We start from the raw sequence: 81,310 nt of genomic DNA, 5'->3' as shown, positions 1-81,310 counted from the left end.
AGGCGCCCGGCCGGGCAGCGGCACCCCCCTCGCCGTCACCCTCAGACCAGGCTGTCCTTCCACGTCCGGTGCAGCCCCGCGAACCGCCCTGCGCCGCCGATGAGTTCGGCGGGCGCGCCGTCCTCCACGATGCGCCCGCCCTCCATGACCAGCACCCGGTCCGCGATCTCCACCGTGGACAGCCGGTGGGCGATCACCACCGCTGTGCGGCCGTGCAGCACCGTGTCCATGGCGCGCTGCACCGCCCGCTCGCCGGGGATGTCCAGGGAGCTGGTCGCCTCGTCGAGGATCAGGACCGCCGGGTCCGCCAGCAGGGCGCGGGCGAAGGCGACCAACTGGCGCTGGCCCGCCGAGATCCGGCCGCCCCGCTTGCGTACGTCGGTGTCGTAGCCCTCCGGCAGCGCGGCGATGAAGTCGTGCGCGCCGATCGCCTTCGCCGCCCGTTCGATGTCGTCCGGGGTGGCGTCCGGGCGGCCGATCGCGATGTTCTCCGCGACCGTCCCGGAGAACAGGAACGCCTCCTGCGTCACCATCACGACGCCCTTGCGCAGCTCGGCCGTGGCCAGGTCCCGCAGGTCCACCCCGTCCAGCAGGACCCGGCCGTCGGTCGGGTCGTAGAAGCGGGCCAGCAGCTTGGCCAGGGTCGACTTGCCCGCGCCCGTGGAGCCGACGACCGCCACCGTGGCGCCCGCCGGGATGCGCAGGTCGAAGGCGGGCAGCACCTCGCCGCCCGTACGGTAGGCGAACCGCACCCCGTCGAAGACGACCTCCCGGCCCGGGTGGCCGTCGGAGCGGGCCGGCAGCTCCTTCGGGTCCGCCGGCACCGGGACCGTCGGGGTCTGGGCCAGCAGGCCGGCGATCTTCTCCAGCGAGGCCGCCGCCGACTGGTAGGAGTTGAGGAACATCCCCAGCCGGTCGATCGGGTCGTACAGCCGGCGCAGATACAGCACCGCCGCCGCCAGGATGCCGAGCGCCAGCGTCCCGTCGGCCACCCGGTAGGCGCCCCACAGGACCATCCCGGCGACCGCCGTGTTCGCGACCAGCCGCGAGCCGACCACATAACGCGCCATCTCCAGCAGCGCGTCACCGTTGCGCCGCTCGTGGACGTGGTTGAGCGAGGCGAACGCGGCGTCGTTGGACCGCTCCCGGCGGAACGCCTGGACCGGCCGGATGCCGTTCATGGTCTCCGCGAACTTGACGATCACCGAAGCGATCGCCGTCGACCGCGCCCCGTACACCACGGCCGCCCGCCGCCGGTACAGCCGGACCAGCAGGTACAGCGGCACGAAGGAGAGCACGGCGATCCCGCCGATGCCGAGGTCCAGCCAGAGCAGGATGAGCCCGATCGACACGAACGACAGGACCACGGTGATCAGTTCCTGGAGCCCCTCGCTCAGCAGCTCCTGCAACGACTCGACGTCCGTGGTGGAGCGGGAGATCAGCCTCCCCGAGGTGTAGCGCTCGTGGAAGTCCACGCTCAGCGTCTGGGCGTGCCGGAAGATCCGGCCGCGCAGGTCCAGCAGCGCGTCCTGGTTGATGCGGGCCGAGCCCCGGATGAACGCGTACTGCAGCACGCCCGCGCCCACCGAGCAGAGGGCGTACCCGATCGCGACGGCGATCAGCGGCCCGTAGTCGTGGTTTCGGAACGCCGGGACCCCGCTGTCGATCGCGTACGCCACCAGCAGTGGCCCCGCCTGCACCGCCGCCTGCTGGAGCACCAGCAGCAGCGCGGCCACCGCCACCCGGCCGCGCATGGGCGCCAGGAGGGAGAGCAGGAGCGCCCGGGTCGCCCCGCGCGGCGCGGGCAGGTCGTCCTGGTCGAAGGGGTCGCCGGCGCCGTCCGGGGCGGTGACCCGGGCCTGGGCCGTCCGGCCGGGCTCCGGCCCGTCGTCGTCACCGGAAGCGGTGCGCGCGGCGTCGTCGGTGGTCGTGGTCATCGGCAACTGCCCTCCTCGGCGGGGACCTGCGGGGCGGGGGACTCGGTGGATACGGGGCCGGGGCCCGCGGTGACGGGCCGCACGTCGGCCTGGGCGGGACCGGCGGCGGGTCCGGAGCCCGTGCCGGGTCCGGATCCTGTGGCCGGTCCGTGCGGCTCCGCCCCCGACATCAGCCACGCGTACTCCGCGTTCGACCGCAGCAGCTCCTGATGCGTGCCCACCGCCGTGATCCGGCCCTCCGACAGCAGCGCCACCCGGTCCGCCAGCATCACGGTCGAGGGGCGGTGCGCCACCACCACCGCCGTCGTCTCCTCCAGCACCTGGCGCAGCGCCGCCTCCACCAGCGTCTCCGTGTGCACGTCGAGCGCCGAGAGCGGGTCGTCCAGCACCAGGAAGCGCGGCCGGCCCACCACCGCCCGGGCCAGGGCGAGGCGTTGGCGCTGGCCGCCGGAGAGGCTCAGGCCCTGCTCGCCGACCTCGGTGTCCAGGCCCTGGGGCAACCGGTGGACGAAGTCGGCCTGTGCCACCGCGAGCGCCCGCCGCACCTGGTCCTCGTCCGCGCCCTCGGCGCCCATCAGCACGTTCTCGCCGACCGTCGCGGAGAACAGTGTCGGCTCCTCGAACGCCACCGACACCAGCTCCCGCAGCCGCGAGCGCTCCATCGTGGCGATGTCCTCGCCGTCCAGCGTGATCCGCCCGCCGGTCACCTCGTGCAGCCGGGGGACCAGCGCGGTGAGCGTCGTCTTGCCGGAGCCCGTACCGCCCACCAGGGCCATCGTCTCGCCGGGCCGCACCCGCAGGTCGATCCGGGCGAGGACCGGCGGGGAGCCCGGCTCCGCGTCCGGGTAGCGGAACTCCACGCCCTCGAACACCATCCCGGCGGGCGCGTCCGGCGCGTCCTTTCGGGTGGCCGCCGCACCTTCCTCCTCCGCCGCGTCCATCACCTCGAAGTACCGGTCGGTCGCGGTCGCCGACTCCTGGCTCATCGCCAGCAGGAACCCGATCGACTCCACCGGCCACCGCAGCGCGAGCGCGGTGGAGAGGAAGGCGACCAGGGTGCCCGCCGACAGCGAGCCGTCCGCCACCTGGATCGTGCCGAGCACCAGCGCCGCCCCGATCGCCAGCTCCGGGATGGCGGTGATGAGCGCCCAGATCCCGGCGAGCAGCCGCGCCTTGCCCAGCTCCGTGGTACGCAGCCGCTGCGACAGCGCCCGGAAGGCGAGCGCCTGGCTGCGGTGGCGGCCGAAGCCCTTGACGATCCGGATGCCGAGCACGCTCTCCTCGACGACCGTGGTCAGATCACCGACCTGGTCCTGGGCCTTGCGCGCCACCAGCGAGTACTTCGTCTCGAACACCGAGCACAGGATGACCAGCGGCACCGCGGGAGCCAGCAGCACCAGCCCGAGCGACCAGTCCTGGGCGAACAGGATGAGGAAACCGACCAGGATCGTCGCCGCGTTGACGACCAGGAAGGTCAGCGGGAACGCCAGGAACATCCGGAGCAGCATCAGGTCCGTCGTACCGCGCGACAGCAGCTGGCCCGAGGGCCACCGGTCGTGGAAGGCCACCGGCAGCCGTTGCAGATGGCGGTAGAGGTCGGCCCGCATCGACGCCTCGACCCCGGCCAGCGGACGCGCCACCAGCCACCGCCGGAACCCGAACAGCGCGGCCTCCGCGATGCCGAGCAGCAGCAGGTACAGCGCGCCCAGCCAGACGCCGCCCGGGTCCCGGTCGGCGACGGGCCCGTCCACCATCCACTTCAGGATCAGCGGGATCACCAGCGACAGACAGGACGCCAGCACCGCCACGAAGGCGGCGGTGAACAGGCGGAGCCGTACCGGGCGGACATAGGGCCACAGACGCAGGAGGGAGCGCACGGCGGACCGGTCCGTGTGCTCTGCAGGCTTTTCGGGCATCAGGGCCGACTCTACGTTTCACCACTGACATCGGTCCTCCCGATTTCGGCCGGAGGAGCCCCGTTCCCGTGCCGAAGAGGGAGGTCGTACCCCGGGGTCAGCCGATCGGTTGATGCGACGTCGGGCGTGATGACGGATACCGCCCGACGTCGCCCGCCGGAACCCTGGGGGACATGGCAATCATCGAAGTCAACGGGGTGCGCAAGACCTACGCGGGCCGCCACGTGGTCGACGGCGTCTCCTTCTCCGTCGACGAGGGGGAGATCTTCGGCATCCTCGGTCCCAACGGGGCGGGCAAGACCACCACCGTCGAATGCGTGGAGGGCCTGCGCATCCCCGACGCGGGCACGATCAAGGTCGCCGGACTCGACCCCGTCGCCGACCACGACCGCGTGACGCACCTGCTCGGAGCCCAGCTCCAGGAGAGCGAGCTCCAGGCCAAACTGACCGTACGGGAGGCGCTGGAGCTCTACAGCTCCTTCTACCCGGCCCCCGTCGACTGGCGCCCGCTCGCCGCCCGGCTCGGCCTCGACGAGAAGCTTCCCACCCGCTTCGCCCAGCTCTCCGGCGGCCAGAAGCAGCGGCTGTTCATCGCGCTCGCCCTGATCGGCGACCCGAAGGTCGTCGTCCTCGACGAGCTGACCACCGGCCTCGACCCGCGGGCCCGCCGCGACACCTGGCAGCTCATCGAGGAGATCCGCGACGGCGGGGTGACCGTCCTGCTCGTCACCCACTTCATGGAGGAGGCCCAGCGCCTCTGCGACCGGATCGCCGTCATCGACCGGGGCGAGGTCGTCGCCCTGGACACCCCGGCCGGCCTGATCCGGCGGGCCACCGGCTCCACCGTCATCTCCTTCGTGCCCTCCCGGGCGCTCACCGGCCCCGCCCTCACCCGGCTCACCGCGCTTCCCGGCGTCGCGTCCGTGACCCCGCCCGACCGCGAGGGGACGCTCACGCTGCACGGCACCGACGAGACGGTCACCCCGTTCGTCGCCCTGCTCGCCGAACTCGGCGTCACCGCCCGGCGGCTGCGCATCACCGAGACCAGCCTCGACGAAGCCTTCCTCGATCTCACCGGACAGGACGCCTGACATGCAGACCGAGACCGCCATCGCCCCGGCCACCACCCCGGGTCCCCGTGCCGCCCGGCGACGCGCCCCCGCGGCGGCCGTCCTGATCGCCGAGACCCGGCTCTTCCTCCGCGAACCGGGCAGCCTGTTCTGGGTCTTCGCCTTCCCCTCCGTCCTCCTGGTGATCCTCGGCTTCGTCCCCGCCTTCAAGGAAGCGCAGGACGACCTCGGCGGACGGCGCGTCATCGACCTGTACGTCCCCATCTCGATCCTGCTCGCCATGATCACGGCGGGGATCCAGGCGATGCCGCCGGTCCTCACCGCCTACCGCGAGCGCGGCGTCCTGCGCCGGATGTCCGCCACCCCGGTGCGGCCCTCGGCCCTGCTCGCCGCCCAGGTCCTGCTGCACGGCGCGGCCTGCCTCGGCTCCGCGCTCCTCGTCACCGTCGTCGGCCGCACCGCCTACGGGGTCCCGCTGCCCGGACAGCTCGCCGGCTACCTGCTGGCGCTGCTGCTCGCCGCCGCCGCCGCGCTGACCCTGGGCGCCATGATCTGCGCCCTGTCCCGGACGGCGAAGGCGGCCACCGCGGTCGGCTCGGGCGCCTACCTGGTGATGATGTTCACCGCGGGGGTCTGGCTGCCCGTCCAGGCGATGCCCGACCTCCTGCGCCGCATCGTGGAGATCACGCCGTTCGGAGCTGCCTCCCAGGCGCTGGAGCAGGCCGCGTCCGGGAGCTGGCCGGGCTGGATCCACCTCGGGACCGTCGCCCTGTGGACCGTCGCGATGGGCGTCGCCGCGAGCCGTGTGTTCCGGTGGCAGTGAGCGTGGGCGGGGCGGGGGCGGCCGTGGTGGACCCGGTGCGGCCGGGGGAGACTGCCCGTATGACGCCCTCGCCCCGCCGCGCCCCCTACGTGCCGGGACCGGCGACCGCCGTCACGGCCGAGCAGCGCTGGGAGCAGTTCTACCGGTACGGGCCCTACGCCGTCCTCACCCTCTCCGTCCTGGTCGGGGCCGTCGCCGCCGACCTGATCATGACCCGCACCGAGATGTACGCGGCCGGGGCCCTGGCCGTCGCGGCGTACGGGCTCCAGGCCTGGTGGGGCCGGGCCCGCCCGCGTACCGCTCCGGGAGCCCCGGCCGCGGTGGCCTACTACACCGTGAGGAGCGCCCTCGCCTTCGCCCTGTCCTGGCTCAACCCCTTCTTCGCGGTCTACGCGGCGCTCAGCTACTTCGACGTCGAACCCCTGCTGCCCAAGCGCTTCGTCCGCGTCGGGCTGCTCACCACCGCCGTCACCCTGGCCGGTTCGCAGAGCGGAGGCCTGCCGCCCGCCTCCCTGATGAACTGGGTCGCCTTCGCGGTGCTGTACGTCGTCAACGCCACCCTCGCCCTCTTCTTCTGGCAGGTCGGCATGCGGGAGGAGGAGAAGGCCCGCATCCAGGCCACGACCATCGTCGAGCTGGAGCGCACCAACCTCCGGCTGGAAGCGGCCATGGCGGAGAACGCGGCGCTGCACGCCCAGCTCCTCGTCCAGGCCCGCGAGGCCGGCGTCGACGACGAGCGGCGCCGGCTCGCCGCCGAGATCCACGACACCCTCGCCCAGGGCCTGGCCGGGATCATCGCCCAGCTCCAGGTCGTCACCTCCGTCACGGACCGCGATCCTGAGACCGCCCGCGTCCACCTGGAGAGGGCCGCCGCCCTGGCCCGCCACAGCCTCGGGGAGGCCCGCCGCTCCGTCCACAACCTGACCCCCGTCGCCCTGGAGCACGACGAGCTGACCGGCGCCCTGGAGAAGACGGTCGCCAGCTGGGCCGAACAGCACCGGGTACGGGCCGACTTCACCGTCACCGGCACCGCCGAACCGGTCCACGACGAGGTCGCCGCCACCCTCCTGCGCATCGCGGGCGAGGCCCTGGCCAACGCGGGCCGCCACGCCGGGGCCTCCCGGGTCGGCGTCACGCTCTCCTTCATGGACGACGAACTGACCCTGGACGTACGGGACGACGGCCGCGGCTTCGACCCCTCGGCGCCCGCACAGGCCGACCGCACCGGCGGCTTCGGCCTCGGCGGCATGCGGGCCCGCGCGGAGCGCATCGCGGGCACGGTGGAGGTGGAGTCGGAACCGGGCGGCGGCACGGCGGTCTCCGCCAGGGTGCCGCTGGTCCGGCACGGGTGACCAAGTCGTACGGTGGCCCTGCCATGACCGAGAACCTCGAACGCACTCCCGCCCGCACCATCACCGTCGTCCTCGTCGACGACCACCCCGTCGTCCGCGACGGCCTGCGCGGCATGTTCACCGCCGAACCGGGCTTCGACGTCCTCGGCGAGGCGGCCGACGGCGTCGACGCCCTCGCTGTCGTCGAACGCCACGACCCCGACGTCGTCCTGATGGACCTGCGGATGCCCGGCGGCGGGGGAGTGGCGGCCATCGCCGAGCTGACCCGGCGCGGGGTCCGTTCCCAGGTCCTGGTGCTGACGACGTACGACACCGACTCCGACACGCTCCCCGCGATCGAGGCGGGCGCCACCGGCTATCTGCTCAAGGACGCCCCGCGCGAGGAGCTGTTCGCCGCAGTCCGGGCCGCCGCCGACGGGCGCAGCGTCCTGTCGCCCGCCGTCGCCTCCCGGCTGATGACCCGGGTCCGTACTCCCGCCGCCCCCGCCGACGCCTCCCTCTCCGCCCGGGAGCGCGAGGTGCTGGTGCTGGTGGCGAAGGGCACGACGAACCGGGAGATCGCCGCCGAACTCTTCATCAGCGAGGCGACCGTGAAGACCCATCTCACCCACATCTTCGCCAAGCTCGGCACCAAGGACCGGGCCGCGGCCGTCGCCGTCGGCTACGACCGGGGCATCCTCGGCTGATTCCCCTTCCCGCTCACGCCGTCACCCGCAGCAGCAGCACCGAACGGGCCGGGACCGCCATCGCCGTACCGCCTTCGAGGACCGTGCCGGGCGGCTCGGCCTGGTCCTCCCGGGAGGTGTCCAGGACCAGTTCGTACGCCGCTGCCCACGGCGCTCCCGGCAGCTCGAAGGCGACCGGTTCCGCGCCCGCGTGCAGGACGGCGAGGAAGCTGTCGTCGGTGACCGGCTCGCCCCGCGCGTCCCGCCCCGGGATGTCCCGCCCCGAGAGGTAGAGGCCGAGCGTGGCGGCGGGCGCGTACCAGTCGCCCTCCGTCATCTCCCGGCCGTCCCGGGTGAACCACGCCAGGTCCCGCAGCCCGTCGGGCGCCTGGGCCCGCCCCGAGAAGAAGGCGCGGCGGCGCAGCACCGGATGGGTCTGGCGCAGCTTCAGCACCCGGGCCGTCAGCTCGGTCAGCTCCCGCCACTCGGGCTGGTCGAGCAGCGACCAGTCCAGCCAGCTCACCTCGTTGTCCTGGCAGTAGGCGTTGTTGTTGCCGCCCTGCGTACGGCCCATCTCGTCGCCCGCCACCAGCATCGGCACCCCGGTGGAGAGCAGCAGCGTGGTGAGGAGGTTGCGGAGCTGGCGGCGGCGCAGCGCGTTGACCTCCGGGTCGTCGCTCTCGCCCTCGGCCCCGCAGTTCCACGCCCGGTTGTCGCTCGTCCCGTCCCGGTTGCCCTCCCCGTTCGCCTCGTTGTGCTTGTGCTCGTAGCTGACCAGGTCGCGCAGGGTGAAGCCGTCGTGGGCGGTGACGAAGTTGACCGAGGCATACGGGCGGCGGCCCCCCCAGGCGTACAGGTCGCTGGAGCCGGTGAGCCGGTAGCCGAGGTCCCGTACGTCGGGGAGCGCGCCGCGCCAGTAGTCCCGTACGGCGTCGCGGTAGCGGTCGTTCCACTCGGTCCACAGGGGTGGGAAGGCGCCGACCTGGTAACCGCCGTTGCCGACGTCCCACGGCTCGGCGATCAGCTTGACCCGGCGCAGCACCGGGTCCTGGGCGATGACCGCGAGGAACGGGGAGAGCATGTCGACGTCGTGCATCGAGCGGGCGAGCGCCGCCGCCAGGTCGAAGCGGAAGCCGTCGACGCCCATCTCGGTGACCCAGTAGCGCAGCGAGTCGGTGATGAGCCGCAGCACCTGGGGCTGGACCACGTGCAGGGTGTTGCCGCAGCCGGTGTAGTCGGCGTAGCGGCGGGGGTCGTTCTGGAGGCGGTAGTAGCCGCGGTTGTCGATGCCGCGCAGGGAGAGCATCGGGCCGAGCTCGCCCGCCTCGGCGGTGTGGTTGTAGACGACGTCGAGGATGACCTCGATCCCGGCACTGTGCAGGGCGTACACCATCCGCTTGAACTCGCCGACCTGCCCGCCCGCGGAGCCGGAGGCGGAGTAGTCGGCGTGCGGGGCGAAGTAGCCGATGGAGTTGTAGCCCCAGTAGTTGTGCAGTCCGCGCCGGAGCAGGTGGTCCTCGTGGGCGAACTGGTGGACCGGCAGCAGCTCCACCGCCGTCACCCCCAGCCGCGTCAGGTGCTCGATCGCGGCCGGGTGCGCGAGCCCCGCGTACGTGCCGCGCAGCTCGGGCGGGATGTCCGGGTGGAGCTTGGTGAAGCCGCGTACGTGGAGTTCGTAGATGACCGAGTCGGCCCACGGGGTCTTGGGGCGGCGGTCCTCCACCCAGTCGTCGTCATCGTGGACGACCACGCCCTTGGGCACGTGGGGCGCGGAGTCCCGGTCGTCGCGCACGGTGTCGGCGACATGCTGCTGGGGCCAGTCGCGGACGTGCCCGTAGACCTCGGGCGGCAGGGTGAAGGTGCCGTCGACGGCACGGGCGTACGGGTCCAGGAGCAGTTTGGCCGCGTTCCAGCGGGCGCCCGTCCACGGGTCCCAGCGGCCGTGCACCCGGTAGCCGTAACGCCGGCCGGGCCGGACACCCGGCAGGAAGCCGTGCCAGATCTCGTGGGTGAGCTCGGTCAGCGGGCAGCGGGTCTCGGCGCCGTGCTCGTCGAAGAGGCACAGCTCGACCGCCTCGGCCCCGCCGGCCCAGAGCGCGAAGTTGGTGCCCGCCACCCCGTCCGGACCGACCCGGAAGCGGGCGCCGAGCGGCATGGGCGCCCCGGGCCACACGACGGGGGCGCGGGGTTCGGCACGCACGGCCTCCGTCACCTCCACGCGTAGGCCGTTCGAGTGCTCCGTGGGTACGGTGCCGGCGACGTCCGTAACCGTGACCTCCGTACGTACGGTGCCGGGTGCGGACCGGCCCGGTGGTTCCCCGGGCCTCGCCGCCGTCCCGGCCGGTTCCTGTACTGCCTCCTGCTCGGCTGCGCTCGACACCGTGTCGCCTCCCGCGGCTCATGAGGACGGGCACCGGAAAGGGGGCGCGCGACGTCCCGGCCGCGGCCCTCTCCTGGTAGTCCTTCCCTCTGTTCTGCCCACCGCGGGGCCCGCACTCACGTTTCCCCCGACCGGCCCTGGTCGTTGGGGGAGCGTGAACCACGTAGCGAAGAGCGCACGGGCGGGCTCGGCCGCCGTGCTGACATGGGCAGGACTACTCACCGTGCTGGTCCTGCTGACCGGATGCACCGATACGAGGGAGACTCTGCTCAACGGCAAACCGGGCTCCCCCGCCGATGTGATCAGCATCTTTCCCGAGGACGGGGCGAAGGAGGTCGGCGCGGAGACCCGGATCCGGGTGGAGATCCCCGACGGCCGGCTGGAGAGCGTCAAGGTGATGCGGACCGAGGACGCCCAGCAGCAGACCGTGGCCGGGCGGATCGCCGGTGACGGCCTCTCCTGGGACCCCGAGCCCGGCGCGGCCCGGCTCGCGCTGGCCGCGAAGTACAGCATCGACGCGGTGGCGGTGGACGCGTCCGGACAGCGCTCGGCGCGCCATGCCACGTTCACCACGCTCGTCCCCGAGCACCGTTTCATCGGCTACTTCAAGCCGGAGAACCGGTCCACCGTGGGGACGGGCATGATCGTCTCCTTCTCCTTCAACCGGCCCATCGCCGACCGGGCGGCCGTGCAGAAGGCCATCCGCGTGACCGCGAAGCCGGCGGTGGAGGTCGTGGGCCACTGGTTCGGAAAGGACCGGCTCGACTTCCGCCCGCGGACGTACTGGAAGCCGGGCACCGAGGTCACGGTGGACATCGGACTGCGGGACGTGGAGGGCGCGCCGAAGGTCTACGGCAGCCAGGACAAGACGGTCACCTTCACCGTCGGCCGCTCCCAGGTCTCCCTGGTGGACGCGGAGGCCAAGACCATGGAGGTGCGCCGGGACGGGGAGCTGGTCAGCACGGTCCCGATCACCGCGGGGGCCCCGAAGACGACCACGTACAACGGGAAGATGGTGGTCAGCGAGTTGCACGAGGTGACCCGGATGAACGGCGCCACCGTCGGCTTCACGGACAGGAAGGGCAAGGGCGAGTACGACATCAAGGACGTCCCGCACGCCATCCGGCTCACCACCTCCGGCACTTTCCTGCACGGCAACTACTGGGCCGACGAGGCGGTCTTCGGCGAGGAGAACGTCAGCCACGGGTGCATCGGGCTGCGCGACGCGAAGGGCGGCAGTGCCACCACGCCGGGCGGCTGGTTCTTCGACCGGACCCTGATCGGGGACGTGGTGGAGGTCGTCAACTCCCAGGACAAGAAGGTCGCGCCGGACAACGGGCTCAGCGGCTGGAACATGGGCTGGAAGAAGTGGAAGGCGGGTTCCGCCCTGCGCTGACACCCCGGGTGCGGCGTCCCCTGCGCTGCGCCGACCCCCGGGTGCGCGGCCGCCCCCTGTCCACGGGGGCGCCCCGCACCCCGCCCCACCTGCACGGCTCTCCCCGCCACTTGGGACGGAACGGTGACATTCCGGAGGGGATCCACCCCGGCCACGGTGTGATTATCTTGCGGTGGAGCGCGTATGAGCAGCGCGCGGGGGATGCGGGCCATGGCTTCAGTGCCAGGCCCAGCGAGGGGAGACGACCACAGTGAACGTGCAGCCGATATCGGGGGCATCGGCCGGGGCGGGCAGAAAGCGGCGCGGCGGATCGGGGCCCATGGCTCTGGTCCTGGGCGCCATGCTGTTGCTGGTGACGGCGTGCGGCGGGGACGCGGAAGCGGGAAGCAGGGGCGGCGGCAAGAGCGGCCCGAAGGCGGAGGACACCACGGCCTCGCAGGCGGTGGTGACGATCGCGCCGGAGGACGGCGCGGAGTCGGTGGCGACCAGCGGCGCGCTGAAGATCACCGCCGCGCAGGGCAAGCTGACCACGGTCACGGTCGCCGACCCGAAGGGCAACGCGGTCGCGGGCGAGATCGCGGCCGACGGCGCGAGCTGGGTGCCGGAGCGGCACCTCGCCGCCGCCACCAAGTACGCGGTGCACGCGGTCGCCGAGGACGCGAAGGGCCGTGAGTCGGCGAAGGACACGACCTTCACCACGCTGGTGCCGGAGAACACCTTCATCGGGCACTACACGCCGGAGGACGGCTCCACCGTCGGGGTCGGCATGCCGGTCTCGATCAACTTCACCCGGGGCATCACCGAGCCGGCCGCGGTGGAGAAGGCCATCAAGGTCACCGCCGAGCCGCCGGTCGAGATCGAGGGCCACTGGTTCGGCAACGACCGCCTCGACTTCCGCCCGGAGAAGTACTGGGCGCCGGGCACCAAGGTGACCGTGGAGCTCCACCTGGACGGCGTGGAGGGGCGGCCGGGGGTCTACGGCAAGCAGGCGAAGACGGTGAAGTTCACCATCGGCCGCAGCCAGGTCTCGACCGTCGACGCGAGCACCAAGCGGATGAAGGTCGTCCGCGACGGAAAGCTGATCAAGGACATCCCGATCTCCGCGGGCGCCCCGGCGACGACCACGTACAACGGTCAGATGGTCATCAGCGAGAAGCTCAAGGTGACCCGGATGAACGGCGACACCGTCGGCTTCGGCGGCGAGTACGACATCAAGGACGTGCCGCACGCCATGCGGCTCTCCACCTCGGGGACCTTCCTGCACGGCAACTACTGGGGTGCGTCCTCGATCTTCGGCAGCACCAACACCAGCCACGGCTGTGTCGGTCTGCGCGATGTGCGCGGCGGCTACGACAGCCAGACGCCGGCGGCCTGGTTCTACAACAAGTCGATGATCGGTGACGTGGTCATCGTGCAGAACTCCAGGGACAAGCAGATCGCGCCGGACAACGGCCTCAACGGCTGGAACATGGACTGGGAGGAGTGGAAGAAGTAGGCCCCGGCCGCTGCTTCCTCCGTACGATCCCGGCGGGCCCGGTGCTGTGACCGACGGCACCGGGCCCGCCCGCGTTAGCAGTGGTTAACCTGCCTGCATGACTGTGACCCTCGAAGTAAGCGACAACGTCGGGACGATCCGGCTGGACCGGCCGCCGATGAACGCCCTGGACGTGGCGGTCCAGGACCGGCTGCGGGAGCTCGCCGAGGAGGCCACCCGGCGCGACGACGTGCGCGCGGTGATCCTCTACGGCGGCGAGAAGGTGTTCGCGGCCGGCGCGGACATCAAGGAGATGCAGGCGATGGACCACACGGCGATGGTCCAACGGTCCAAGGCGCTCCAGGACTCCTTCACCGCCGTCGCCCGGATCCCCAAGCCCGTCGTCGCCGCCGTCACCGGTTACGCGCTCGGCGGCGGCTGCGAACTGGCCCTCTGCGCCGACTTCCGCATCGCCGCGGACAACGCCAGACTCGGGCAGCCCGAGATCCTGCTCGGGCTGATCCCGGGCGCCGGCGGCACCCAGCGCCTCGCCCGGCTGATCGGCCCGTCCCGCGCCAAGGACCTCATCTTCACCGGCCGTATGGTCAAGGCGGAGGAGGCCCTGACGCTCGGTCTGGTGGACCGGGTGGTGCCCGCCGCCGAGGTCTACGAGCAGGCGCACGCCTGGGCCGCCCAGCTGGCGAAGGGGCCCGCGCTGGCACTGCGCGCCGCCAAGGAGTCGGTCGACACGGGACTGGAGACGGACATCGACACCGGGCTCACCGTCGAGCGGAACTGGTTCGCCGGGCTGTTCGCCACCGAGGACCGCGAGCGCGGGATGCGCAGCTTCGTGGAGGAGGGCCCGGGGAAGGCCAGGTTCCTCTGACGGGGTCCATCCGGGGGTTCATCCCTCCGAGCGGATTATCCGGGCCTTAAGGCAACCTTAAGGCCCGGTGCCGTACCCCTCGGGGCAACCGCGCTCGGGCAGCGCGTCGCCGCAGCTCAGCGGGGCTCCCGAAGGCTTCGTTCTGCCAGGGGCATATGCCAAACGCCCTGCGTGGAGGAGGTTCTTCCCCGGGGCGGATTCCCTCGGAACGGCCCCGGAGGGCGAAGTCTGCGTCCATGATGGTGGGCATGGCGGGCCTGGAGGGTGTGGATCAGCCGCGACCGCGCAGCAGCGCGACCGCGGCACGCTGGACGTCGGGTATGGATGACGAGCAGGCGTTCAAGGCGCTGGAGTTGTTCGGAAATCCGACCGAGGGGGAAGTCCGGCTGCCGTCGCGGCCGGAGTCCGCGGCGACCGCCCGCCGGCTCACCTCCTGTGTGGTGCTCCGGCAGTGGGCACTCTCGCCGCAGACCGCCGAGTACGCGGTGCTGCTCGTCTCCGAGCTCGTCGGCAACGCGGTGCGCCACACCGGTGCCCGCGTCTTCGGGTTACGGATGGTGCGCCGCCGGGGCTGGATCCGGGTCGAGGTGCGTGACCCGTCGCGCGGGCTGCCGTGCCTGATGCCGGTGCGCGAGATGGACATCAGCGGGCGGGGGCTCTTCCTCGTCGACAAGCTCTCCGACCGGTGGGGAGTGGATCTGCTGCCGCGCGGCAAGACCACCTGGTTCGAGATGCGGATCTCCGACCGCTGACACCTGCGGCCGCAGGGTGCTCTGGAGGCCTCGGGGGCCTTCGGGGGCGCCTCCGCACGCACAGAAGCCCCCGGTCGGCCGTGGTGCGGCGCTGCGGGGGCTTCTGTGGGGGCCGTGAGAAGTGGGGTGTGTTCACGGCCGCTCGTGACGACCTCGGCCCGGGTCAATGGGGGTCGTGGCTCCGACTATGGCAGACGGGCGACCGTGGTGCCAAAGATGCATTTCGGGTGTTTCTCGGTTTAATCGGTCATTTCTTAGCTGAATCGCAGGTGGGCTCGGTCACTCGCCTGGCTTTCCATGCATTCTTATGGCGTGACCTGAATGATTCATAGATCATTCCGACAATCGGTCAATCAGAACATTTCGTCTATTCCGCCTTTACTGTGTCCCCGGGACTCCGTGGAACGCGAGGTGGTCGGGGATGGACGGACGCAGGGCGCCGATGCGCCGCCGCGACGTGCTGGGCGCCGGGGCCGGTCTCTTCGCCGCCGCCTTCGCGGCGGGCTGCGCGAGGAGTCCAGGAGGTGCGGCGGCCGTGGCCGGCGGGGCCCCCGCGCCTTCACCTCCGTACGCCTCCACCCCCGAACCCACCGCCGCGCGAGCCCCGCGCCACTTCCCCGGGCAGCCCGTCCGGATCACGCACGGCCCCCGCGACCGGCCCCGCGTCGCCCTCACCTTCGAGGGCCGCGGCGACCCCGGCCTCGCCGCCGCCACGCTCGCCCGGATCGAACGGGCCGGCGCCCGGGCCACCGTCCTCGCCGTCGGCAGCTGGCTCGACGCGCACCCCTCCATGGCCCGCCGGATCCTCGACGGCGGCCACGAGATCGGCAACCACACCCAGAACCACCGCGACCTCGCCGCCCTCGACGAGCGCGCGGCCTACGAGGAGATCACCGTCTGCGCCCGGCGGCTGCGCCGGCTCACCGGCTCCATCGGCACCTGGTTCCGCCCCTCGCCCGGTCCCGACGCCACCCCGCTCGTCCAGCACCTCGCCCGGCGGGCCGGCTACCCGCACATCCTCTCGTACGACGTGGAGTCGCTCGACCACGCCGCGACCGGGGTACCGGCCGTCCTGCGCAAGGTGACGGGCGAGCTCCGGCACGGTTCCGTGGTGGGGCTGAGCCTCGCCCGGCCCGTCACCGTCGCCGCGCTGCCCCTGCTCATCACCGAGATCGAGCGGCGCGGCCTGCGCGCGGTGACGGCCACCGAGCTGCTGAGCTGACGTCAGGGCCGGTGCACCAGGGGCCTCCCCTCCCCGGCCGGCGCGCTGGCGGTGGCGGCCCGGCGGATTCTCCGGGACACCGACCCGGCCGTCGCCCACGCCTCGTTCGCCGGCGGACAGGTCGTGCTGGGCGCGGACGTGGCCGTTTCGGCGATCCTCCCCGTGGTCCCCGGCCCGCACCGGATCCCGATGCGGCCCTAGCGCCGCCCCCCGTACGGCTCCCAGCCCCGCAACTCGTCGTCGCGCGGGGCCAGGACGAGGGCCGGCGCGCCCGGGCCGAAGAGCTCCACGGGCCGGGACGCGTCCCAGGACGGCCAGCCCGGGTCCCCCGCCGTTGCGAAGTCCACCCACGCCCGGTGCATCGCGTCGGCCAGCTCCTGCGGGGCGTCCGGTCCGGTCAGCGCCATCGTGTCGGGGTGGGCCAGGGTGTCGAAGACGAACCCCAGCTCCAGCGCGTGGCAGGCGCCGAGCCGCTGTACGGGGGAGGGCCAGCCGAACTCGTAGACGTACGTGGACCCCGGGGCATCGGCCCGGGCGTCGGCCAGCCGGTTGAGCGGGACCCGCAGCAGCAGGTCCGTCGCGAGGGCGCCGAGGAGTTCGCCCGGGGTGGCGTCCGGGCGGTTGGCCCGGTAGGTGCGGGCGGTCGCGTTCGGGACCCCGAACTTCAGCAGGGCGAGGCGGAGCTTCAGGCTGCTGATCCGTTCCGTCAGTCCGCCGGGGACGAACCAGAGCCGGTACTCCTCGGTGTTCGTCCCCATCAGCAGGTCGACCCCGGCCGCCGCGCCCGTGTGCAGCGCCTTTGCCGGGTCCCGGGTCAGCAGCTCGCCGTCCACCACGATCTGGAAGGAGTTGCGGCCGGTCAGCGGATTGCCGCCGCTCGTCACCTGGGTCTGCGCGGTCAGCAGCGCGTCGGTGTCCACGGCGGCCAGCGCGGCGGCCGTGGCGGGGACGCCGAGCCGCCTGGCGATCAGCTCGGTCGTCCCGCGCGCGGCGTCCGGGGTGAGGGCGGCGGGCGCCCCGCTCTGGAGCACCGCCCGCCGGAACAGCCCGGCAGCCCGGTCCGTGGCCAGCAGGGCGGCGATGCTCACCGCCCCCGCGGACTCCCCGGCCACCGTCACCCGGCCCGGGTCGCCGCCGAACTCCGCGATGTTGTCCCGCACCCACTCCAGGGCGGCCAGCTGGTCCAGCAGCCCCCGGTTGGCGGGCGCGTCCGGGAAGAGACCGAAGCCCTCCACGCCCAGGCGGTAGTTGACCGAGACGAGCACCACCCCGTCCCGGGCGAACGCGGACCCGTCGTACACCGGCACCGCCGAGGAACCGTGCAGCAGCGAACCGCCGTGGATCCAGACGAGTACGGGAAGCCCCTCGCCCTCCCCGGTGGACGGCGTCCACACGTTGAGGTTGAGCCAGTCCTCGCCCGGCACCGCCGGGTCCGGCAGCAGCCGGTCCAGCGGCGGGGCGTAGGGCCGCTTGGGTGCCGTCGGCCCGAACGCGACGGCGTCGCGCACGCCTTCCCACGGCTCCGGCGGCTCCGGCGCGCGGAACCTCCGCGCACCCACCGGCGCCGCCGCGTACGGAATGCCGCGGAAGACCGCGACACCCCGCTCCACCGCACCGCCTACGGTGCCCCGCACGGTCCTGGCCCGCGGGGGATTCCCCGCCCGGGGGCCTGCCCCGATGTCGGACATGGTGCGTGCCCGCCTCTCTCGCGGTGCGGTGGCTCAGCGGCTCACTTCAGGTGGAACCGGCTACTTCAGGTAGACCAGCCCGTCCGTGGTGAGGGTCGGGCGGCCCGTCGTACCGACCACCACGATCTTGACCGTGTGCTTCGCACTGGTCGACCAGGACCGGGTCCAGATCGCGTCCCGGTACTTGGTGGTCGAGGACTTCAGGTCCACCGTGGCGACCTTCGTGCCGTCGACATAGACGTATGCCTGCCCCGAAGTGGCGGCCCGCGACACCACCCAGGCGGCTGACCGGCCGGTGAACGTCCAGGTCAGGCTAGCGCTCTTGGCGCTGCTGGTCAGGGACTTGCCGCCCAGGTAGCTGGAGGACGACTTCGCCGTCCACTTCCCGGTCTTCGTGGCGGCGGTCTCCTGGAGGATCACCGGGGTGCCGGAGACCGAGGCGGCGGCCGTGTTGCCCGCGCGGTCGTACGCCGTCATCTTCCAGGCGGTCGCCGCGCCGGATTTCGCGGTGTGCGAGGCGCTCCCGGTCGTCGGGCCGTACGTCTTGGCGACGGGCGCGGTGAGCCGGACCTCCTTGAGGGCGGTGGCGTCGGTGGCCTTCCACTTCAGGGTGACCGGGACGGCGGCCGTGTTCACCGTGCCGGCGCGCAGGCTGAGGGCCGGCTTGGTGGTGAAGACGGGGGCCGTGCGCTCGGCGACGACCGTGGCGGCCGCCGATGTGGTGACCTTGCCCGACTGGTGGGTGGCCCGCACCTGCACGGAGTGCTTGCCGAGCGCGAGGGTGGCCGCGGCCTTGGTCACGCTGCCCTGGACGGTGGCCACCGGCTTGCCGCCGACGAGCAGCTCGTAACTCTTGACGAAGGCGGCGGGCGTGGCCGCCTTCCAGCCGACGGTGATGGCCGACTTGGTGTAGTACGTGGAGCCGGAGGCGCTCGCTCCGGTCACCGAGGTGATGGCGAGGCCGGTGACCTTGTCGGTGACCAGGGCGGCGGCCTGCGAGCGGATGGCGGGGAGCTGGCCGTAGAGGCTTCCCCCGGGGCACTGGGTGTTGAACCCGTCCCGGTGCCCGGAGATCTGCTGGAAGGGGTAGGTCGCCCCGGCGGCGAACTTCGCCCCGAAGAAGTTGCCGCCCGCGGCTCCGGCGGTCAGCTCGACCGTGCCCGTCGGGTTGCCCTGGTACTGGCCGAGCTTCCAGGCGGCGACCCGGGCGACCGCGTCGGTCGCGGCGCTCGCGGCCGTGGTGTCGGTGTGCATGCCGATCACGGCGATCCCGGTGGTGTCCCGGTTGAAGCCGTAGGTGTGCGCGCCCATCACGGCCCGGTCGACACCGCCCTTGCGGCCCTCGAAGACCGTGCCGCACTTGTCGACCACGAAGTTGTAGCCGAGGTCCTTCCAGCCGTTCGACTTCACGTGGTACGTGTGCAGCCCGCGCACGATGGCCGCGGAGTCGGCACAGGAGTAGGAGTTGGTCTGCGCGGTGTGGTGGACGAAGACCGCCTTGACCTTATCCAGGTAGTCCGGCGACTCACTGCTGAGCGACTCGTCCGCGTTCCACGCGACCCGCGAGACGATCGTCGGGCGCGGGGCCGTGGACGGCGGGGCGGGCGGCAGAGTGGGGGTTGTGGTGGCGGTGGGCGTCGGCTTCGGTGTGGCGGTCGGCTTGGGCGACGCGGTGGTGGGGGCAGGACTCGGAGTCGCGCTCCGGGTCGGGGTGGGGCTCGGGCCCGGGGGCGGCGGCGTCGGGGACGCGGTCGTCGGGGTGGGGGACGGCGGCACCGGGGAAGGTTCCTTCGACGGCTCATCGGTGGGCGGCTCGCCGGACGGCGTCGGCTCCTCGGTCGGCGTCTCCTCGGCGGCGAACGCGGCGGGCTCGGCGGCGAACGCGGCCGGTCCGGCGGCGAGCGGGGTGGTGCTGCCGCCCGGGTCCACGGTGTCCAGCCGCAGCCCTGCGGGGAGCCCGGCCCTGATGCCGTCCGCGGCACTGATCCGGACCTCGACGCCGTTGGACGGGCCGACCCAGCGCGGTTCGGTGGTGCCCCGGACGCCGGGCCTGCCGGCCTCGGTGCGCCCGTCGATCTCGGTGTCCAGGGGCAGCCAGCCGGTCCACTCGCCGGTGGCGGCGGAGCGGGTACGGGCCTCGACTTGGCCGGTCACCTTGGCGGCGGGGTCGGTCCAGGTCACGCCGAGCAGACTGAACCGCTCGGTGGAGCGCTGGGGAAGGGAGGCGGAGGCGCCGTCCTCGGAGGTCTTGAGCGGGGTCCGGTAGACATCCGCCTCCGCGGGAGCGGACTTGGCGTCCGCCTCACCGTCGGGGGCGGAGCTGCCCGTGACGCCCTGGAACACCAGGACGCCCGTCACGGCCGCGGTCGCGACGGCAGCCGTGGTCCATATTCTTCGCTGTGATCTCACGTGTGTTTTCCCCGGGTACGGTGGTGGAAGACATGGCATTCCGACCGGTCAGCCGCTGACCGGGGGCACGACGAAGTGGCCGGCCCGGCCGGTGGGGCGACCCGGGACATGCTTGCACGGGACAGTCTTCCATGCGATCGCTTGAGACCGGGACTGATTCTTTCCCGATCGGCCGCGATGTGATCCGATCGATCTCTGGTGGGACGAGGGACCGGACCCCAGGGCCTGGAACGCTTCCGTCTTCCAGGCCCTGGCCTCTCGCGGGACGCCGCAGGTGCTCTCAGGCGGCGAAATACTGGGACATCGAGTTCCGTGCGTCCAGCTCCACCAGGTCCGGGCGGGTGTAGCGCTCGGCGCGGGCGTGATAGTCGAAGTCGCCCCGCACGAGCCCTCGGTAGTCCTGTACGCAGCGTTCGAGGGCGGCCCGGGTCGAGGCGCTGATTCCCGCCGCCTCGATTTCCTCGATCAGCTCCTTCTCCGCCCGCATCACGCGCTCGGCAATACGTGCCAGTTGAATTCCGGCCTCGTCGACGGCCTCCTGGAGTGTGGAACCGCGGTCGCGCTGGATGAGCCGCACCGCATTGTGCTCGTAGCCGAGCGCTGCTTCTTTCTCGAACGAGCAGATGTCGTTGCAGAGTCCCGAATGGTCGGTCACCGCGTTCCGCAGGGCGATGTACGCGGGCAGGCTCCGGGCGGACTCCGGCAGATCGATTCCTGCGGTGATCTCATGCAGATCCAGGAACGGCTGCATGGCCACCGAGTCCCGGCGGTGCTTCGCGAAGTCCGACCGGCTCGGCACCTGCCCGGCCGCCCGCTCGACCGCCTCGGCGTAGTACGTCCAGAGCCAGGCCGCCGTGTCCCGCCGGAACTGCCGGTTCCACTGCGGGGACCGGTCGCGGCAGGTCCGCTCGCGCAGCCCGGCGAGCGCCTGCTCCATCGGCCCGCGCGGCGCGGCCCCGTCGAACACGTCCACCAGCCGGGTGATCGCCGCCTCGCACATCCGGGGGTCACGGCCGGCCGGGCCGTCGTCGAACTCGTCGTCCACCAGGAAGGCCCAGAACAGCCATTGGCAGAAGAGGTCCAGATGGTGCTGCGACGCTTTCGGGAAGATGAGGGATATCCAGAGTTCCGGCCGGGTGCGGATCATCTTCCTGCGGGCCGGAACAGAGAGAATCAGTCCCTCCGCTTCCGCCCATTCCCAGGCGGCCTCCCTGGTCTTCTCCAGGCCCGGATTGCACCCTGCGCTGGCGAACGGCATATGAAACGCCGGTAACGTTATCTGGCTCATTGCTGCCCCTCGTCGAATGAGTACGGCTGGGGGATGCGCACCGCGCATTCCCGGTGATCGCGCATGGGCGCGCACCCGTCGGAGGGCGGCCGCCGGGCGTCCGTATGTCCTGGCCGAGGGGTGACCGTACGAGGTGAGCCGGTCATCGCTGTCCTCTCTCCTCCGCCGGGCCCGGGCACCGGAGCTGGGTAGGCGAGCCGGCGAGGCCGATCGCGTCACCATGCGTGAGGCATAGTCAACCCCCTGTGGAGGGGTGGAGGGAAGCCATATGTGACCGAAATTGCTTCATCGGTCAGAACTGCTGCGCAGCTGTGAGCAGTTGGGGGGCTTCTGGGACTGAACACAACCGGCGCGCCCGGTGCGTCGCCCCGTCGGCCCCGCCGGTCAGGTGCGCTTGAAGAACTCGACCTCTCCGAGCGCGATCGGCCGGTCCTCGGTCCGGCCCGCCGCCTCCAGCAGGACGAGCCGGACGGAGACGACATCGCTGATGCCGGTCCGTACCGTCTGCTCGCCGGGTTTGTCGTTGAGCGTGAGCTGCTTCTTGTGGAGCGTGCCGTCCGCCGTGGTGACGACCAGCTCCGCCCGGACCGGCCGCGGCTCCCGCCGGAACTCCTCGGGCTCCTTCGACGCCCCGGTGTGCAGGACGACCCCGACCAGCCGGAACGGCGTGTCGAAGGTGCAGGTCAGCGACGAGCCCAGCGACGGTGCGCCCCAGTACTTGTTGGTCAGGCCGTCGACGGCCGCGCCCGCCGGATGGCCGGGGGCCGCGCCGCTCGCGGTCACCCCGGAGGGGCTGATCTCCGCCGTACCGCCCAGCTTGTCCCGGACGTCCTCGAAGAGCACGCGGCCGGCCGGCAGGAACAGGAAGCCCATGAAGAGCAGCCCGACGACCGCCAGCACCAGCAGGATCCGCCGCAGCGCCCGGCCCGACCTGACCCGCACCCGGCGGCGGAACGGCCACACCGTGCGCCACCAGGGCAGGGGAGTGGTCTCCTCCTTGGCGTGCAGAGGGGCCGCGCAGCGCCGGCAGAACCGCCGCCCGGGCAGGTTCGGCGTGCCGCAGGCGGGGCACGGCGGCCCGTCCGGCGCCTCATCCTCCTCCACGGGCCGGACCACGGGCCGCCGTGCCACGGGTTTCGCCGGCTGGACGGCACCGATGGGCGCCTCGGCCTCGGGGGCGGACCGCGCGGGCTGGGCGGGTTGTACGGGGGGCGCGGCCGGTGCCGCCGGGCGTACGGGGGCGGGCTGCGGGGGGTGTTGAGGGCGTACGGGGGTGGGGCGCGGGGTCTGTGGTGCGGTGCGCGGGCGGGGCGGGGTGGCGGTGGGAGGGCTGGCCGGCGCTGTCGGCGACGGGGCCGCCGGTCGTGGGGCCGCCTCCGGACGAGGGGGCATGACCGGGGGAGCGGCCGGTTCGGTATCCCTCTCGGGCTCTGCTACCGGCTCGGCCGGGTCCGTGGCCGGAGCGGGTGCGTGCCCGGGGGCGGAGCGACGATCGCGGGCGGGCTCAGGGGCAGGTACCGGCTCGGCCTCCGGGTCCGGGTCCGGCTCCGGGTCCGGTTCCGGTGTCGGCGGGGTGCGCCGAGGCTCGGTGGACCACCCCAGGTACGACCCGCAGTTACCGCAGAAGTCGTCGTCCTCGCGGTTCGCCGTACCGCACGCCGGACACGAGCGCATCGCGTCAGCCTCCTGTCTCTACGGTCGTCCCGGGCGCCACTTCCGGCGGCCCCGGCAGGATCTCCACCCGGCCTGTGAGGTGGACGGGACACGAGGCCGTGACGACCTCCTGGACCCGGTTCGCGTCCACCGTGGCTCCGGGAGCCACCGGCCAGACGCGTACGAGCAGTTCACCGGTCGGGGCCGGAGGCAGCTCCGTACCCGGGCGGTCCGACCACGCCACGCCCCCGCCGTCCCGTACCTCCGCGTGGACGCCGAAGCAGAGGCGGAGATGTTCGACCAGACCGCGCCGGGTGCCGCGCCACCGGTGCAGCTCGACCGCGCGGGCCAGCACCGCACGTTGCAGCTCCGGCGGCCAGGCGGGGTCGATGCCGGCGCCCACCCAGGTCGCCAGCCAGGGCAGGAAGTCGGCGGGGGCGAGAGCCGGGTCGAAGTAGGCCGGGAGGTTGTCCAGGGTGGACAGCACCGGGGCCAGGACCGTGTCGAGGCCCGCCGTGAACCGCTGGGCCAGGTCGTCGTCGGCGTACAGGGCGGGCAGCAGTTCGCCGAGCGGGTAGCGGCTCGGCAGGCCGGGTACGGCGGCCCGGCTCATACGCCCTCACCCGGCCCGCTCGCCGTGACGATCACCTGGTGCTGGTGCGAGAAGACCAGCGCGCCCGGAGCCACGTCGATCCGGTCCACCGCGCCCCCGCGCCGCCCGGAGACCGGGTCCGCCGGGAACAGCCGGACCTCCTCCACGAGACCGGCCCCCCGCACCCCCTGGAGCACGGCGAACACCTCCCCGTACTGCACGGGCCTCCCGAACGGCCACCCCGTACCGTCCGCACCGCCCCGCAGCGGGTCGATGTGGCGGAACAGGGCCTCCAGCGCCTCCGCGCGCACCCGGTCCACGTCACCGGGGGCCGCGACCAGCCGGGCGACCACGGTGACGCCCTGGTACGCGGGCGGCTCCACTACCAGCCGGGTGCCCACCAGGCGGCGCTCGTCCAGGCGTTCCGCCACCGAAGCGAGCACCTGGTCCGAGGGGATCAGCTGCTCGAACCGCAGGTGGCCGCCCTCGTCGGGGACCGCGTCCGGTACCACCAGCACCCGTACCGCACCGCCCTCGCCCGTGACGGCCGGCAGACACCGGACCCGGCGCAGGGAAGGCGCCGCCTCGCGGGCGATGACCTCGTGGTCCCGGGCGGTGACGGCCCGTTCCTGCACACGCAGGATGTTGGGCGCGCGCACCTTGGCGTTCTCCACGGTCTCGCCGTCAACGCCCCCGGTCGCCGCCTCCCGGTTGTCGACCCCCGCGACGTACGGGACCGAGCTGCGCAGCACGGAGATCGCGCCCCGGGCCACGTTCCCGGCCGATCCGCCGCCCGTGCGGTAGCGCTCCACGCGGAGCTGGGCGCCCTTCTCCGGGACCGCACCGTACGCGCGCATCGTGCCGTCCTCCTCGCGCACCTCCGGCGGGAACGCGAACTCACCGGAGACGGCGTCGATCCGGACGTGCCGGTCACCCGGGGAGGAGGCGCCGAAGTGCTCGACGGGCGTCCAGACCTGCCAGCCCTCGGCGGTCGACACCTGGACCACCGGCGGCTCCCCGTCCATCAGCAACGGCACCCGGCTCACCGAGAACCGCTGCCCGGCCACACCCTCGGAGACCCCGAGGGGCACGTCGAGAACCGTCTCCGCGTGCTCGACCGCTACCGTACCGCCGACCGTGAACACCTCGGCCTCGCGGATCGTCGGCGACTCGGAGTAGAACGGCTGGCCCGGTCCGGGTGCCGTGACCCGGCAGCGCAGCCACCCCGCGCGCGTACCGGCGACCACGGAGGCGGTGTGCCCGGCCGGCACGAACACGATGACCTCACCCGGCCGGTTGAGCCCGCCCGTGCTGTCGTCACCGGTCGCGCACTCCACCCAGCGGGCCCCGTCCCACGCCTCCCACACCAGCGGCGGCTGACGCGGGTCGACACCCACGCCCTCCACCCGGCTGTCCAGGCGTACGGCGACGATGCAGCGCGGCACGGCGGTGGGCAGCCCGAACAGCAGTGCGTCCCCCGGCTCCGGGCGCGGCGAGAAGCACGGGATGTCCTTGCCCGCGCCGAGCGGCCCGGTGCGGTCGGTCTGGTCGCCGGTCTTCGGCGCGGTGACCAGCCGGACCAGCGAACTCGGCACGATCGGCAGCTCCTCGGAGGTGGTGAACACCACCGGCTCCTCCGCCTCGCCCCGCGCGGTCGCCACCTCCGCACCGGCGGACAGGTGCACGGTCTCCGGCTGTGGCGCGGAGAGCCAGAAGTCGACCTCGGCGCGGGCCACGGTCGGCGGGAACAGGGTCACGCCCAGCAGGTCCAGGAAGGCCGCGTAGTTCTTGTCGGGCACCCGGTTCAGCCGGTACAGCAGCTGGTCGACCATGTACGCGAACGTCTCGATCAGGGTGACCCCGGGGTCCGACACGTTGTGGTCGGTCCACTCGGGGGAGCGCTGCTGGACGTACCGCTTGGCCTCGTCGACGAGCTGCTGGAAGCGCCGGTCGTCCAGGTTGGGGGAGGGCAGGACCATCAGCGCGTCCCCGCTTCCGCGGATGCTTGGGAGGCGTCTTTGTCGGACGGGATCGTGTAGAAGGGGAAGACCAGGTTGCGCAGGTCGTTGGTGGCCCGCACGGTGTAGCGCACGTCGATGTAGAGCGTGCCCTCCTCGATCGCGTCGAACGCGATCACCACGTCCGTCACCTCGATGCGCGGTTCCCACCGCTCCAGCGACGTACGGACCTCCTGGGCGATCCGCCCGGCGGTCGCGCCGTCGCCGGGCGCGAAGACGTAGTCGTGGATGCCGCAGCCGAACTCCGGCCGCATCGGCCGCTCGCCCGGTGCAGTGCCGAGGATCAGGCCGATGGCCTCCTCGATCTCCTTGTCCCGCTCGACCAGGGCGATCCCGCCCGTCGCGCCGGTCCGCAGCGGGAAGCCCCAGCCGCGTCCGATGAATCCGCCGCCGCTCACATCGGGCCCCCGATCAGGACGTTCAGCGCGCCGCTGACGATGGGCGCGCCACAGGTGGTCCTGTCTCCCCTGCGGGCGGCGGGCAGCCCGCCGATCAGCACCTGGCCGGTGGCGGCCGCCACCGGGTTGGGCATGATCACGTTCGTCGGTCCGAGCGCCGCGTGCGGGGGGATGACGCACACGTGCAGGCTCCCGGTGACGGCCGCGGGCCGGCCGCCGATCCATACGGTGGCGACGGTCGGCGCACCGGGTGGCGGGGTGCCGATGAGGCCGCCGTGGGCGGTGCTGTCGCCCGTACGGGCTGCGGGGGGCATGGCCGGGGTTCTCCTCGCTGTGAAAGGGAATCGCGCAGTGGATGAGGGGACGGGAGCGTCAGTTGATCCGGATGAGCTTGGCCTTGAGCACGGCGAGCAGCCCGCCGTCCACGGTGACCCCCGTCCTGCCGTTGATGGTCACCGAGCGGCCCTTGACGTCGACGTTCCCCGTGCCGGCGTCGAGCGTGATGCCCGACGAGGAGAGGGTCACGGAGCTCTGCGGGCGCCTGGAACCGGGGGCGAACACGGTGAGGGCGATCTCGTTCCTCCGCTCGTCGAGCGTGACTTCGAGCCGCTTGTTGCCGCTGGCCAGCCGGACGCCGGACGGGCCGCGCGGAGTGTCCAGCAGCTCCAGCCGGTTGCCCGAACGCGAGACCAGGGAGCGGCGGTTGACCTTGCCGCTGGTCTTGTCGACGAGGGGTACGTCGTGCTCCGAGGGGCGGTCGATCCCGTTGTACAGGCCGCCCAGCACATACGGGCTGTCCAGCAGCCCCTGCTCGAAGCCGACCAGGACCTCGTCGTTGACCTCGGGGCTGAACACCCCGCCGCCGCCGTTGCCGCCCCACTGCACCGTACGGACCCAGTCGGTCACGTAGGTGTCGTCGAGCCAGGGGAACTTCAGCCGCACCCAGCCCCGCTGGCCCTTGCCCTCGCGGATGTCGGTGACCACGCCGATCGCGAGGCCCGGCATGCGCGGACCGCGTGAGGGGGCCCCGCCGCCGGTCAGCCCGGCCAGGGAACGGTCGGGCGAGGCGCTGACGATCACGGTGGTGCGGTAGCCGCCGTCCGGTTCGAGGACGTGGTGGGCGGCGGTGGCGGTGTAGCGGCCGGAGAAGGTCGGGCCGACGTTGCCCAGGGCCACAGGTGCTCCGGCCCGCAGCTGCGGATTACCGAAGGCCACGGCCTCGATCTCCCCGAACCCCGAGCTGACCGAGGCCGCCACCGCACCGGCGACGGCCGTGGTCTCGGCCTGGGTCCGGTACGGGGTGTCGGCGACGGTCACGCGGGCGCTCGCACCGAACGCCCCGGCCGCCACCGACGGGCTCATCCCGGGCGTCACGGTCGTGGAGCGGACGGACTGCTCCCGCGCCACGAGCCGCGTCTTGGTGTCGACGTTCCAGCCGCGCACCTCCACATCGCCCGCCCCGTCCGAGCCGGTCACCACCGCCCGCAGCGCGAGCAGGTTGTCCCCGTACTCCAGAACCATCGGGTTCTTGGCGGCCCGGGTGTCGGGCGAAGGCGCAGAGGAGGCGGGCTTCGGCTTGGTGAACTGGAGCAGGCCCTGGTCGTCCACCCGCACGTGTGCGCCGCTCTCGGCCGCCAGGTGCTGGAGGAACTCCCAGTCGGAGACGTTGGGCTGGGTCAGCTGCTTGTACGTGATCGGCGCCGCCTCGACCTTGCCGCAGGCCAGCCCGGCGCCCGCCGCGACCTTGCGGACGATGTCCGCCGTCTTCATGTTCCGGTACGCCACCACCTTCCGGCCGCGCTGGAGCCGGTGCGCCTTGGAGAGCGCGCGGATGACGGTGAACGTCCCGGTGGTGTCGTGGTCCAGCTCGATCGCGGTGACCTCACCGGTGAACAGCCGCTCGCGGACCCGGTCCTGCACGGTGACGACGGAGATCTTCAGCGGCGTACCGAGGGTGATCCCGCTCTCGCTGAGCAGATCGTGGTCCGGGTCCCGGTACATGAGCACCGCCGTGTCCGGCAGCCCGACGTTCTCGTCGACCACACAGCTCACCAACTGGGCGGCCCAGCCCAGCGGTAGCTCGGCGGGTATCTCCACGATCGGATCGGCGGCGAACGAACGCCCCGGGGAGGCGGGGCTCATCGGCCGCCCTCCGCGAGGTGGTCTTCCAGACCGGGCACGAGGAGCTCACTGCCGGGGATCAACTGCATGGGGTCGTCGATGTCGTTGGCGTCCGCGATCGTCCGCCAGGCGGTGGCATCGCCGTACTCGCGCCAGGCGAGCAGCGGCAGGCTGTCCCCGGCCACGACCCGGTGCGTACGCCGCGCCTCCTTCGAACCCGACGTGGGGTTCTGGCCCGCGGGGTCGACGCTCGCCTCCTCGATGGACAGGGAGCAGGTGGCGCGCAGCGGCTTCCCGTCCACGTCGAACAGGGTGTAGGAGACGGAGAGGTTGGAAAGCACACCGTCGAACGACGTCGTCCTCGACGTCCCCCAGTCGAACCGCACCCAGGGGCTCGCGGGGGTCTTGCGCGCGAGGCTGGTCGGCGTGGGGACGCAGGCGGTCATCAGCTGCTCCACCGCCTTCTCCACGGAGTTGTCATGGGTGGCCGTCGCGTCGAGGAAGACCTCCAGGGAGAGCGACCGGGGACCGCTCCCGACGAACTCGGGCAGCGCGGACTGCCCGGCCATCCGGGACGGAGTGCGCCGCCACTCGGTGCTCTTGCTCAGCGACAGCTTCGAGGGGTTGAACTGGAGGGTGAGCTGGGCGAGTCTGCCGCCCGGCTTGGCGCCGACGGTCGACGGCGGCTCCATGATGGTCAGTTGGGCGCGCGCACGGCTCGCACGGAGAGCGGGTGACATGGCGTTCCCCCTCCTTCCTGGTCTTCCTGGACTTCCTGGTCTGCGGGAGTGGTGGTGCGGTGGTACATCAGGAGGGCTCCAGGCCCTCGTGGGCGATCTCCAACGTCTCCATCGCCGCCTGGGAGTTGGCGGGGTCGAAGGACGGGCCCTGCCAGCGCACGGGGACGATGCCCTGCACCTGCCAGCTGATGATCCGGCTGAGGTCCGGCCGCAGCGCGACGATCTCGCCGTCCTTCGGCTCGACCCGCTGGATGGTCTCGTTCAGCCAGCGCGCGATCTTCATCGTGTCGGCGGTGACCGGGCGGGTCAGCGTGATGTTGGTCCAGGTGATGCGCCCCGGCAGCTGCCAGGTGAAGCCGTTGTTGCCGCCCTCGGCGTACGTCTCCATCTCGACCTCGGCGCCCAGGCCCGAGCAGGTGTGGAACGCCCCCAGGTCACTGCCGCCGATCACGAGCTTGAAGAACACGCTCGTCGCGAAGATGTTGTCCGTCATGCCGTGTCTCTTCTTCTCTGCTGATTCCTACGGGAGGTGCCGGGTGGAGCCGCTGTCAGCGGCGGCCGTCGTGGAGCCGCCCGGCTCGTTCCCGGCCGCGGCGCATGTCGGCGCGGATGAGCCGGCTCACGGGGTCGAGGAGACGGCGGGCCAGCTCCTCGATATCGGCCCCGGAGAGGCGGCTCGCGGTGCTTGTGGCGTTGCCGGCCGGTGTTTCGGAGGTGGGGGCGAAGCCGGACCTGTCGTCGTCGGCACGCTGAACGGCCCTGAGGGCACCCTTCTGTGTGCCTTGCTGTGTGCCCCGTTGCGTGCCCTTTTGCGGGCTCCTCGGCGGAACGGCCTTCACCGGGACGCCGGTGATGCCGGCCTGGGCGGCCGCGCGCTGCAGCACCTGTGCCTGCGTCGGGGGCTGCCCCGTGTGGGCGCTCGTACCAGGGACGCCCGGCCCGGAGGCCGGTGTGTCCGGGCGCGGCGGAACCCGGACGGAGAGGGCAGGCGGCCCGGCCAGGGGGGCGTCGTCGCCGCCGGGCGCCGGGCCGGCGGGCGGAGGGCCCGCGGGGTCCGGCACCACCGGCAGCGGCATCCGCTGGACGGGTACGACGATGGCTCCGGGCGGGGCCGCCACGGGGGGATGGGGGCGGACGACCGGGGCCGGGCGGACGACCGGGGCCGGGCGGACGACCGGGGCGGATTGCGGGGGTGCGGTGGGGGAGTGCGGGCTGCGTGTGCTGTGCCTGCTGTGCATGCTGTGCCGGGAGGGGGCTGATCCCGACGGCGACGCCGACGACTGCGGTGTCTGCCCTGCTGTGCGGACATGGGGGCTGGGCGTCGACGGGGTGGGGGACGACGCATCCCGTGTCGGACGGCGCTGTACGAGCCGCTGGAGCGCGCCGCCGATGACGGACCCGCCCCTGGCCTGGGCGGCGGAGGACTTCGTGGTGCGATCGGCCTTGGGCGCCTTCTGTTCGGGCGCTGCCTTCGGCGCGGCCGTGACCTGTGGTCCGCCGCCTTCGGTGGTGGCGTGTTCACCGGTGGTCGTGCGCCGGGGAGCGGGGTCCGCGCGCACGGCACGCTGGACGGTGGCGCCGGGCATCGGGCCTGCGGCTGTCGCCGCCGGGCCGGGGGTACGGGAGCGGGGCTTGCTGCGCCGGGGCGTCGCACCCGCTGACGTCCGGCGCCTCCCGGCCTGCGGGTCGCCGGTCCGGGTGCTGCCGGTTCCCGTACTGCCGGTTCCCGTACTGCCGGGCGGCGCGCCGCCGGCCCGGGTGTCCGCTGTCTGCGCGTGCCCGGTCCCTGGCGCGCCGGGGGCCGTCGCACCGGAGCCGGTCGTCCCGGGTCCCCGCTGCTGTACGTCGCGGCGCCAGGTGGCTGCCACGACCGGGCGGGTCGTGCTGCCGCCCGCTGCCGTCCTCGGGGCGGCCGAGAACCCTTCGGCCGCACCCGTGTTCACCTTCAGGTCCCGGCCCGAGAGCAGGGTGCGCGAACGCTGGACGGTGGGCGACAGTGCCGCGGTACCGGCGGAGGGCGTGGCGAAGGACCGTCCGCCCCCCTGCTTCTTGCCGATGTTCCGGATACGGACCGGGGCCGGGGGGGTGGCCGGGGAAGCTGAGGTTCCGTGTGCGGGCGTCCCCGTGCCCGTACCCGGCCCCATGCCCGGCCCCGCCCCCGTGCCCGAAGGCGTACGCGTGTCATGGCGTCCGCCGTCCACCGCGAGCTGTACGGGCGCGGGGGCCGAACGCACCGGCATCGCGGACGGCGTGCTCGGTGAGGCCGACGGAGGCACGGCGGCCCGCGGAGGCGTGGCCTTCGATGCCGATGCCGGTGCGCCCGAGGGGCCCGGCTGCGTACGACGACGGTCGCCGAGGAGCGGCGCGTCACGCTGGACCCGGGCGGTCGACGGGAGCGAGGTGAGGGGCGTGCCGATCCCGCCCCGCGTACGGGCACGGGGGCCGGGTGCGTCGGCGGGCTGCGCGGGCCCGGGGGCGCCGGGGCGTTGCGGCGGGCGCGACGTGCTTGCCGGTGCCTGCCCCGGCGGGGGCGTCACGGCCGGTGAGGCCGGTGCGGCTGCCGCCGACGTCTCCGACGTCTGTCGCTGGAGCACCGGCATGGCCGCCGCCTCTTGCCCCGCCGGGGCAGTCGGCGCGGCCTGTCCTTGCCCTGCCGGGCCGGAGGGGATGGCCCCGGAGGGCAGCTCCCGCAGGGGCTTGCCCAGAGCGGGGCGTACGGCCTCGGGGGCGGGAGCCGGTGTTCGGCCGGGGCTCTCCTGCGGCGCGGGGGCGACCGGCTGCTCAGTCTGCGGCTGAGCCGCGGCGCTCCGCTGCACGGTGTGGGGAACGGCCGGTGCGGAAGGAGTGGCCGGGGTGGCGGAGGTGGTCGGGGTGGCCGGGGCAGCCGGCGGCAGGCCGGTGATCTCCCGCAGCCGCATCGCCGGACGGCGGGCGACGATCAGGGGCGGCGCGGTCCGCCGAGGACGTACGGCGTCGGGACGCGCACGCTCGACAGCCGCCGTGGCGGGCGCATCTGTGACCGAGGGGGCCGAAGAAGCCGGAGCCGCACCGGCCTTCGCGGCCTGCCGCACGGCCGCCGCGCCCGCGCCCGCAGCAGAGGCGGTGCCCGGGCCTGAGCCACGTGGGGGCCCCGCCTCCGTCCCCCGTACTGTCTTCGGCGGCGTGCCGCCCGACCGCTGGAGCGGGGCACCCCGCCCCGGCTTCCGGCCACCCACGCGCCCCGCCGCCGCAGACGGCAGATCCGCCGCAGCCGAACCGGCCTCCGCCTCGCCCTCCGGCTCCGGCCGGGCCGCCCGCAGCAGCAGGGGCCCTCCGGGGGAGGCGGAGCGCGCGGAGCCCGGGCGGGTCACGCCATGGATGAGGCCCACCGGGGCGGACGGCAGCACGGCGTGGCCGAGTTCGCCGCCGAGGGCGGGGTTCTGCCAGGAGGCGAGCTGGGACCGGAACCGCAGTCCGTCGCTCACCCCGATCGATGACCGGGCGACGGTTACCGAGGGCGGGGCGACCTGACGCCAGCCCCCGTCCCAGCCGGAACCGGAGGCCTCAGATCCGCCAGCCTCGTGACCGGAGGCCCCGGGACCTGATTCCGTCGAGCCCGATCCTTCAGGACCGCCACCCGTACCACCATCGGCACCTGCACCGACCCCCGCCCCGGCCCCGTCCCCCGGCCCTTTGCCGGGCCGTTGCCGGTCCGTTCGGCGCAGCCAGTCCCCGAACCCCACACGATCACCCGCCTTCGTTGACGCGGGTGTTGATCCGCGCTATCTCCCGCACCCACTGCTGACGTTCAGCGTGGGTGAGGTCGAGAATGTCCTCACGCTGCCAATGGAAGTGGTAGGCGACGTACGCGATCTCCTCCCGCAACCGGGGAAGCGCGTACGTCACGATTCCCCCAGGCGCCCACCCGAGAGGTCCACCTCGAACGAGCCGTGGCAGAGCGGGCAGGTCACCGCGGCGTGCGTGTGGCCCTCGCTGTTGATCCGACGGTAGAAGTCCTGGAGGAACGCCACGTCCGTGGCGTACATCCGCTCCACGATCCCGGCGTGCACATCGGTGACCGTGCCGAGCTGGGTGATGACCTGGCTCAGCAGCACCACGGACAGGTACGCCGGATTCTCCTTCACCCGCAGGTCGATCTGCGGGCGCAGCTCGTCCCGGGCCGTCGCGAGCCGCATGGTGCCGTGCCGGTGCACCTGGCCCTCGTCGTCGACGTACCCGCGCGGCAGCTCGAACGCGAACTCCGTCTGGAGCGTGTCCCGTTCGCGGGAACGGTCGCGGACCGGGGCTGGCGCCGGGGCGGCCCCCTCCTCGCGCGGGGCGGGCGTGGCGGCGAGGTTGTCCAGGACCTCTTCGAGGCCGCCACCCGGCGAAACGGTCCGGCGTCTCATTCGACCACGATCTCCTCGAAGGTGATGGTCACCGTCTCGGTAGCGGCACTGGACTCGCCGGCCTTGAGCGAGGGGCCCTCCCACTTGGAGGCCCAGCCCTGCATCAGCTGGATGCGCCGGACGGTCTCACCGGTCGAGTCCTTGATCTCGATCGTGAGGTTCTGGCGCGCGGTGTCGACGGCTCCGTTGTTGAGCGTCTCCTTGATCCAGGTGGTGAACTCGCTGCTCTTGTCGAGCCCGCGGGTGATCGTCACCTCGCCCGCCTGGCGCGCTCCCGGCTGCTTGCGGATGATCTGCTTGCCCTCGGCGGTCACCTGACGGACCTCGACGACTTCTTCCTCGACGGTCATGCCGCTGATCTCCTGGATGGACTCCACGAGATAGCCGCCGAGCTGTACGCCGAAGACGTGGGTGGAAAGAGCGTCGCCCTCTGCCATGACGGTGTGTCACCTGTTCCGATCGAAGTGGTGGGACGGGACCGAGACGGTCACTCGTCGATGAGGCTGGTGCTGTCCGAGAACTGCGCCAGGCGGAAGACCACGAACTCCGCGGGCTTCACCGGGGCGACGCCGATCTCGCAGACGACCTGACCGAGGTCGATCGACTCCTGCGGGTTGTTGCTCCGGTCGCACCGGACGTAGAACGCCTCCTCGGCCGTGCGGCCGAACAGCGCACCGCGTCGCCACTCCTCGGTGAGGAAGGCGGTGACGTTGCGCCGGATGCTCGACCAGAGGCGGTCGTCGTTCGGCTCGAAGACCACCCACTGGGTGCCCAGGAGGATGGACTCCTCCAGGTAGTTGAAGAGCCGGCGCACGTTGAGGTAGCGCCAGGCCGGGTCGGAGGAGAGGGTGCGGGCGCCCCAGATGCGGATGCCGCGGCCGGGGAAGGCGCGGACGCAGTTGACGCCGATCGGGTTCAGCAGGTCCTGCTCGCCCTTGCTGAGCCGGATCTCCAGGTCCACCGCACCGCGGATGACCTCGTTGGCGGGCGCCTTGTGCACTCCGCGCTCGCCGTCGCTGCGCGCCCAGACACCGGCCACGTGACCGCTCGGCGGGACCAGGGAGTTGCGGCCGCCGGCCGGGTCGAAAACCTTGACCCAGGGGTAGTAGAGGGTGGCGTAGCGCGAGTCGTAACCGGCTTCGTCGTTGCGCCAGGTGCGGACCTGCTGGGCGTTCAGGCTGGGCGGCGTGTCCAGGACGGCGACCCGGTCGCCCATCTGCTCGCAGTGCGAGATGACCGCGAGCTGGACGGCCTTGACGGCCTCGGCGTCGATGTCGCCGCGCTGGTAGGCGCTCATGAGGTCCGGGACCGCGACCATGGTGATCTCGTCGATCGACTCGAGACCGGAGAACCCCGTGCGGGCGGCGGCGTCACCGACGTACTCGGACGCGTCGAGGCGCGCGACGCCGGAACCGGGGGCGCCGGTGGCGGGGGCGAGAGCGACGGTCTGCTTCTCGGGGCGGCTCTGGGCCGTGCCGGGCTGCTCGGTGACCTGGATCAGCTTGGATTCGCGGGCCTGGGTGACCAGGTAGCCCTTGACGTTCTTGCGGGTGGAGACGTCGTACGTCTCCACGACCTTGCCGGCCTGGCGGACCAGCAGCTTGAAGCGGTCCTCCGGAGGGTTCTCGCCCTCGGGGTCGGCGATCTCGACGGAGAGGCCGTCGCCCGTGCCGGACTTGGCGGCGACCAGGAAGCCGCCGAGGGCGGCGGGCGCCGGGGCCTGGGCGACGGCGCCGGTGGCCGCGGAGCCGGGCGCGCCCTGCGCGGGGCCGCCGATGCGCACGATGTAGGCCGCACCGCCGCCGTTGGCGAAGAAGCCGTAGACGGCGTGGGTGAGGTAGGTGTCGGCGGTGAAGGTGCCGAACGTCTGGACGTACTGGTCCCAGTTGGTCACCAGCGTGGGCTGGTGGAAGGGGCCCGTCTCGGCGAAGCCGACGAAGGCTGCGACCGCGGTGCCGACTCCCTCGATGGGCCGTGCTCCGGACTGCACCTCCTCCACGTATACACCGGGGGTGAGGTACGACGGCATGCTCGCTCCTTCGGGGTGGTCACTCGTTCACCGATCAGTCTTGCCCGGCGGCGGTGGCGGGGAGTAGGCCTCGGAGTCCTGGGCGCGGGGCAATGACGCTGCCTTCCCGGTCACCCGCGCGGAGGTGAATGCTGCCCTCGGCGGGCCGGCCGCCGCGCTCGCCCTTTTCGCGCGGGGCAGGGCGCATTCCGGGGGCCGAGGTGAAGGGGAGGAGAACAGGGGGTCACGAAAATGTTTCCGCTGCCGTGCTTCTCCCGTGCTTCTCCCGTACCTCTCCCGTACCTCTCCCGTGCCTCTACCGGACTGCTCCGGCCGTCGGTCCGGAGTTCTGCCGGACTTACGGGTGGCGGCCGGTGGTGGGGATGTGTTCGGTATCTCTTTTTCTCGGTGAACGTGCCATGCCGAAAAACCGTACGGGGCTCCCCGGGAATCGTCAGGGAGCGACGGGATTCGGCCAGAATGCGCCAAGAAGGTGTGGTCGTCCGGCTGGCTTCCGTCGATGGAAACGGGCGCCCGAGCGTTCCGATCGGGCGCCCCGCGTCCCCCGTCGGGTCGTCAGAAACGTCTCTGATCAGGTCCGTTCGTGCTCCGGCCCGCCGGAACCGGATATTCTTCTCAGGTCGTCCGCGTCGGGGATGACCGAGTTGGTATGTACCTATGGCGTATTCAGGAGGATGAATCCGCCATCGCTCGGCACGCCGGGTTTCCTCCCGGGCCGGGTTTCTGCTGTTGTCGTCACTGATACGCGGAGCGCGGCCCCCGGCGCTGCTGTTTCCGCTGCAGTTCTACCGCGCGAGATCGCTGAGTACACCGCTGACGTTAACCACCTGGTGGCAGCCCGAAGCCTGCGTTCCGGTCGCCGGAGTGCCGGGCTTGGCACAGGTGACGGCAGCGGTGACCGTGGCGTTCTCCGGAACCTGAATGGGGGTGACCCAGTGATAGTCCTGATTGCGGAAGGTTTCCAGCGCGATGGTGGTGATCTTCCGCTCTCCGAAGGAGATGGTCAGCACTCCCTCGTCGCCCTGGAAGTTCGCCACCACGATGTCCGTGATGCCGAAGACCTTGCCCGCCGGAACCTTGTACGTTCCCACTCCTTCGACCCCGGCCCCGGTCTCCACGTCGATCGTCGCGGAGCTCTGCTCGGTGCCCCCGGCACCCGTGCCGCCCGGTCCGGCGCCTGCCCCCGGTCCCGTACCGGAACCGCCGTTACCCCCGGGTGTACCCGGCGCGTCCGGACCGGTGCCCTGGCCCTGGCTTCCGCCCGGGACGTCCGGGCCGCCCGGCGCTGGCGCACCCTGCTGCTGTCCGCCGCGGGCGGCCTCTTCCTCCGCGGCCTCGGTCACCGCCTGCTTCGCGGTGCTCTGCACCGCCGGCCGGACCAGCGCGAACCAGGCGAGCAGCAGTGCCAGCAGCGCGGCCAGCACGATCAGCAGCCACTTGGGCAGGACGGGCAGCTGGAGGAACTCGCCGGGGACCGGCTCCGGAGGCGGGAGATCGGACGGGGCGGGCTCCGTCCGGACGGGCTCCGTGCTCCCGGTCTCCGCCCCGGCGGTCTCGACGGCCGCCACGGCCTCGGCGGCCTCCACCTCGAACGGCCAGGTGACCGGCTCGCCGAACCAGATCAGCCTGCCAGCACGGACCTTGAGCCGTATCTCGGCCGACTCGCCCGGCTCCAGCCGCTTCTGACCCGGAGTGAAGCCCAGCCGCAGCTCCTCCCCGGCCTGCCTGCCGGTGAAGGCGACGTCGACCGGGGTGTTCCCCCTGTTCTGCACGGCGGTACGGAAACGGGCGCCCAGCCAGCCCCGGCGGCGGCGCGGCTCCAGCTCGGTGCGCAGCTCGTGGAAGGGCTCGACGGTGACCGTGCCCTCGGGCACCACCACCGACTCCGGGTGCTCCGCCGGCAGTACGCGGACGGCCAGCGGGGTCTCGCCCGCCCTGACCTCGTGGGAGCGAGGAGGAGCGAAGGTGAGGGTCACCGTCTCGGAGGTGCCCGGGTAGAGCGACACGCGGGCCGGCTCGACGGTGCTCCACGGGGCGCAGTCGCCGACGACTCCGAGCGTGTAGGCCTCGACGATGTCACCGTCGTTGCGCACGGTCAGGGTCGTCGTCGCGGTACCGCCGGGCGACACCGTCACCGTGGGCATTTCGAGTTCGGCAGATGTGGTCACCCTGCGACGGTAAGCCGCCCCGGCGGCTGCGCAGCAGGGTCGCGAGGGCAACGAGCGGGCAGGGGGGATGCCCCGAAAGCACACCGGTCCGGTGGTGCCGCGACCCCGCCCAGGGCACGTGCCCCCTGCCGAAGACCGGTGCGTTCGGAAGCGGAGACGTGCATATCGGCCGGCAGTACCTCAGAAAGACGGCGCGGAACGATGACAACGGCAGACACGAAGAGCAGAACGACGGAGCGCGGGCAGTACCGCAGATCCGACGCGGACCGACGGGCCGCCCGGACCGTTCCCGGGGCTGGGGCCGGCGGCAGGGTCACCGTGGCGGTGTACGCGGAGGACCTGATCCTCCAGACCGGCATGGTCCACCAGTTGCGGTCCCGGCCGGAGATAGAACTGATACCGGAGGCCGAGGCGGACCGCGCCCAGGTCTCCCTGGTGGTGGTGGACATGGTGGACGATGCCACCGTCCAGCTGCTGCACCGCCTCCAGCGCAACACCTCCACCCGCACCGGGCTGGTCGTCGGCTTCTTCGAGTCGGGCGCGCTCCAGACGATGATCGAGTGCGGGGTCGCCGCCGTGCTGCGGCGCGGCGAGGCCGACCAGGACCGGCTGGTCCACCTGGTCAAGGCGATGGCCAACGGCGAGGGCGTCCTCCCGGGCGACCTGCTCGGCAAGCTCCTGGACCATGTGAGCAGCCTCCAGCGGACGGTCCTGGACCCCCGCGGGCTCACCCTCTCCACCCTCACGGCGCGGGAGGCGGAGATGATCCGGCTGGTGTCGGAGGGCTTCGACACATCGGAGATCGCGCAGAAGACCTCGTACTCCGAACGCACCGTCAAGAACGTGCTGCACGAGGTCGCGACCCGGCTCGATCTGCGCAACCGAGCCCATGCGGTGGGTTACGCGATGCGGCACGGACTGATCTGACCGGACCGGCCGGACCTGGCTGATCCGACCTGACCGTTCACGGCATCGACCCGTACGCGCCGTCGTCGCGGGGGGGAGTTGCCGGGCGATCTCGGACCGGGGGGCGGGGAGGGGCGCGCCGCAAAGGGCAGCGGCTCCTTCCCCCGGTCCGGGTACTCGGGGCCTGTCTTCCTGCCCCGCGCGAGCGCGATGCTCGACGGTGGAGCGTCATCAACAGACTGTGAGGTGGGCCGTGACCGGCACTGCTGGCCCGGCGAAGCATTCCCGGTGGAGCCGACTGATGGGCGCCGTGGTGCTGCTGGCGCCGCTGCTGGTGGTCGGTTCGGCCGCCACCCCGCACGGGGCGACCGACGCGGTCGCCGCGGCGGCCGAGGCGGACCCGGCGGAGGCCGGGCGGATCGCCTTCGCCGGTACGGAGCACCGCAGCCTGGGACGGGCCAACGGCGAGAAGACCACCGACGCCCTCTTCGGGGACAGCCGCCCGACCCACTACGACCAGGACCCCTCCGCCCGCGGCGGGGTGCTCGTCTTCACCAGCCTCCGCGACAGCGCGCGGCCCCAGGTGTACGTGCGCGACGCGGACGGGACCGTACGCGGGCTCACCACCGACCGGGACGCGGCGAACCCGGAACTCTCCCCGGACGGGCGGACCGTCGTCTTCGACTCGGCCGAGCCCGGCCCCGACGGGAGTGTCCAGCGCGACCTGTGGTCGGTCGGCGTCGACGGTTCCGGGCTGCGGCGGCTGTCGGACACCCCCGACAACGAGGAGTCCCCGACCTTCTCCCCGGACGGCACCCGGATCGCGTACGCCTGCGACGGCGACACCTCACGGGGCTGGCAGATATTCGAACAGGCTCTCGCGGGCGGCGAGCGGACCCGGATCAGCGACGGCCCGCCCGGCGACGCGAAGGACCCGTCCTGGAACCCGGTGGGCGACGCCACCCACCGCAGCCGGGTCGCGTACACCCACATCACCGACCCCGACCCGGAGAAGGGCTACCGGCTGCGGGTCACCGAGGGCGTCGGCACCGACCGGCCGCTGCTGGCCGGCGGCCACGCCGAGTGGGGCAGCCACTCGGTCAGCTGGTTGCCGAACGGCGACGACGTCCTCTTCCTCAGCCCTTTCCACGTCTGCGGCTGCGACGACTTCGACCACGTCTACCGGGGTCCCGCCTTCTCCGAGCAGACGCCGGACCAGCTGGTCTCCGAGGACCGGGACGTCGCGTCCCCGACCTGGACCGGCGGCGACAGCGGCTCCGGCGACGTCATCGTCTCCCGGATCAGCTCGTCGGCGGCGCACGTCGTGACGCTCCAGGACGTACGGCAGGACGGCTCCGACCCCCGCGACCTCGGGTTCACCATCCTCGGCGAGGACCCGGCGGCCCGCACCAACACCGACCCGGCGATCGACCCGCTCTTCGACCCGGCGGCCGGGTACGACCCGTGGACCGAGCGGCAGAACTACACGCCCGACGGCCGGCGCATCGTCGTGACCCGCTTCGAGGGCCCGCCCGACGCCCGGATCCAGCGCATCTGGATGGTCGACGCCGACGGCAGCAACGGCGCCGTCCTGCCGCTCGCCGGGCGCGGTGCAGGCGACTGGGACACCGACCCCACCTTCTCGCCCGACGGCACCAAGCTGGCGTTCACCCGCACCTCGCCCGGCGGTGTCGGCGAGGCGGCGGGCCCGGGCCGCATCCTCATCGCCGACGTGGCCACCGGCGCGGTCCTGGACGAGGTCCGCCCGCCCGAAGGCCAGCAGCAGGGCGGCGACGCCCAGCCCACCTGGTCCTCCGACGGCGTCAACCTCGCCTTCACCCGCAACCACACGATCAACGGCCACGGCGGCAACAAGCACATCTGGGTCGTGCCGGTGAGCCGGCTCGACCAGCAGCGGGACCTCAGCGCCACCATCTGCCCCGGCGACTGCGAAGTCATCGACGACAGCCCGGCGTTCTCCCCGGACGGTACGCGGGTGGCCTTCAACCGCAAGGACGGCGGCGGCCGGATCAACGAGCGGGCGGGCGTCCTCATCAAGCCCCTGCGCGGCGGCGGCTGCCGGGTCGTGCTGCCCTCCTCCGAGCGGGACAACCCCGACGGCTGCGACCAGGAGATCCCCGACACCACCGGGACCGGCCCCTTCCAGCCCCGTGACGTGGCCTGGTCGCCGGGCGGCGGCCGGATCGTGCTGACCTCCCGCCGGGAGCAGGCCGTCAACTCGATGGAACAGCTCTCCGTACTCGACCTCGCCTCCGGTGAGCTGACGCCCCTGGACAACGCGCACGCCGGGCGGCAGAAGGAGCCGAGCTACCAGCAGTCGGTCGACCTCGCCGTGACGGCCCCGCCCACCGGTCCCGCCGTGGAGGTCGGTTCCTCGGTCGACGTGAGGGTCACCGTGGTCAACCACGGCCCCTCGCCCTCGCCCGGCACCACGTTCACGGCCGATCCCCCGCCCGGCGTACGGCTGGAGGAGCTGACCACCGACGCCGGTACGTGCGGAGCCGCATCGCCCCAGTGCGACCTCGGCGTCGTCCCGCCCGGCGCGAGCGTGGAGATCACCGCCCGGCTGACCGGCGTGGTGCGGGGCGATCAGCCGGTCGGCTGGTCCGTCACCGGCGCCGTGCTCGACCCGAACCCGACGGACAACGCCACGGGCACCCTCGTACCCGTCCAGGACGTGCCCCCGCCGACCCCGTCACCCACCCCGCCGACCCCCAGCCCCACGCCTCCCACCCCGACGCCTCCCACCCCCACCCCGACACCCGCGACCACCGCGCCCGTACCGCCCCCGCCCGCCGTACGGCCCCCGGCCCCCCTGCCGCCCGCGCCCCTGGCCGGTCCCGGCGTCGTGGTGCGGGCCCAGCCCAGCCCCGGCTACGTCGGCGGCAAGGTCGTCGTCACGTACACCGTGCGCAACGGCCGGAACGCCCCCGCCACCGGACTGCGGCTCCAGCTCGGCCTGCCCGGGAACATCCCGTCCGGCCCCCTCCCGGCAGGCTGCGCGGCCGGACGGTGCACGCTGCCCGACCTGGCACCCGGCGCCTCCACCGTCGTACGCGTCGTCCTCTCCCCGGACCGCGCGCTGCGCACGACCATCACCGCGACGCTCACCACCACCGGCACGGACGCGAACCGGGGCGACAACGTCTCCCGCATCCCGCTGCGCATCCTCCAGCCCCGCATCATCGCGGTGCCCGCCATCGGCAAGCCCGGCTTCGTCACCTCCGTACGCGGCAAGGACTTTCCGCCCGGCGCGCCCGTGAAGCTCAGCTGGAAGCCCGGCATCACGGCCGCCGCCGCGCCGACCCTGCCGAACCAGGACGGCACGTTCATCGCCCAGCTGCTCATCCTGGCCAAGGACCAGACCGGGCCGCGCGTCATCACGGCCGAGGGCCCCGGCTTCAGCCCGGTCACGACGGACTTCCTCGTGGTACTCGGAACCATCACCCCGCCCGACGAGGTGATCCGCCGATGATCCACGAAGTGGACGAAGGGCTACGGCTGCTGCTGGTCGACGCCGGACTCCAGGAGAGCGGGGTCGACCTGGTCTTCGACGCGCCGACGAAGGACTGGTCGGCCCGGCGCAACGCCCCCACGATCAGCGTCTTCCTGCACGGCATCCGCGAGGACGCGGGCAGGCGGCGGACCGGCGCGGCCGAGGAGCACGACGAGAACGGCGTGATCACCGGCTGGCGGACCCCGCCGCGCTGGTTCGAGCTGACCTACCTGGTCACCGCCTGGACCAACCGCCCGCAGGACGAACACCGCCTGCTATCGGAGGTGTTGCGCTGCCTGATGCGTCACGACGTGCTGCCCGCCCGGACGCTCACCGGCAGCCTCGCCGAGCTCGGCCTCACCGTGGAGCTGGAGGCGGCGGGGCCGCGCACCGACGGCCCGTCGGCCTCCGACGTGTGGTCCGCGCTCGGCGGCGAACTGAAGGCCGCGATCGACCTGCGCGTCCTCGCCCCGCTCGCCGGCGAACGGGCCCCCGCGGGCCCGCCGGTCACCGAGGGCCTCGTGATGAAGGCCGCCCCCGCCGTGGACGGCACGGCGGCCGACGACCCGGGCCGCCGCCTGCGGTACGAGGGAGCGGGCGGCCTGGCCGCGGAGGGCTTCGCCGCCGAACGGGAGCGGCAACTGCCGCCCGGCCGGCGCAAGCGGGGGAGCGCGGCACGATGACGGTGACGCGGACCGCGCCGGTCCAGGGGGCGGCCGGCCCCCCGGCGACGACGGACGTCGAGGTGCTGTGGGAGCGGCTGGGCCGCGTCGAGGAGCGGGTCCGGCACGCGGTGGCGGCCCGCCGCGCCACCGACCCGGAGCCGGACGATCCCTACCGGGGGCAGTACCTCACCCCGGACGCCGTCGAACGCATCCTGGAGTCGCGCAACGCGTTCGCGCCCGTATCCTCGTACGGACCGGAGCAACCGGCGTACGGTGCGGAGTCCGGCTCCCGGCTCCACCGGCTGGCCGAAAGCTTCGGCCTGGTTCCCCTCGACGTCGAACTGCTGCTGGTCGCGATGGCCCCGGACGTCGACGCCCGGTTCGAGCGCCTCTACGGCTACCTCAACGACGACCTGACCCGCCGCCGCCCCTCCATCGGCCTGGCGCTGGAACTCTGCGGGCTCCCCGCAGCCGGCTCCGGCCGCTTCCGGTTCCGGCCGTCCGCCCCGCTCGTCGCGGGCGGGCTCCTGGAGATCGGCGAACCCGAACGCCCCCTGCTCTCGCGGACTCTGAGGGTGCCCGACCGGGTCACCGCCCACCTTCTCGGCGACGACGAACCGGACGGGAGGCTGCTCGGCCTCGTCCGGGTGCCCGCCCCCGACGGCACCCCGGACGACCGGCCGGCGGCCCACCGCATCGCGGCCGCGCTCGCCACGGGCAGCGGCCTGGTGCACCTGCTCGACCGGGGCGGCGACCCATCGGGGCTGGCCGTCGACGCGCTCACCGCCGCCGGCCGCCGCCCTCTCGTGGTGGACATCGCGGCGCTCGCGGCGGCCGGTGACCGGGCGGCCGGGCTGGTACGGACCCTGGCGGCCGAGGCCCGCCTCGCCCACGGCGGAGTCGTGCTCGGCCCGCTCGAAGCGCTCGCCCCCGAACGCCCGGAGGGGGCCCGCCTGCTGGCCTCCCTCTGTACGGCGGTGAGCGGCACGCCGCTGATCGCGTACGGGAAGAAGAACTGGGACCCGCTGTGGACCCGGGACAGCCCGGTCCCGGTCGCGGTCCTGCCCCCGGGCCCGGAGGGCGTGGCACGCCGGTGGCGGCAGGCGCTCGCGGATGCGGCCCGGTCGGTGGGGCTGCCGGACGCGCAGGCGCCGGCCGACGACCGCCTGATCGAGGCCACCGCCTCCTACCGCCTCGACTCCGACCAGCTGAGGAAAGCGGCCACCGTCGCCTCCCGCCTTGCCGTACTCGAGCAGCGCCCGGTCCACCCGGACGACCTGCGCACGGCGGTCCGCGCCCAGAACGGCGCCGGCCTCGAACGGCTCGCCCGCCGCATCGAACCCGCCGTCGGCTGGGACGACCTGGTCCTGCCGCCGGGCACCCGTACCCAGCTCACCGAACTCGCCCTCCGCGCCCGCCACCGCGAACAGGTGCTGGGTGACTGGGGGATGCGGCCGGGCGGCGGCCGGGGGCGCGGCGTCATCGCGCTGTTCGCGGGCGAGTCCGGCACCGGAAAGACCATGTCGGCCGAGGTGGTCGCCCGCGAACTGGGCATGGAGCTCTACGTCGTCGACCTGTCCACCGTGGTGGACAAGTACATCGGCGAGACCGAGAAGAACCTGGAGCGGATCTTCGTCGAGGCCTCCGACGTCAACGGGATCCTGCTCTTCGACGAGGCCGACGCGATCTTCGGGAAGCGGTCGCAGGTCAAGGACGCCCACGACAAGCACGCCAACGTGGAGTCGGCGTACCTCCTCCAGCGCATGGAGTCCTTCGACGGGATCGCCGTGCTCACCACCAATCTCCGGGCCAACCTGGACGAGGCGTTCACCCGCCGCCTGGACGTGATCGCCGAATTCCCGATGCCGGACGCCGAGCAGCGCCTCGCCCTCTGGGACCGCTGCCTGGGCACGGCGATCCCACGAGAGGCGGCGCTGGACCTGGAGTTCTGCGCGGCCCGTTTCGAGCTGGCGGGCGGCTCCATCCGGGCCTGCGCGGTGACCGCCGCCTACCTCGCCGCGGAGTCGCGGGCCCCGCTGACCATGGACCAGCTCGTCACAGCGGTTCTCCAGGAGTACCGCAAGCTGGGTCGGCTGGTGCTGGAGAGCGAGTTCGGGCCGTGGCTGGCGAAGGAGCGGGGGCGCGGGCGCAAGTAGGGCCCGCTCCCCCGCACGGCCCGCACCCACCCGGACCGGCGGGATGGGTGAGCGGACGCCATCGCCGTACACCGTCCGCCGTTCCTGGTCTTGTGCGCAGCCGTCCGCCGAACGGCTGGACAGTGGTGACGGCCACCACACCGGTCGTCTCCACTGTGGTGGTCGGTGCCATGGGATGTCCGGTCGGGTATCTCTAGCGTTTCCGGCCATGACGAGCCAGTTTCACGCAGCGTCCGGTTCCCCGGCGCAGGCCCCCGGTGCCGTGGACCTCAGCGGACGCACCGCCCTGGTCACCGGTGGCGGCAGCGGCATCGGACGGGCCACCGCCGAGGCGCTCGCCGGGGCCGGGGCCCTCGTGCACGTCGCCGACCGCGACGCCGACGCCGCCAAGACCGTCGCCGCCGCGACCGGTGGGGAGGCCCATGTCGTGGACCTCGCCGACGCCCGGGCGATCGATGCTCTGCCGAGGGCCGTGGACATCCTGGTCAACAACGCCGGGCTGCAGCACGTGGCACCCATCGAGGACTTCCCGCCCGACCGGTTCGAGCTGATCCAGAAGGTGATGCTGACCGCCCCGTTCCTCCTGATGCGGCACTGCCTCCCACACATGTACGCCGGGGGCTGGGGCCGGCTGGTCAACGTCTCCAGCATGCACGGCCTGCGGGCCAGCCCCTTCAAGTCCGCCTACGTCGCCGCCAAGCACGGCCTGGAGGGGCTGAGCAAGGTGGCCGCCCTGGAGGGAGCCCCGCACGGGGTGACCAGCAACTGCGTCGACCCGGGTTACGTACGGACACCGCTCGTCGAGGGCCAGATCGCGGCCCAGGCCGCCGCCCACGGCATCCCCCGGGACGAGGTCGTGGCCGACGTCATGCTGGACCGGTCGGCCATCAAGCGGCTGATCGAGCCCGAGGAGGTCGCCGCCGTCTGCGTCTGGCTCTGCGGCCCCCACACCTCGTACATCACCGGCGCCTCCCTCCCCGTCGACGGAGGCTGGGGCGCCCGCTGACCCCGGCCCTCGCCTCCGGCCCACCCGTCTCAGGCCCCCACCGAAGCCGGGCGCACCACTGCACCCCCCCGCACCAGCCACATCACCTGCACGACCCCGCACCACCCGCTCGCGCACCCCCGTCCCTGACCGACCCGCCAACGAAACGCGGTGACTCACCATGGGTTCCCCCAGCTCCGTCCCGTCCGGCAAGAGCCGCATCGGCCGGATCGTCGCGGCCAGCCTCGTCGGCACCACCATCGAGTGGTACGACTTCTTCCTCTACGGCTCGGCCGCCGCGCTCGTCTTCAACACGCTCTTCTTCCCCAGCAGCGACCCGCTCGTCGGCACCCTGCTGGCCTTCCTGACGTACGCGGTCGGCTTCGCCGCCCGTCCGCTCGGCGGCGTCGTCTTCGGCCACTACGGCGACAAGATCGGCCGCAAGAAGCTCCTGGTGATCAGCCTGCTCCTGATGGGCGGCGCCACCTTCGCCATGGGCCTGCTGCCCACCCACGCCAGCATCGGCGTCTGGGCCCCGATCCTGCTGACGGTCCTGCGCCTGGTCCAGGGCTTCGCGCTCGGCGGCGAGTGGGGTGGGGCCGTGCTCCTCGTCTCCGAACACGGCGGCGACGAGCGGCGCGGGTTCTGGGCCTCATGGCCGCAGGCCGGGGCTCCCGGCGGCAACCTGCTCGCGACCGGTGTCCTGGCGCTGCTCGCCGCCGTCCAGTCCGACGAGGCCTTCCTCGCCTGGGGCTGGCGCATCCCGTTCCTGCTCTCCGGCGTCCTCGTGATGCTCGGCCTGTGGATCCGGATCTCCGTCGAGGAGTCCCCCGTCTTCCTGGAGGCGCAGAAGAAGGCGCAGGAGCGGGCCGCCGCGGGCGTCAAGGAGCAGGCGCCCGTCGTCGCGGTGTTCCGCAAGAGCTGGCGCGAGGTGCTCCTCGCCATCGGCACCCGCTTCGGCGAGAACATCTCGTACTACATCCTCACCGCGTTCCTCCTCGTCTACGTGACCGTGCACCTGGAGATGTCCAAGAGCGACGCCCTGAACGCCGTACTGATCGGCTCGGCGGTCCACTTCGTCACCATCCCGCTGTGGGGCGCCCTCTCGGACCGGCTCGGCCGCCGCCCGGTCACCCTGATCGGCGCCCTCGGCATGGCCGTCTGGGCCTTCGGCTTCTTCACGCTCCTGGACACCAGGTCGTTCCCGGTGATCGTCCTCTCGGTCACCGTCGGCCTGCTGCTGCACGGGGCGATGTACGGGCCGCAGGCGGCCTTCATCTCCGAGATGTTCGACACGAAGGTCCGCTACTCCGGCGCCTCGATGGGCTCCCAGCTCGCCTCGATCATCGGCGGCGCGCTCGCCCCGCTGATCGCGGTCGAGCTGCTCAAGGACTACCGCTCGTCCGTCCCGATCTCCCTCTACCTCTGCTTCGCCGCGCTGGTCACCGCCGTGACCGTCTGGATCGCGAAGGAGACCCGGGGCCGCGACCTGGCCGAGGACGGCCTGGAGGACTCGGTACCGGCCGCCCCGACCGCCGCCACCCGCAAGGACTCGGTCAGCCTGGGCGGCTGACCCGCGCCCTTGCCCGCGCCGCTCCACGTGGCGCGGGCGAGGGCCCCTTGCCCGTCCGGCCCCCTGGGAGGCGATCACCGTATGCTCACCGGCGTGACACCCCCCGGCCCCCAGCACTCCGCCGCCGCCCTGCGCCACCTTCTCGACCTGCTGGCCCAGGGCGCGGCGGCCGAGGAGTTCGACCGGCCCGCCGCCACCGCCCGGCAAGCGGGCGCCCCCGCCGCCGAACTGGCCCAGATCGCCGAGGCCACCACCGTGGCGCTGCGCATCCGGCGCACCCTCAGCCAGCACCGGGTCCGCGAGGCCCAGCTCACCGCCCTCTTCGACACGGCCAGCGACCTCGCGGCGCTGCGCGACCTGGACGCCGTCCTGCGGGCCATCGTCCACCGGGCCAAACTGCTGCTCGGCACCGACGTCACCTACCTCTCGCTCAACGACGACGCGGCGGGCGACACCTACATGCGGGTCACCGACGGGTCGGTCGCCGAGGCGTTCCAGAACGTACGGCTCGGCATGGGCGAGGGGCTGGGCGGACTCGTCGCCCAGACGGCCCGCCCGTACGCGACCGGCGACTACGGCGCCGACACCCGCTTCCACCACACCACCACCATCGACAGCGCCGTCCTGGACGAGGGACTGCGCGCGATCCTCGGCGTACCGCTGCGGCTGGGCAGCCGCGTCATCGGCGTCCTGTACGCCGCCGACCGCGCACCCTGCGAGTTCACCGCAGGGGAGGTCGCGCTGCTCTCCTCACTGGCCGACCACGCGGCCATCGCCATCGACGGGGCCCGGCTGCTGGAGGAGACCCGGGCCGCGCTCGTCGACCTCAACGCCGCCTCCGAGACCATCCGCACGCACAGCGAGGCGATGCGCCGCGCCGAGGAGGCCCACGACCAGCTCACCGACCTCGTTCTGCGCGGTGGCGGCGCCGACGACGTGGCCGCCGCCCTCGCCGACATCCTGGACGGCGGCATCCTCATCCATGACGCGGACGGCGCCGAACTCGCCCGCGCCCGCACCGCACCGCAGCCCCCGCCCGCCCCCGAGGTCGCCGCCTCCCGGGCCCGGGGCCGGGCCGTCCCCCGGGACGGCACCTGGGTCTGCGCGGTCCTCGCCGGGCCCGAACTCCTCGGTTCCATCGCGCTGACCGGCCGGGCGGGCCTCGCGGACGCCGACCGGTTGCTCTTCGAGCGGGCCAGCGTGGTGACCGCGCTCCTCATGCTGCTGCGCCGCTCGGTCGCCGAGACGGAGGACCGGGTACGGGGAGAGCTGCTCGGCGACCTGCTCTCCCGCACCGGCGACCCGGGCACCCTGACGGCCAGGGCCCGCCGCCTCGGCGTCGACCTGGGCCGCCTGCACAGCGTGTTCGTGGCCCACAGCGACGCGGCTCCGCGCCACCGCCTGCTCGCCGCGGCCGCCCGCAGCGCCCAGACCCGCAACGGCCTCGCCGGTCTCCACCACGATCACGTCGTCCTGGTGGCCCCCTCCGACGCCCCGGGCCCCGAAGCCCAGGCACTCGCCGCCGAACTGGGCCAGGCGGCCGACTGCCCCGTCACCGTCGGCGCGGCGGGCCCCGCCACAGGCCCGGCCGAACTGCCCGGCGCCCACAGCGAGGCGGACCGCTGCCTCTCCGCCCTGCGCATGCTCGGCCACACGGGGAGCGGCGGGGCCACGGCGGACCTCGGGTTCATCGGCGTACTCCTGGGCGACCAGGCCGACCTCGGCGGGTACGTCACGAGGACCCTGGGCCCCGCCCTCGACTACGACACGGCGCGCGGGACCGACCTGGTCACCACCCTGGACGCGTACTTCGCCCAGGGAGCGAGCCTCACCCGCACCAGGACCCAGCTCCACGTCCACGTGAACACGGTGGTGCAGCGCCTGGAACGCATCGGCCGCCTCCTCGGCCCGGACTGGAACGACCCGCCGCGCGCGCTGGAGATCCAACTGGCGCTGCGACTGCACCGGTTGACGCGGGGGCTGTGACGGGGCCCCAGTCCGGGGCGGCTCCCCGGGACGGCTCTCGCCCCGCCGCGCCTCGTCCCGGACCCGCCGGGTGGTGCGCCCACCCGCCGCGAGGGTGCGCGCACCGGCCCCTCGGTCACGGAGCGATCAGGTACGCCAAGTCGTCCGCGTACTTCTTGATGAAGGCGGGCGACAGCTGCGGAATGGCGCCTGTCCGCCCCAGGCGCGCGTCCTCGACGGCGGCCTGGAAGCGGGCGGAGGGAATGGCCGATCCGGTCACGACGCCCTCCGGAGTCCGGTGCGCGTCGAGCAGCGGGAGGATGGAGTGCTTCCGCTGTGCCTCGGGCGCCGCGCGCAGGGCCCTCTCGAACCTCGCGAGCCAGTCGTCGTAGTCCTCGACGCGGTCGATGCGGTGGCCGGCCTCGTTCAGCCAGTCGACGAAGGTGTCGAGCGAGATGCCGTCGTCGTGGGGGTTGACCAGACTGTACGTCCGGTACCCCGCCCGTGCCTCACCCCCCAGCGTCACCACGGCCTCGGCGGTGAAGTCGACCGGAAGGCCGTCGTAGTGGGCGCGCGGGGGGCGGCCCGTGCCGTCGCTCTCGTAGAAGGAGCGCGGGGCGATGCCCGTGACGATGAGGCTGAGCAGCAGCCGCGTGAACATGTCGGGGATGTTCAGCTGTCCCGCGTAGTCGCTGTGCGCCAGGATCATGTTCGACCGGAACGTCGTGACCGGGAGGCCGTGCAGGTCGTGCGCCTCCCGCAGCAGCACCTCACCGGCCCACTTGCTGGTCGCGTAGCCACTGGCGTAGCCGTCGTCGACCGGCTGGTCGGGGAGGGCGAGACGGACGTCGCGATCCTCGTCGAGGGCCCGGCCGCCGGGCAGGGACGCCGCGACCGCCACGCTCGAGATGTACGTGAAGGGCTTGAGCCGGCCCGTGAGCCCCAGGCGGATCAGCTCGGCGGTGCCCACCACGTTGGCGTCGAACAGGTGGTTGTAGGGCAGCACGTGGTTCACCAGGGCACCGGCGTGAACGATCCGGTCCACCTCGCCGGACAGCCGCTCCCACACCTGCTCGCCCAAGCCCAGCCGGGGCTCCGCCATGTCACCCGCCAGTACCTCCAGGTGGTTGCGGGCCAGGTCCTGGAAGGTGCGGGCGGGTTCGCCGTCCCCGTCGCCGAACGCTTCCACGAGCCGTGCCAGGGCCGCGGCGTCGTCCGTCCCGCGCACCACGCAGATCAGCTTGCCGCCCACCGGGGCGAGCCGCCGCAGCCACTCCAGGCAGAGGAACCGGCCGAGATAGCCACTGGCCCCCGTGAGCAGCACGGTGTGCGGATCCTCGAAGGTCCGGGGCAGGGACAGGGCCCCGGTACGCGTCCGCTCGTCGATGAACTTGTCGAGGGTGAGGTCCTTGGCGTGGACGCGGGAGCTGCCCTCCGTGTGGACCGACTCGAAGCTCACCCGCCGTGGCCCCGCCGCGAGCCTCTCCTCGACATGGCCGGCGATCCGCCCCAGGTCGGTGCCGCGGCTGATGATCAAGTCCACGGGGACACGGATGCCGAAGATGTCCAGGAGGAGATCGGAGAAGGTGACCGCGGACATGGAGTCTCCGCCGATCTCCCGGAAGCGCGTGCCTGGACCGATCGCGGAGGTCGCGGTGGACATCAGCGCCCGGGCCGCCCGCTGCACCGTCTCCAGAGCCGGCCGGTCTTTGCCCCCGCGCCGCACCTCGCGCAGCTCCTCCTTCTCCCTGGAGGCGATGGCGGAGTACGTCTCCTCCAGGGCCGGGCGGTACTTCGCCAGGAGCTGGGGGCGCAGGAGCTTGCGGTGGTCGGAGAGCAGGCCGTTGCTCTGGCTGAACGGCTCGGTCTCGATCAGGAAGTCACGCGGTATCTCGTAGGAGTTCAGCCCGACCTCCTTCGCGATCTCCTGGAACGACTCCCCGAGGAGCTTCCTGAGCGTCGTCTCGTCGTCGCCGCACTGCTCAAGGGCGTCCGCGGTCGGGACGACCACCGAGAGCAGGTAGGACCGCTCGCTGTTCCCGTACACGAACATCTGCCGGACCAGCGGGCTGACGGCGAAGACCGCCTCCAGGCGGGAGGTGGCGACGAACTCGCCCTGGGACAGCTTGAGTACGTTCTTGCGCCGGTCCACGACGACATGCCGGCCCGGCTCGATCTCCGCGACGATGTCGCCCGTCCGGTAGTAGCCCTCCTCGTCGAAGATCTCGGCGTCGAGGTCGGGCCTGCGGTAATAGCCGGGCACCATCGCCTCGGTCTTGAGCAGAAGTTCGCCCCGGGGATGCGGTGAATCGGTCCTGTAATAGCCGAGTTCCGGTACGTCGATGAGTTTGTGGTCGACGACCGGGGGCTTCAGGAGCCTTCCGTCCACCGAAACCGCGGCGGCCTCCGTGGAGCCGTAGATGATGTGCACATCGATCCCCAGCAGGGACTCGGTGAATTCCTTCAGTTCGGCGGAGAGCGGAGCCGATCCGCAACTGGCCCACCCCACACGGCCGCCGAGGACGTTCTCGCGGATGTCCTTCCTGACCTCGGCCTCGATCCTTTCCTGATCTCCGTCGCCGCCCCGGGCCGATCGGCGGTCGAGTTCGCTCTGGTACTTCTGGAAGAGCATTTCGCACACACGGGGGACCAGGGACATTTCCGTCGGCCGCGCCAGTGCCATGTCCTCCAGGAAGGACGACAGATCGCTGTTCGCCGTGAAGTACGTGGTGCCGCCGCGGGCCAGTGTGTTCTTCAGCGAGGAATGCCCGGCGACGTGGCTCATCGGCATGTAATGGAGGTTCACCGCGTGCTCGTCCGAGAACAGCTGCGACCAGGCGCCGCCCCACATGGCGCGGGCCAGCCGCTCGGTGTACATGGCCCCCTTGGGGGTTCCGGTGCTGCCCGAGGTGTAGATGAGCATGGCGAGCGGGTCCTCGTCACCCTCGACGTCGAACAGCGGCGCCTCGGGGAGCGCGGCCCCTCGTGCGCGTACGTCCTCCAGCACGTCGATGCCCAGCTCACGCCCGTGCTCCGCCAGGCGGGCCCGAGCGGCGGTGAAGCGCTCGGACTGTTCGTCCACTGCCGGTTCGAAGTCGAACAGCACCAGGCGCCGCACCGACGGGTTCGCCAGGGCCAGTTCGACCGCGGTGTCCAGGCGCTCGACGCTGGTCGCGACGGTGACCGGCTCGGTCTCCTCGACGATGGTGTTCAGCTGTGACACCGCGGAGCTGGTCTGCAGGGGGACGCTGACCGCGCCGAGATGGGCACAGGCCAGGTCGACCGTCGTGTAGTCGACGCTGGCGAAACCGAGGATCGCCACCCGGTCCCCGGCCCGCACCGCGTCATCGCCGCCGTGGTGCCACGCACTCGCCACCGAGCGGACCCGCTGCCAGAGTTCGCCGTAGGTGGTCATCTCGTACTGCGGCACCAGACCGATACGGGCGCGGCCCGTGCCGGGTTCCCGGACGAGTGTTCTCACACGTTCCCCGAGGGCGGGGCGCTCGGCATACTGCTCCATTATGTCGGCCATCACTCGCGCAAGTCGCATGATGAATCTCCGTATCGCATAACTGGATGACGCGGACTCTTGACGTCGGACGCTTGACGCCGGACGAACAGGAAATGGATCGCGCGGGGCGAGGCCGGCGCAATCTGCTTCCCATCGCCCGGGGTGCGCCGTGATGCTAGGTGCGGCCGAACCGAACATTCGAGCCCCAGGGCCAGAGTCCGTCAGGTCCGCCTCCGCGCCCCGTCCGACGGCAAGCAGCGAGGCCTCCGCCGACGGCCACCTGACGGATTACGTTCCGCAGAGTTGTCCACCGGCCGCCGTCCGGCCAAGAGTGGTGTCCGTCCGAGAGGCGGTCCCGGTCGGCCGACGGTGTGAAAAGCGTCGGAATTCCACGTGAGCGGTGGACACACGGCTCAGTACCCGGGATCTCCATGGGCCCTCATCCGGTGCGGGAATTCCCCTGCCGAAAGCCGACGAAGATCGCGCGACTCCTTCACCTGCTCCTGCATCTGCCTCTGCGCCTGCTCTTCTGTCGCACTTCCGTCCGACTGGGCGCATCACCAGGTCTGTCGACAGCCGGACCGCCCGGGTCCGGCCAATTCGAGGGAACTCAATGATCGACATAGTCTCTTACCTCCGTTCCATGCCCGCACTTCAGCAGCCCGACTGGGAGGGCCATCCGGAGCTCGAAGCGGTCCGCACGGACCTGGGCCGGATGCCCGCCCTGGTGGATGCCGAGGCCGCACAGCGGCTGCGCTCCCTGCTCATGGAAGCCGCGGCGGGCCGTGTCCAGATCGTCCAGGCCGGTGACTGCGCGGAGGACCCCGCGGAGGCGACCCCGGCGGACGTCCGACGTAAGGGCGCGCTGCTCGACATCCTCGCCGGGACGATGCGTCTGGCCTCCGGCCTCCCGGTGCTGCGGGTCGGCCGGATCGCCGGGCAGTACGCCAAGCCCCGCTCGGCGCCCGTCGAGATGATCGACGGGCGCGAACTCCCCGTCTACCGCGGCCACATGGTGAACCGTCCCGAGCCCGACGCCGAGCTGCGCCGCCCCGACCCCCGGAATCTGCTGACCGGGTACCGCGCCGCCAGCGACATCATGCACTTCCTGGGCTGGCGGGGCACCGAGTGCAGGACGGACCTCGACGCACCGGTGTGGACGAGCCACGAGACGCTGCTGCTCGACTACGAAGTGCCCATGCTGCGGAGGGAGCCGGACGGTTCGCTGCTCCTCACCTCGACGCACTGGCCATGGGTGGGGGAGCGCACCCGGCAGCTCGACGGCCCGCACATCGCGCTGCTCGCCGCCGTCTCCAACCCGGTCGCGGTCAAGGTGGGGCCCACGATGACGCCGGACGAGCTGCTCGCCCTGTGCGACCGCCTCGACGCGCAGCGCCAGCCGGGCCGGCTCACCCTCATCTCGCGGATGGGCGCGGACCACGCGGCCCGCACGCTTCCCGCCCTGGTCAAGGCGGTCCACGAAGCGGGCCACCCGGTGCTGTGGCTGTCGGACCCCATGCACGGCAACACGGTCAGCGGCCCGGACGGGACCAAGACCCGCCTGGTGCGGACCGTGGTCCAGGAGGTCGTGAACTTCCAGGAGGCGGTGACGGGGAACGGCGGGGTGGCCGCCGGGCTGCACCTGGAGACCACTCCGGAGGCCGTCGTCGAGTGCGTGCGCGACGAGGCCGAGCTGGGGCGGCTGGGTGAGAAGTACCTGAGCTTCTGCGACCCGCGGCTCAACCCGCAGCAGGCGGTCGAGGTCGTCTCCGCCTGGCGCGGATAGCCCCACCGCCCGTACACCCTCCCCCAGGCCCCCCTCACACAGCCGCCGGCGGCCCCCCACCCCCCCCGTACCGCCGGCGGCCCCCACCCCGTACCCCCGCCCCCCCCACCACCTCGTCACCACTCACCACGGAAAGGACGCGACCGCCCATGCCTCACATACCGCCCGTCGAGCCCTACCCCATGCCGGCGGAAGGGGACCTCCCCGACAACACCGTGGGCTGGGTGCCCGACCCGGACCGGGCCGTGCTGCTTCTGCACGACATGCAGGAGTTCTTCCTCAGGCCCTTTCCTCGCACCGGCGAACCCGGCGGCGCCCTCGTCTCCAACGCCACCCTTCTCAGGGACCGCTGCGCCGAGCTGGGCATCCCCGTCGCCTACACCGCCCAGCCCGGCGGCATGACCCCGCGACAGCGCGGTCTGCTCCTCGACTTCTGGGGGCCGGGGATGAACCCCACCCCGGAGGACCGCAGGGTCGTCCACGGCCTCGAACCCCGGCCGGAGGACTGGGAGTTCACCAAGTGGCGGTACAGCGCCTTCCACCGGTCCGACCTGCTGGAGCGCATGCGTCACCACCGGCGGGACCAGCTGATCGTCTGTGGCGTGTACGCGCACATCGGCGTCCTGATGACCGCCGTGGACGCGTACACCAACGACATCCAGCCCTTCCTGGTGGCCGACGCCGTCGCCGACTTCTCAACCGAGGACCACCGCCTCGCCCTGAACTACGTCGCACGGCGCGCCGGCCGGGTGCTCACCACCGAGACCGCACTCGGCGAACTCGGCGGACCCGGCGGACCCGGTGGCCTCGGCGCGTCCGGAGCCGGCCGATGACAGCGCAGTCCGCACCGACTCACCCCACGGGGATCACCATGGCATCAGTGAACGGAACTCCCGACCTCCTCGCGCGCATCCTCGACGGCGGCGCAGCCGACTTCGCCCTGCTGCACCGGCCGGAGCAGGCCGGCGCCGACACCCTGGAGATCCTCCTCGGCGAGGTGACCGAGGTCGCCGCCCTCAAGGACCTGCCGGTCGCGGCGGAACCGGCGCCCGGTGCGGGACACGACCTGCTGGTCATGATCCCGTACGGGCAGATCACCGAGCGCGGCTACCAGGCCCGCGGCGACGGTGAGTCGCTGCTCTCCATGGCCGTACGGGAACAGGCCACGGCGCCCCTCGGCGCGACGCTGTCCCGGCTGCCGGGCGGACCGGTCAAGTTCGTCGACGGCCGGTTCGACGTGCCCGACGAGGAGTACGCGGACATCGTGCGCCGGGTGATCGACGACGAGATCGGCACCGGGGAGGGGGCCAACTTCGTCATCAAGCGCTCCTTCGTCGCCCAGCTGCCCGGTTTCTCACGGCAGGTGGCCCTGTCCGTCTTCCGGCGGCTGGTGGAGCGCGAGTCCGGTGCGTACTGGACCTTCCTCGTGCACACGGGCGGGCGTACGTTCGTCGGCGCCACGCCCGAGCGGCACATCAGCGTGCACGGCGGCGTGGCGGTCATGAACCCCATCAGCGGCACCTATCGCTACCCCGCCGACGGCCCTTCCCTGGACGGCGTCCTGGAGTTCCTCGGCGACCGGAAGGAGACCGACGAGCTCTACATGGTCGTCGACGAGGAGCTGAAGATGATGGGGCGGGTCTGCCCGTCGGGCGCCCGGCTGGTGGGGCCCTATCTCAAGGAGATGACGCGCCTGGCCCACACCGAGTACTTCATCGAGGGCACGACCGACCGGGACGTCCGGGACATCCTCCGCGAGACCCTGTTCGCCCCGACCGTGACCGGCTCCCCGCTGGAGAGCGCGGCCAAGGTGATCCGCCGCTACGAGCCCGTCGGCCGCGGCTACTACAGCGGAGTCGCCGCCCTCATCGGCCGCGACGCCGCCGGTGGCCGCACCCTCGATTCCTCCATCCTCATCCGCACCGCCGACATCGACGCCACGGGGCGGATGAGCATCGGGACGGGCGCGACCCTGGTGCGCCACTCGGACCCCCGGTCGGAGGTGCGCGAGACCCGGGTCAAGGCCGCGGGACTGCTCGCGGCGCTCGGTGAACCCGAGCCCGTCCGCTTCGGGGCCCACCCCGCCGTCCGCACGGCGCTCGACCGGCGGAACGAGGGGATCGCCGACTTCTGGCTGCGTGAACCGGGAGGCCACCGCGGGCAGGAGCAGCCCTTGGCGGGGCAGAAGGTCCTGGTGGTGGACGCGGAGGACACCTTCACCCAGATGATCGCCCACCAGGTGCGCTCACTCGGCTGCGAGGTGACGGTGCGGCGCTTCGACGAGCCGTACGACGTGGCCGCCCATGACCTGGTGATCCTGGGTCCCGGTCCGGGGGACCCGCGTGAGACGGAGCACCCCAAGATCGCCCATCTCCGGGGCGCCGTCACCGGGCTGCTCGCGGAGCGCCGGCCCTTCCTGGCCGTCTGCCTGAGCCACCAGGTGCTCAGCACCGTCCTGGGCCTCCCGCTGCACCGCAGGCCGGTCCCCAACCAGGGCGTGCAGCACGAGATCGACTGGTTCGGCGGGCGAGCGCGGGTGGGCTTCTACAACACCTTCGCCGCGCACGCCGAGGACGACGGGTTCGATCACCCCGAGTACGGGCCCGTACGGATCAGCCGCGATCCGGAGACCGGTGAGGTCCACGGTCTGCATGCCGGCGGCTTCGCCTCCATGCAGTTCCACGCCGAATCCGTGCTGACCCAGAACGGCCCCGGGGTCATCGCCGCCCTCCTGGGGAGCCTGACCGCCGCACGCGTCGGCTGACCGGCCGCACCCGGGCCCGGCGGCACGGCCGGGCCCGGGAGCCGCCGCTGTTCACGAGGCCTGCGCAGCAGGCCGCCGTACCCGCACGGAACCTCTGGAGCCCTCGTATGTCCCCTGAACACCAGACCCCCGCCACGGTGTCCGACGTGGCACCGGCCGCGGTGGTGGCCGAGCTCGTGCCCCTGCTCGCCGACGTGCTGAAGGTGCGGCCCGAGCAACTGGATCCCGGACTGACGTTCCGCTCGATGGGCGTCGGATCGGTGGCGACCACGCAGTTCGTCTCCGCGGTCAGCGCCCGCTACGGAATCGGGCTCGATCCCACCTCCCTGTTCACCCACCCGACGCTGTCGGCCTTCGCCGCCCACGTGGCCCGCGCAACCGGGGCCGGGGAGCGGGGGACACGATCCGCCACGCCTGCCACGCCTGCCACGCCTGCCACGCCTGCCACGCCTGCCACGCCTGCCACGCCTGCCACGGAGGAGATCCTCGCGTTTCTGCGGGAGCGCCTGGCCGGAATTCTGGGCTGCGAGCCGGCGGCCCTGGACCCCGCGTCCCCCTTCAACCTGCTGGGCGTCGACTCCATCCGCGGGGCGAAGTTCGTCGCAGCCGTCAACGACGCGTTCGGCATGAACGAGCCCGCCGTCACCCTGCTCGACCGCCCCGGCCTCGCCGCGATGGCCGCCCATATCGCCCACGTCTTCGAGGAGGACGCACCGCCCGTCACCGACGATCGGGCGGCCGACGAAGAACTGGGCGCGCTCCTCGACTCGGTGCGCGCCGACCGGCTTTCCGTGGACGAGGCGCTCACGCGGCTGCCTCACCGGGCGTGAACGGGGCGACAACCATGGACGAACGCGAGATACTCACCCGATTCAAGGCCGGGCTTCTGGAGCGCGAGCAGGCCGTGTGGCTCCTCGCGGAACGGCGCGGGGTGCCCGGCACGGGAACGGAAGGCGGCTCCTCGGCGCCCGATTCCCCGGCGTCCGGCTCTTCCGCTCCGTTGTTTGTGCCGCTGCCCGGCGGTGCCCATGAACCCATCAAGCTCTGGTACTGCTCCAACGACGAGCTCGACTACGCGCTGGCCGCCACCCTGGCCCGGCACTGGCTCGACGATCAGGAGCAGGAGACCGCGAGCCGCTTCCTGTTCGAACAGGACCGGCGGCAGTATCTGGTCGCCCATGCCCTCGTACGGCGCGTCCTCGCGCTGGAGAGCGGTCTGCCCGAGGCGGAAGCCGTGATCTGGCGCTCCGCGCGGGGGCGGCCGTTCCTCCAGCGGCCCCCCGTCGGACTGCCGCGCGGCGGACAGGAGCTGGACTTCAATCTGTCCCACGCCGAGGGCCACAACCTGCTCGGGGTGGTGCGCAGTCACCGGATCGGGGTGGACGTGGAGCGGGTCGACCGGGGTGAGCAGGGCCTCGACGCCATCATCGAGACCTTCGCGCGGGACGAGCGCGACTGGGTGGCGCGGGCCGTGCCGGGCCGCCCCCGGGACTGCCGGACCCTGCGGCTGTGGACGCTCAAGGAGGCGTACGCGAAGGCGCGCGGGCTGGGCCTCGGACTCCCCTTCGACAGCTTCTCCTTCACCCTGCACGAGGAGCGAGGGGTCCTGGCGTTCAAGCCGCCCGAGTCCGAAGGGGAGTTGCCCTGGCGGTTCCTGGAGCTCGAACCCGAGCGCGGAGTGCTGGCGGCCGTGGCCCTCCTCGCGGACACCGGCGGACCGTCCGCCCTCCAGCTGCACCGTGGCTTCCCCTGGAGCCGGGAGGCACCGGAGCTGCTGGACCTGCCGGAGCCGGTCGCCGGGCGCTGAGGCGACAGGTCCTGAGCCGGCGGGCCGTACGGCGGCCGGCCGGCTCAGGACCTGTCGCGGTGCGGGCTGAGATCGATACGGGGCAGGGTCCCCGGTGTGGCGATCCCCGGGAGCAGCAGCCGCCACATCTCCACCGTGCGCTCCGGCAGGTCCTCCCGGCCGTTCACCAACTGCGCGTACAGCTGGACGCCGGTACACGCGCTGACGACGAACTCCGCCACCCGTCCCGGGTCGATCCCCGGCAGCAGTTCCCCGCTGTCCCGGGCGTCGCACAGGCACTGCTCCATGACGTCCCGCCACTGGAGGTAGGGCGTGATGTCGTGGACGCCGAAGCTCCCCTGCTCCACCGAGAGCCGTACACCGGCGCGCAGCACCGGGTCCTGGAGGAGCTGATGCGACCACACCCGGGTGATGTCCACGATGCGCTGCAGCCCCTGGGTGTCGAGGTGCGGCTCGATGCTCTCGGGCTGCGCCATCATGACCGCCCGGGCGATGCCCTCCTTCGACTCGAAGTGGAAGTACAGCGCGCCCACCGTCAGCCCGGCCCGCTTGGCGATCTTGTTGAGGCCCGTCCCCGCGTACCCCGACGCGTCGAACTCCTCCGCCGCCGCGCGCAGCAGCAACTCGCGCGTGCGCACCGCACGGTCCTGCATCTGGCGTTCCATGTTCCGGCTCCTTTCATCAGTAAAGCCTGGACAAAAAAAAGAATCATCCTTATTTTATCTCCCAGGGCCCCAGCCGTCCAGGCGGGTGTGCCCACTCAGTGTCCCGTGCGCTCTGTGTCCATACCTCTCATGCCTCTACCGGGGGAGTATCCGTATGCTCAGCACCGCCACTGCCACCCTTGCCCCGCCTGTCGCGTTCGTCGCGGCGGAGCTCGTCCACAAGGCCCGCCCCGGCTCGGTGCTCCTGACCGGTCTGCGGCCCGACGGGAGCGACGGGTTCGTCGTCTCGGCCCACTGGCCCGAGGTGCACGAGTTCTACGCGACCGGGCGGACCGCGCTCGATCCGCTGCTCCTCACCGAGACGGTGCGGCAGGCCTTCCCCCTGCTGTGCCACAGCGCCTACGACGTCCCCCTCGGCCACCACCTGCTCTGGGACACCTTCGGTTACGCGCTGACTCCCGCGGCCCTGGCCCCGAGAGATCACGGCGGAGCGGTCGAACTCCACGTCACCTGCCGGGAGTCGACCCGCCGCGGCAGCCGGGCGGCGGCGCTGACCCTGCTCATATCCGTGGTCCGGGAAGGGGCGTTGCTCGCTGAGTGCGGCACGCGCCTGACGGTGCAGTCCCCGGCCGTCTACCAGCGCCTGCGGGCGGGGCGCGGCACCCCCGAAGCCGTCACCGTCCTGCCCGCCGCCCCCGGCGCACCGATCGCGCCGCCCGCCCTGGGGCGCACCAGGTTCCACGACGTCGTCCTCAGTCCCGCGGTGGGCCTCGGCCGGTGGCGGCTGCGGGTGGACACCGCGCACCCGCTCTTCTTCGACCACCCCCTCGACCACGCCCCGGGCCTGCTCCTCCTGGAGGCCGCGCGCCAGGCCGCCCTGATGCTTCCCGCCGACCACCCGCAGTCCGTGGTGGGCATGGAGACCTCCTTCGCCCGCTACGTCGAGCTCGACGCTCCGTGCCGGATCGAGGAGCGACCGGTGGACCCGGACCCGCAGGGCCACCGCCGTACGGTCGTCTCGCTGTGGCAGAACGGCATCGAGTGCTTCACCGCTACGGTGCGGCTCACCCGGAAGGCCGGCCCCGGGGCCGGCGCCCTCGTACGGGCCGGTGGTGAGGTCATCCCGTTCCCGCGGTAGACCTCCGCCGCCTCTCCGGTACGCGCTGATACGGCGACGGCGGCCCGGGCCGCCGTCGCCGTGGGGCGGGCCGCCCGGCGTCAGCCGGCGGTCCAGCCGCCGTCCACCGGCATCGCGACCCCCGTGACGAAGGAGGCCTGATCGCTGCAGAGCCAGGCTGCGTTGCGGGCGATCTCCTCCGGTTCGGCCATCCGGCGCTGCATGGAGCGCCCGACGAACTGCTCCTCCAGCGACGGGGTTTCCTTCAGTACCTGGTCCATCATCTCGGTGCGCGTGCTGCCCACCACCAGGGCGTTCACGCGGACCCCGCGCCCTGCGTACTCGGCCGCGGCCGCCCGCGTCAGCCCCAGGACCGCGTGTTTGGCCGCCACGTAGGCCGCGGAGGCGCCCGTGGCCAGCACCCCGGCAACGCTGGAGGTGTTCACGATCGCCGCGGGGCGATCGGAGTGGAGCATGGCGGGGATCTGGTGGCGCATGCAGTTCCATACGCCCCGGACGTTCACGGCCATGATCTGCTCGAAGGCCGCGCCGTCCGTCTCGTGCAGCAGGCTGCCGGCCGTCGCGTATCCGGCATTGTTGAACGCCCCGTCCAGTCGGCCGAAGCGTGACACCGCCTCGGTCACGACCCGCTCGACCTCGCCCTCCTGGGTCACGTCCCCCACGGCCGCCATCGCACGGCCCCCGCTCGCGACTATCCGGTCGGCCAGTTCGCGCAGCCGCTCCTCGCGCCGTGCCATGAGCACCACGGTCGCACCCTCGGTGGCGAACACGTGTCCGGCCGCCGCCCCGATCCCGCTGGACGCCCCCGTGATCATGATGACCCTGTCGCGCAGTAAGCCTGTGTCCCTCGTCATGCCGAACTCCCGCTCCCCATGGACTGCTTCTGACCCCCCAAGGGCCTTCCTCGCAGGGGCCCCCTGGACGAGAAAAGAATAATGGTCCTTATGTAATTTTGCTAGCGGGCGTCAGGGCCGGGGGGTCCGGTCAGGGGTCGCCCCTACCGGGGGGCGCGGTCCGCCTCCGGTGGGCGGACGGCCGAGATGCCGTACAGGAGCAAGTCGCAGAACTGGGTGAAGTGCTCTCCGCCGGCCTCGGCGACGTCGGGCTCCGGATCGCCGCCCCGGGCGCGCACCTCCGTCCCGGCGGCCAGGCGCAGGGCCATCTCCGTCACCGCCTCCGGGGTGACGCCTGCCCGCAGCTTTCCCTCCTCGCCCGCGCTCCGGAACATCTCCTGCACCGGCCGGAGCCAGGAATCCGACCAGTCCCCGCCCCCCGGGAGCTCTTCGGAGAGCCGTACGGCCGCGCGCACCACGACGTCGCGGTGCAGCAGTTCGAGCAGGGCGAGCAGCAGGAGGCGGGCCCGGCGCAGGGGGGCCGCCGGGAGCTCGACCGCCTCGTTCACCCGCTCCTCGATCCGGGCGAGCCCCAGTTCCTTGAGCTCGGTGAGGAGCTGCCCCTTCGTGGGGAAGTGGAAGGTCAGCGCGCCGGTCGTGACACCGGCCTCGCGGGCGATGCGGTGCATGGCGATGCTGCCGTGGCCGTGCCGGTCGATCTCCCGTGCGGTGGCGTCCAGCAGGGTGCCGCGCGTCAGCAGGGATCTCTCCTGCTGCTTCGCCGGCCTCCTTCCCGCTCCGTCTGATGTCACCGTGACCTCCCGCTTCTCGTTCACTGATCAACTCCCTACGCTCCCCGGGTCATCCGCCGTTCACAACGCCGAGTTGACGAACTTGCACCCGGAAGGCATCCTCACTCTTCAAAAGAACAAGAATGATGGTTATGTTTTTGTTGTCGTCGGCGGTCACCGCCGGCCGGGAGTCTTCAAGGAGCCAGCCATGTCTGCAGGGGCCACAGCGACCCTTGGCGCACCGGAGAGCGCGCGGCGCGGGGGGCCGGAGGGCCTGACCGCCTACGGGCAGCGGGTCTTCGGATATCTGCCCCGCAGCGACCAGCGCCGCTGGGCGGACGCCTATCTCAGGGGACTGCTCGCCACGCCCGGGCGCAAGAGCGTACGGCGGATGGCCCGGACGCTGGACCTGCCCGACAGCGCTCCGCAGGCACTCCAGCAGTTCATCAGTGCCAGCCCCTGGCAGTGGACGCCCGCGCGGGTGGAGCTGGCCCGGATCGCCGCCGAACTGCTGACCGACGCCGTCTGGACGGCCAAGCCGGTGCTGCTGCGCAAGCGGGGAAGCCACTCGGTGGGGGTGCGCGAGGGCATCGTCCCGGGCACCGGCCGGCGGGTGAACTGCCAGGTCGGCATCGGGCTGTTCCTCACCGGAGCCAGGCACAGCATCCCGGTCGGCTGGCGTCTCCTCCTCGACGACGCCTGGTGCGAGGACTCCGTGCGCCGTCGCCGCGTGCGGATTCCGGACACGGTGACGCCCCGGCCCGCCTGGGCCCTCGTGCTGGAGATGGTGGAGCAGTTCGCCGCCGCGGGGGTGGCCGAGTCCGCGCCCGTGGTGCTCGGCCGTGACTTCGCCCCGGGCGTCCGCCAGGTCGTCTCGCAACTCGCCCGCCAGCGGCGTGACTTCGTTGTGGAGGTGCCGTCCGGGCAGCCGCTCACTCCGGCGTCCCCACGCGGGGACATCCCCTCCCCGGCCACCGCGCCCCGCGGCGACGCGGCGGCCCTGGTCGCGGCGCACTGCCGGCGGACGAGCTCCGCGCCGCCCGGGCGGGCGCAGATGTTCTCGGCCGCGGTACGCCTCCTCCCGCCCGGCCCCCCGGCACCGGCCGTGCACCAGCTCCACCGGCTCGTGGCGGAGGTCGCCGCCGTGCCGAAAGGGCCCCCCCGGTTCTGGATCACCTCGCTGCGCGACGCCCCGCCCACCACCGTGCGCGGCCTGGCCCATCGCATCGTCCTGACCGATGCCGTGGTCCGGGACGTGCAGACCGGGCTGGGTCTCCTGGACTTCGAGGGCCGTTCCTTCCCCGGCTGGCACCACCACATGACGCTGGCCTCCGCCGCCTACCTCTATCGCCGGCTGCGGGGCACCAGCACCCCGTAGAGGTGGCCCGTCGCCGAGCGGGACCCCGCGCAGCCGAGGCGCCACTCGGCCCGACACCGTGGCGCCCTGACGTCGATCCCCCCGGGGGCCTCAGCCCCCGGGCCACAGTGAGGAAGCCCATGATTGACCACTACCCGGCCGCTGTCCGTACCGGTCACGCCCTGCCGGCTCAGGCCCCAGCTCCTTCCGCTTCCCGTGACCTCATCCTCGCCGAGCTGTCCTCCAGGGTCCTGGCCTCGCTGCCCCGCATCGACCAGCGCCGCAAGGGCCTCCAGTATCTGGACGGTCTGCTGACCGTTCAGGGGCGCAAGTCGATCCGCAACATCGCCAAGCTGCTCGGAACCCAGGCTTCCGAGCAGAACCTGCACCACTTCATCTGCGACTCCACCTGGGACTGGGTGCCCATACGCCGGGCCCTGGCCGAAGCCGTGGACGATGCCCTGCCGACCCGGGCCTGGGTGGTGAGACCCATGACCATCCCCAAGGCCGGTCAGAACTCCGTGGGGGTGGGCCAGCACTTCTCGCCGGCGCTCGGCCAGACCCTGAACGCACAGCGGGCCGTCGGAGTCTGGGCCGCGTCGGAATCCGCGAGCGTACCGGTCAACTGGCGCCTGCACCTCCCGTCCTCGTGGCACACCGACGACGCCCGGCGCAGTCAGGCGGCGGTCCCGCAGGGGGCGAGCACGGAGAGCCTGCACGGCTGCGCGGTCGAGGCGTCCCGGGAGACCCAGCTGGGCTGGGGGCTGCCGGTGCGGCCCGTCGTCTTCGACCTGGACGAGGCACCCGAGCCGCTCCTGGAGACCCTCGCCACCAGCCACGCGCCGCTCATGGCGAGGGTGGGCGAGGACACCCTGCTCACCGTGACCGACCGGGTCATGGGCGGGCGGGAGCAGAGCACGCTCCCCGCGCACCGGATCATGGCCATGGCCGGCAACATGCGGCGTCCGGTCCCGGGCAGGCGCCCGCTGCCGGGCATGGTGAAGAGCATGCCCCTCGCCGCCGCCGTCCGCGTCGAACTCCCCGCGTACCCGCGGGGTTCGGAGCACCGGCAGCTGGTGCTCCTGGGCATGGGCGACTACGACCGTCGCTGGCCGGCCGAACTCTGGCTGTCCAACCTCACCACGGTCCCCATGGAGTATCTGGCCAGGCTGCGGCAGCTCACGGCCCGGGCGGCCCGGGACGCCGCGGTGGTGGCCGACCGGGTGGGCATCCGGGACTTCACCGGGCGCTCCTTCACCGGCTGGCACCGGCACGTCACGCTCGCCTCGGCGGCCCACGCCGTCACCATGCTGGGCGACCCCGCCCGACATCTTCCGCACCTGGTCGGCTAGTTATCGAGATCCGGCTTGGGCGCCCACCCGCGTCCCCATAAGTTGGAGCGGCAGCCGAGGAACGGCCCGGCCCCGCCGCCGGTCTCCCCCCCTCCGGCGCACGGCACGCCGGACCCCACAGCGAGGACCGGCCCAGCACAGGGGATCCAGGGGACCACCCCGAAGCCGCTCCCCCCACACACACGCCTGCTCATGCGCTTACGCACGCCCGCACGCCTGCACGCCCGCACCCGCACGCTCTCACGTCTCGACCGAGCTGCCCCGAGCAGCGCCTCCCGACCAGCCCCGCGGTCCTCCCGGACCGCCGAACTCCGTAGGGACGACCCCATGCAGTCACCACCGCAGACCGCACCGGATCAGCCGGCACGACGCACCGAGGACCGGAGCGCACAGGACTGGAGCCCGCTCGACGAGCTGGCCGTCGACACCGCCCGCGCCCTGGCCATGGACGCCGTGCAGCACGCCGGGCACGGGCACCCCGGAACCGCGATGAGCCTCGCCCCGGCCGCGTACGTCCTCTTCCAGAAGGTCATGCGCCACGACCCCGCCGACCCCGGCTGGGAGGGGCGGGACCGCTTCGTCCTCTCGGCCGGACACGCCAGCCTGCTGCTGTACGTCCAGCTGATGCTGGCGGGCTACCCGCTGACCCTCGACGACCTCAAGGCCTTCCGCCGGCACGGCAGCCTCACCCCCGGCCACCCCGAGCACGGGCACACCCCCGGGGTGGAGACCACCACCGGACCGCTGGGGCAGGGCATCGCCAATGCGGTGGGCATGGCCATGGCCGCCCGCTACGAGCGGGGGCTCTACGACCCCGAGGCCGCCACCGGCACCTCCCCCTTCGACCACACGGTCTGGGTCATCGCGGGCGACGGTGACCTCCAGGAGGGCGTGTGCGCCGAGGCCTCGTCGCTGGCCGGACACCAGAAGCTGGGCAATCTCGTCGTGCTCTACGACGACAACCACATCTCGATCGAGGGGGACACCAGCACCGCGTTCTCCGAGGACGTCCTGCAGCGGTACGCCTCCTACGGCTGGCACGTGCGGCGGGTGGAGCCGAAGCCCGACGGCGACCTCGACCCCCGCGCCCTGCGCGAGGCGTTCCTCGCCGCCAAGGAGGTACGCGACCGGCCCACCCTGATCGCCGCGCGCTCGGTCATCGCCTGGCCCGCCCCCCATGCCAAGGGCACCGCCGCCGCGCACGGCGCCGCGTTGGGCCCGGCGGAGGTCGCGGCCGCCAAGGAGATCCTCGGCCTCGACCCGGCCCGCTCCTTCCACGTACCGGACGAGGTGCTCACGCACACCCGGGCGGCCCTCGGCCGCGGCCGCGACGCCCACACCGCCTGGGCCGGGAGGCTGGCGCGGTGGCGGGACGCCCATCCCCGCCGGGCCGCGGAACACCAACGGATCACCCAGGGGCAGCCGCCGACCGGGTGGGAGAACAAGCTCCCCGTCTTCGAACCCGGCACCTCGATGGCCACCCGCAAGGCCTCGGGCACCGTACTCGCCGCGCTGGGGCCGCTGCTGCCCGAGCTGTGGGGCGGCTCCGCCGACCTGGCCGGGTCCAACAACACCACCATCGACAGCGCCTCCTCCTTCCTGCCCCTGGGCAACGCCCTCCCACAGGCCGACCCGTACGGGCGCACCGTGCACTTCGGCATCCGGGAACACGCCATGGGTTCCGTGATGAACGGGGTGGCGCTGCACGGCGCGACCCGCGTCTACGGCGGCACCTTCCTGGTCTTCTCCGACTACATGCGCCCCGCCGTACGGCTCGCCGCGCTGATGCGGCTCCCGGTCACCTATGTGTGGACCCACGACTCGATCGGACTCGGCGAGGACGGCCCCACCCACCAGCCGGTCGAACAGCTGGCCTCCCTGCGGGCCATCCCCGGACTGAACGTCGTACGCCCCGCCGACGCCAACGAGACGGCGGCGGCCTGGGCGGAGATCGTGCGCCGGCACAGCGCCGCCCCCGCCCCGCACGGGATCGTGCTGTCCCGGCAGAACCTGCCCGTCTACCCGCCCAACGAGCTGGTCCCGCGCGGTGGTTACGTCTTCCGCGAGGCCGAGGGCGGGGTTCCGCAGGCGCTGCTCGTGGCCACCGGTTCGGAGGTGTCCCTGGCGGTCGCCGCCCAGGAGCTGCTGGAGCGGCGCGGCATCGCGGCCCGGGTGGTGTCGATGCCCTGCCTGGAATGGTTCATGGAGCAGGACCGCTGCTACCGGGACCTGGTGCTGCCTCCCGGCGTACGCGTACGGGTGACGGTCGAAGCCGGCGTGGGCCTCGGCTGGGACCGCATCGCGGGCGAGGCGGGGCGCGTGATGTCCCTGGAACGGTTCGGGGCCTCGGCCGACGGTGCGCTGCTCTTCCGCGAGTTCGGCTTCACCCCCGAGGCGATCGCCGCCGAGGTGGAGACCGCCATGGAGAAGGCGGCCCGCCGATGACGCCGCAGGCATCCCGGCTGCGCCCGCTGACCGCGCGCGTCCCCGGCTCCAAGAGCATCACCACCAGGGCCCTGCTGCTGGCCGCCGCCGCGAAGGGCACCAGCACCCTGTGGGCCCCGCTGGTCAGCCATGACACCCTCGCCTTCAGGGAGGCTCTGGGGAACCTCGGAGTACGCGTCGAGAACAGCCCCGGCGACCAGTTCTGGGACGTCACCGGCAACGGCCGCGGCCCCGTCGGCACGGGCGAGGTGTGGTGCGCGGACGCCGGTACGGCGGCGCGCTTCCTGCCCCCGTTCAGCGCGGCGGGCGAGGGCACCTTCACCTTCGACGGCTCCGAACAGCTCCGGGCCCGCCCGTTGACTCCGCTGATGAAGGCCATGACCGCGCTCGGCGCCGAGCTGGAGACCCCGGTCCCGGGCCGCTTCCCGCTGACCGTTCGGGCCACCGGGCTGGAGGGCGGCGAGCTGCGGGTGGACTCCTCCATGAGCAGCCAGTTCCTCAGCGGCCTGCTCATGAGCGCCCCCCTGATGCGGCGTCCGGTCCGGGCCGATCTGAGCGGTTCCGTCAGCCGCCCCTACCTGGACATGACGCTGTCCCTGATGCGGCGCTTCGGCGCGGACGTCCAGGAGTCCGGCACCGGTGTGGTCGAGGTGCGGCCGGGCGCTTACCGGCCGGCCGCCCTCGTCATCGAACCCGACGCCTCCACCGCCTCGTACGTCTTCGCCGCGGCCGCGGCGACCGGGCACCGGGTGACCGTCCCAGGCCTGTGCGGGCGCAGCCTCCAGGGCGACCTGCGGTTCGTGGACACCCTGCGGCAGCTGGGCGCCCAGGTGGAGGTGTCGGACCGGGACGTCACCGTGACGGGCACCGGACGGCTGCGCGGCGGCCGCACCCTCGACATGGGGGACATCTCCGACACCTTCATGACCCTCGCCGCCATCGCTCCGCTCGCCGACGCGCCCCTGACCATCGGCGGGGTGCGGCACGCGCGGTACAAGGAGTCGGACCGCATAGCGGCGGTGACGCAGAACCTGCGCGCGTGCGGCGTCCGGGTGGACGAGACGGAGGACTCGGTCACCGTCCACCCAGGCCCGCTGCGCCCGGCCCGCATCGCCTGCCACCGCGACCACCGGATCGCCATGGCGTTCTCGGTCCTGGGGATGGCCGCACGGGTTCCGCTGGCCCTCGACGACCCGTCCTGTGTGAAGAAGACCTTCCCAGGGTTCCACCGGGAGATGGCCCGGCTCTTCCCGTCCTACGAAGTACCGGATCACCGCTGATGACCGCCTACGCGCGCAAGAGGAAAGCAGGGAGAGGATGAGCAGGTTGCGCTGGCTGACCGCGGGGGAGTCGCACGGCCCCGCACTCGTCGCGACGCTGGAGGGACTCCCCGCGGGGGTGCCGATCACCACGGGGATGGTGAGGGAGGAGCTGACGCGGCGGCGCCTGGGGTACGGGCGCGGCGCGCGGATGAAGTTCGAGCAGGACGAGGTGACCTTCCTCGGCGGCGTTCGGCACGGGCGCACGCTGGGCTCCCCGGTCGCGGTCATGGTGGGCAACACCGAGTGGCCCCGGTGGGAGCAGGTGATGGCGGCCGACCCGGTCGACCCCGCCGAGCTGGCGGGCCTGGCCCGAAACGCTCCGCTGACCCGTCCGCGTCCGGGCCACGCCGATCTGGCCGGGATGCAGAAGTACGGCTTCGACGAGGCGCGCCCCGTACTGGAGCGCGCCAGCGCCCGGGAGACCGCCGCCCGGGTCGCTCTCGGCGCGGTGGCCCGCTCGTATCTGAAGGAGACGGCCGGGATCGAGATCGTCAGCCATGTCGTGGAACTGGGCGCCGCGCGGGCCCCGTACGGGGACGTGCCCGGACCCGGCGACGTGGAGCGGCTCGACGCGGACCCGGTGCGCTGCCTGGACGCGGACGCGAGCAGGGCGATGGTCGCGGAGATCGACCAGGCCCACCAGGACGGCGACACCCTGGGCGGAGTCGTCGAGGTCGTCGCCCACGGGGTGCCGGTCGGCCTCGGCTCGCACGTGCACTGGGACCGCAGGCTGGACGCGCGGCTGGCCGCCGCGCTGATGGGCATCCAGGCGATCAAGGGAGTCGAGGTGGGCGACGGCTTCGGGCTGGCGCGGGTGCCCGGTTCGCTGGCCCACGACGCGATCGTGCCCACCGCCGACGGCATCCGGCGCACCTCCGGCCGCTCCGGCGGCACCGAGGGCGGCCTGACCACCGGTGAACTCCTGCGCGTACGGGCCGCGATGAAGCCGATCGCGACGGTTCCGCACGCCCTGGCCACCGTGGACGTCAGCACCGGCGAGGCGGCCGTCGCGCACCACCAGCGCTCGGACGTCTGCGCGGTGCCGGCCGCCGGGATCGTGGCGGAGGCGATGGTGGCCCTGGTCCTGGCCGACGCGGTGGCGGAGAAGTTCGGCGGCGACAGCGTGGCCGAGACCCGTCGTAACGTCTCCGGCTTCCTCGCCCACCTGGAGATCGCATGACCTCCCCGCTGGCCGTGCTCGTCGGCCCGCCCGGCGTGGGCAAGTCCTCGGTCGCACGGATCCTCGCGGCGCGTACGGGCACGGCGGCCCGCGACACCGACCGGGACATCGAGCGGCTGACCGGCCGGACCGTCAGCCAGATCTTCGCCGAACGGGGCGAGCCGCACTTCCGCGCCATCGAGCACGAGGCCGTCCGCGCGGCACTGCACCAGCACTCCGGGGTGCTCGCCCTGGGCGGCGGGGCCGTCGTGCACGCCGGGACGCGCGCGGCGCTGCGCGGGCTGCCGGTGGTCTTCCTGGACGCCACGCTCGCGGACGTCCGGGAACGCCTGGGGGCGGACGACTCCCGTCCGCTGCTGCGGGACGACTTCGCCGGCCGGTGGCTCACCCTGATGTCACGGCGGCGCCCGCTGTACCTGTCCGTGGCGCGGACCGTGGTGTCCACCCACGGGCGCACCGCGGCGCAGGTCGCCTCAGCGGTGCGGTCCGAGCTGACCGGCGCGTCGGCGGGGGCCCCGGCATGACCGCCGTCCGCATCCCCGTCGCCGGGAGCGCCGGGAGCGAACCGTACGAGGTCGTCGTCGGGCGGCGGCTCACCGGCGAGCTGGTCCGGCTGGCCGGGTCCGCGCACCGGGTCGCCGTGATCCACCCGGCGGCGCTGGCCGCGAGGGGCGAGGCCGTCACCGCGGCTCTCACGGCCCGGGGGTTCGAGGTGGTCGCCGTCGAGGTGCCGAACGCGGAGGAGGCCAAGACCGCCGAGGTCGCCGCCCACTGCTGGCGGGCCCTCGGGCGGGCCGGGTTCACCCGCAGTGACGTGATCGTCGGCCTCGGCGGCGGCGCCACCACCGACCTGGCGGGCTTCGTCGCGGCCTGCTGGCTGCGCGGGGTGCGCTGGATCGCGGTGCCCACCACCGTCCTCGGCATGGTGGACGCGGCGGTCGGCGGCAAGACGGGTGTCAACACCGCCGAGGGCAAGAACCTCGTCGGCGCCTTCCACCCGCCCGCCGGAGTGCTGTGCGACCTGGCCGCACTGGAGACCCTGGACGTGCGCGACCACGTCTGCGGCCTCGCCGAGATCATCAAGGCGGGCTTCATCGCCGACCCGGCCATCCTCGCCCTGATCGAGGCGGACCCGGCGGCCGCCCGCACCCCCACGGGGAAGCACACCGCGGAGCTGATCGAGCGGGCGATCCGGGTCAAGGCGGACGTCGTGTCGGAGGACCTCAAGGAGTCCGGCCGGCGCGAGATCCTCAACTACGGGCACACCCTGGCCCACGCCATCGAACGGAACGAGGGCTACCGCCTCCGGCACGGCGAGGCCGTCTCCGTCGGCCTGGTCTTCGCCGCCGGCCTCGGCCGCGCGACGGGACGCCTGGACGATGCCACCGCCCGGCGGCACCGCACGGTCCTGCGGTCGGTGGGCCTGCCGGTGACCTACCGCGCCGACCAGTGGCCCCGGCTCCTGGCCACCATGCGGCTCGACAAGAAGGCGCGCGGCGACCTCCTGCGGTTCGTCGTCCTCGACGGCCTGGCCGCACCGGCCGTACTGGAGGGCCCCGACCCGGCCCTCCTGCACAGCGTCTACACCGAGGGCTGCGCCTCCACGGGCGCCGCCGTGGAATCCTCCACCGCCTCCTCCGCACGGAAGGCAGCGCCATGACGACGCGCCCACGCCCGGAACGTACCGGGCTCCCGGCCGATCGCTTCCCGTACCCCGTGGTCCACCGCGCTCTTGGCCCCCCGGGCCTGCCGGTCCGCGCTTTCGAGGAGCGCCGCCGCAAGGGCGTCGGGGTAGCGGGCGCGCCATCCGGCCAGGGCCTGCGCCTCGGTCAGCTCCTCGTGGCGTACCGGACGGCCGAGCACCTCCCCGAGCTGCGCGGCCTGCTGCCGGGCCGAGAGGGGGGCCGGACCGGTCAGCGCGTACGCCCGTCCCGCGCACTGGGGGGAGGTCAGGGCGCGGGCCGCCGCCTCGGCCACGTCCCGGGGGTCGACGCAGGAGTTCGCCGAGGAGCCGTGCAGCGTGCGCACGACGCCTTCCTCGCGCACGGACCGCGTCCAGTCCAGGCAGTTGGACATGAAGGCGCGGGGGCGCAGCAGCGTCCAGGACAGCCCGGACGCCCGGGCGCGCTCCTCGCACGCCCGCTGCCACCGGGTGATCGCGTCCTGTGCCCGGGGGTCGGTGACCGCGAGGGCCGAGACCTTCACGACGTGCCGGACCCCGGCCCGGCGTGCGGCGGTGAGGAGGTGCTCGTCGTGGGTGTCCCGCAGGGGGTCGAACGTCACCGCCAGGAGCGCGTCCGCCCCGGCCAGCGCCCGGGTCAGGGAGGAGGTGTCGTCCAGATCCGCCTCGACGGCCAGGCCGCTTGCCGGTAGGCGGCCCGCCGCCCGTGCCGGGGAGCGGGTCAGGCAACGCAGGTCGTACCGCGGGGCGAGGAGGCGCGCCACCTGCCCCCCCACCGTTCCCGTCGCCCCCGTCAGCGCTATGCGCAAAGCCTTCTCCTCTCCACGGCCTCATGACTATCACCGGATCTGGCCCGGAAGCGGTGTCTATGCCAAGATAATAATGAGCACTATGTTTCTTGTCGGGCGGTCGTTCCCCTCGTCGCTCCGCGACCCGGCCGCACCCACTCTGGAGGAAGTACGTTGACCACACACAGCACAACACCACGCCGGGCCTGGTTCGGCTTCACCCTGGTCCTCAGCCTCGTCGGGCTGGTGGCGATGGACAACTCGGTGCTCTACCTCGCGATGCCGAGCATCAACGACGCGATCTCGCCCAGCGCGAGCCAGGCCCTGTGGATCGTCGACATCTACGGTTTCGTGGTGGCCTCGCTGCTCATCGCGTTCGGCAACCTCGGTGACCGGCACGGCCGGCTCAAGTTCCTGCTCGGCGGCGCGATGCTCTTCGGCATCGGTTCGGCGGGCGCCACGTTCGCCACCAGCCCGGAGCTCCTCATCGCCTCGCGCGGGCTGATGGGACTCGGCGGCGCGACACTGCTCCCCTCCGGTCTGGCGATCGTCAGCAACCTCTTCCCCGACGTCAGGCAGCGGGCCCGGGCGATCGGCATCTTCGCGGCCACCTTCGCGGCGGGCTTCGCGGTCGGCCCGGTCGCGGGCGGTCTGCTCCTCGACCGCTTCTGGTGGGGTTCGGTGTTCCTGATCAACCTCCCGGTCGTGGTGGTCTTCCTGGCCTTCGCCCCGAAGCTCCTGAAGGAGGTCCGGGAGGCCCGGCCCGGCCGGGTTGACGCGCTGAGCGTGGTGCAGTCGGCGTCCGGCATCCTGCTCGCCGTCTACTCCGTCAAGGCCGCCGCGGCGGAGGGGTTCTCGGCCGAGCAGCTGGCCATCGGCGCGCTGGGCCTCGCCATCCTGGTGTGGTTCGTACGCCGGCAGTTCACGCTGGAGGAGCCGCTGCTCGACCTCGGCCTCTTCCGTGACCGGGTCTTCACCGTCGCCGTGCTGACCGGGCTCCTCTCCCTGGTGGCCTGGGCCGCGGCCGGATACCTCAGCGGTGTCTACCTGCAGTCGGTGCTCGGCTTCACCGTGCTCACCGCGGCGTTCCTCGCCCTGCCCGGCGCGGCGGTGCTCACCGTCGCCTGCATCGGCACGGCGGGCGTGGTCGACCGGATCGGCAAGCGGGCCGCGCTGATCGCCTCGCACTTCTTCATCGGCACCGGACTCCTGCTTCTGATGTTCACCGGCACCACCGCCGGTGCGGCGCTGTACATCGCCTCCACCGTCATCGCGGGCGTCGGCTACGGGTTCTCCTTCAGCCTGGTCGCGGAGACCGCCGTCGCGGCGGTGCCCGCGGAGCGGGCCGGTTCCGCCGGGGCCATCGCGGAGATGAGCAACGAGCTGGGCGGCGCGCTCGGCATCTCCCTGCTCGGCTCGCTCGCCGCGTTCTTCTTCCGCTTCCTCGGCCCCGGCACGGCGGGCACGCTCGACACCACCCTGTCCACACCCGGCTTGTCCGACGAGACGGCCGCGCAGGCCAAGGACGCCTTCGTCACCGGCCTGCACGCGGCGATCGGCGTCGCGGCCGCCCTCACGCTCGCGCTCGGCGTCCTCGCGATCCGCTGGCTGCCGCGCGAGAAGCGGGACACGACGACGCAGGCTCCGGACCGGCAGGAGCAGGCCGTGTCCTGAGCGCACGGAACCCGCGTGTTCCGAGCACGCACAACCGCCCCGCTCCTTCCGTACGGACGCCCCCGGCCCCTTCGCGGGCGTCCCCCGGAAGGAGCGGGGCGGTTTCAGCGCTGGTCGGCCCGTACGAGGGCCGACTCCGGCTCGTCACCCCGTCCGCTCTGCTGGTTCAGCACACGCAACGCGTCCGCGGAGGTCGCGTCGTTGGGGGTGTAGATCTCGACGCGGTGGTCGGGGCTGTCGGGCTGGAGCCACACCTGGTAGTCGACGCTCACCGCCCCGACGGTGGGGTGCTGCAGAAGCATGGCCCCCGTCGTGCAGTCGGAGACGTCACCCGTCGCCCACATCGCGCCGAAGTCCGCGCTGCTCATGGCGAGTTCGCCGATCAGCCCGGCGAGCCGGGCGTCCGTGGGATAGCGGCCCGCGGTGAGACGCAGATAGGCGACGTGGACCTTGGCGAGATCCGGCCAGTTGCGGTACATGTCGCGAGTGTGGGGGTCGAGGAAGAACATCCTGGGGATCGACGGACGCCCCTGCGCGTTCTGTGGCGCCTCGAAGGGGATGTGCTCGGCGACCAGCGCGTGCCCGGTGCGGTTCCACGCGAGGACGTCGCCGCGCCGGCCGAGCACCACCGCGGGCGTGGCATCGCCCAGTGACTCCAGGAGGGTCAGTACCCGCGGGTGGGGCTCCTCGGCGGGCGGATCACCCAGACCGGGCTTCACCGACTGCCGGGCGAGGTTGTGCAGATGGACGGTCTCCACCTGGTCGAGCCGGAGCACCCGGGCGAGCGCGTCGAGCACCTGCTCGGAGGCGGTCTCCGCCTGCCCCTGCTCCAGACGCGTGTAGTACCCCGCGCTCACCCCCGCGAGCTGGGCGAGCTCTTCCCTTCTGAGGCCGGGAACCCGGCGGGAGGTGCCGTAGGTCAGCAGACCGATCTCCGCCGGCGTGACCCGGTCACGGCGGCTCTTCAGGAACGTTCCGAGGCTCTCCATGTACACGAGCGTAGGGCGCTCTCCCGCTCCGTGGGTGTACCTGTCGGGTGTACCCACACCATGGGGATGGCTGTCGGCCACGCCGTGCTGGAGTGTCGGCACCATGACTCGACAGCATGCGGACAACGCACCCGGACTGCGGGCCTGGCTCGGCCTCGCGGTGGTCCTCGGACCGGTCCTTCTCGTCTCCATGGACGGATCGATCCTGTTCCTGGCGATGCCCCGGATCAGCCAGGCCCTCTCGCCCACCGCCGACCAGGCGCTGTGGATTCTGGACATCTACGGCTTCGCCGTCGGCTCCCTGCTCGTCGCCTTCGGCAGCATCGGCGACCGCTACGGCCGGCTGAAGCTCCTGATGATCGGCGCGACCGTGTTCGGACTCGGCTCAGCCGGGGCCGCGTTCGCACCGACCCCCGAACTCCTCATCGCCTGCCGGGCGGTCATGGGCGTGGCCGGTGCGACCCTGCTGCCCTCGGCGCTGGCCGTACTGAGCGAGCTGTTCCCCGACCCCCGGCGCCGGGCCCAGGCCATCGGCATCTTCGCCGCGGCCTTCGCGGCCGGGTTCGCCATCGGCCCGGTCGTCGGCGGCGCCCTCCTCGGCCACTTCTGGTGGGGCTCGGTCTTCCTCGTCAACCTCCCCGTCATCCTCGTGTTCCTGGTGTTCGCGCCGGTCCTCCTCCGCGAGGTCCGGTCGGGCGGGACGGGCCGCGTCGACCCGCTCAGCGTCGTGACCTCCGCCGGGGGCCTGCTGCTCACGATCTACGGGATCAAGCACCTGGCCGCCGACGGGATCTCGGCCTTCCCGATCATCACGGTGATCGTCGGTATCGCCGTACTGACCTTCTTCGGCCTGCGCCAACGACACCTCGACAACCCGCTGATCGACTTCTCCCTCTTCCGCGACCGCGTCTTCACGATCGCCATCATCACGGGCCTGCTGCCCCTGGCCGCATGGTCGGCAGCGGCGTACCTGTCCGGCATCTACCTCCAGTCCGTACTGAACCTGAGCGTCCTGCACGCGGCGCTTCTGGCCCTCCCGGGCGCGGCGGCCCTCACCCTCTCCTGCATCGTCACACCGGCCGTCGTCGAGCGCATCGGCAAGCGGGCCGCGCTCCTCATCTGCCACTTCTCCATCGCGGCCGGCCTGTTGATGCTGCTGCCCACCACGGTCACCGGGGGTATCGGCTGGTACATCGCCTCGACCGTGATCGCGGGACTCGGATACGGCATCTCCTTCGCCGTCGTCGCGGACACCGCGGTCGGCGCGGTCCCCGCGGAGCGGGCGGGTTCGGCCGGCGCGATCGCCGAGACCAGCAACGAGATCGGCAACGCCCTCGGCATCGCGATCCTCGGCTCCCTCGCCGCGCTGCTCTTCCGCCTCCAGGGCCCGGACCTCGCGCCCACCCTCGACGAGACCCTCCAGCTGCCCTCCCTGCTCCCGTCCGCCATCCAGGACGCGAAGTCCGCGTTCGTCACCGGCCTGCACGTCGTCGTGGTCGTCGCGAGCCTCCTGCACGCCGCCCTCGGAACGGCCGCCCTGCGCTGGCTCCCCAAGCCGGCGCCGGAGGAGCAGACCGCCGCAGTGCACGAGGAGCCCGCGGAGGAGCGCATCGCGAGCAAGCAGTAGCGGGAGGTACCGGTCCACGGGTGGAAGGGTCCTGGCTGGGATGACCCGTCTGCGCTCCGCCCGTGGCTCCGACAGAGAGACTTTCTCGCCGGCGTCTGAAAATCTGCACTGGCCGAGGTAGACATTGAGGTGCGGGGTGGCTATGGTTTCTCTCGTAAGCAAGAAGGACAGCAGGGCCTGGCAGAGATGAACTGCCGGGCAGCAGAAATCGGCAGTTGCAGTGCGCAGGTCGGTGCGGTGGTGGAGTTCCGGAGCCAGGGTTCTTGCAGGATGGCGACGGGGCTGGCGACCGGACCGGGTGGCCCGCAGTTTTCAGGGGCTGCCGTGAGCAGAACCGCAGGACGCAAGTGCAGTCCGCAGTACCAGTGGTCCCTCGGTAAATGGCGTCAGGCTGCGGCGCGCGTACCGGGAAGTTCGGCAGTGGGGTTCTGAGCCGGAGAAGATGCAGGATGGGCGACGGGGCTGGCTGCCGAAGTGGCGCTGTGAGAGGCCACCAGGAGTACGGAAGTGGTTTGTCCAGAGGGAAAGAACGGAGGGGTTGAGCGCCATCAGGATCGCCCGGGCGGAAGTGTCGGGCCCGGGTACCGCAGGACATCGTGAGTGAGGTGGTCTCCGGTCAAGCAACCGCGATCCCCGCAACCCCGGGCCTTTTCCCGGCCGGTATGCGGAAACACAGAGCCGGCGCAGCCGATCAAGGCCGGCTGATGGTGTAGCAGTTCCTTCGGGGCCCTGGTGCCAATGGCACCAGGGCCCCTCCGACGCGTGTTGCACAGGAAGGTACAGATGACAGCAGACGACTCGTTCGGCCGTCTCGACGACGACGACTACCCCGCCTACACCATGGGCCGGGCGGCAGAGATGCTCAACACCACACAAGGGTTCCTCCGCGCCATCGGCGAAGCCCGCCTCATCACGCCCCTGCGCTCCGCGGGCGGCCATCGCCGCTACTCCCGTTACCAGCTCCGCATCGCCGCCCGCGCCCGCGAACTCGTCGACGGCGGTACCCCGATCGAGGCCGCCTGTCGCATCGTCATCCTCGAGGACCAACTCGAGGAGGCCCAGCGCATCAACGCCGAACATCACCGAGATGCCAAGCCGCCCGGCATGCCGACCTCCGACTGAGGCGCTGCGCGTGTGGTGGAAGACCGGCAGGTGCCGGACTCACCTGCCGGAAGTGCGCTTGAGGTCCGTCACCCCTGTGGTTGTCACGGGTCGATATCTATGGCCACGGCGTGAGGATTCAATGTGTCGCGCCGGGAGTGTTTTTACCGCAACGAAGCGACTGGAATTTTTCACCGTACGCCGACCATTACGGCATGCTACTGTCGATCTCGGTTGCAGTTGTGGTTCCCAAAACTAAAAGCTTCTGGATGGGTATTTCCGACCAGTGGAAGCTTCATTGTTTTTCCGGTTTTCCTCCGGGCGGGGCATCATCGCGGCGACGCGGCATCCGTGCATCACGGATCCCGACGTACCTGCCCCGAAGGAGATATGGCATGGCATCAGGCACTGTGAAGTGGTTCAACTCAGCCAAGGGTTTCGGCTTCATCGAGCAGGACGGTGGCGGCGCTGACGTGTTCGCCCACTTCTCGAACATAGCCGCCCAGGGCTTCCGTGAGCTGCTCGAAGGCCAGAAGGTCACCTTCGACATCGCACCGGGCCAGAAGGGCCCGACGGCCGAGAACATCGTTCCCGCCTGACGCTGACGCGCACTTCGTAGCTGGGGCCCGCATCCTTCGGGGGTGCGGGCCCCAGCTCCGGGCGTTCTCCCGGAGTGCGCCACCTGCGGTGAAACCTTCGCCCGCAGAGTAGCTGCCCACTCCCGCGGAGTCCCACCCGTCGGCGGGCTGGATTCCCCGCCATATGGCGTCACTCATTCCCTGGCCTGCATCCCGCTCCGGGATAAACCGCAGGTCTCATTTGATTTTGCATTTCGCTCGGCCCGTTCTTGTGATTCCTAGCGCTGTTCTTCCGCTGCGGGAATTCCTTGATACGTGCCGTATCGAGGAAGGTTCTGAATGAACCCCACACGTACGAACAACCGCTCTTCCCGCGCACGCAGCCGTACCGCCGACTCCGGTCGTGGCGGAAGCCGCTTCGACTCGACCACCCCGACCCGTTCCGCTGCCCCGGCCCGTTCCGGCGGTTCGGGCCGTGTGGGCGGCCAGGGGCGGCGGCCCGCCGCGGTCCAGGGCGAGTTCGCCCTGCCGGTCACGGTCACTGCCGCGCTTCCCGCGGTCGAGGCGTTCGCCGACCTCGACATGCCGGGGCAGCTGCTGGCGGCGCTGACCGCGCAGGGTGTTAGCGTTCCGTTCCCGATCCAGGGGGCGACCCTGCCCAACACCCTTGCGGGCCGCGACGCCCTGGGGCGTGGGCGCACCGGCTCCGGCAAGACCCTGGCCTTCGGCCTGGCTCTGCTGGCCCGTACCGCCGGTCAGCGTGCCGAGCCCCGCCAGCCGCTGGCCCTGGTCCTGGTGCCGACGCGTGAGCTGGCCCAGCAGGTGACCGACGCGCTCACCCCGTACGCACGCTCGGTCAAGCTCCGGCTTGCCACTGTCGTCGGCGGGATGTCGATCGGCAGGCAGGCCAACGCGCTGCGCGGTGGCGCCGAGGTCGTCGTGGCGACGCCGGGCCGGCTGAAGGACCTCATCGACCGGGGTGACTGCCGGCTTGACCAGGTCGCGATCACCGTGCTGGACGAGGCCGACCAGATGGCCGACATGGGTTTCATGCCCCAGGTCACCGAGCTTTTGGACCAGGTACGCCCCGAAGGGCAGCGGATGCTGTTCTCCGCCACCCTGGACCGCAACGTCGACCGCCTGGTCCGCCGCTATCTCAGCGACCCGGTCGTCCACTCCGTCGACCCCTCCGCCGGTGCGGTCACGACGATGGAGCACCACGTACTGCACGTCCACGGCACCGACAAGCACCGCACGACGACGGAGATCGCGGCGCGCGAAGGCCGGGTCATCATGTTCCTGGACACCAAGCGGGCCGTGGACAAGCTCACCGACCACCTGCTGGCCAACGGTGTGAGGGCAGCCGCCCTGCACGGCGGGAAGGCGCAGTCGCAGCGCACCCGGACCCTGACCCAGTTCAAGACCGGGCACGTCACCGTGCTCGTGGCCACGAACGTCGCCGCCCGCGGCATCCACGTCGACAACCTCGACCTCGTCGTCAACGTCGACCCGCCGACCGACCACAAGGACTACCTCCACCGCGGCGGCCGAACGGCGCGGGCAGGGGAATCCGGCAGCGTCGTCACCCTGGTCACCCCCAACCAGCGCCGTGACATGACCCGCCTCATGACCGCCGCAGGCATCGTGCCCCAGACCACCCAGGTCCGCTCCGGCGAGGAGGCACTCGGCCGCATCACCGGCGCCCAGACCCCTTCAGGCGTTCCCGTGACGATCTCCGCGCCGGTGGTCGAGCGGCGTCAGCGCAGCTCGTCCTCACGAGGCCGGCGCAGCCCCGCCTCCGCGGCCCGGCGCGTGACCGCACACCAGTCCTCCTTCGACGCGGCGGCCTGAGAACTCCGTGACCCGGAAGTTGACTCACCTGTGCAGGAGGCACCTTTTGACGCTGGTCCGGATGCAGCCCCGCTCGACCGAGGCCACAGCCGTAGGCAGCACGGTGGCCGACGCCATGGACACCGCCGGACCGCAGGTCTGTGACGACATGACCGTCGAGGTGGCCCTGTCCGTCATGGCCAGTGCTCGCACCGGGCATCTGCTCGTCCGCGACGACAGCGGCCTGGGTACCGGACTGGTCACCCAGTCTCAGCTCACCGCAGCCCGTGGCGGCTCGGCGCACTCGGACAGGGGCCAACCGCGGGACATCCCCGGCGGCCGGGGGCCGTTCACCTCGCCCGTGACGACCATGGCCGAAGCCGGGCACAGGATGCGCTACAGCCACGTCGACGCCCTGCCTGTGGCCGAGGAACACGGCAACGCCCCGGGCGTGTTCGCCCTCGCCCGCTGAGCCGTCCTCACCGCGGCAGGACAACTCCCTCTTCGTTTCTCTCCTTGTGAGGCATCATGCGCTGTGTCATCGCCCGCTTCCCGTTCGACCTGACCAGGAGCGGCGTCCTGGAATCGATGAAGGGCATCAAGCCCGAGCAGACGTCCGGCGAGTCCGTGATCATCGGGCGGCGCACCTACCCCGTCAAACAGGTCGGACAGGTCATCACACGCCAGGACCGCCGCGACTTCAGCGCAGGAGAAGTCCTGCGGGCCATGACCCAGCTCGGCTTCACCTGTCGCGACCTGGCCCCGGCCCCGGCACCCGCCCGCGTTCTCAACCCGTCGCAGCAGGCTTCCGCGATGCTCGGCGCCCCCGCGGCCGCCTGACAGACGGGCAGGCGCGAGCCGTCGGCAAGCATGAGTGAGGTCAGGTCGCCCGCACCCTTGATGACGGGGGTCATCAGGCCCTTCTCCGCGTCCACGGCGATGCCGATGTTCTCCGCGTC

Annotated in this window: 62 protein-coding genes; 36 read left to right on the top strand and 26 right to left on the bottom strand. The window is 72.4% G+C overall.

Going from position 1 to position 81,310, the window contains the following annotated elements; genetic code table 11:
- Positions 1-41: 41 nt before the first annotated feature.
- Positions 42-1,937, bottom strand: a complete 1,896-nt coding sequence (locus tag ABZ154_RS22560; protein WP_356835274.1) for an ABC transporter ATP-binding protein — start codon at positions 1,935-1,937, stop codon at positions 42-44.
- Positions 1,934-3,853, bottom strand: coding sequence for an ABC transporter ATP-binding protein (locus tag ABZ154_RS22555; protein ID WP_356835272.1), 1,920 nt, complete (start codon positions 3,851-3,853; stop codon positions 1,934-1,936). The genes ABZ154_RS22560 and ABZ154_RS22555 overlap by 4 nt, the downstream gene beginning before the upstream one ends.
- Before the next feature lie 173 nt (positions 3,854-4,026).
- Here ABZ154_RS22555 and ABZ154_RS22550 point away from each other — a divergent pair, with 173 nt between their 5' ends.
- The 4 genes from ABZ154_RS22550 to ABZ154_RS22535 are packed head-to-tail and all read left to right on the top strand — an operon-like array spanning position 4,027 to position 7,784.
- A complete protein-coding gene (locus ABZ154_RS22550) occupies positions 4,027-4,944 on the top strand; it encodes an ABC transporter ATP-binding protein (protein WP_356835270.1) in 918 nt (305 codons plus the stop codon).
- A 1-nt stretch (position 4,945) separates the two neighbouring features.
- Positions 4,946-5,746, top strand: a complete 801-nt coding sequence (locus tag ABZ154_RS22545; protein ID WP_356835268.1) for an ABC transporter permease — start codon at positions 4,946-4,948, stop codon at positions 5,744-5,746.
- A 59-nt stretch (positions 5,747-5,805) separates the two neighbouring features.
- Positions 5,806-7,098 (top strand): sensor histidine kinase, encoded by a 1,293-nt coding sequence (locus ABZ154_RS22540; protein WP_356835266.1) that lies wholly within the window; start codon positions 5,806-5,808, stop codon positions 7,096-7,098.
- 23 nt (positions 7,099-7,121) lie between these two features.
- Positions 7,122-7,784 (top strand): response regulator transcription factor, encoded by a 663-nt coding sequence (locus tag ABZ154_RS22535; RefSeq protein ID WP_356835264.1) that lies wholly within the window; start codon positions 7,122-7,124, stop codon positions 7,782-7,784.
- A gap of 13 nt (positions 7,785-7,797) precedes the next feature.
- Here the strand turns inward: ABZ154_RS22535 and glgX are convergent, their stop codons facing one another.
- Positions 7,798-9,981, bottom strand: coding sequence for a glycogen debranching protein GlgX (glgX, locus tag ABZ154_RS22530; protein ID WP_356835278.1), 2,184 nt, complete (start codon positions 9,979-9,981; stop codon positions 7,798-7,800).
- A 316-nt stretch (positions 9,982-10,297) separates the two neighbouring features.
- On the opposite strand from glgX, the gene ABZ154_RS22525 reads away from it, so the two are divergent.
- The 5 genes from ABZ154_RS22525 to ABZ154_RS22505 all read left to right on the top strand — a co-directional run bounded on the left by ABZ154_RS22525 (position 10,298) and on the right by ABZ154_RS22505 (position 15,873).
- A complete protein-coding gene (locus ABZ154_RS22525; protein ID WP_356835262.1) occupies positions 10,298-11,539 on the top strand; it encodes an Ig-like domain-containing protein in 1,242 nt (413 codons plus the stop codon).
- Positions 11,540-11,789: 250 nt separating this feature from the next.
- Positions 11,790-13,034, top strand: a complete 1,245-nt coding sequence (locus ABZ154_RS22520; RefSeq protein ID WP_356835260.1) for an Ig-like domain-containing protein — start codon at positions 11,790-11,792, stop codon at positions 13,032-13,034.
- A 97-nt stretch (positions 13,035-13,131) separates the two neighbouring features.
- The gene (locus ABZ154_RS22515) at positions 13,132-13,899 is read left to right on the top strand and encodes an enoyl-CoA hydratase-related protein (protein ID WP_356835258.1); all 768 of its coding nucleotides are present in this window, start codon (positions 13,132-13,134) and stop codon (positions 13,897-13,899) included.
- A gap of 236 nt (positions 13,900-14,135) precedes the next feature.
- Positions 14,136-14,651, top strand: a complete 516-nt coding sequence (locus ABZ154_RS22510) for an ATP-binding protein (RefSeq protein ID WP_356835256.1) — start codon at positions 14,136-14,138, stop codon at positions 14,649-14,651.
- Positions 14,652-15,072: 421 nt separating this feature from the next.
- Complete coding sequence (locus tag ABZ154_RS22505; protein ID WP_356835254.1) at positions 15,073-15,873, top strand: polysaccharide deacetylase family protein; 801 nt, start codon at positions 15,073-15,075, stop codon at positions 15,871-15,873.
- Between the two features lie 197 nt (positions 15,874-16,070).
- Here the strand turns inward: ABZ154_RS22505 and ABZ154_RS22500 are convergent, their stop codons facing one another.
- The 17 genes from ABZ154_RS22500 to ABZ154_RS22420 form a co-directional block, all read right to left on the bottom strand.
- Positions 16,071-17,561, bottom strand: coding sequence for a carboxylesterase family protein (locus ABZ154_RS22500; protein WP_356835251.1), 1,491 nt, complete (start codon positions 17,559-17,561; stop codon positions 16,071-16,073).
- 60 nt (positions 17,562-17,621) lie between these two features.
- Positions 17,622-19,970, bottom strand: coding sequence for an N-acetylmuramoyl-L-alanine amidase (locus tag ABZ154_RS22495; protein WP_356835249.1), 2,349 nt, complete (start codon positions 19,968-19,970; stop codon positions 17,622-17,624).
- Positions 19,971-20,250: 280 nt separating this feature from the next.
- The gene (locus ABZ154_RS22490; RefSeq protein ID WP_356835247.1) at positions 20,251-21,228 is read right to left on the bottom strand and encodes a terpene synthase family protein; all 978 of its coding nucleotides are present in this window, start codon (positions 21,226-21,228) and stop codon (positions 20,251-20,253) included.
- Between the two features lie 414 nt (positions 21,229-21,642).
- On the bottom strand, positions 21,643-22,362 hold the full coding sequence (locus tag ABZ154_RS22485; protein ID WP_356835245.1) for a zinc ribbon domain-containing protein: 720 nt from the start codon (positions 22,360-22,362) through the stop codon (positions 21,643-21,645).
- Between the two features lie 574 nt (positions 22,363-22,936).
- Positions 22,937-23,524 (bottom strand): phage tail protein, encoded by a 588-nt coding sequence (locus ABZ154_RS22480; RefSeq protein ID WP_356835244.1) that lies wholly within the window; start codon positions 23,522-23,524, stop codon positions 22,937-22,939.
- Positions 23,521-25,482, bottom strand: a complete 1,962-nt coding sequence (locus ABZ154_RS22475) for a putative baseplate assembly protein (RefSeq protein ID WP_356835242.1) — start codon at positions 25,480-25,482, stop codon at positions 23,521-23,523. The genes ABZ154_RS22480 and ABZ154_RS22475 overlap by 4 nt, the downstream gene beginning before the upstream one ends.
- Positions 25,482-25,919 carry a GPW/gp25 family protein gene (locus ABZ154_RS22470; RefSeq protein WP_356835240.1) on the bottom strand — a complete coding sequence of 146 codons (438 nt, stop codon included), beginning with the start codon at positions 25,917-25,919 and terminating at the stop codon, positions 25,482-25,484. Before ABZ154_RS22470 ends, ABZ154_RS22475 begins: the two co-directional genes overlap by 1 nt.
- Positions 25,916-26,233 carry a PAAR domain-containing protein gene (locus ABZ154_RS22465; protein WP_356835238.1) on the bottom strand — a complete coding sequence of 106 codons (318 nt, stop codon included), beginning with the start codon at positions 26,231-26,233 and terminating at the stop codon, positions 25,916-25,918. The genes ABZ154_RS22470 and ABZ154_RS22465 overlap by 4 nt, the downstream gene beginning before the upstream one ends.
- Before the next feature lie 58 nt (positions 26,234-26,291).
- A complete protein-coding gene (locus tag ABZ154_RS22460; protein WP_356835236.1) occupies positions 26,292-28,061 on the bottom strand; it encodes a VgrG-related protein in 1,770 nt (589 codons plus the stop codon).
- A complete protein-coding gene (locus ABZ154_RS22455) occupies positions 28,058-28,780 on the bottom strand; it encodes a LysM peptidoglycan-binding domain-containing protein (RefSeq protein ID WP_356835234.1) in 723 nt (240 codons plus the stop codon). Before ABZ154_RS22455 ends, ABZ154_RS22460 begins: the two co-directional genes overlap by 4 nt.
- Before the next feature lie 67 nt (positions 28,781-28,847).
- The gene (locus ABZ154_RS22450) at positions 28,848-29,273 is read right to left on the bottom strand and encodes a phage tail protein (protein WP_356835232.1); all 426 of its coding nucleotides are present in this window, start codon (positions 29,271-29,273) and stop codon (positions 28,848-28,850) included.
- Between the two features lie 55 nt (positions 29,274-29,328).
- On the bottom strand, positions 29,329-32,244 hold the full coding sequence (locus ABZ154_RS22445) for a hypothetical protein (protein WP_356835229.1): 2,916 nt from the start codon (positions 32,242-32,244) through the stop codon (positions 29,329-29,331).
- 262 nt (positions 32,245-32,506) lie between these two features.
- Positions 32,507-32,665, bottom strand: a complete 159-nt coding sequence (locus ABZ154_RS22440; protein WP_018492281.1) for a DUF6760 family protein — start codon at positions 32,663-32,665, stop codon at positions 32,507-32,509.
- A complete protein-coding gene (locus ABZ154_RS22435) occupies positions 32,662-33,168 on the bottom strand; it encodes a hypothetical protein (RefSeq protein ID WP_356835227.1) in 507 nt (168 codons plus the stop codon). The genes ABZ154_RS22440 and ABZ154_RS22435 overlap by 4 nt, the downstream gene beginning before the upstream one ends.
- Positions 33,165-33,605: a phage tail protein gene (locus tag ABZ154_RS22430; protein ID WP_007457189.1), complete on the bottom strand. Its 441-nt coding sequence runs from the start codon at positions 33,603-33,605 to the stop codon at positions 33,165-33,167. The genes ABZ154_RS22435 and ABZ154_RS22430 overlap by 4 nt, the downstream gene beginning before the upstream one ends.
- Positions 33,606-33,655: 50 nt before the next feature.
- Positions 33,656-35,197, bottom strand: a complete 1,542-nt coding sequence (locus tag ABZ154_RS22425) for a phage tail sheath family protein (RefSeq protein ID WP_356835225.1) — start codon at positions 35,195-35,197, stop codon at positions 33,656-33,658.
- 785 nt (positions 35,198-35,982) lie between these two features.
- Positions 35,983-37,341 (bottom strand): hydrolytic protein, encoded by a 1,359-nt coding sequence (locus ABZ154_RS22420; protein ID WP_356835276.1) that lies wholly within the window; start codon positions 37,339-37,341, stop codon positions 35,983-35,985.
- Between the two features lie 225 nt (positions 37,342-37,566).
- Between ABZ154_RS22420 and ABZ154_RS22415 the strand changes: the two genes are divergently transcribed.
- The 7 genes from ABZ154_RS22415 (at position 37,567) to ABZ154_RS22385 (ending at position 49,153) form a co-directional block, all read left to right on the top strand.
- On the top strand, positions 37,567-38,292 hold the full coding sequence (locus tag ABZ154_RS22415) for a LuxR C-terminal-related transcriptional regulator (protein WP_356835224.1): 726 nt from the start codon (positions 37,567-37,569) through the stop codon (positions 38,290-38,292).
- Positions 38,293-38,572: 280 nt separating this feature from the next.
- Entirely contained in the window at positions 38,573-41,767 is a 3,195-nt protein-coding gene (locus ABZ154_RS22410) for a hypothetical protein (protein ID WP_356835222.1), read from the top strand.
- Positions 41,764-42,471, top strand: a complete 708-nt coding sequence (locus ABZ154_RS22405) for a DUF4255 domain-containing protein (RefSeq protein ID WP_356835220.1) — start codon at positions 41,764-41,766, stop codon at positions 42,469-42,471. Before ABZ154_RS22410 ends, ABZ154_RS22405 begins: the two co-directional genes overlap by 4 nt.
- Positions 42,468-44,609 carry an ATP-binding protein gene (locus tag ABZ154_RS22400; RefSeq protein ID WP_356835218.1) on the top strand — a complete coding sequence of 714 codons (2,142 nt, stop codon included), beginning with the start codon at positions 42,468-42,470 and terminating at the stop codon, positions 44,607-44,609. The genes ABZ154_RS22405 and ABZ154_RS22400 overlap by 4 nt, the downstream gene beginning before the upstream one ends.
- A gap of 208 nt (positions 44,610-44,817) precedes the next feature.
- Entirely contained in the window at positions 44,818-45,615 is a 798-nt protein-coding gene (locus ABZ154_RS22395) for a 3-hydroxybutyrate dehydrogenase (protein WP_356835216.1), read from the top strand.
- 160 nt (positions 45,616-45,775) lie between these two features.
- On the top strand, positions 45,776-47,167 hold the full coding sequence (locus ABZ154_RS22390) for an MFS transporter (RefSeq protein WP_356835215.1): 1,392 nt from the start codon (positions 45,776-45,778) through the stop codon (positions 47,165-47,167).
- 81 nt (positions 47,168-47,248) lie between these two features.
- Positions 47,249-49,153 (top strand): GAF domain-containing protein, encoded by a 1,905-nt coding sequence (locus tag ABZ154_RS22385; protein ID WP_356835213.1) that lies wholly within the window; start codon positions 47,249-47,251, stop codon positions 49,151-49,153.
- Between the two features lie 115 nt (positions 49,154-49,268).
- Here ABZ154_RS22385 and car read toward each other — a convergent pair whose 3' ends face one another.
- Positions 49,269-52,841, bottom strand: a complete 3,573-nt coding sequence (gene car, locus ABZ154_RS22380) for a carboxylic acid reductase (RefSeq protein WP_356835211.1) — start codon at positions 52,839-52,841, stop codon at positions 49,269-49,271.
- Between the two features lie 415 nt (positions 52,842-53,256).
- Here car and ABZ154_RS22375 point away from each other — a divergent pair, with 415 nt between their 5' ends.
- From ABZ154_RS22375 to ABZ154_RS22355, 5 genes are all read left to right on the top strand, one after another.
- Positions 53,257-54,429 (top strand): 3-deoxy-7-phosphoheptulonate synthase, encoded by a 1,173-nt coding sequence (locus ABZ154_RS22375; RefSeq protein WP_356835209.1) that lies wholly within the window; start codon positions 53,257-53,259, stop codon positions 54,427-54,429.
- 149 nt (positions 54,430-54,578) lie between these two features.
- On the top strand, positions 54,579-55,262 hold the full coding sequence (locus ABZ154_RS22370) for an isochorismatase family protein (RefSeq protein ID WP_356835207.1): 684 nt from the start codon (positions 54,579-54,581) through the stop codon (positions 55,260-55,262).
- Positions 55,263-55,300: 38 nt separating this feature from the next.
- Positions 55,301-57,193, top strand: a complete 1,893-nt coding sequence (locus tag ABZ154_RS22365; RefSeq protein ID WP_356835205.1) for an anthranilate synthase family protein — start codon at positions 55,301-55,303, stop codon at positions 57,191-57,193.
- A gap of 107 nt (positions 57,194-57,300) precedes the next feature.
- Positions 57,301-58,023 carry an acyl carrier protein gene (locus tag ABZ154_RS22360; protein WP_356835203.1) on the top strand — a complete coding sequence of 241 codons (723 nt, stop codon included), beginning with the start codon at positions 57,301-57,303 and terminating at the stop codon, positions 58,021-58,023.
- Between the two features lie 14 nt (positions 58,024-58,037).
- Positions 58,038-59,000, top strand: coding sequence for a 4'-phosphopantetheinyl transferase superfamily protein (locus ABZ154_RS22355; RefSeq protein ID WP_356835202.1), 963 nt, complete (start codon positions 58,038-58,040; stop codon positions 58,998-59,000).
- A gap of 44 nt (positions 59,001-59,044) precedes the next feature.
- Here ABZ154_RS22355 and ABZ154_RS22350 read toward each other — a convergent pair whose 3' ends face one another.
- On the bottom strand, positions 59,045-59,665 hold the full coding sequence (locus tag ABZ154_RS22350) for a ScbR family autoregulator-binding transcription factor (protein ID WP_356835200.1): 621 nt from the start codon (positions 59,663-59,665) through the stop codon (positions 59,045-59,047).
- Positions 59,666-59,819: 154 nt separating this feature from the next.
- On the opposite strand from ABZ154_RS22350, the gene ABZ154_RS22345 reads away from it, so the two are divergent.
- On the top strand, positions 59,820-60,803 hold the full coding sequence (locus ABZ154_RS22345; RefSeq protein WP_356835198.1) for a ScbA/BarX family gamma-butyrolactone biosynthesis protein: 984 nt from the start codon (positions 59,820-59,822) through the stop codon (positions 60,801-60,803).
- An 80-nt stretch (positions 60,804-60,883) separates the two neighbouring features.
- On the opposite strand, the gene ABZ154_RS22340 is transcribed toward ABZ154_RS22345, so the two are convergent.
- Positions 60,884-61,657: a glucose 1-dehydrogenase gene (locus tag ABZ154_RS22340; protein ID WP_356835196.1), complete on the bottom strand. Its 774-nt coding sequence runs from the start codon at positions 61,655-61,657 to the stop codon at positions 60,884-60,886.
- Positions 61,658-61,800: 143 nt separating this feature from the next.
- Positions 61,801-62,472 carry a TetR family transcriptional regulator gene (locus ABZ154_RS22335; RefSeq protein ID WP_356835194.1) on the bottom strand — a complete coding sequence of 224 codons (672 nt, stop codon included), beginning with the start codon at positions 62,470-62,472 and terminating at the stop codon, positions 61,801-61,803.
- Positions 62,473-62,635: 163 nt separating this feature from the next.
- Between ABZ154_RS22335 and ABZ154_RS22330 the strand changes: the two genes are divergently transcribed.
- From ABZ154_RS22330 to aroB, 7 genes are all read left to right on the top strand, one after another.
- Complete coding sequence (locus ABZ154_RS22330; RefSeq protein WP_356835192.1) at positions 62,636-63,805, top strand: transposase; 1,170 nt, start codon at positions 62,636-62,638, stop codon at positions 63,803-63,805.
- Positions 63,806-63,924: 119 nt separating this feature from the next.
- Positions 63,925-65,136 carry a transposase gene (locus ABZ154_RS22325; protein ID WP_356835190.1) on the top strand — a complete coding sequence of 404 codons (1,212 nt, stop codon included), beginning with the start codon at positions 63,925-63,927 and terminating at the stop codon, positions 65,134-65,136.
- 327 nt (positions 65,137-65,463) lie between these two features.
- Positions 65,464-67,581 (top strand): transketolase, encoded by a 2,118-nt coding sequence (tkt, locus tag ABZ154_RS22320; protein ID WP_356835188.1) that lies wholly within the window; start codon positions 65,464-65,466, stop codon positions 67,579-67,581.
- A complete protein-coding gene (gene aroA, locus ABZ154_RS22315) occupies positions 67,578-68,861 on the top strand; it encodes a 3-phosphoshikimate 1-carboxyvinyltransferase (protein WP_356835186.1) in 1,284 nt (427 codons plus the stop codon). The genes tkt and aroA overlap by 4 nt, the downstream gene beginning before the upstream one ends.
- A gap of 37 nt (positions 68,862-68,898) precedes the next feature.
- Positions 68,899-70,083, top strand: a complete 1,185-nt coding sequence (aroC, locus tag ABZ154_RS22310) for a chorismate synthase (protein WP_356835184.1) — start codon at positions 68,899-68,901, stop codon at positions 70,081-70,083.
- A complete protein-coding gene (locus ABZ154_RS22305; RefSeq protein ID WP_356835182.1) occupies positions 70,080-70,607 on the top strand; it encodes a shikimate kinase in 528 nt (175 codons plus the stop codon). Before aroC ends, ABZ154_RS22305 begins: the two co-directional genes overlap by 4 nt.
- Positions 70,604-71,743, top strand: a complete 1,140-nt coding sequence (gene aroB / locus ABZ154_RS22300) for a 3-dehydroquinate synthase (protein WP_356835180.1) — start codon at positions 70,604-70,606, stop codon at positions 71,741-71,743. Before ABZ154_RS22305 ends, aroB begins: the two co-directional genes overlap by 4 nt.
- Here the strand turns inward: aroB and ABZ154_RS22295 are convergent.
- Entirely contained in the window at positions 71,665-72,573 is a 909-nt protein-coding gene (locus ABZ154_RS22295; protein WP_356835178.1) for an NAD(P)H-binding protein, read from the bottom strand. The genes aroB and ABZ154_RS22295 overlap by 79 nt on opposite strands.
- Positions 72,574-72,726: 153 nt before the next feature.
- Here ABZ154_RS22295 and ABZ154_RS22290 point away from each other — a divergent pair, with 153 nt between their 5' ends.
- Positions 72,727-74,226, top strand: coding sequence for an MFS transporter (locus ABZ154_RS22290; protein WP_356835176.1), 1,500 nt, complete (start codon positions 72,727-72,729; stop codon positions 74,224-74,226).
- 104 nt (positions 74,227-74,330) lie between these two features.
- Here the strand turns inward: ABZ154_RS22290 and ABZ154_RS22285 are convergent, their stop codons facing one another.
- Entirely contained in the window at positions 74,331-75,215 is an 885-nt protein-coding gene (locus ABZ154_RS22285; RefSeq protein ID WP_356835174.1) for a helix-turn-helix transcriptional regulator, read from the bottom strand.
- A 103-nt stretch (positions 75,216-75,318) separates the two neighbouring features.
- Here ABZ154_RS22285 and ABZ154_RS22280 point away from each other — a divergent pair, with 103 nt between their 5' ends.
- The 6 genes from ABZ154_RS22280 to ABZ154_RS22255 all read left to right on the top strand — a co-directional run bounded on the left by ABZ154_RS22280 (position 75,319) and on the right by ABZ154_RS22255 (position 81,191).
- Positions 75,319-76,842, top strand: a complete 1,524-nt coding sequence (locus ABZ154_RS22280) for an MFS transporter (protein ID WP_356835172.1) — start codon at positions 75,319-75,321, stop codon at positions 76,840-76,842.
- 783 nt (positions 76,843-77,625) lie between these two features.
- Entirely contained in the window at positions 77,626-77,964 is a 339-nt protein-coding gene (locus ABZ154_RS22275; protein ID WP_356835170.1) for a MerR family transcriptional regulator, read from the top strand.
- A 374-nt stretch (positions 77,965-78,338) separates the two neighbouring features.
- Entirely contained in the window at positions 78,339-78,542 is a 204-nt protein-coding gene (locus ABZ154_RS22270; RefSeq protein ID WP_356835168.1) for a cold-shock protein, read from the top strand.
- A 318-nt stretch (positions 78,543-78,860) separates the two neighbouring features.
- Complete coding sequence (locus tag ABZ154_RS22265; protein ID WP_356835167.1) at positions 78,861-80,372, top strand: DEAD/DEAH box helicase; 1,512 nt, start codon at positions 78,861-78,863, stop codon at positions 80,370-80,372.
- A gap of 46 nt (positions 80,373-80,418) precedes the next feature.
- On the top strand, positions 80,419-80,823 hold the full coding sequence (locus ABZ154_RS22260) for a CBS domain-containing protein (RefSeq protein WP_356835165.1): 405 nt from the start codon (positions 80,419-80,421) through the stop codon (positions 80,821-80,823).
- Positions 80,824-80,879: 56 nt separating this feature from the next.
- A complete protein-coding gene (locus ABZ154_RS22255; RefSeq protein WP_356835163.1) occupies positions 80,880-81,191 on the top strand; it encodes an SCO5918 family protein in 312 nt (103 codons plus the stop codon).
- Positions 81,192-81,310: the final 119 nt, after the last annotated feature.

Origin of the sequence: Streptomyces sp. NPDC006261 (genome assembly GCF_040613515.1) — a bacterium.
Classification (GTDB): Bacteria; Actinomycetota; Actinomycetes; order Streptomycetales; family Streptomycetaceae; genus Streptomyces.
Note: the sequence above shows the minus strand (reverse complement) of the source record. Positions and strands in the feature narration are given on the sequence as shown.

Bases quoted from the DNA above. Each gene is read 5' to 3' on its own strand.
- ABZ154_RS22560 (WP_356835274.1), bottom strand. From the start codon at position 1,937: ATGACCACGACCACCGACGACGCCGCGCGCACCGCTTCCGGTGACGAC.
- ABZ154_RS22555 (WP_356835272.1), bottom strand. From the start codon at position 3,853: ATGCCCGAAAAGCCTGCAGAGCACACGGACCGGTCCGCCGTGCGCTCC.
- ABZ154_RS22550 (WP_356835270.1), top strand. From the start codon at position 4,027: ATGGCAATCATCGAAGTCAACGGGGTGCGCAAGACCTACGCGGGCCGC.
- ABZ154_RS22545 (WP_356835268.1), top strand. From the start codon at position 4,946: ATGCAGACCGAGACCGCCATCGCCCCGGCCACCACCCCGGGTCCCCGT.
- ABZ154_RS22540 (WP_356835266.1), top strand. From the start codon at position 5,806: ATGACGCCCTCGCCCCGCCGCGCCCCCTACGTGCCGGGACCGGCGACC.
- ABZ154_RS22535 (WP_356835264.1), top strand. From the start codon at position 7,122: ATGACCGAGAACCTCGAACGCACTCCCGCCCGCACCATCACCGTCGTC.
- ABZ154_RS22515 (WP_356835258.1), top strand. From the start codon at position 13,132: ATGACTGTGACCCTCGAAGTAAGCGACAACGTCGGGACGATCCGGCTG.
- ABZ154_RS22510 (WP_356835256.1), top strand. From the start codon at position 14,136: ATGATGGTGGGCATGGCGGGCCTGGAGGGTGTGGATCAGCCGCGACCG.
- ABZ154_RS22505 (WP_356835254.1), top strand. From the start codon at position 15,073: ATGGACGGACGCAGGGCGCCGATGCGCCGCCGCGACGTGCTGGGCGCC.
- ABZ154_RS22500 (WP_356835251.1), bottom strand. From the start codon at position 17,561: ATGTCCGACATCGGGGCAGGCCCCCGGGCGGGGAATCCCCCGCGGGCC.
- ABZ154_RS22490 (WP_356835247.1), bottom strand. From the start codon at position 21,228: ATGCCGTTCGCCAGCGCAGGGTGCAATCCGGGCCTGGAGAAGACCAGG.
- ABZ154_RS22480 (WP_356835244.1), bottom strand. From the start codon at position 23,524: ATGAGCCGGGCCGCCGTACCCGGCCTGCCGAGCCGCTACCCGCTCGGC.
- ABZ154_RS22475 (WP_356835242.1), bottom strand. From the start codon at position 25,482: ATGGTCCTGCCCTCCCCCAACCTGGACGACCGGCGCTTCCAGCAGCTC.
- ABZ154_RS22465 (WP_356835238.1), bottom strand. From the start codon at position 26,233: ATGCCCCCCGCAGCCCGTACGGGCGACAGCACCGCCCACGGCGGCCTC.
- ABZ154_RS22460 (WP_356835236.1), bottom strand. From the start codon at position 28,061: ATGAGCCCCGCCTCCCCGGGGCGTTCGTTCGCCGCCGATCCGATCGTG.
- ABZ154_RS22455 (WP_356835234.1), bottom strand. From the start codon at position 28,780: ATGTCACCCGCTCTCCGTGCGAGCCGTGCGCGCGCCCAACTGACCATC.
- ABZ154_RS22450 (WP_356835232.1), bottom strand. From the start codon at position 29,273: ATGACGGACAACATCTTCGCGACGAGCGTGTTCTTCAAGCTCGTGATC.
- ABZ154_RS22435 (WP_356835227.1), bottom strand. From the start codon at position 33,168: ATGAGACGCCGGACCGTTTCGCCGGGTGGCGGCCTCGAAGAGGTCCTG.
- ABZ154_RS22430 (WP_007457189.1), bottom strand. From the start codon at position 33,605: ATGGCAGAGGGCGACGCTCTTTCCACCCACGTCTTCGGCGTACAGCTC.
- ABZ154_RS22425 (WP_356835225.1), bottom strand. From the start codon at position 35,197: ATGCCGTCGTACCTCACCCCCGGTGTATACGTGGAGGAGGTGCAGTCC.
- ABZ154_RS22420 (WP_356835276.1), bottom strand. From the start codon at position 37,341: ATGCCCACGGTGACGGTGTCGCCCGGCGGTACCGCGACGACGACCCTG.
- ABZ154_RS22415 (WP_356835224.1), top strand. From the start codon at position 37,567: ATGACAACGGCAGACACGAAGAGCAGAACGACGGAGCGCGGGCAGTAC.
- ABZ154_RS22410 (WP_356835222.1), top strand. From the start codon at position 38,573: ATGGGCGCCGTGGTGCTGCTGGCGCCGCTGCTGGTGGTCGGTTCGGCC.
- ABZ154_RS22405 (WP_356835220.1), top strand. From the start codon at position 41,764: ATGATCCACGAAGTGGACGAAGGGCTACGGCTGCTGCTGGTCGACGCC.
- ABZ154_RS22400 (WP_356835218.1), top strand. From the start codon at position 42,468: ATGACGGTGACGCGGACCGCGCCGGTCCAGGGGGCGGCCGGCCCCCCG.
- ABZ154_RS22395 (WP_356835216.1), top strand. From the start codon at position 44,818: ATGACGAGCCAGTTTCACGCAGCGTCCGGTTCCCCGGCGCAGGCCCCC.
- ABZ154_RS22390 (WP_356835215.1), top strand. From the start codon at position 45,776: ATGGGTTCCCCCAGCTCCGTCCCGTCCGGCAAGAGCCGCATCGGCCGG.
- ABZ154_RS22385 (WP_356835213.1), top strand. From the start codon at position 47,249: ATGCTCACCGGCGTGACACCCCCCGGCCCCCAGCACTCCGCCGCCGCC.
- car (WP_356835211.1), bottom strand. From the start codon at position 52,841: ATGTTCGGTTCGGCCGCACCTAGCATCACGGCGCACCCCGGGCGATGG.
- ABZ154_RS22375 (WP_356835209.1), top strand. From the start codon at position 53,257: ATGATCGACATAGTCTCTTACCTCCGTTCCATGCCCGCACTTCAGCAG.
- ABZ154_RS22370 (WP_356835207.1), top strand. From the start codon at position 54,579: ATGCCTCACATACCGCCCGTCGAGCCCTACCCCATGCCGGCGGAAGGG.
- ABZ154_RS22365 (WP_356835205.1), top strand. From the start codon at position 55,301: ATGGCATCAGTGAACGGAACTCCCGACCTCCTCGCGCGCATCCTCGAC.
- ABZ154_RS22360 (WP_356835203.1), top strand. From the start codon at position 57,301: ATGTCCCCTGAACACCAGACCCCCGCCACGGTGTCCGACGTGGCACCG.
- ABZ154_RS22355 (WP_356835202.1), top strand. From the start codon at position 58,038: ATGGACGAACGCGAGATACTCACCCGATTCAAGGCCGGGCTTCTGGAG.
- ABZ154_RS22350 (WP_356835200.1), bottom strand. From the start codon at position 59,665: ATGGAACGCCAGATGCAGGACCGTGCGGTGCGCACGCGCGAGTTGCTG.
- ABZ154_RS22345 (WP_356835198.1), top strand. From the start codon at position 59,820: ATGCTCAGCACCGCCACTGCCACCCTTGCCCCGCCTGTCGCGTTCGTC.
- ABZ154_RS22340 (WP_356835196.1), bottom strand. From the start codon at position 61,657: ATGACGAGGGACACAGGCTTACTGCGCGACAGGGTCATCATGATCACG.
- ABZ154_RS22330 (WP_356835192.1), top strand. From the start codon at position 62,636: ATGTCTGCAGGGGCCACAGCGACCCTTGGCGCACCGGAGAGCGCGCGG.
- ABZ154_RS22325 (WP_356835190.1), top strand. From the start codon at position 63,925: ATGATTGACCACTACCCGGCCGCTGTCCGTACCGGTCACGCCCTGCCG.
- tkt (WP_356835188.1), top strand. From the start codon at position 65,464: ATGCAGTCACCACCGCAGACCGCACCGGATCAGCCGGCACGACGCACC.
- aroA (WP_356835186.1), top strand. From the start codon at position 67,578: ATGACGCCGCAGGCATCCCGGCTGCGCCCGCTGACCGCGCGCGTCCCC.
- aroC (WP_356835184.1), top strand. From the start codon at position 68,899: ATGAGCAGGTTGCGCTGGCTGACCGCGGGGGAGTCGCACGGCCCCGCA.
- ABZ154_RS22305 (WP_356835182.1), top strand. From the start codon at position 70,080: ATGACCTCCCCGCTGGCCGTGCTCGTCGGCCCGCCCGGCGTGGGCAAG.
- aroB (WP_356835180.1), top strand. From the start codon at position 70,604: ATGACCGCCGTCCGCATCCCCGTCGCCGGGAGCGCCGGGAGCGAACCG.
- ABZ154_RS22285 (WP_356835174.1), bottom strand. From the start codon at position 75,215: ATGGAGAGCCTCGGAACGTTCCTGAAGAGCCGCCGTGACCGGGTCACG.
- ABZ154_RS22280 (WP_356835172.1), top strand. From the start codon at position 75,319: ATGACTCGACAGCATGCGGACAACGCACCCGGACTGCGGGCCTGGCTC.
- ABZ154_RS22275 (WP_356835170.1), top strand. From the start codon at position 77,626: ATGACAGCAGACGACTCGTTCGGCCGTCTCGACGACGACGACTACCCC.
- ABZ154_RS22270 (WP_356835168.1), top strand. From the start codon at position 78,339: ATGGCATCAGGCACTGTGAAGTGGTTCAACTCAGCCAAGGGTTTCGGC.
- ABZ154_RS22265 (WP_356835167.1), top strand. From the start codon at position 78,861: ATGAACCCCACACGTACGAACAACCGCTCTTCCCGCGCACGCAGCCGT.
- ABZ154_RS22255 (WP_356835163.1), top strand. From the start codon at position 80,880: ATGCGCTGTGTCATCGCCCGCTTCCCGTTCGACCTGACCAGGAGCGGC.